General features: G+C 48.9%; 89 protein-coding genes, 1 pseudogene, 2 riboswitches and 1 other annotated feature (2 of these 93 running past the window's edge). Of the genes and pseudogenes, 55 read left to right on the plus strand and 35 right to left on the minus strand.

Annotated elements, in window-relative coordinates; all coding sequences use genetic code 11:
• The 3 genes from B9Y93_RS12765 to B9Y93_RS12775 all read left to right on the plus strand — a co-directional run.
• On the plus strand, positions 1-764 hold the 3' portion of the coding sequence (locus B9Y93_RS12765; protein ID WP_085494800.1) for a sulfite exporter TauE/SafE family protein. The gene continues 76 nt to the left of window position 1, outside the view; 764 of the gene's 840 nt are visible here — the last part of the coding sequence; its start codon lies off the left edge, out of view; the stop codon is at positions 762-764.
• Positions 761-1,114 carry a DUF1634 domain-containing protein gene (locus tag B9Y93_RS12770; protein ID WP_085494801.1) on the plus strand — a complete coding sequence of 118 codons (354 nt, stop codon included), beginning with the start codon at positions 761-763 and terminating at the stop codon, positions 1,112-1,114. The genes B9Y93_RS12765 and B9Y93_RS12770 overlap by 4 nt, the downstream gene beginning before the upstream one ends.
• Positions 1,115-1,483: 369 nt before the next feature.
• On the plus strand, positions 1,484-2,722 hold the full coding sequence (locus tag B9Y93_RS12775; RefSeq protein WP_085494802.1) for a stalk domain-containing protein: 1,239 nt from the start codon (positions 1,484-1,486) through the stop codon (positions 2,720-2,722).
• Between the two features lie 267 nt (positions 2,723-2,989).
• Here B9Y93_RS12775 and B9Y93_RS12780 read toward each other — a convergent pair whose 3' ends face one another.
• Complete coding sequence (locus tag B9Y93_RS12780) at positions 2,990-3,874, minus strand: TetR/AcrR family transcriptional regulator (protein WP_085494803.1); 885 nt, start codon at positions 3,872-3,874, stop codon at positions 2,990-2,992.
• A 230-nt stretch (positions 3,875-4,104) separates the two neighbouring features.
• Between B9Y93_RS12780 and B9Y93_RS12785 the strand changes: the two genes are divergently transcribed.
• Entirely contained in the window at positions 4,105-7,338 is a 3,234-nt protein-coding gene (locus B9Y93_RS12785; protein ID WP_085494804.1) for an efflux RND transporter permease subunit, read from the plus strand.
• 167 nt (positions 7,339-7,505) lie between these two features.
• On the opposite strand, the gene B9Y93_RS12790 is transcribed toward B9Y93_RS12785, so the two are convergent.
• Positions 7,506-7,937, minus strand: a complete 432-nt coding sequence (locus B9Y93_RS12790) for an Rrf2 family transcriptional regulator (RefSeq protein ID WP_085494805.1) — start codon at positions 7,935-7,937, stop codon at positions 7,506-7,508.
• A 191-nt stretch (positions 7,938-8,128) separates the two neighbouring features.
• On the opposite strand from B9Y93_RS12790, the gene B9Y93_RS12795 reads away from it, so the two are divergent.
• From B9Y93_RS12795 to B9Y93_RS12810, 4 genes are all read left to right on the plus strand, one after another.
• Positions 8,129-9,421 (plus strand): NCS2 family permease, encoded by a 1,293-nt coding sequence (locus B9Y93_RS12795; RefSeq protein WP_085494806.1) that lies wholly within the window; start codon positions 8,129-8,131, stop codon positions 9,419-9,421.
• Positions 9,422-9,621: 200 nt separating this feature from the next.
• On the plus strand, positions 9,622-11,052 hold the full coding sequence (locus tag B9Y93_RS12800; RefSeq protein ID WP_085494807.1) for an amino acid permease: 1,431 nt from the start codon (positions 9,622-9,624) through the stop codon (positions 11,050-11,052).
• A 347-nt stretch (positions 11,053-11,399) separates the two neighbouring features.
• Positions 11,400-12,167, plus strand: a complete 768-nt coding sequence (locus tag B9Y93_RS12805) for a DUF2087 domain-containing protein (RefSeq protein ID WP_085494808.1) — start codon at positions 11,400-11,402, stop codon at positions 12,165-12,167.
• A gap of 15 nt (positions 12,168-12,182) precedes the next feature.
• Positions 12,183-12,560 (plus strand): GIY-YIG nuclease family protein, encoded by a 378-nt coding sequence (locus B9Y93_RS12810; RefSeq protein ID WP_085494809.1) that lies wholly within the window; start codon positions 12,183-12,185, stop codon positions 12,558-12,560.
• Between the two features lie 145 nt (positions 12,561-12,705).
• On the opposite strand, the gene B9Y93_RS12815 is transcribed toward B9Y93_RS12810, so the two are convergent.
• Positions 12,706-13,128, minus strand: a complete 423-nt coding sequence (locus B9Y93_RS12815) for a hypothetical protein (protein ID WP_085494810.1) — start codon at positions 13,126-13,128, stop codon at positions 12,706-12,708.
• Between the two features lie 236 nt (positions 13,129-13,364).
• Positions 13,365-14,423: an ArsR/SmtB family transcription factor gene (locus B9Y93_RS12820; protein ID WP_176228919.1), complete on the minus strand. Its 1,059-nt coding sequence runs from the start codon at positions 14,421-14,423 to the stop codon at positions 13,365-13,367.
• 120 nt (positions 14,424-14,543) lie between these two features.
• On the opposite strand from B9Y93_RS12820, the gene B9Y93_RS12825 reads away from it, so the two are divergent.
• The 3 genes from B9Y93_RS12825 to B9Y93_RS12835 all read left to right on the plus strand — a co-directional run bounded on the left by B9Y93_RS12825 (position 14,544) and on the right by B9Y93_RS12835 (position 20,329).
• Positions 14,544-16,340: a S9 family peptidase gene (locus tag B9Y93_RS12825; RefSeq protein ID WP_085494812.1), complete on the plus strand. Its 1,797-nt coding sequence runs from the start codon at positions 14,544-14,546 to the stop codon at positions 16,338-16,340.
• A 586-nt stretch (positions 16,341-16,926) separates the two neighbouring features.
• Complete coding sequence (hrpB, locus tag B9Y93_RS12830) at positions 16,927-19,632, plus strand: ATP-dependent helicase HrpB (protein ID WP_217809692.1); 2,706 nt, start codon at positions 16,927-16,929, stop codon at positions 19,630-19,632.
• Positions 19,633-19,828: 196 nt separating this feature from the next.
• Positions 19,829-20,329: a CcdC family protein gene (locus B9Y93_RS12835; RefSeq protein WP_170936501.1), complete on the plus strand. Its 501-nt coding sequence runs from the start codon at positions 19,829-19,831 to the stop codon at positions 20,327-20,329.
• Between the two features lie 172 nt (positions 20,330-20,501).
• Here the strand turns inward: B9Y93_RS12835 and B9Y93_RS24890 are convergent, their stop codons facing one another.
• The 3 genes and pseudogenes from B9Y93_RS24890 to B9Y93_RS12850 all read right to left on the minus strand — a co-directional run bounded on the left by B9Y93_RS24890 (position 20,502) and on the right by B9Y93_RS12850 (position 22,500).
• Positions 20,502-21,032, minus strand: a complete 531-nt coding sequence (locus B9Y93_RS24890) for a general stress protein (protein WP_085494814.1) — start codon at positions 21,030-21,032, stop codon at positions 20,502-20,504.
• A gap of 136 nt (positions 21,033-21,168) precedes the next feature.
• Positions 21,169-21,390: pseudogene (locus B9Y93_RS12845) on the minus strand (IS1595 family transposase); the annotation flags it as partial.
• A gap of 129 nt (positions 21,391-21,519) precedes the next feature.
• Entirely contained in the window at positions 21,520-22,500 is a 981-nt protein-coding gene (locus B9Y93_RS12850) for an aromatic ring-hydroxylating oxygenase subunit alpha (RefSeq protein ID WP_085494815.1), read from the minus strand.
• A gap of 267 nt (positions 22,501-22,767) precedes the next feature.
• On the opposite strand from B9Y93_RS12850, the gene B9Y93_RS12855 reads away from it, so the two are divergent.
• The 3 genes from B9Y93_RS12855 to B9Y93_RS12865 all read left to right on the plus strand — a co-directional run bounded on the left by B9Y93_RS12855 (position 22,768) and on the right by B9Y93_RS12865 (position 25,612).
• Entirely contained in the window at positions 22,768-24,117 is a 1,350-nt protein-coding gene (locus B9Y93_RS12855; RefSeq protein WP_085494816.1) for a uracil-xanthine permease family protein, read from the plus strand.
• A 329-nt stretch (positions 24,118-24,446) separates the two neighbouring features.
• Positions 24,447-25,004 (plus strand): GNAT family N-acetyltransferase, encoded by a 558-nt coding sequence (locus tag B9Y93_RS12860; RefSeq protein ID WP_244903393.1) that lies wholly within the window; start codon positions 24,447-24,449, stop codon positions 25,002-25,004.
• A gap of 146 nt (positions 25,005-25,150) precedes the next feature.
• Positions 25,151-25,612: an ASCH domain-containing protein gene (locus B9Y93_RS12865; RefSeq protein ID WP_085494817.1), complete on the plus strand. Its 462-nt coding sequence runs from the start codon at positions 25,151-25,153 to the stop codon at positions 25,610-25,612.
• 313 nt (positions 25,613-25,925) lie between these two features.
• On the opposite strand, the gene B9Y93_RS12870 is transcribed toward B9Y93_RS12865, so the two are convergent.
• Positions 25,926-27,182: an MFS transporter gene (locus B9Y93_RS12870; RefSeq protein WP_085494818.1), complete on the minus strand. Its 1,257-nt coding sequence runs from the start codon at positions 27,180-27,182 to the stop codon at positions 25,926-25,928.
• A gap of 176 nt (positions 27,183-27,358) precedes the next feature.
• Positions 27,359-28,744 carry a YjiH family protein gene (locus B9Y93_RS12875; protein WP_085494819.1) on the minus strand — a complete coding sequence of 462 codons (1,386 nt, stop codon included), beginning with the start codon at positions 28,742-28,744 and terminating at the stop codon, positions 27,359-27,361.
• A 316-nt stretch (positions 28,745-29,060) separates the two neighbouring features.
• A riboswitch (purine riboswitch) is annotated at positions 29,061-29,160 on the plus strand.
• 89 nt (positions 29,161-29,249) lie between these two features.
• Here B9Y93_RS12875 and B9Y93_RS12880 point away from each other — a divergent pair.
• Positions 29,250-30,689 carry an NAD(P)/FAD-dependent oxidoreductase gene (locus tag B9Y93_RS12880; RefSeq protein WP_085494820.1) on the plus strand — a complete coding sequence of 480 codons (1,440 nt, stop codon included), beginning with the start codon at positions 29,250-29,252 and terminating at the stop codon, positions 30,687-30,689.
• 191 nt (positions 30,690-30,880) lie between these two features.
• On the opposite strand, the gene B9Y93_RS12885 is transcribed toward B9Y93_RS12880, so the two are convergent.
• Positions 30,881-31,468, minus strand: a complete 588-nt coding sequence (locus B9Y93_RS12885) for a hypothetical protein (protein ID WP_085494821.1) — start codon at positions 31,466-31,468, stop codon at positions 30,881-30,883.
• A complete protein-coding gene (locus B9Y93_RS12890) occupies positions 31,468-32,001 on the minus strand; it encodes a hypothetical protein (RefSeq protein WP_085494822.1) in 534 nt (177 codons plus the stop codon). Before B9Y93_RS12890 ends, B9Y93_RS12885 begins: the two co-directional genes overlap by 1 nt.
• Positions 32,002-32,309: 308 nt before the next feature.
• Between B9Y93_RS12890 and B9Y93_RS12895 the strand changes: the two genes are divergently transcribed.
• Positions 32,310-33,146 carry a formate/nitrite transporter family protein gene (locus B9Y93_RS12895; protein WP_085494823.1) on the plus strand — a complete coding sequence of 279 codons (837 nt, stop codon included), beginning with the start codon at positions 32,310-32,312 and terminating at the stop codon, positions 33,144-33,146.
• A 170-nt stretch (positions 33,147-33,316) separates the two neighbouring features.
• On the opposite strand, the gene B9Y93_RS12900 is transcribed toward B9Y93_RS12895, so the two are convergent.
• A complete protein-coding gene (locus tag B9Y93_RS12900) occupies positions 33,317-34,780 on the minus strand; it encodes a DHA2 family efflux MFS transporter permease subunit (protein ID WP_244903406.1) in 1,464 nt (487 codons plus the stop codon).
• A 195-nt stretch (positions 34,781-34,975) separates the two neighbouring features.
• Here B9Y93_RS12900 and B9Y93_RS12905 point away from each other — a divergent pair, with 195 nt between their 5' ends.
• The 3 genes from B9Y93_RS12905 (at position 34,976) to B9Y93_RS12915 (ending at position 39,661) form a co-directional block, all read left to right on the plus strand.
• Positions 34,976-35,875 carry a DUF2268 domain-containing putative Zn-dependent protease gene (locus B9Y93_RS12905; protein ID WP_085494825.1) on the plus strand — a complete coding sequence of 300 codons (900 nt, stop codon included), beginning with the start codon at positions 34,976-34,978 and terminating at the stop codon, positions 35,873-35,875.
• Positions 35,876-36,085: 210 nt separating this feature from the next.
• On the plus strand, positions 36,086-37,996 hold the full coding sequence (locus B9Y93_RS12910; RefSeq protein WP_085494826.1) for a beta-N-acetylhexosaminidase: 1,911 nt from the start codon (positions 36,086-36,088) through the stop codon (positions 37,994-37,996).
• 351 nt (positions 37,997-38,347) lie between these two features.
• Positions 38,348-39,661: a deoxyguanosinetriphosphate triphosphohydrolase family protein gene (locus tag B9Y93_RS12915; RefSeq protein ID WP_085494827.1), complete on the plus strand. Its 1,314-nt coding sequence runs from the start codon at positions 38,348-38,350 to the stop codon at positions 39,659-39,661.
• 130 nt (positions 39,662-39,791) lie between these two features.
• Here B9Y93_RS12915 and B9Y93_RS12920 read toward each other — a convergent pair whose 3' ends face one another.
• Positions 39,792-40,442, minus strand: a complete 651-nt coding sequence (locus tag B9Y93_RS12920; RefSeq protein WP_085494828.1) for a TVP38/TMEM64 family protein — start codon at positions 40,440-40,442, stop codon at positions 39,792-39,794.
• A gap of 322 nt (positions 40,443-40,764) precedes the next feature.
• Positions 40,765-41,847 carry an FAD:protein FMN transferase gene (locus tag B9Y93_RS12925; RefSeq protein ID WP_085494829.1) on the minus strand — a complete coding sequence of 361 codons (1,083 nt, stop codon included), beginning with the start codon at positions 41,845-41,847 and terminating at the stop codon, positions 40,765-40,767.
• Between the two features lie 257 nt (positions 41,848-42,104).
• On the opposite strand from B9Y93_RS12925, the gene B9Y93_RS12930 reads away from it, so the two are divergent.
• The 9 genes from B9Y93_RS12930 to B9Y93_RS12970 all read left to right on the plus strand — a co-directional run bounded on the left by B9Y93_RS12930 (position 42,105) and on the right by B9Y93_RS12970 (position 53,571).
• Positions 42,105-42,503 carry a NusG domain II-containing protein gene (locus B9Y93_RS12930; RefSeq protein WP_085494830.1) on the plus strand — a complete coding sequence of 133 codons (399 nt, stop codon included), beginning with the start codon at positions 42,105-42,107 and terminating at the stop codon, positions 42,501-42,503.
• The gene (locus tag B9Y93_RS12935; protein WP_085494831.1) at positions 42,487-43,047 is read left to right on the plus strand and encodes a Gx transporter family protein; all 561 of its coding nucleotides are present in this window, start codon (positions 42,487-42,489) and stop codon (positions 43,045-43,047) included. Before B9Y93_RS12930 ends, B9Y93_RS12935 begins: the two co-directional genes overlap by 17 nt.
• Before the next feature lie 124 nt (positions 43,048-43,171).
• Positions 43,172-43,981, plus strand: a complete 810-nt coding sequence (locus B9Y93_RS12940) for an energy-coupling factor transporter ATPase (RefSeq protein WP_085494832.1) — start codon at positions 43,172-43,174, stop codon at positions 43,979-43,981.
• Positions 43,864-44,976, plus strand: a complete 1,113-nt coding sequence (locus B9Y93_RS12945; RefSeq protein WP_244903394.1) for an ATP-binding cassette domain-containing protein — start codon at positions 43,864-43,866, stop codon at positions 44,974-44,976. The genes B9Y93_RS12940 and B9Y93_RS12945 overlap by 118 nt, the downstream gene beginning before the upstream one ends.
• A 2-nt stretch (positions 44,977-44,978) precedes the next feature.
• Positions 44,979-45,770, plus strand: coding sequence for an energy-coupling factor transporter transmembrane component T family protein (locus B9Y93_RS12950; protein WP_085494834.1), 792 nt, complete (start codon positions 44,979-44,981; stop codon positions 45,768-45,770).
• A gap of 175 nt (positions 45,771-45,945) precedes the next feature.
• The gene (locus B9Y93_RS12955; protein ID WP_085494835.1) at positions 45,946-47,925 is read left to right on the plus strand and encodes a peptidase U32 family protein; all 1,980 of its coding nucleotides are present in this window, start codon (positions 45,946-45,948) and stop codon (positions 47,923-47,925) included.
• A gap of 280 nt (positions 47,926-48,205) precedes the next feature.
• The gene (locus tag B9Y93_RS12960; RefSeq protein ID WP_085495144.1) at positions 48,206-49,507 is read left to right on the plus strand and encodes an aspartate aminotransferase family protein; all 1,302 of its coding nucleotides are present in this window, start codon (positions 48,206-48,208) and stop codon (positions 49,505-49,507) included.
• A 17-nt stretch (positions 49,508-49,524) separates the two neighbouring features.
• On the plus strand, positions 49,525-50,400 hold the full coding sequence (locus B9Y93_RS12965) for a UbiA-like polyprenyltransferase (RefSeq protein ID WP_085494836.1): 876 nt from the start codon (positions 49,525-49,527) through the stop codon (positions 50,398-50,400).
• A 1,005-nt stretch (positions 50,401-51,405) separates the two neighbouring features.
• Entirely contained in the window at positions 51,406-53,571 is a 2,166-nt protein-coding gene (locus B9Y93_RS12970; RefSeq protein WP_085494837.1) for an anthranilate synthase component I, read from the plus strand.
• A gap of 181 nt (positions 53,572-53,752) precedes the next feature.
• On the opposite strand, the gene B9Y93_RS12975 is transcribed toward B9Y93_RS12970, so the two are convergent.
• A complete protein-coding gene (locus tag B9Y93_RS12975) occupies positions 53,753-53,971 on the minus strand; it encodes a phosphotransferase-like protein (RefSeq protein ID WP_342351863.1) in 219 nt (72 codons plus the stop codon).
• Positions 53,972-54,121: 150 nt separating this feature from the next.
• On the opposite strand from B9Y93_RS12975, the gene B9Y93_RS24570 reads away from it, so the two are divergent.
• The 4 genes from B9Y93_RS24570 to B9Y93_RS12990 all read left to right on the plus strand — a co-directional run bounded on the left by B9Y93_RS24570 (position 54,122) and on the right by B9Y93_RS12990 (position 58,230).
• Positions 54,122-54,271, plus strand: coding sequence for a hypothetical protein (locus B9Y93_RS24570; protein ID WP_176228920.1), 150 nt, complete (start codon positions 54,122-54,124; stop codon positions 54,269-54,271).
• A gap of 210 nt (positions 54,272-54,481) precedes the next feature.
• A complete protein-coding gene (locus B9Y93_RS12980) occupies positions 54,482-55,603 on the plus strand; it encodes a hypothetical protein (RefSeq protein ID WP_085494838.1) in 1,122 nt (373 codons plus the stop codon).
• A 124-nt stretch (positions 55,604-55,727) separates the two neighbouring features.
• Positions 55,728-56,888, plus strand: coding sequence for a glycosyltransferase family 4 protein (locus B9Y93_RS12985; protein WP_176228921.1), 1,161 nt, complete (start codon positions 55,728-55,730; stop codon positions 56,886-56,888).
• Positions 56,889-56,901: 13 nt separating this feature from the next.
• Positions 56,902-58,230, plus strand: a complete 1,329-nt coding sequence (locus B9Y93_RS12990) for a PTS sugar transporter subunit IIC (RefSeq protein WP_085494840.1) — start codon at positions 56,902-56,904, stop codon at positions 58,228-58,230.
• 116 nt (positions 58,231-58,346) lie between these two features.
• On the opposite strand, the gene B9Y93_RS12995 is transcribed toward B9Y93_RS12990, so the two are convergent.
• From B9Y93_RS12995 to B9Y93_RS13025, 7 genes are all read right to left on the minus strand, one after another.
• Positions 58,347-58,880, minus strand: a complete 534-nt coding sequence (locus tag B9Y93_RS12995) for an ADP-heptose synthase (RefSeq protein ID WP_244903395.1) — start codon at positions 58,878-58,880, stop codon at positions 58,347-58,349.
• A gap of 87 nt (positions 58,881-58,967) precedes the next feature.
• Positions 58,968-59,963, minus strand: a complete 996-nt coding sequence (locus B9Y93_RS13000; protein WP_085494842.1) for a polyprenyl synthetase family protein — start codon at positions 59,961-59,963, stop codon at positions 58,968-58,970.
• The gene (locus B9Y93_RS13005) at positions 59,950-60,429 is read right to left on the minus strand and encodes an adenylate kinase and related kinase (protein ID WP_085494843.1); all 480 of its coding nucleotides are present in this window, start codon (positions 60,427-60,429) and stop codon (positions 59,950-59,952) included. Before B9Y93_RS13005 ends, B9Y93_RS13000 begins: the two co-directional genes overlap by 14 nt.
• A 97-nt stretch (positions 60,430-60,526) precedes the next feature.
• Positions 60,527-62,383, minus strand: a complete 1,857-nt coding sequence (locus B9Y93_RS13010; RefSeq protein ID WP_085494844.1) for an NAD(P)/FAD-dependent oxidoreductase — start codon at positions 62,381-62,383, stop codon at positions 60,527-60,529.
• A 262-nt stretch (positions 62,384-62,645) separates the two neighbouring features.
• Positions 62,646-63,494 carry a hypothetical protein gene (locus B9Y93_RS13015; protein WP_085494845.1) on the minus strand — a complete coding sequence of 283 codons (849 nt, stop codon included), beginning with the start codon at positions 63,492-63,494 and terminating at the stop codon, positions 62,646-62,648.
• A gap of 321 nt (positions 63,495-63,815) precedes the next feature.
• The gene (locus B9Y93_RS13020; RefSeq protein ID WP_085494846.1) at positions 63,816-64,556 is read right to left on the minus strand and encodes a ZIP family metal transporter; all 741 of its coding nucleotides are present in this window, start codon (positions 64,554-64,556) and stop codon (positions 63,816-63,818) included.
• A gap of 61 nt (positions 64,557-64,617) precedes the next feature.
• The gene (locus B9Y93_RS13025) at positions 64,618-65,094 is read right to left on the minus strand and encodes a DUF1722 domain-containing protein (protein ID WP_085494847.1); all 477 of its coding nucleotides are present in this window, start codon (positions 65,092-65,094) and stop codon (positions 64,618-64,620) included.
• Between the two features lie 193 nt (positions 65,095-65,287).
• Positions 65,288-65,400: riboswitch (TPP riboswitch) on the plus strand.
• A gap of 329 nt (positions 65,401-65,729) precedes the next feature.
• On the opposite strand from B9Y93_RS13025, the gene B9Y93_RS13030 reads away from it, so the two are divergent.
• From B9Y93_RS13030 to B9Y93_RS13050, 5 genes are all read left to right on the plus strand, one after another.
• Positions 65,730-66,770, plus strand: coding sequence for an ABC transporter substrate-binding protein (locus tag B9Y93_RS13030; protein WP_085494848.1), 1,041 nt, complete (start codon positions 65,730-65,732; stop codon positions 66,768-66,770).
• Between the two features lie 64 nt (positions 66,771-66,834).
• Positions 66,835-67,128 (plus strand): MTH1187 family thiamine-binding protein, encoded by a 294-nt coding sequence (locus B9Y93_RS13035; RefSeq protein ID WP_085494849.1) that lies wholly within the window; start codon positions 66,835-66,837, stop codon positions 67,126-67,128.
• Positions 67,125-67,904, plus strand: a complete 780-nt coding sequence (locus tag B9Y93_RS13040) for an ABC transporter permease (protein ID WP_085494850.1) — start codon at positions 67,125-67,127, stop codon at positions 67,902-67,904. The genes B9Y93_RS13035 and B9Y93_RS13040 overlap by 4 nt, the downstream gene beginning before the upstream one ends.
• Positions 67,865-68,782 (plus strand): ABC transporter ATP-binding protein, encoded by a 918-nt coding sequence (locus B9Y93_RS13045; RefSeq protein WP_425320340.1) that lies wholly within the window; start codon positions 67,865-67,867, stop codon positions 68,780-68,782. Before B9Y93_RS13040 ends, B9Y93_RS13045 begins: the two co-directional genes overlap by 40 nt.
• Before the next feature lie 122 nt (positions 68,783-68,904).
• Positions 68,905-69,717, plus strand: coding sequence for a TatD family hydrolase (locus B9Y93_RS13050; protein WP_085495148.1), 813 nt, complete (start codon positions 68,905-68,907; stop codon positions 69,715-69,717).
• Positions 69,718-70,070: 353 nt separating this feature from the next.
• Here B9Y93_RS13050 and B9Y93_RS13055 read toward each other — a convergent pair whose 3' ends face one another.
• The gene (locus B9Y93_RS13055) at positions 70,071-71,417 is read right to left on the minus strand and encodes a Na+/H+ antiporter family protein (RefSeq protein WP_085494851.1); all 1,347 of its coding nucleotides are present in this window, start codon (positions 71,415-71,417) and stop codon (positions 70,071-70,073) included.
• Between the two features lie 252 nt (positions 71,418-71,669).
• Positions 71,670-71,909, plus strand: a binding site (T-box leader).
• 177 nt (positions 71,910-72,086) lie between these two features.
• Between B9Y93_RS13055 and ilvA the strand changes: the two genes are divergently transcribed.
• The 5 genes from ilvA to B9Y93_RS13080 all read left to right on the plus strand — a co-directional run bounded on the left by ilvA (position 72,087) and on the right by B9Y93_RS13080 (position 77,648).
• The gene (gene ilvA / locus B9Y93_RS13060) at positions 72,087-73,340 is read left to right on the plus strand and encodes a threonine ammonia-lyase IlvA (protein ID WP_370738979.1); all 1,254 of its coding nucleotides are present in this window, start codon (positions 72,087-72,089) and stop codon (positions 73,338-73,340) included.
• Between the two features lie 278 nt (positions 73,341-73,618).
• Complete coding sequence (locus B9Y93_RS13065) at positions 73,619-74,578, plus strand: coiled-coil domain-containing protein (RefSeq protein ID WP_085494853.1); 960 nt, start codon at positions 73,619-73,621, stop codon at positions 74,576-74,578.
• Positions 74,579-74,654: 76 nt separating this feature from the next.
• On the plus strand, positions 74,655-76,319 hold the full coding sequence (locus B9Y93_RS13070; protein ID WP_085494854.1) for a glutamine--tRNA ligase/YqeY domain fusion protein: 1,665 nt from the start codon (positions 74,655-74,657) through the stop codon (positions 76,317-76,319).
• Between the two features lie 147 nt (positions 76,320-76,466).
• Positions 76,467-76,805, plus strand: coding sequence for a DsrE family protein (locus B9Y93_RS13075; RefSeq protein ID WP_085495149.1), 339 nt, complete (start codon positions 76,467-76,469; stop codon positions 76,803-76,805).
• Between the two features lie 294 nt (positions 76,806-77,099).
• Positions 77,100-77,648: a hypothetical protein gene (locus B9Y93_RS13080; RefSeq protein WP_139829170.1), complete on the plus strand. Its 549-nt coding sequence runs from the start codon at positions 77,100-77,102 to the stop codon at positions 77,646-77,648.
• 193 nt (positions 77,649-77,841) lie between these two features.
• On the opposite strand, the gene B9Y93_RS13085 is transcribed toward B9Y93_RS13080, so the two are convergent.
• The 4 genes from B9Y93_RS13085 to B9Y93_RS13100 form a co-directional block, all read right to left on the minus strand.
• Positions 77,842-78,684: a tyrosine-protein phosphatase gene (locus B9Y93_RS13085; RefSeq protein WP_085494856.1), complete on the minus strand. Its 843-nt coding sequence runs from the start codon at positions 78,682-78,684 to the stop codon at positions 77,842-77,844.
• 369 nt (positions 78,685-79,053) lie between these two features.
• Complete coding sequence (locus B9Y93_RS13090) at positions 79,054-80,334, minus strand: MFS transporter (protein ID WP_085494857.1); 1,281 nt, start codon at positions 80,332-80,334, stop codon at positions 79,054-79,056.
• A gap of 145 nt (positions 80,335-80,479) precedes the next feature.
• Positions 80,480-81,598: a Gfo/Idh/MocA family protein gene (locus B9Y93_RS13095; RefSeq protein ID WP_085494858.1), complete on the minus strand. Its 1,119-nt coding sequence runs from the start codon at positions 81,596-81,598 to the stop codon at positions 80,480-80,482.
• Positions 81,598-82,461 (minus strand): sugar phosphate isomerase/epimerase family protein, encoded by an 864-nt coding sequence (locus B9Y93_RS13100; protein ID WP_085494859.1) that lies wholly within the window; start codon positions 82,459-82,461, stop codon positions 81,598-81,600. Before B9Y93_RS13100 ends, B9Y93_RS13095 begins: the two co-directional genes overlap by 1 nt.
• Positions 82,462-83,034: 573 nt before the next feature.
• On the opposite strand from B9Y93_RS13100, the gene B9Y93_RS13105 reads away from it, so the two are divergent.
• From B9Y93_RS13105 to B9Y93_RS13120, 4 genes are all read left to right on the plus strand, one after another.
• Positions 83,035-84,507: an ABC transporter substrate-binding protein gene (locus tag B9Y93_RS13105; RefSeq protein ID WP_085494860.1), complete on the plus strand. Its 1,473-nt coding sequence runs from the start codon at positions 83,035-83,037 to the stop codon at positions 84,505-84,507.
• Between the two features lie 17 nt (positions 84,508-84,524).
• On the plus strand, positions 84,525-86,012 hold the full coding sequence (locus B9Y93_RS13110; protein ID WP_085494861.1) for a sulfatase family protein: 1,488 nt from the start codon (positions 84,525-84,527) through the stop codon (positions 86,010-86,012).
• 205 nt (positions 86,013-86,217) lie between these two features.
• A complete protein-coding gene (locus tag B9Y93_RS13115; RefSeq protein ID WP_244903397.1) occupies positions 86,218-87,612 on the plus strand; it encodes a sulfatase family protein in 1,395 nt (464 codons plus the stop codon).
• A gap of 269 nt (positions 87,613-87,881) precedes the next feature.
• A complete protein-coding gene (locus B9Y93_RS13120; RefSeq protein WP_085494863.1) occupies positions 87,882-89,327 on the plus strand; it encodes a VanW family protein in 1,446 nt (481 codons plus the stop codon).
• A gap of 178 nt (positions 89,328-89,505) precedes the next feature.
• Here B9Y93_RS13120 and B9Y93_RS13125 read toward each other — a convergent pair whose 3' ends face one another.
• Positions 89,506-90,387 (minus strand): NlpC/P60 family protein, encoded by an 882-nt coding sequence (locus B9Y93_RS13125; protein WP_085494864.1) that lies wholly within the window; start codon positions 90,385-90,387, stop codon positions 89,506-89,508.
• 698 nt (positions 90,388-91,085) lie between these two features.
• Between B9Y93_RS13125 and B9Y93_RS13130 the strand changes: the two genes are divergently transcribed.
• From B9Y93_RS13130 to B9Y93_RS13160, 7 genes are all read left to right on the plus strand, one after another.
• Positions 91,086-92,942: a sensor histidine kinase gene (locus tag B9Y93_RS13130; RefSeq protein ID WP_085494865.1), complete on the plus strand. Its 1,857-nt coding sequence runs from the start codon at positions 91,086-91,088 to the stop codon at positions 92,940-92,942.
• 27 nt (positions 92,943-92,969) lie between these two features.
• On the plus strand, positions 92,970-94,535 hold the full coding sequence (locus tag B9Y93_RS13135; RefSeq protein ID WP_085494866.1) for a response regulator transcription factor: 1,566 nt from the start codon (positions 92,970-92,972) through the stop codon (positions 94,533-94,535).
• A 165-nt stretch (positions 94,536-94,700) separates the two neighbouring features.
• Positions 94,701-95,639 carry an ABC transporter permease gene (locus tag B9Y93_RS13140; protein ID WP_085494867.1) on the plus strand — a complete coding sequence of 313 codons (939 nt, stop codon included), beginning with the start codon at positions 94,701-94,703 and terminating at the stop codon, positions 95,637-95,639.
• Positions 95,640-95,656: 17 nt separating this feature from the next.
• Positions 95,657-96,574 carry a carbohydrate ABC transporter permease gene (locus B9Y93_RS13145; RefSeq protein ID WP_085494868.1) on the plus strand — a complete coding sequence of 306 codons (918 nt, stop codon included), beginning with the start codon at positions 95,657-95,659 and terminating at the stop codon, positions 96,572-96,574.
• 45 nt (positions 96,575-96,619) lie between these two features.
• Positions 96,620-98,092 (plus strand): ABC transporter substrate-binding protein, encoded by a 1,473-nt coding sequence (locus tag B9Y93_RS13150; RefSeq protein WP_085494869.1) that lies wholly within the window; start codon positions 96,620-96,622, stop codon positions 98,090-98,092.
• Positions 98,093-98,207: 115 nt separating this feature from the next.
• Positions 98,208-99,500, plus strand: coding sequence for a glycoside hydrolase family 125 protein (locus B9Y93_RS13155; protein WP_085494870.1), 1,293 nt, complete (start codon positions 98,208-98,210; stop codon positions 99,498-99,500).
• Between the two features lies 1 nt (position 99,501).
• Entirely contained in the window at positions 99,502-102,219 is a 2,718-nt protein-coding gene (locus B9Y93_RS13160) for an alpha-mannosidase (RefSeq protein WP_085494871.1), read from the plus strand.
• 769 nt (positions 102,220-102,988) lie between these two features.
• On the opposite strand, the gene B9Y93_RS13165 is transcribed toward B9Y93_RS13160, so the two are convergent.
• The 5 genes from B9Y93_RS13165 to B9Y93_RS13185 form a co-directional block, all read right to left on the minus strand.
• Positions 102,989-104,074 (minus strand): M24 family metallopeptidase, encoded by a 1,086-nt coding sequence (locus B9Y93_RS13165; RefSeq protein ID WP_085494872.1) that lies wholly within the window; start codon positions 104,072-104,074, stop codon positions 102,989-102,991.
• 397 nt (positions 104,075-104,471) lie between these two features.
• Complete coding sequence (locus B9Y93_RS13170; RefSeq protein ID WP_085494873.1) at positions 104,472-106,979, minus strand: glycoside hydrolase family 38 N-terminal domain-containing protein; 2,508 nt, start codon at positions 106,977-106,979, stop codon at positions 104,472-104,474.
• Positions 106,980-107,099: 120 nt separating this feature from the next.
• Complete coding sequence (locus B9Y93_RS13175) at positions 107,100-108,086, minus strand: ROK family protein (protein WP_085494874.1); 987 nt, start codon at positions 108,084-108,086, stop codon at positions 107,100-107,102.
• Between the two features lie 2 nt (positions 108,087-108,088).
• The gene (locus B9Y93_RS13180; protein ID WP_176228922.1) at positions 108,089-109,972 is read right to left on the minus strand and encodes a class I mannose-6-phosphate isomerase; all 1,884 of its coding nucleotides are present in this window, start codon (positions 109,970-109,972) and stop codon (positions 108,089-108,091) included.
• An 89-nt stretch (positions 109,973-110,061) separates the two neighbouring features.
• Complete coding sequence (locus tag B9Y93_RS13185; RefSeq protein ID WP_085494876.1) at positions 110,062-110,991, minus strand: AraC family transcriptional regulator; 930 nt, start codon at positions 110,989-110,991, stop codon at positions 110,062-110,064.
• A 510-nt stretch (positions 110,992-111,501) separates the two neighbouring features.
• Between B9Y93_RS13185 and B9Y93_RS13195 the strand changes: the two genes are divergently transcribed.
• Positions 111,502-112,191 carry a TorD/DmsD family molecular chaperone gene (locus B9Y93_RS13195; RefSeq protein ID WP_085494878.1) on the plus strand — a complete coding sequence of 230 codons (690 nt, stop codon included), beginning with the start codon at positions 111,502-111,504 and terminating at the stop codon, positions 112,189-112,191.
• A gap of 189 nt (positions 112,192-112,380) precedes the next feature.
• Complete coding sequence (locus B9Y93_RS13200) at positions 112,381-112,965, plus strand: maltose acetyltransferase domain-containing protein (RefSeq protein WP_085494879.1); 585 nt, start codon at positions 112,381-112,383, stop codon at positions 112,963-112,965.
• Between the two features lie 141 nt (positions 112,966-113,106).
• On the opposite strand, the gene B9Y93_RS13205 is transcribed toward B9Y93_RS13200, so the two are convergent.
• Together B9Y93_RS13205 and B9Y93_RS13210 are read right to left on the minus strand one after the other, a co-directional pair.
• Positions 113,107-114,855, minus strand: coding sequence for a hypothetical protein (locus B9Y93_RS13205; RefSeq protein WP_176228923.1), 1,749 nt, complete (start codon positions 114,853-114,855; stop codon positions 113,107-113,109).
• A protein-coding gene (locus B9Y93_RS13210; protein ID WP_085494881.1) for a hypothetical protein crosses the window boundary here: on the minus strand, positions 114,852-115,343 show its 3' portion. 453 nt of this gene lie beyond the right edge of the window; only the last 492 of its 945 coding nucleotides appear in the window; the start codon falls outside the window, past its right edge; the stop codon is at positions 114,852-114,854. The genes B9Y93_RS13205 and B9Y93_RS13210 overlap by 4 nt, the downstream gene beginning before the upstream one ends.

Raw genomic sequence — 115,343 nt, forward strand, 5'->3', positions numbered from 1 at the left:
GAGGCATTATTGTGACCCCGGCCTTAACGCTGCTGTTCGGTCTTGATATCAAGTATGCGATCGGCTCAAGCATTATCTCCGTTATCGCAACCTCTAGCGGAGCAGCCATTGCTTATCTCCGTGATCATTTAACCAATATTCGTGTTGCTATGTTTCTTGAGCTTGGGACGACCTTAGGAGCGATAACAGGGGCATTTGTCGGCGGTTTGCTTTCTGCGAAGGCGCTGTATATCATTTTTGGGCTGCTGCTGCTCTACTCCTCTCTTCATATGTTGAAAAAGGTGAACACGGAGCTTCCACAGGATGTAAAGCCTCATCCGATGGCGGAGAAGCTTCGTTTGAACGGCTCTTATTATGACAAAGCACTGGACAAGGACGTGCCTTATCAAGTCTCGAATGTCTTTTCGGGGCTAAGTGTCATGTACGGTGCAGGTGTGATGTCTGGGCTGCTCGGCATAGGAAGTGGAAGCTTCAAGGTGATGGCCATGGATATGTTTATGAAGATGCCGCTTAAGGTATCGAGCGCCACCAGCAACTTTATGATGGGGGTGACGGCGGCGGCAAGCGCGGGTTTGTTTTTCGTAAGGGGCGATATTGATCCCAAGATTGCGGCTCCTGTTGCAATTGGAGTGTTGATTGGGGCAACTCTGGGAGCACGGTTGATGCAGCGCTTGAAGAGCAAGACCATTCGCCGCTTGTTTATCCCGATCCTGCTCTATATCTCGATTCAGATGATCTGGCAGGGATGGGGGTATAACGGATGAGATCGATTGATGATGTTGAGCTTCTTGTCAGCAAAGTCATGCGTGCGAGTGTGCTTGTCAGCAGTGCCGGCATTGCCCTTGGTTTATTGCTGTTTATAGCAACAGGGCAGAGCGGTTATCCTGGTGACATGTATCCGACCACTCTATCTGCTGTCGTGCGCGGCGTGCTTCAGTTCAAGCCGTATGGTGTAATGGCGGCAGGGCTGCTGCTGCTGATCCTTACGCCGGTTATTCGCGTGGGAGTTTCTATTTTTGTGTTCATCAAGGAGCGGGACCGCCTGTATGTGTTGATAACGACCGCGGTATTCGTCATCTTAATCGTAAGCTTTATTCTTGGGGAAGTAAGCTGAATGGGGCAGTAGTGAAAGGCAGCTCGCATTCGATATGATAGAAGAGGATAAGGATGTCAATCCTGTGCTCTTGAAAAGGACCAACCATGTTAGCCTTGGCTGGTCTTTTTTGCATGCGCATGTCGTCCAAGGGTTTCGGATGTCATTCGTACATAGGAAGCCTTCGTTTACATTAGTGGCTTCAATATAATGGATGATCACTTATTCATCTGCAGCTGCAACATCTGAACGATTGATCTCGTATAGGGGACAATCAAGCTGAGATAGCTTGACCAAAGATTTTGCATATTTTTTCATTTTGATAAAGGAAAAGGCAAGGAAGAGATTCTACACAAAAAAGGCATAGACAAACAACAACGAGAGAGGTAGATGGAGAATATGAAAAAAACAGCAGCGCTGACACTAGCCATTGCTATAGGCCTGATGGGCACACAAGCCGCTTTTGCCGGACAGGCTCCAGTAAATCCTAAAGGGGCGCCCGTAAATGTGTTGAATACAACAACATCCATCTCTGTCGATGGCAAGCAAGTGGAGGGGTCATTTTTGATGCAGGGCGAAGTTGTCATGCTTCCAGTCCGAACGGTTATGGAGGAGCTTGGCTACAAGCTGAAGTGGAATCATGAAACCAAGCTGGTGGAGATGACGCAGCAGAATCAATCCCTTACGATTACAGTCAATGAAGATCGCTATACATTAAATAAAATGATTCGAGAGCTGGGCAAGGCTCCTGTCTTGAATAATAACGAGCTGTATGTGCCATCTGCATTCTTAACCGAGCTTGTTCAAGTAACGGCTGAAGTGGTAGACGGACACTTGCAGATTGCAACTGAGCTGAAGCAGGATAAGCCGCAGGATGGCAAGCAGCACTTTGTGATTACCGTTAATCACGAAGGTCTTGGTACGGGCGATTGGCTGGGTACAGCTGATGATGATGGCGTCTGGGTGCCCATTCAGCCGATTGCAGAAGCTCTAGGCTATCAGATGGTTGAAGACGAGAGCTATGATCTCGTGCTTCGTCAAGGCGCACGTACGGTGATGGTGAATGAAGGCGAGAAGACAGCAGGAGTTAATCGCATGCTTGTGCATGTAGAGCATGCGCCCAAGCAGATTAACGGCGCGATGCATGTCGTCTTGGAAGATCTGAATCCTTTGTTTAATGTGAAGACAGGTGTCGATGTGACCGGGGTGATCGGAGTGGTGAGCGAGGATGGGACATCTACGGAGAAGCCAGATACGGAAGTACCACAGGATGGCAAGCTTCACTATGTCCTTGTTGTAGAGGATGAGGGCATCGATCCTAGAGAGGCCAACGTGTATGAAGCGAATGAGACGGTGATGATTCCTGTTCAGATGGTTGGCGAGGCGCTTGGCTATGAGGTGGTTCAAGATGAGAACTATGATCTTGTGCTTCGTCAAGGCGTACGCACGATTATGCTTCAAGAAGGCAAGCAGGAAGCAGGTGTCAATCGTATGCTGGTTCACTTGCAGACTGCTCCTGAGTTGAAAGAGGGTGCGCTATACATCGGCATGGAAGGGCTGCAGGAGCTGTTTGGTGCAGCTGCAATGATGGATGAGACAGGCGTTATTACGATTCGGGTGGCAAAGTAAAAACACATCATGGATGCCTGCGGTGCGGAGAAGTCTTAGCAGTGCGGCAGGTTAAAATTGTGATTCATCTCAAAGTGGTGTGAACTGTGGACTAGTGGCTCCCATCTTGGATTCATTAGCGTAGAAAGGGGCTGTCCCAAAGGTCTAAAAAGACTTGGGACGCCTCTTTTTCGTGTAGATTGGGTTGTGGACCAGCCATGAAGAAAGCAAATGCTTACAGGTGATTCTCAAATGAATAAGGCACAAATGCTGCCTTGAAGCTGCACCTTAGGACAATCCGTAGAGTTTGCTGATCCGCAAGAGAAGCTCCTTGTATTCGGGCTTATTCTCCAGATTGTGCAGCATTCCTTCAAGGAGAGGAAGACGAGGGCTGCCCTGCTTGATTTCGTCCAATATAATCTCGAGTGTGATGCGCTCGTGCTCGCGCTTGTCATCTTGCTGAAGCAAGGATAGTTGTTCTTTCAGCGTCAAAGCCAATGCATCAGTCGAGTCTTTTGCTTGCTTAGGATCATGCGCCAGCATATCGAAGCATAAGAGCGGGGACAGTTCATTGATCGTAATCAGCGGCTCTTCCCCCGCTTGCTCCAAGCCCTCTACCAGATCATCCAAGCGACGAAGCGTATACTCCGCGACGGTTCTAGAGCTTAATGTCAGCTGGCCTAAGATCATGATCTGAAGGAAGGATTGAATGATGCCCTGCAAGATGATCAATAGATCCATGCGATAAGGCTTAATCCGTTCGCCGTAGAGCTGTGTCAGGTGCCGATCAAAGAACTCGAAGCTCTCGTGCCGAATCAGCTCCATCATCTCAGCCATGTCCTGATTATAAGGAAGAGCATTTTCACGAATATGCATGATGATGAATTCTTTATGCTTTACAATCTCTTCATATTGACTTTGAAGCTGACGGATAAAGACCTCTCTCGGCGGAAGATCTTCGTTCCACAGGGCATGAATATGGCTTTGGATCTGCGTATAGTAATGCTTGAATATAGCCAAAAGCAGAGCTTCCTTGGATTCAAAGTATAAGTAAAAGGCTCCTTTGGATATTCCGCTTTCGCTCGCAATCTCTTGAACGGATGTCGAAGTAACACCCTTTGTTGCGAACAGCTTCATCGCCTGTTCAATGATTAACAGCTGCTTGTCTTTCATGACAAAGGTCCTCCAAATCGATGTTATCCGAATGAATACCGCTTATAATATCCATCCATTATACCCTATTTAGTCGAAGGATAACGTTCCATTAATATCGTCCAAATCGATGTGATATTGTTCATAGACGATGTATTTGACTAGGCAGTCATGGTTCAGGTATATTATGAATTGTTATGACTGGTCAGTCAATGACCGGTTGGATAGGGAGATTAAGGAGGAGAGAAGCGTTGAATGGACTCATTCGTTTTACCTTGAACAACAAGTTTGCCGTATGGTTAATGACCATTATCGTAACGGCTGCGGGCATCTACTCCGGTCTAAACATGAAGATGGAGACCCTGCCTGATATTACGACCCCACTTGTCACCGTCACTACGGTATACCCAGGTGCTACGCCCCAAGAAGTAGCCGATCAGGTGACGAAGCCGATTGAGCAGCGGGTACAGAATCTGTCTGGCGTCAATGTGGTAGGATCGTCTTCTTTCCAGAATGCCTCGCAGATTCAGATTGAATATCGTTTTGAGACAGATATGGAGAAGGCCGTCGAGGAGGTCAAGCAGGTATTAGCGGATGCTTCCTTTCCAGAGGGGGTTCAGAGTCCTCAAGTATCTCGTCTAAGCTTTAATGCCTTTCCTGTAATGACCTATGGCATCTCAGCGGATAATCAATCGCTCGCATCGCTTACGAAGCTCGTAAATGATGCTATCCTTCCGAAGTTCGAAGGCTTGGACGGTGTGGCGCAGGTTCAGATCAGCGGCCAGCACGTCCAAGAAGTCGAGCTTACCTTTGATCAGGCAAAGCTTAAGCAGTATGGCCTAACCGAAGATACCGTTCAAGGGATGATTAAAGGATCAGATCTCAAATTCCCGCTTGGACTTTATACATTTGGCGATACAGAGCAATCGGTGCTCGTTGATGGCAAGTTCACAACGATTGAACAGCTCAAGTCCCTTAAGATTCCGTATACGCCATCTCTTCCTCAAGGCGCAAATGGGGCAGCGGGAGCTGGAGCAGGCGCTCAGAGTGGTGCTGCAGGCTCGCAAGGCGGAGCTGGAGCAGATGCTCTCATGGGACAAGGTGGAACACCTGCCGCAGGATCGAATGCAGGCGCAGATGTGGCAGCAGGAGAGCTGCCGCCGCAGGCCGTGATGGGGCTGCCAACCGTAGAGCTTAGTGAGCTGGCTAAGATTGAGGTGATCGGCAAGGCTGAATCCATCTCCCGCACGAATGGCAAGGATGCAATCAGCCTTCAGATTATTAAGGCTGCAGATGCGAACACCGTCGAGGTTGTAGACGCTGCAAAAGGCCTTGCAGAGGAGCTTGAAGGCCGCTATCCTGATGTTCACTTTGTGTCTACGCTAGACCAAGGCGAGCCGATCGAAGAATCGGTACAGACCATGCTCAGCAAAGCCATCTTCGGCGCGGTCTTCGCTATGATCATCATTATGCTGTTCCTGCGCAATCTGCGCATGACCCTAATCTCGGTCGTGTCGATTCCGCTCTCCTTGATTATTGGCGTGCTTGTTCTCAAGCAGTTCGATATTACGCTTAATATTATGACTTTAGGGGCTATGACGGTGGCTATTGGCCGAGTCGTCGATGACTCCATCGTTGTCGTCGAGAACATCTATCGCCGCTTATCAATGAAGAAGGAAACGTTGAAAGGCATGGACCTTATTCGAGAAGCGACGAAGGAAATGTTCCTTCCGATCATGTCCTCGACCATTGTAACGATTGCGGTATTCCTTCCGCTCGGATTGGTACAGGGGATGGTAGGAGAGATGTTCTTGCCGTTTGCCCTGACCATTGTATTCTCGCTGCTTGCTTCCTTGCTTGTTGCGATTACCATTGTGCCGATGATGGCGCATTCCTTGTTCAAGAAGGGCATCTCGGCAAAGCATATGCATCATGATGATAATCCTACACGACTAGGAAAAGCATACAAGCGTATATTGGAGTGGAGCTTGAACCATAAGGTGATCACTTCCTTAATTGCAGTGATATTGCTTGTCGGCAGCATTCTGCTTGTACCGTTTGTTGGCGTCAGCTTCCTTCCTTCTGATGAAGAGAAGATGGTTATTGCCACGTATAAGCCTGCGCCAGGCCAAACGACGGCAGATGTGGAGAAGGTAACGGCCTCTGCAGACGAGTTCTTCCGCAGCCGCAAGGATGTGGAGCTTGTTCAGTATTCCTTCGGCGGCAGCAACCCGTTCAGCATGGGGCAGAGCAATCAAGCGTTGTTCTTCGTGAAGTACAACGACGACACGAAGAACTTTGGCACAGAGAAAGAAGAAGTCATTAAGCAGCTTCAGGAGCGCACGGATAAAGGCGAATGGGGCAATATGGATATGATGTCCGGCGGCATGGGCGGCAGCAATCTTCAGATTCATGTATTCGGTTCGGATCTAGAAGCGATGAAGCCTGTCGTGATGGACGTAGAGTCGCGATTAGCGAACATTGAGGGCCTTAAAAATGTAGAGAGCGGCTTGTCCGAAGCCTACGATGAATATACGCTTAACGTTAATCAAGAGAAGCTTAGTCAGTATGGCCTGACAACTGCCCAAGTGGGTATGGCGCTTAGCCAGCAGCACAGTAAGCCTGTGCTGACGACCGTCCAGCATGAAGATGAGGAGCTGAATGTGTACGTTCATGTAGAAGAGCCAACCTATGGCTCCATTGATGATATGCTGAAGCGCACCTTGATGACGCCGCTTGGACAGCAGATTGCCATCAAAGATGTTGTGGATGTAACGAAAGGGCAGACGTCCGACACCATTACGAGACGTGACGGTCGCCTGATGCTGCAGGTAAGCGCAGAGATTACAGAGAACAATGTGGCGGATGTATCTTCTGCTGTCAATAAAGAGATTGAGAGCATGACGATTCCTGCAGGCATGGACATTGCCATGGGTGGGGTCACAGAGGATATCCAAGAGTCGTTCACACAGCTTGGCGTTGCGATGCTGGCGGCGATTGCCATTGTATATCTGATTCTTGTGATTACATTTGGCGGCGGTCTCGCGCCGTTCGCAATTCTATTCTCGCTTCCGTTTACCGTCATTGGGGCGATTGTTGCTCTGTTGATCGCAGGAGAGACTATCAGTATCTCCGCAATGATCGGCGCCTTGATGTTGATTGGGATAGTGGTAACGAATGCCATCGTATTGATCGATCGCGTGATTCACAAGGAGCGCGAGGGAATGCCAACACGGGAAGCCTTGCTTGAAGCAGGGGCAACTCGTCTTCGTCCAATTCTGATGACCGCAATCGCGACTATAGGCGCGCTGATTCCGCTCGCGATCGGAATGGAAGGCAGCGGTCTCATCTCGAAGGGGCTTGGCGTTACGGTTATCGGCGGACTTACAAGCTCGACCTTGCTTACATTGGTTATGGTGCCAATCGTATATGAAAGCCTAATGAAGCTGCGCCGCAAGGACAAAGCTCAGAAGGCGGCCGCATAACCACGACCAACGAAGCACGCATATAACGCTGGAGAATCGGATCGAGCAATAGACAAGTCGCACATGGATGCGCTTTGCATGTTGCTGTCCAATTCAAACAGGGCTTTCTTCTCTTATATGGAGAAGGAAGCCCTGCTTTGTATGATATACGTATCCTGCGAACAGGGTTACGGTGCGGATCGTTCCTTAAAGTCTTCAATCAGCATCTCTATTGTAATCTCCGCCAATACGCGCTCCATCGCGCTTTGTGCGCGTCCAAGCACACCTTCTAGCACGTGCTGGATATTGGCACCGATCAAGCATGCGGGATTCGGATTCTCATGCATGTGGAATAGTTCTCCCTCGCCTACGACCTCGACAGCGTGGTATACGTCAAGCAAGGAGATGTCGGCAGGCTCCTTCAATAAAGCTGCGCCACCTGCGCCGGCCCGAACCTGAACCATCTGCGCCTTTTTCAGCATCCCCATCAGTCTGCGGATCACTACAGGATTCGTGTTCACGCTTCCCGCAATCCACTCCGATGTCTGATGCTCCCCTCGATTGATCCCTAATAAGCACAGGATATGAACGGCAACGCTAAAGCGGCTGCTGATCTTCATTGTTGATCACCTCGTTGCAACAATTATAGTTACAACTCTTCGTGAAGTCAATGGCGCGTGCAGCGCGCGAATGAGCGAGAAAGAGTTGCGCATAATAAAGGCACGCTGCCCTAAAATAAACAAACAGCGCCATCATCCACCAGTTGAAGCAAGCTCCTGTCAAAGGTGGATCCAAAGGGGACTTGTCTTATATGTTGGAGAAATGGTTTAAGCTCAAAGCATATGGCACCGATGTTCGAACCGAAGTAACGGCAGGTGCGACGACCTTTTTTACAATGGTATATATCGTAATCGTGAACCCTGCCATCTTATCCGGTGCAGGAGTACCGTTCCAACAGGTGTTTACCGCTACCATAGTGGCGGCCATCATCGGCACACTCACGATGGCGCTCTTTGCGAATCATCCGATTGCCATTGCGCCGGGGATGGGGATGAATGCTTATTTTACTTCAGTGGTAGCTGCTCATGGCATCAGTTATCAAGTTGCTTTTGGCACCGTATTTGCAGCAGGGATTCTATTCTTGTTGCTCACCTTTACGAGGCTTCGAGAGTTGCTGATTGATTCCATTCCTCCAGCGCTCAAATACGGGATCACAGGGGGCATTGGACTGTTTATCGCTTTTATTGGCCTGAAGTACGCAGGCCTTGTCATTGCCAATGAATCGACCATGGTGACGCTTGGCAATCTGAAAGAGCCGATCACGGTTCTGTCGATCTGCGGCTTGCTGTTAACCTTGGTGCTGATGTCAAGAGGTCTCAAGGGCGCCTTGTTCATTGGGATGGCGGTAACCGCTGCGGCAGGCTATTTTATGGGGCTCTTGAAGTTTCATGGAGTAGTGGCTTGGCCGCAACCGCCAGTCTTGTTCGATCTCGACATCTTCGGGGTATTCCAGCACGGGCTGTACACCGTGGTGTTTGCCTTCTTACTGGTCGCTATCTTCGATACGACCGGCACGATGATTGGCGTTGCGGAGCAGGCAGGCATTATGAAGGATGGCAAGCTGCCAAGAGCGAAGCAAGCGCTGTTTGCGGATGCGTTAGCGACAACGGCTGGCTCAGTCCTGGGCACGACACCGTGTTCAGCTTATGTGGAATCATCTGCAGGCGTGGCGGCTGGAGGACGTACCGGATTAACGACGCTGACGGTGTCTATCTTCTTTTTACTGTCGCTGTTCTTCTCGCCGCTTATCGAATCCATCGCCTCCTTGTCGGCGATAACATCGCCTGCATTGATTGTGGTCGGCTGCTTCATGATGGAGGGACTTGCTCATGTACGCTGGAAGCAGTTCGATGAAGCGTTCCCCGCCTTTGCGATCATGATTATGATGCCGCTCACCTCGAGCATCGCGACAGGGATTGCGATTGGCTTCATAACGTATCCTTTGCTTAAGTTATTCAATGGCAAAGGCAAAGAGGTGCACCCGATCCTTTATGTATTCGGCGTAATTTTTGCGATTCAAATGGTATTTTTTCCAGCTCATTGAAGAATGGAATCGAATTTGAATTATATGGAACAAGTTCCGTAATTCCCAGTAGGCAGGTATATAAACGCTTATTATACTTAGGAAATGTCTATGTGCGTGTTGTCACAAGTATCGCTGGCGAGAACGAAGCGGAATTCTCGCGGATCAGCTTGTGTACAAGACGCAGATAGAGGATTTGGAAAAAGGAGAGCTTGACATCTATGAGTGACAAAGAAGCAAAAAAGCTGCGATGGTATAACATTGCGCTTATGGCATTCGTCTCTGTATGGGGATTCGGTAATGTCGTCAACAACTATGCAAACCAAGGTTTAACGGTCATCACCTCGTGGATCTTGATCATTGCTTTGTACTTCGTTCCATATGCCTTGATGGTGGGCCAATTGGGTTCCGCCTTCCAATACGGCAAGGGCGGCGTCAGCAGCTGGATTAAGGAAACAATGGGGAAAGACCTTGCTTATATGGCGGCTTGGACCTATTGGGTCGTACATATTCCTTATTTGGCTCAGAAGCCGCAAGCGATACTGATCGCCTTGGGCTGGACATTCACAGGCAATGGAGACTTAACGAAGTCATTCAGCACCTTCTGGCTGCAGTTTATCACTTTAATTATTTTTGTTCTGTTCTTGTGGATTGCCTCAAGAGGCATCACATCCTTGAAGCGGATTGGTACCATTGCGGGGATCAGCGTATTCATCATGTCGCTATTGTACATTCTGCTTGCCGTAACCGCTCCAACTCTAACCGGCGCGGAGGTTGCAACGCAAAATATTACGTTCAAGACATTCATTCCAGAATTCAATTTTGCCTACTTTACAACCTTGTCTATGCTGGTGTTTGCGGTTGGGGGAGCGGAGAAGATTTCTCCTTATGTCAACAATACGCTTAATCCGGGCCGAGAATTCCCTCGCGGGATGATCGTGCTGGCGATTCTCGTGTCGATCTGTGCGCTGCTTGGCTCCTATGCGATGGGCATCATGTTCGACTCGCATCATATTCCGGTTGACCTGAAGATGAACGGGCAATATTACGCCTTCCAGATTCTTGGAGAGTATTACGGTCTTGGCAATGTGCTTATGGTCATCTATGCTTTGGCAAATACACTAGCCCAGATCTCCGCGCTTGCATTTTCCATCGATGCGCCGCTTAAAGTGCTGCTTGCAGATGCAGATGAATCGCATATTCCAAAATCATTGCTTAAAACAAATGAGCGTGGAACGCCAGTAAACGGCTACCTGTTAACGCTGATTCTGGTCGGCATTCTGATCATGGTGCCGGCACTAGGCATCGGAGAGATGAACTCCTTGTTCAACTGGCTGCTGGATCTGAATTCGATCGTCATGCCGCTTCGCTATCTGTTCGTATTCCTAGCGTTTATGGCTCTTATGCGTGCGCTAGATAAATACAAGTCAGAGTACTATTTTGTTAAAAATAAAACGCTTGGCTTCGGAATCGGGCTGTGGTGCTTCCTGTTTACGGCCTTTGCTTGTGTAATGGGAATGTTCCCTAAGGTCGAAAGCTTTACGAGCGAATGGTATTTCCAGCTCATCCTGAACATCGGTACACCGTTTATTCTGCTTGGTCTTGGCTTGATTCTGCCGATGCTAGCTAGACGTAATAAGAGAGCATCATGAAGCAACACCCGCTAAGCGTAACAAAAGATCATTTACTGACCAATATCGTAATCTAACAGAAGAGCCTTATTGGTCATGGTTTATGCAGCGAATATAACTTCAAATAAGCCTAAATGCGCAGATGTGATAAGACCGAAGCGTGTTGAAGTCATGTGCTGCGAGAAGCTAATGAACTGAAGAGGCTGAGTTTCAGGGAGAACTTCCCCGAAGCTTGGCCTTTTTTGTTTTCGAGAAAGTCCGTGATTCAAGATCATTGATTTGCTATTTTCCATATTGAATAGGCTTGAAATAAATATGACATTCGTACATAATGTTTATATAATGACAAACGAAATGAGTGATCGTTTATGAAAATAGATGTGTCTGATTATTTCCAGCGTGCGACGATAGAGGAACTAAAACAGGGGCATCTCTATGATCCTAAGACGGAGCAGCATGTATGCCTGATATGCGGACAATGCTACGAGGAAGGTGTTATTTATACAGATGGCGAGCCGACAGCCTTCTACGAGGCGAAGAAGAAGGTGAAGCTTCATATTCAAGCAGAACATGAATCGATGTTTCATTATTTGATCGGCCTTGATAAGAAGCGCACCGGCCTGTCGGACGTGCAGAAGGAGCTGCTGCTGCGCTTTTATAACGGCTTCTCCGACTCGGATATCGTCAAGGAGCTTGGCGGAAGTGCCTCCACCATTCGCAACCATCGGTTTACGATGAGAGAGAAGCTGAAGCAGGCGAAGCTGTTTATTGCGCTGATGGAGCTTGTAGAAGCGAAGAATGATGAAGCACCGAAGCTGGTGGCGATTCCTCAGCATGCTGCGCGTGTTGATGAACGCTATGCGGTGACAGAGGAAGAGAAGACGAAGATTCTGCAGCAATATTTTAAAGAAGGATTGAATGGGCCGATCGAGAGCTTTCCGAAGAAGGAGAAGCGCAAGCTTGTTATCCTTCAGGCGCTGCTGAACCGGTTTGACCGAGAACAAACGTATACGGAGAAGCAGATCAACGAGATTCTGATGTCGGCTTATCCCGATTATGTAACGCTGAGACGCTATCTCATCGAATATGGCTTTCTGGATCGCAAGGATGATGGAAGCGAGTATTGGCTTAAGTAGGAGAGGAGAGGAATTATGATGGAACAACCATCCAAATCAACAAAGAAATCAAAAGATGAATTGAAAATGATCGCCCGTGAATACGCTAAAACCCATCGCCGCATGGGGGTTTATCAGATTGTAAATAAGGAGAACGGCTATTTCGTGCTCGGCAGCAGCATGGATGTGGATCAGGTATGGAATAAGGAGAAATTCACCCTCGACTTAGGCTCGCATATGAATAAGGAGCTTCAGAAGCAGTGGAATGAGTACGGTGGAGAGGCCTTCGAGCTCAAGGTGCTGGAGGAGCTGAAGCCAGAGGAGGAGTACATTGTCGAGCCTGCGGACCGGCTAAAGTATAAGCCAAGGCTCAAGGAGCTGCTAGAGGCTTGGGAACAGAAGCTTAAGCCATAGTTCCAGACAGAACATGCTTTGGTTCCATGCCGCATGCTCATGTTGGCTGTAGAATCAAGTCACAAGAGAAATCGATACAACCGCCATCTAAAGTTCAGCTAACAGTTAAGCATGGGTATTTAGGTTGAACTCAAAATGGCGGTTATTATCTATTTTGTCCTCTCTGACGAGCTAAGAAAATAATAAACAAAATATAAAATGGATACGCACATGCTGCAAATATAGTAATCAGACCTACCACTTTATTCGCCTTGTCTTCGGGGTTTACGATGGGAAATAAAGAAGTGAAAACATAACTAAAACCTATAAAATATACAAACCATGACACACAGCTAATATAATTTAAATTGTTCAAGGATGTAAAATGGGGGGCTAATATAAATATATACACAACTCCAATTAACGGAATCAATAGAAGGTTGAGCAGTAAAATGGAGTTCATGACAAACTCTGGCTCCCAGCCTGTTAATCTAGCAATACGAGAAACATTGAAAGCCAAATGCACCTCTACAAAAAATAAAAACCCAAAATAAGCACTTAAAACATTCAAATATAAGAACTTGCGCATGGTCTTTCCTCCTTCTAACCCACAACATGCTCATCTACCATAGAGAAAACACCTCTTTAAGTAGGGTAGTGGTTGCCAGGCACCTTCACTTGACCAAACGAAGAGGTGTTTTTCTTTTTTTCAAGCTGTCACGGAATGGGAACAAAAGCTGTATATTCATGGAAGCTTGGGTAATGGTGATTTATCATTCTGTGCTGGATTGCTAATGATTGCTTCATAATCGATTTCACCCTCACCTATGTGCCAATCAACGCAATGCGCATTTGCTCCATCAGCTTCTCGATCTGATCAGCGCGATGCTCATAGTAAATGCGGTTCTCCTTGCGCACCGCTTCAATGATCCCTAACGATACGAGCGAGGACAAGTGATGCGAGACGGTCGAATTCGATAGATTGAGCCGCTGGGCGAGCTCATATCCATACAGCGGCCCCTGACGGAGCAGCCGAATGATCTCCAAGCGCTTCTCGTCTGCAAGAATTTTGAATGCGCTCAAGATCTGTGCTTTGTCCATTGTCTGGGTAGAGCAAGCTTCAAACTTCTTTGAGCCATACACGAGCAGTATGCAATCGTTAAGCTCGCTATAGCTATGGGTATCATAGAAAGCGATCGTAGGCGCAAGCACGAGCTTTAACGGCTCCTCTCCTTTTGTCTCCATCTGAAGCATCGTTTTGAATATCTGCATGAACGCATCCTCGCCATGCTCTTCCATATACCTGTTGAGCGTTTGGACATGTTCGTTTTGAAGCTGCATATATTGGTTTAGATCATCCTCTACATACGGTCGGATATCCTGTATGAGCTGGATGAGCCTTTGCTTCGTCTGATCAGCATGAATAAATAGATAAGTGGCTTTCCACTTCTCGGCTTCTGGAAGATTGCTGCTTTGAATAAGGGCATGGACTTGAGCGGGATCATGATCGTCAACATTCTTGTGAACAAAGTAACCGGTCTGAAGGAGAAAGGGGAACCACTCCTGACTTGGTGTATCCAGCAGCTTCTCGGTAAGCGAATCGAGCGAGTCATGTACCTCATGCTTCCAAGCGAACCAGATAAGCGTCAGCCCAAAATAACTCTCAAAGTCAAAGAAGACAGCGAGTTCTTTACGAATCGCCTGGGGAATCATGGAGCGTTTGCGTTCCACCCAGTGGTTGAGTTCTAGCGGCTGTCCGCTAATATCACGTGTATGATGCTTCAATAAATGCTCATGTGCATGCACACGAAACATGATCGCGAGCAGTTCGAAGACAGGGGATGCGACGACCTGCAGTCGATCCGAAAAGGAATTCAGTTGCATGATAAATGATCTCCTTGACATGGATTAAAAGGTAATATTATACTATCATTAATTTCGATGCGCATCAAATGTTATATTCGATATGAATCGATATCAAATGGGATTTTAGGAGGGTAAATGATGATTACATTTCCAAAAGCGAGTATGGATCAGTATTTTGAAACCTATATCATCGACAACTTTGATGTAGCCAAAGATGAATCGCGTCTCGTATTCAGCAGCAACCTGAATGGCAAGTTCAACCTCTGGGCATTGAACCTTCAGGGAGATCTGCGTTACCCCTATCCTTTGACGTATATGAATCAGCGGGCTGCTTATGTGAAGCAGGACCCGAATCAGAAGTATATTCTAGCTGGTTTTGATCATGAGGGGGATGAAAATGTACAGATGTACGCTCTTCCTTGGGAGGGCGGCGAGCCTCAGAAGCTGATACCAGCAGAAGAGCAGGACAAATTATTTTTTAGCCACCTGTCAGAGGATGGCGAACGCATGTATTATACGACCTCGCAGGGCAATCCTACGTACATGAATGCTCATGTTCTTGACCTCAAGACACAAGACAATCGTTTGCTGAATGAGGGCAAGGAAGCCACTACCTTCTTGGCTGCGGTCAGTCCTGATGAAACCAGCTGTATTTACACAGAATCCTTTTCCAATACGTATCAATTGGCGACATTGAAACGCTCAGGTGAGGAAGATCGCAGTCTAACACCTTCAAGAGAAGTTGTGCATCGTGTGGGTGGAGCCAAATTTATTGATGAGGATACGATTCTCTTTGCAACAGATTATGAGGCAGATACTCATTATCTGGCTGAGTACCGCATCTCGACAGGCGCTTTTAAAGCCATCTGTACGATTGAGAAGGAAGATATCCGTGATCTGGCATGGCATAAAGAATCGCGCACGGTGTACATCACGACGGAACGAGGGGTGGCGGATAAGCTCTATAAGTTTAAGTTGGATGAAAGCGTGCTTGAATCAATGGAGCTGCCAGTCGATGTTGTGATGAAGCTCGTTGCGATGCCATCCGGACAGCTGTATGTGCTTGGACGGAGCGCTGTTGAGCCGTATAATATTTATCGCTATAGCGATGGATCATGGAGCCGATTGACGCAGAATGTCGTTGTCGGCTTAACGAAGGAGGATCTCGTTGATCCGGAAGTGATCACCTATCCTTCCTTTGACGGCATGGAGATTGAGGCTCTGCTCTTCCGTGCCAAGGCAGAGTGTGCCAATGGCTATACCGTGTTCTGGCCGCATGGCGGTCCGCAGGCGGCAGAGCGCAAGTTCTTCCGCGCGATGTTCCAATACATTCTTGCACAAGGCTATCATATCTTTGCTCCGAACTTCCGCGGCAGCACAGGCTATGGCAGTTCCTTTGTGAAGCTTGTGGAGCGCGATTGGGGCGAGGGCCCGCGCAAGGACTGCGTAGCTGGAATGGAATGGCTGTTCGAGCAGGGCATATCGAGCCGTGAGAAGCTGTTTGTCGTTGGCGGAAGCTACGGCGGCTATATGACGCTGCTTCTGGCTGGCCGTCATGCTGATTATTTCCGCGCTGCTGTAGATATATTCGGCGTGAGCAACCTGTTTACCTTTGTGAACTCAGTGCCTGAGCATTGGAAGCCAATGATGGACCGCTGGGTCGGAGATCCTGAGCGTGATCGTGAACGCTTCGTTACCGATTCTCCGATTACATATCTCGATGCGATGACGAACCCGATGCTTGTTATACAAGGGGCGAATGACCCTCGTGTTGTGAAGGAAGAATCGGATCAGATCGTCGAAGCACTGCGTTCGAAGGGCCGTGATGTGGAGTATCTCGTATTTGATGACGAAGGCCATGGCTTCTCGAAGCGGGATAATGAGAAAAAAGCGTATCGCACGATGGTTGAGTTCTTGAATCGCCATCAATCATAACGAAGCTGGAATCCATCTTCTGCGGTACACTTATTAACGGTTCATGCTGCTCTTTTTCTTAAGTTGCTGCTATTCGTAAAAATTGTCGATAAGCCCTCTTGCTCGATATTAAGCAAGGGGGCTTTTTTGACACCATAGATTTGATGCTTCAATGAAGGAATCAGCATCAACATGCTAATGGGCGATACAAACCTGCCTCTAACTGCGGACTCATCTTTGAATGGCCTCGATAGAGGTTTATTCATCTAAATAGAACCAAGTTGTACGAGAATAGGCGTCTTTGAAACTTGCAGGTTATGCTGGTCATGCAGAACGCTTAAAAACGATCATTCTTGCAGTGGCATGGAGTATAGAGCAACCCCTGTTCAACTTAGAGGGAAGAAACCCTTATAATATAGGATAGGGCAGTGTGCTTTCCTTCGCATGACCAAGTTGTATCTGAAAAATAATGAGCTGCTCAAAACCCTATGAAAGCAGGGATCTTTGTTTGAATGACCTAAAGAAGGCTTCTACGCATTCTCCGAAGTCTGAATCAGCCCTTAAAACTGATCCGTTGGATGTAAAAATAGAGCAATGTCTCGCAGCCTTGCCTCCCATCCCGATTGACGAGGTGTGCCCTTCCTTGAAGGAAGAGCTTAAGGAGCAGCGCGCAGCAGTGCTCGTAGCAGAGCCTGGCGCGGGCAAGACGACCCGCGTGCCGCTAGCGCTTCTCACTGAGCCATGGCTTAACGGCGGCAGAGTCGTGATGCTTGAGCCAAGAAAGCTTGCAGCCCGCACGGCTGCCCATTATATGGCCTCGCTGCTTGGCGAGCGGGTGGGCGAGACCGTAGGCTACCGCGTCCGCATGGACTCCAAGGTCAGCGCTCGCACTCGAATCGAGGTCGTGACCGAAGGAGTCCTAACGCGCATGCTGCAGGCTGATCCATCGCTTGAAGGCGTAGGACTGCTTATTTTCGATGAATATCATGAGCGCAGTCTTCATGCTGACCTTGGCCTCGCCTTAGCGCTTGAAGCACAAGCCGTGCTTCGAGAGGACCTGCGCATTCTTGTTATGTCTGCGACGCTTGCTGCCAAGCCGCTTGCGGAGCTTCTTCATGATGCGCCGATTCTGGAAAGCAAGGGCCGCGCCTATCCCGTCGAGACAGTCTATGTGCCTGCAAGCCGAGACCTCCGTCTTGAATCAGCCTGCGCCAAGCTTGTGATGCGTGCCCTGCATGAGCAGGAGGGCGATCTGCTCGTATTCCTGCCTGGAGCAGGCGAGATTCATCGCACAGAAGCTGCGCTCATGCAGGAGCTGGCCCAGCTTAGCGCTCAAGGCTTGGCGAAGGTCCGCATCCGCAAGCTGTACAGTCAGCTTGCAGCACGGGATCAGGAGCTGGCAATTGCGCCAAGCGTTCCTAATGAGCGCAAGATCGTTCTGACGACCGCTATTGCCGAGACGAGCCTGACGGTAGAGGGAGTCAAGGTGGTCGTCGATTGCGGCTACATGCGAGTATCGCGATATTCCTCGCGAACCGGCATGTCCCGCTTGGTGACGGAGCGCGTGACGAAGGATGCGGCCGATCAGCGCAGAGGAAGAGCTGGACGGCTTGGTCCAGGCGTGTGCTACCGGATGTGGTCCAATGAGGAGCACACGCACCTGAAGCCCCATCGCCTGCCTGAGATCATGGATGCCGATCTGCTGCCGCTCCAGCTGGAGATTGCGGCATGGGGCGATCCTTCAGGCGAGAGCCTCAGGTGGATGACACCGCCGCCTGAAGCCTCGCTGCTGCAGGCGCGGCAGCTGCTTCAGCAGATGGGCGCAATGAACACCGCCGGCGCCTTGACTGCTCATGGCAAGCAGATGGCAGCCAATGGCCTGCATCCGAGGCTGTCGCATATGGTGCTTGAGGGCATAAGCCTGGGGTGGGGCGAGATTGCTATGGAATGGGCGGCATTGCTGCAGGAGCGGGACATTCTGCAGCGGCATGCAGCCTTGCCCGGTTCTGCCACGGCTGCGCCGTCTATTGGCGGGCCAGATATTCGCAAGCGCTGGGAGATTGTGCATGCCTATCGCCGCCGTGCAGCTGCGCATAAACCAAACGGCACTACTACGAAGCTTGGCGGGAACATGAATCTTGAGGCGATGCTTCCGTATGTAGATCAAGCGACCCTCCAGCGCATTGCGGAGGAAGTGAAGCGATTGGAGCGCGCCTTTCCCTCAGCGCAAGCAAGTCGGGCAAGTCAAGCAGGTCAAGCATCGCAAGCTGAGCACACTCGCTCAAACAAGAACTTGAAGCTGCCGACATCGCCAAACCTAACGCTAGAAGAGCAAAGCGGTGTTCTGCTGAGTCTTGGCTTCCCTGATCGAATTGCGGAACGGCGAACAGATGGCCGCTATCTGCTGAGCAGCGGCAGAGGTGCCGCCTTCTCCAGCAGCAAGGTGCAGGACCCTATCGCTTATGCTCCCTATCTTGTAGCCTTGGAGCTCGACGATCAAGGGACGGAGGCGCGCATTCACTTGGCTCTTCCTGTCTCGCCAGCGTTTCTGCTCCAATATGCAGCCAAGTGGATGGAGCCTCATCTTCACATCGCGTGGGATACGGAAGCTGAAGCTGTAAGGGTCAGGGAGCAGGTGAAGCTGGGCGCCATCGTCTTCCGCGAGCGACCGGTGCAGGACCCTGATCCTGACGCGTTAGGAAGAGCTCTGCTCGCAGGTCTGCGCGCGCATCCGGAGGGGCTGTCTCTGCTGCCTTGGAGCAAGAAGGCAAGGGAATGGCAGCTTCGGCTCCAATTCCTGCATATTCATCGTCCTGATGAATGGCCGGCAGCTTCTGATGGAGCGCTGCTAGATACGATGGAGGAATGGCTGCTGCCTCATGTATACGGGATGAAGTCGAAGCAGGAGCTGCAGAAGCTCGATCTGGCATCCATACTTGAGAGCTTCATGACATGGGATGAGCGCCAGACGCTAGACCGGCTTGCACCATCCGCATTCGTCGTGCCAAGCGGCTCGCGCATACGCATCGATTATACGAATCCGGAGCAGCCGGTGCTTGCAGCAAGGCTGCAGGAGATGTTTGGGCTTATGGAGACGCCTAGAATCGCAGGGGGCCGCGTTCCGTTGACCATTCATCTGCTCTCGCCAGCAGGCCGGCCCGTGCAGGTCACGCAGGATCTGTCCAGCTTCTGGAGCGGAACCTACTTTGAAGTGAAAAAGGATTTGAAAGGACGGTATCCGAAGCACTACTGGCCTGACGACCCTTCTATCGCGATTCCAACCCGCGGGGTTAGGCCGAAAGGATCCTCTTAATCTTCATTAACAATATGGATCAGCGGTTAGCTCTACACGGCGGCGTGTTTTAGATAGTAGAAGCGGTCATGAATTGGCGCATGAGGCGGATTGTGATAAATAGCATTTCCATTTGGCTTGAGGTAAAATGAATGCAGGATGCTGCTCGTCATGATTTGGGGGAGACAAGCAGTAGGATTGATGGAGGTGAAGCGAGATGCCACATGTGATGATGTCATCTCATCTAATATCGGTGCTCTTATCGTTATGTGGGGGCGCAGCCGTCATTTTTCTTCGCTTGCGTGCGCAGAATAAGCCTACGAATGCGAAGAAGATCATCATGCCGCCGCTTGGCATGGCGACGGGCTTTTTAATGTTTGTCGTACCGGAGCTGCGCATTCCTTGGCAGTACGGGGTTATTGCCTTTTTGGCAGGGGCTGTGTTGTTTGCCTATCCGCTCATTCGGACGTCGAAGTTCCAACGCGAAGGCGAGCTTATATATCTGAAGCGCTCCAACATGTTTATCGTAGTCATTGTCACGCTCTTGATTGTGCGGCTGCTGCTGCATGATGTGGTGGAGCAGTATGTGACGATCCCGCAGAGCGCGGGCATCTTCTTTATATTGGCCTTCGGCATGCTGCTGCCTTGGCGGACTGCGATGTATCGGGAATATAAGAAGCTGATGGCGAATCCGCCAGAGCAGGGGCTTCAATCCTGATAGAGCCAACAGTCAACAGCATGACAGCGGCATTGGTGTTCGATTCATTTCGAGACCACGAAGCGGATCTGATGCAGTTGGTTCAAGTGTGCCCTCTATTGCACGTTTAAAAAGTAGACTCTGTTAAACTTAATTGTTGATATTATGGTAAAAATTAATTGGAACTCAATTTTCAGAGTTCCAATTTCTTAATTCGTTTAAAATCTTTATTCATACAGGAATTCTTCAGTTTTTTACTTTTTAACAATTTTTTTATGTCAGAGACATTGTCATATGAGAGTTGAATGTAAAAGTAGTTAATAAACTCTAGAATTGCAAAGATATATATGAAGAAAGTGATTGTTAAACCACCTAATGGCAAAGATGGATACCATTTAATGAAATCAAAAATAAATACAATAATTGTGGTCATAATCATAACCATATTCACCGTTTTTAAACGATGTAACTGTTGAACAACCTTAATCGGAGTTATAGGATTATTCTCATTTCTTAGTCTTTTAAGTTTTGCATACCAATAAATCGTTCCTTGCAATAGAAGAAACTCTAAAAGAATAAAAGATACCCAAAATGAATATAGAGAATACAATTGTAGATGGGGGTATGCGTAATTTAGTAGATAACTAACAGGTACAAAAGTGATTATAGAAAATAATTCCCCAGAATATAAATAAGCCAACCGTTTTCCTAACAACTTCTTCATATTCACCACTCACCTCCTTAATATACATTATATGTATTTAAATGGTATAAAAAACTACATATTGAATTTTGACAGTCGCAAACTGTCATATGTGTCAGTCACTTCAAATGCAAATGATGTTAATAGAAATTCTTTTATAGGTCTCGTCAATTTCAACGATACCATCAAAATGTTCAAAATCCATTTGTTTTAAAGCACTTTTTAATTTGTAGCTCCAATAAAAAAGTGTAACCCAAGTAACCCCTACGATTTCAGCGGATTGTCGCAGGTAGTATCTTTTGAACATATAATCAACAAATGTTATCCATTCATTACCTTTCCGAGTGTGGTACAAAACGGTATTAGTTGTGTCAGTAAAAAATACTAACATTTACGTTTAGCAGAGCCAAAAAGCGCAAAAAAAGGATTGGGTCATTCGTGACTCAATCCTTTTTCTATGTGCGCCCCGCAAGGGAGGTAACTTAACTGTTCGCTAGATGCAATACGCTTAAGCCGTGCCCCATTGCACGCCCAGCTTCTTCAAGTATTGACGGTACGCGATGCTTACGCGGTCGCACTTCAAGCTCAGCTCCGTTTGCAAATCAAGTGGAAGATCTTCGGGCTTCTGGTTCTCTACAACAGGCTTGTCCTGTGCAAAGATCATGTCTTGGAACTTGACGGTGTCCTCATCTGACGTGCCAGTGTCATAGTTGAACAGCATAATGCCGTAAGCGATGGATGTGTTGGCATCCTTCGGCTGCACGGTTAGCAGAATCGTCATCAGATTGCCGGTCTCCTGATCGCGCTTTGTAAACTTCACCGTTAATGGACGCTCGATGGCATAGGTGTAGTATACGTATTTCGCTTGTCCAGAGCCATCCGGGTCTGGCTGGAAGATTGCAATCTCCTCAGAGCGAATGCCCTTTTCATCATGAATCATATGATAATCGCCGATCTCCGTATGCTCTGAAGTGCCGAGGTAGCCTTCATGAACGACCGCAAGATGGCCGACATCTAAGAAATTCTCAATAATGCGCGGCGGCTTGGCCTCTACATGCTGAGGTCCCCACATAACCACACGGTAGGACGGATCCTCAAACTCAGGGAGCGAGAATCTCGGCGTCTCCACATTGCCGCTCAAGTTAACCCAGATCATTCCATAACGCTCTTCACACCCGTATACAATCGCACGAGCCTTCTTCGGAATAGCTTGGTTATCAGGCAGCTGCGGGATCTTCGTGCAGTCTCCTTCAGCATTATATTCCCATGCATGGTATGGACAGACCAAGTGTCCATCCTTCACACAGCCAAGGGACAAAGCAGCGCCGCGGTGGATGCACAGATCCTTGAATGCATGCACTTCATCTCCTACACGAAATACGACAACACGCTCGCCCATAATGAATACTTGCTTTGGCTTGTCTGTTAATTCGGAGGACAAGCAGGCGACGATCCATTCTTGCTGTAATACCGCATCGTTGACAATCATTGGATGAATAATCTCCTTTTTACAGGTTTGGTGAGTTCCTATAGAAATGACACTTTGTTGTTCGTCATTTCTTTCTCTATATCAATATTTTAGGTCATATGTCGCAAGTGGTCAACTCTAAATCCGAACATTTAAAGTGTAACATTAAAATTTATTCGTAAAAAGGGTGTACAAACAAGGAAGGAAGTCCTATAATCGACGATGTGAAAAGGTAAATGCAACGATGTGTGATGGGTCAGACAACTTAGGGGGAGGCAATTCTTACTTATGGAACAACAATCACAATCTACGGAGCTGGTCGTAGGCGTGGATGACAAGATTCATCCGGTCAAGGCGTTTGTACTGGGGCTGCAGCATGTGCTTGCTATGGACTTGTACATTGCGCCGATCATTATCGCAGGAATGCTCGCATTGTCTGCTGCAGACACGGCATTCTTTATCCAGATGTGCTTCTTCGGAGCAGGGATCGCGACATTGATACAGACTGGCTTCGGACTGAGGCTTCCTGTCGTTCAAGGCCCTTCTTATGTGCCGATCGGAGCGATTGGGGCAATCGGAGGGAAGCTCGGCATGGGAGCAATTACGGGGGCGCTTCTGCCGGGTGCATTGATTATCGCGCTGCTTGGCTATCCGCTGAAGTGGTTCGCGAAGTCTGTTCATCGCTTCATACCGCCGCTCGTTGGCGGAACGGTCATTATGATCGTCGGCATCTCGCTTATGCCGGTGGCCATGGGCAGCATCTATCGTGCGGAGGGTGCACTTGGCAATAATCTAATTGTGGCGCTTGTATCTGCAGGCGTACTCATTATATGCATGCTGCTTGGCAATAAAGGCAACGGTCTTGGAACGGCCTCGCGTCTATTGTCTGTTCTAGTGGCGATTGTAGCAGGTACATTTACGGCTTCGTTCTTTGGAGGCGTGGAATTTACTGCCGTTCAGGAAGCGGATTGGTTTTCGATTCCGACGGTCTTCCCATTCGGCGCCCCTGTGTTTGACTGGGGGGCAATCTTCACAATGGTGCTCATTTACTTCATTATATTGATTGAAACAACAGGCACTTGGTTTGTTGTCTCTACCGTTACAGGCAAGGAACTGACGAATGAGCGCCTGAACCGCGCCGCTGTAGGCGAGGGGATTGGCTGCTTCACGGCAGCTTTGTTTGGCGGAACGCCGATGACAGGCTATTCCTCGAACGCAGGACTTATTGCAGTAACGGGTGTAGGCAGCCGTATTGCCATTATGGCTAGTGGCGTCATTCTAATGGCTCTTGGCCTCATGCCGAAGCTGTCTGCTTTGATCACATGCATTCCAGAGCCGGTCATCAATGGGATCTTTGGAGTGGTCTGTGTAGCCATCTTCGTAAACGGCATGAAAGTCATTCAACTGGTGAAGCTGAATGAACGCGCGATGATGATTATTGGCGTTCCGATTCTGCTTACGATGGCGATTGTAGTGCTGCCAGCTGAAGCGCTCCAATCTGCGCCTAGCTTCGTATCCTACTTCTTCTCTTCTGGAATTACCGTGGGGGCGGTAGCTGCACTTCTATTGAATGTGTTGATTCCCAATAAAGAGAAGGCTGCAGCAGCACAGAATCAAGATCAACCGCGATCTGCTTAACATCAACAGGTTTTTCCCATGCCTCGCAAGAGGCAAGGTTTCTTGAATAACTCTCCTCTTGGGTGGTGCTTATGGCACCGCCCTTTTTTTACGACAGTAGAATGTATAAGCTGCGTCATAGATGAATCCCGCATTCTATTTGGCGATAATATGTTCCTCTAATTACGGCTGCTTGTTATTAAAAGAGCTTCCACTTTGACAGCTGTTTCCTGACATTGACGCAACACGGTAACGGAGTCTTTATATAGAAGAATAGTTTCCCTTCCGACTAGTCCGATCATCCTTTACGCTGGGAAGAGACGTATAGAAAGAAAGGGGAGGAAATACACGTGTCTTTATCTTTATCCCATCCCGTAAGGCTTCGTCCGATGTCCTTGGACGATCTGGAGTTTGTAAGCCGACTGGAGTGTGATCCTGAGCAATGGCCCTTTGAGGAGTCTGTCGCCCCCTGTGCTGAAGCGGTTTATGATAAGTATAGGCAAGAGCTCAATGAGCAAGAGCAGAGGGAGCATTATAACGATATCGTAGAGATTGAAGAGCAGGGAGAATGGCGCTCCATTGGCATGATGCAGATCTGGAGCTATGTGGCTCATCGCAAGAGCTGGGAGCTTGGCTATGCTTTAGCCTCGCCGTATGAAGGAAAAGGGTACGCCACGCATGCCTTGCATCAGATGCTGCAATTTGCCTTTGAGGAGCTTCGTGCTCACAAAGTCGTCGCGATGTGCCATGAGGACAATATACGCTCGATCCAACTCTTGGAGCGAGTCGGCATGAGGCGGGAAGGCATTTTTAAGGAAGAGCTCAATTGGCGGGGGCAGTGGAAGGATCAATACTTTTACGCGATCTTGGAGCATGAATATAAGCGACCAATAGATCCGCAGTCGTAATGGCGCATATAAGCACATAGCTCATAGCTTGGCATTTTTAGCAGTAACGATGCTGTCTACAGCCTGATGGATAGGAATCGAAGTGGATTGGATAGCACGCTGTGCATGTTACACATGAGAAAACAAATCGAGAGGAGAGTATAAGTTTGACTGAACAAGAACTATGGAAAGCTTATCTTAGCATGCTGCCCGAGGAGCTCGCATCAACGCTCCATTACACCGCTTGGCATTTTTGCGATAACGAAGCGGACGCGAATGAACTGGCTGAACTGGTTCTGGCTGGTGTCAAAAGGGGGACGGCATCAAGCCTGTGGACCTATGACATAACGGGCGATCCCGTTCCTGTAGTCGGCGAACGGTCTGTGATCCTGGATTGGAGCGGGAATGCGAAGTGCGTCATTCAAACGACGCATATGGATATCGTGCCTTATGGAGAAGTAACAGAGGCGTTTGCAGCGATCGAAGGGGAAGGAGACAAGAGCTTGGCTTATTGGAGAGCTGCGCATGAAGCTTTCTTTACCCGGGAATGTGAGCGTCTAGGACTTATTTTTGATGAATCCATGCCCGTTATTTGTGAGCAGTTTGAAGTGGTGTATAAGCCCCTTTGAGCATACCGCGGTTCATAACAATGACAAACAGCGATGGTGATGGTGAATAGAGGTTATCTCGGAGCTGCTTCTTTAATAGAAGTGCTTCGTTGGATTGCGGCCTCTTTCCAAGCATACCTATCGCTGTTTTTAATCCTAACCACACTTTATAAGTGCTGGTCTTTGATTCTCATCCATTCTATATTGATGATAAAAGCAGCCTCTTATTGAGGCCGCTCTTCTTTTATAACGCTGATAGCTGTGCTATTGCTATTTAGCAACGTGACATCGTTTTCTGTATCCCAGCTGACCTGTTCCTCATGCTGCTTCAGATTCATGCTTGATTCGTCCACGCACGAACCTTCGTATCCGTTGGCAGGGCCAGGGTCAACAGCCCAAAGATCGGCAGGAACCCTGCAGCGATCATGACATCATGGATGCCAAAGGTATCAATGAAGTTGCCGAGCATGAGGCTGCCGATGCCGCCCATGCCGAAGGCGAGCCCTGTGATGAGGCCAGACACCGTGCCGATGCTGCCGGGATGAAGCAGTTGTGCATAGATGACGGCAGTGGAGAAGCTCGACATCAGAACAAAGCCTGTCAGGATCAAGACGATCGCGGCTCCGATCAACGGCAGATACGGGAGCGCTAGTGCAAAAGGAATGGCGCCAAGCAGTGATGCCACGATGAGATTGCGCCGTCCGAAGCGGTCTGCGAGCGGTCCGCCGAAGAAGGTTCCGGCAGCTCCCGCGCCAAGGAACAAGAAAATATAGATTTGGGCCTGATCGATGGTGAGATGATAGGCCTCGATCAAGTAGAAGGCGTAGTAGGTGCCGATGGCCGACACATACCAGGAACGAATCGTTACGACCAGCACGAGAATCGCGGTGGCCCACATGACCTTCTTCTTGAAGACGGGATTAATCGTGCCGCTCGTACGCTTCGTGAACGCATATCCCTGCTTCAAGGTCGTTCCGTACCACTTGGCAATGAAGCTCTGAACGGCAATCCCTGCGGCAGCAACGACTGTGAATCCGAGCGCGCCAATTTGTCCAAAGGGAATGAAGATCCACTTGGTCAGCAAGGGAGCCAGTGATTGGCCTGCATTGCCTCCAACCTGAAAGATGGATTGGGCAAGTCCCTTTCTCGATCCAGCTGCCATATGGGCAACGCGCGAGCCCTCCGGATGGAAGGCGGCGGAGCCAAGGCCGACGAAGATGACCGAAACAAGCACCATCACATAGTTCGGCGCAAATGCGAGCAGCAGCATGCCGGTGAAGGTAAAGCACATGCCGAGCGGTAGCAGGAGGGGTGTTGGGCGCTTATCCGAGAACAAGCCCACTACTGGCTGCAGAATCGATGCGGTAAAGTTAATGGCAAAGGAAATCCAGCCAATCTGCGCGTAGGAAAGGTTCATGGTTTCTTTAAGAATAGGGAAGATCGCGACGATGACAGACTGAATGGAATCGTTGAATAAATGAACAAAGCTAATGGCTAGCAAGATGCGGTATACGGTGTTTGAGCTTGGCTGTGAAGCTGTCTGCTGTAATCCGTGACCGCTCTTTGCTGCAGCAGCAGGCGGTTCAGCCATATGAAGTTGTCCCCTCTCTGATATGAAATCACGTACACATGAAGATGAGAGTAAACATATAGAATTCTGCTTCAACAAGCAATGCTTAAAAAAGCCCAATTCACAACGAAAACCATAATCGGTCTCGCGCGAACTGGGCCGTTCTTCCAATGTCGCAGAAGTTGATGATCAAGAGGCTAGAACAATAGATGAGCAATGCCAATGATGATTGGCAGTGTAATCACCGTACGCAGCAGGAAGATCAGAATCAGATCCTTCATCGAGATCGGCAGCTTCGAGCCAAGCAGGAGCCCGCCGACTTCTGACATATAGATTAATTGGGTGACGGACAAGGCTGCAACAATAAAGCGAGTCATCTCGCTTTCGATCCCTGCTGCAAGCACCGTAGGCAGGAACATATCCGCAAAGCCGACCATAATCGTCTCTGATGCAGCAGCCGCTTCCGGGACGCCTAAGCCTGCAAGAATGGGATAGAAGGGCTTGCCAATCCACTCGAAGATTGGAGTATGCGTAGCAACAGCCACGGCACCTGTGCCGATGGCCATGACGACAGGAATAACGCCAATCCACAAGTCGAGCGTATTTTTAAGTCCATTGCGGACAAAGCTTGCAACCCCTTCGTGGGCCTTTGCTTTGTTCATCGCTTGATGGAGCCCATAACGCCAAGTGGACCAGCCCTCAGGAACGACCTCCTCCGCACTGGCAGCGACACCTTCCTCATACGAATCCGGCTTCCACGAGAGTGGAGGGATGCGCGGCATGATGACAGCCGCTACGAGCCCGGCAAAGGTCACCGTTGCGTAGAAGGGCAAGAAGAGATGTCCTAACTTCACATTCGACAGCACAATGAAGCTGAAGGTGATGGAGACGGCTGTGAATGTTGTTCCAATCACGGCTGCCTCGCGCTTCGTATAATAGCCTTGCTCATACTGCTTGCTCGTCATCATGACCCCAATCGTGCCGTCTCCTAGCCATGACGCCATGCAGTTGATAGAGGATCTCCCTGGCAGTGTGAATAAAGGGCGCATGATTCTTGTCATGAGCATGCCTGCAAATTCCAAAAGGCCGAAGTCAACCAACAAGGGCAGCAGGAGCCCTGCTAGTAAGAAGACGACAAACAATCCTGGCAGCAGGCTTGTGAGCAGCATGCCGCCTGTATCCTCTGACCAGACCCACTCAGGTCCAATTTGAAAATACGTGCCTATCACAAAGACCAACCCAATCGTACGAACCATGTACCAAAAGAAGGTGACCTGAAAGAGAGCCCGCCATAGATGGGATTCCTCCAGACGCTTAGGCTTCATGAATTGTGCGATCGTTGATCCTAACCAAGCCAGTGTAATGATGAGTAAGGCTGCTGTTGGGAGCAGATTGGCAAGAGACTGCTGAATCAGCTTGGCGAATAACGCAATCGGGACGGTCATCTCGCCATTCCAAGGGATTGGAACGACAAATAGAATGAGTCCTACCAGCGATGGTATAAGAAATGACAACACGCCCTGCAAAGTAACGGGATTCGGTCTCGAAGGCGTGGAATCAGGAGTGTTATGCTTGGAAGTCATGAATCGAATTGCTCCTCATTCGTTAAGTAGTATATTTATGCAACATGGACAACTTTATACGAAAATGAATCAAATTCCAAGGCATTCGACGCAATCCTTAGTTGGAAAATAATTGCTATTCAGAAGGCATGTAAGTGCCCCTCCAATACCTTGTTTTTAATGTTCGGATTTATCGTGTGTATTCCTTAAAATATATCCATATATAATTATAAAGAAAGAAAAATTACGAACAATTGGTCATTAAACTATTGACTCGTTCGCTAATATGCCATAGAATGAAATTGCTGCTTGAAGCAGCCATTCATCGACACTTCATCATCCATATCGATATCTTGTTCGTATATCCCTGATAATAGGGTTCAGGGGTCTCTACGAGGAACCGTAAATTCCTGGCTACGAACGAGTGACTCTCCGTACCTATCAAGGGGAGCATTCGTTCATAGCCAGGAATTTTTTTGTGTTTGTTTTCAGATCTTATAATGGTCATTCATCAAGGAGGAAGCTCATGAGTAAGTATGATGTTATCGTTGTAGGTGCAGGTCCAGCAGGTATCTTTACATGTTACGAATTAACGTTGAAGGCTCCAGAGCTCAAGGTTGCCCTAATCGATAAAGGTCATGATATCTATAGAAGAAGCTGCCCCATTCTCGAAGAAAAGATTCAGAAATGCCCGCCCGCGATCGGCCGCAAAGAGTTTGCAGGCTGTGTGCCGGCATGCTCGATTACGAACGGCTTTGGGGGAGCCGGGGCTTATAGTGACGGCAAGTTCAATATTACAACGGAGTTTGGCGGCTGGCTGACCGATTATTTATCGGGTACAGAAGTGCTGAACTTGATTAAGTATGTAGATGACATTAATCTTAAGCACGGTGCAACGCCAGCAATCACAGACCCGACAACAGAGACGGTTCGCCACATCGAGCAGCAAGGCTACGCGGCTGGCTTAAAGCTGCTTCGCGCACAAGTTCGTCATCTTGGAACGGAGCAGAATCTAGAGATATTGAAGTCTATATATGAATATCTGGTCCCTCGAGTCGATATGATGTACAAGACAGAAGTAGCGGACATGATCACCGAGAAGCAGGATGGCAAGCATGTGATCAAGGGAGTCGAGCTGAAGAACGGTGAACAGCTTGAAGCCGATCAGGTTGTTATTGTTCCAGGCCGTGACGGGTCTGCTTGGCTGACGGAGATCTTGAAGAAGCGCCGCATCAAGATGGTCAACAATCAAGTTGATATTGGTGTGCGCGTCGAGACAAGCGATATTGTCATGCGTGAGATCAACACCCACTTATATGAAGGGAAATTTATCTTCAATACATCAGTGGGCACCCAGGTGCGGACCTTCTGCAGCAACCCATCTGGCCATGTTGTCGTAGAGAACCATAGTGGTATTATGTGCGCGAATGGACATTCCTATAAGGATCCGAAGCTCGGTTCACCAAATACGAACTTTGCCCTGCTCGTATCTCATAAGTTTACAGAGCCGTTCGACAAGCCGAATGAGTATGCTCGTGAGATCTGCAAGCGTGCGAATGACCTCTCTGGGGGAGGCATTATCGTGCAGAAGTATGGAGACATTCTTCGCGGCCGCCGATCGACTGATAATCGGATTAAAGAAGGATTCCTTGAGCCAACGCTTCGTGAGGCGGTTCCGGGGGATCTGGGGCTCGTGCTTCCTTATAACACGATGAAGAGCTTGATTGAGATGATCGAGGCCTTGGAAAAGGTAACGCCGGGAATTGCCTCGGAGCATACACTCTTCTATGGTGTGGAAGCGAAGTTCTATTCCGCTCGCCCGAAGCTTGATACGAAGCTTGAATCCGAGATTGAAGGGCTGTACTGCGGTGGGGACGGTGCCGGTATTACGCGCGGGCTGGCGCAAGCGGGAGCAGCAGGTGTTCATATTGCCCGCAGCATCGTAATGAAGCGTGCAGCAAACTAAAGATTCATATGGAGGCCTATCATAATAGGTAAGAGAGCATACAAGCGCTCATCCATTAGACCATACATGAAGACAGACCTTCTGCCGGCAGCTATATCTGCAAGACAGGAAGGTCTGTTTTTTTAATGATTCTATGAGATGGATATGAACATGTACGGAGGCTTGATTGGTTCGTTTCTAACATGCTTTCTCTATGCTTCCCACCAGAATACACTCGTTTGTACAGATAGCACCCCGGCAACAGACAGTGAGGCGCTCATGGAAAGCGAGAGTGTTGTGGATGGAGGTACGATGATGGCACCATCAAAATCGATGATGAATGGTCCACCCACAACGGGCATTGTCGAAATTGCAGTGCCTCCGCTAATAGCAGACGTAGAGCTTAAGACGCTCATTACGCTCGTATTGCTGCTGCCCAGATTGTTGTTTCTTGGCGTAACACCGCTCGGGGAACTTTGCGATCCTCCATTAATAATGGAATAACTGGCGCTTAAGCTTGAGAGCAGGCTTAGGCCTACGCCAACGCCGCCAGCTACTCGAATAATGTAAGCAGAGGTAGTAGGGCTTGGATTATTCAAGCGAAGGGAAGTGACAACACTCCCGCCAAGCAGTCCAAGCGACGCAGAGTTAGTCGTAAAGGCACTGTAGACATTGCCCGCTAGACTGGCGCTGTATGAAGGTGGAGCAACGGCAGTCGGCGAAGTGATGGAGTTCGTCACTTGCGAGAAGATGGTGTTGTTTGCCCCGCTATCATTAAAAATATGTTCGTTTGTCCCCATTAGACCTCCCACCAATTCAGATTAATTGAGCCTGTCAATGATCCTACACCAAGAGAGACGGTCAGTGTCTGATTCACGGGAACGACAAGCCCGCCTTGAAAAACGAGATTATAGAGCCCTGCGGTGACAAAGGTGGAGTATAGGGTTGTCGGGGAGCCGGTCAGCGTTCCGGTGAGCTGCTTGGTCGTGACGATGCTTGCTGTCGCAGTCCCTAGTCTGCTGTTACTAGGCGTAGGGGTGGTCCCTCCTGTGATCGTGCCGCCTGAATAGAGGATCAGGCTGGCGCTTGCTGATGATCCGCCTGAGATCTGATTAATGCTGACAGTCTTGCCGCTTCCTGACGGATTCGTGATCTGCAGGAGCAGGTTGGCGCTGCCGCCAACACTTACATTGCCAGTCGGCAGCCAGAATGAAATGCCCGCCGCCGCTGCAGCAGCAGATGCATCTTCTTCCACTGCAGGACTGGTATACGTGTTGGTTTGCAAGGAATAAATCGGCATGGAGACCGTATTGAACACCTTGTTATTTGGCATAGGACATCCCTTCTTTCTTTTTATGAAGTCGGAGTGCCAGAGCATATGATCGCTTCCTGCATCTTATGAGCCAAGCTGTGCAATGGTGTGGAGGGGTGCACAAGGGCAGCATGTTTTGATGAAATAAGATTATTCTCCTTATAGGCTGTAAAAAGAGAACAGGAGATCCTTTAAATATTGTGATTTATTGCACATATTCTGGCTGTCTTGTTCGTTACAATAGGATTGCGTACTAAAATAGTTAAGATTTTAGTTATTTAAGTTCAAACATAGATAATCTAGTGATCCTATAGGGGAGGGTTATGGAGATGGAAGGATACTTGAAGCCAAAGCAAATTGCGGAAGCGACGGTTGAGAACGGCGTGGTAAAAGCACGCAATCCGCTCATGACGACGGCGGTGCTGGGCTTTTTGGCGGGGGCCTTTATCGCGCTTGGGTATTTGTTGTATATTCGGGTGATTGCATCTGCTCCTGCAGAATGGGGCAGCTTTACAAGCTTTGTTGGAGCTTCATTGTTCCCTGTCGGCCTGATTCTGGTGCTGCTTGCGGGTGGAGAGCTCCTTACGGGCAATATGATGGCGGTGCCTCTAGCATGGATGAAAGGACGCATCTCCTCGATTGAGGTGATGAAGAACCTGATAATTGTCACCTTGACGAACTTCCTCGGCGCTTTATTTGTCGCTTATTTCTTCGGGCATGTGGTTGGTTTGACAGCAAGCGGTGTCTTCTTGGAAAAAACGATTGATGTAGCAGCCCATAAGCTCCATGATTCCTTTTTACAAGCCTTTATCTCAGGCATCGGCTGCAACTGGCTGGTTGCTCTAGCGGTATGGCTCAGCTACGGCTCTAAGAGCTTCAGCGGCAAGATACTAGGCATCTGGTTTCCAACAATGGCGTTTGTGGCCATTGGTTTTCAGCACGTTGTCGCCAATATGTTTGTGATTCCTGCGGCGATTTTCGAAGGCCATTTTTCATGGGGAGAATACCTAACGAACTTTGTCCCGGTATGGCTTGGCAACCTGACGGGTGGTGTTGTATTTGTGGCAGGGGCTTATTTCCTGGCTTACTTGAAAAAGTATGAGCCGACAACAGCCGCAGAGGAGAAAGCGGCAGGGTCAGGCAAAGTTAAAACGAATATCGGTTAGCAAGCTCTGCAACCTAAGAAAGGACGGGTCTAGGAAGACTCGTCCTTTTTCGCATACTTATGCAAGGGCGTACGCTGCTTGTAATGCTTGTCCGTTTTTGCAATAGAAATGTATGTGCCCGCAAGAAAAAGGCTCTGCATGCTGCCATGCAGAGCCACCTATTCTTTCAGTTAGAGCTGCTGCATAGCTTGTTTGTCAACACGCACTCTGCGAATAAAGAAGGCCGTCATAAGCCCGATAATCGCAATTGCCATGCCAAACAAGAAGGAGTGCTGCGCACCAAATGTAAATGCTTTAATCGCTTCTAGCGGGTCCAGCGGATTAACAGAAGTACGCATATAATCCGTCATTCCGTTCGAAAGAATGCTGACCGCTACTGCGGTGCCGACTGCCCCTGCAACCTGTTGGAGCGTATTCATCACAGCGGTGCCGTCCGGATACAGCTCGCTTGGCAGTTGGTTCAAGCCGTTCGTTTGGGCAGGCATCATAATCATGGAGATGCCGATGAACAAGCTCGAATGAAGCACGATGAGCAAGGCGAGCGATGAAGCCGTGGTCACGCCTGAGAAGAACCACAGTACAACAGCAGCGATGATGAGTCCTGGAATGACGAGCCACTTCGGTCCATATTTATCGAACAGGGAGCCCATAATCGGGGACATCAAGCCGTTCAGAACACCGCCCGGAAGCAGCACCAGTCCTGCTTCTAGCGGAGTGAGCCCTCGGCCATTCTGCAAATACAGCGGCAGAATAAGCATGGTAGACAGGATAATCATCATGCACAGCAGAATCATCACTAGACCGACCACAAACATCGGGTATTTAAACACGCTTAAGTTCATCATTGGCTTCTTCATGCTTAATTGTCGAAGCACGAATAAGAACAGCGCTGCCGCTCCGATCACAAGTGAGAACACAACAATGGAGCTTCCCCAGTCCGTGTGTTCCTCCCCGGCTTTACTAAAGCCAAATACCAGACCGCCAAAGCCGATGGTTGAGAGGATGATGGAATATACATCGATAGGCGGTTTCGTGATTACAGATACATTTTTCATAAACAGTATACCGAAGACTAAGCCAAAAACTAAGCAGGGCAGCGAGATCCAGAAGATCCAGTGCCACGACAAATGTTCAATCAGCAGTCCGGCCAAGGTCGGCCCGATCGCAGGGGCAAACATCATGACAAGGCCGATGACGCCCATCGCCGCGCCGCGCTTTTCAGGCGGGAAAATAATCAGGATCGTATTGAACATGAGCGGAATCATGAGCCCTGTGCCGATTGCTTGCAGCACACGTGCGACCATCAGCACCTCGAAGCTTCCTGCTAGAGCCGCAGTTAGAGTCCCTAAGATGGAAAAGGCAAGCGAGGCGACAAACAGCTGGCGTGTCGTAAACCATTGTAAAATAAGTCCGGATATCGGAACCAATATGCCCAAGGTGAGCAGAAAGCCTGTCGTCAGCCATTGGGCGGTTGCTGGGGTAATCTGAAGCACAACGAGCAGATCGCTGATGGCGATATTAAGCGCCGTCTCGCTGAACATGCCGATAAACCCGCTGATCAAGAGAGAAATCAAAATAGGCAGAGGTTTATACTTCGGTCCCTCATCTAAGGGGTGGGTATGGCTTGCATTCACTGTCCCTTCCACTTCTCCATCCTCCATTTGGTTTTATTGGCATTTCCTTTACGTAGTATAGCGTGCTGACTTTTTTATAGAACCATATCATGCCATAAAATGTCAAACCTTCACTTTTGTTTTTGTAAAAGCGTTTGCCTCTTGATCCTAACGTAACGTGATGGTTTATCTTTGAGGACATAGGAGGTGGAGGAAGTGAATGTGCATATTGTGAACACATGCAATGATTATGAAGCTTTATTTGCTTTGGCTGATACGGATGAAAAAAGGGAAAACTTTTTTCGATACACGATGATGCGTCCGTTTGAGTCTATGTGGAGCACCATTCAAGTCCCGATGACAGCTGCTAAACCAGGTGGATATGACGTGGTGATGGCTGCCAGCATGTTAGGATACCTGGATCTTCGATCAACAAACATTGGTATGGCAGGCATAGAGAGATTAAAGGAAATTGATATTCATCAGGTAGCAGAGCGAACGCTCCATCATTGCATCGCGTGCATGGGACAAGCAGGCCTTGAGGTGAAGGCAGACCGCTTGGTGTTTGGCGCCTTTCTGGCAGATCCCGTGAAGCTAGCCTATACGAATGGTTATTCAGGCTTCGGGGGGATACCCGGATACATCCAGCTCATTATTTATCCAAATGAGAACAATATTCCGAGAATTCCATCTATTATTGCTCACGAATTTCATCATAATATCCGTTTTTCATATTTTGATTGGGATCACGGCAATGTATCGCTTGGAGAGTACATGGTTATTGAAGGACTTGCGGACTCTTTTGCAAGCGCCCTCTACGGTGAGGAAATGTCAGGCCCTTGGATTGCCTCGTTTGATGAAGAAGAGCTGTCGTACTCGATTGAGGTTATCCGCCAAGCGTTGAATGTCAGAGGGTTCGCTGAGGTATGCAGCTATATGTATGGAGATGAGGTCGCAAAGGAACAGGGGTATCATCCTGTAGGCTTGTCATTTGGTGCGGGCTATGCCGTTGGCTATCATCTCGTGCAGGCCTTCTTGAAAAAGACGGGAGCCTCGATATACGATGCAACACGTTTGACAGCAGCGGAAATCATCGCAGGCAGCCCATTATCTTAGATTACAAAGAGCACACCTCCTATCGTGATGGATGGGTGTGCTTTTTACATGGAAATGACCAAAATGATGCCTGCATATGTAAAATATTATCGTCTCACGTGAACGATAATCCTACATTTGTGAACTATTATGCACAAAGAAAAGAGGCGAATGTGATAAACTAAGGTTATCCATTTAACGTAAGCGCTTTACTTCTAAGGAGGGACCAACATGAAGATTCATTTTCAAGGTGATATAGATGGCTTGTTGTCTGGGCTTCACGAGCTGCAGGGACAGCTTGGAATTGAGATTGACCTCAGCGGTGTGTCAGTGACTGTCGAGCAGGCAGCAGGAGATATTCAAGTAACGTGGCAGGAGGGGCGGGGTGCCATCCGCTATGAGGAACCGATCCATTTCTTCCGTGCACTAGGCCTGTTGCTGGAGCAGATTCGTGAAGACAAAGAAGGAACGATAACGGAGACGCCTCAATTCAGCTATAACGGAACGATGATTGATGCTTCGCGCAATGCAGTGCCGAATATGAGCCTTGTGAAGCAGATGCTTCGTGCGATGGCGCTCATGGGCTTGAATGGCTTCATGCTGTATACCGAAGATACGTATGAGATCAAGGAACGGCCTTATTTTGGATATATGAGAGGGCGTTATACCCAAGAGGAACTGCGCGAGATTGATGATTATGCGCAGCAATTCGGCATTGAGGTCGTAGCCTGCATTCAGACGCTTGGACATCTGGCGCATGCGCTGAAGTGGGACCCGATGATGGAGCTTCGCGATGCGGAAGACATCCTGCTCGTAGGCTATGAAGATACGTATGTATTGATTGAGCAGATGGTAAAAGTAGCAGCTGAATCGCTTCGTACGAAGCGCATTCATATCGGGATGGATGAAGCCTTCGCTTTGGGTCTTGGCCGATATCTGATCAAAAATGGATTCCGTCATCGCTTTGACATCATGAACGAGCATCTTGGCCGTGTGCTGGAAATTACGGATCGCTACGGCATGAAGCCGATGATGTGGAGTGATATGTACTTCCATCTCCTGAAGGAGGGCACAGACGGTCAAGAGATCGAAGGAGACGGCATCTCAGCGGATGCGGTTGCCCAGATTCCAAAGGGCGTCGACTTTGTGTATTGGGATTATTATGCAACGGAGCAGCGTTCGTATGAGATCAATATTGAGCGCCATCAGAAGCTCGGTTCTGATCCGATCTTTGCTGGCGGCGTATGGATATGGGGAATCATGAGCCCGAACTACGGCAAGACGTGGCACAATACGAACCCCGCTCTTATGGCCTGCAAGAAGCATGGCCTTCGTGAAGTATTTGCAACGGCATGGGGAGATAACGGCCAAGAGACGAATCATCTGACGATGCTTCCTGGCCTGCAGCTGTTTGCTGAGCATGGCTATACGGCGGGTGAGGTGGATCAGGAGCGGATCAAGGCACGCTTTGCGACTTGTACAGGACAATCGTTCGATGATTATTGGGAGCTCACTTATATGGATGAGACGCCTGGCGTAACGAAGGACAACATGCACAGCTCCAACTCCTCGAAGTTCCTGCTCTGGCAGGATACGATGATCGGCTTGTACGACAAGCATGTGGAGGGGAAGCTTGGCGAGCAGCTCGCTGAACACTATGCCAAGATGGCGGTGCGTTTGCAGGATGCTTATGAGCAGGCGACGGGCGATCACAGGCTAATATTCGACTTGTATGTGAAGCTGTCCGCTGTGCTGGCGAAGAAAACGACGCTTGGCCTCCAAGTGACACAGGCATATCAGTCGAAGGACAAAGAGGCGATGGAGGAGTTGGCGACAACCCTAATTCCTCATGTGCGGGAGCTTGTGGACAGAGCGCGCAAGGCGCATCGCAAGCTCTGGATGACGACAAACAAGCCATTCGGCTGGGAAGTGATGGACATTCGCTATGGCGGTGTGCTTGCCCGCCTGCAGTCGGCTGAAGATCGCTTAACGGACTGGGTGGAAGGACAAATTGAGCGCATGGAAGAGCTTGAAGCAGAGCGCCTGCCGTTCCTATTCCAATCGCCGCCTGAGACTGATGTTGTCGGCCAAGGCCACTTCTATCATCGCATCGTAACGGCTTCTGGCCTGTCGCTGATCTAACGACTTCTGTAATAAAGGCCATCATTTGCTATGGGATCAGTTCCATGCGCAGGTGATGGTCTTTTTCTATACAGACGTATGAATCTGCTGCGAAAGGCTGCGGAGACCAACATTGAACGCTGAATAGGCAATAGTTAGCATTAATACGATGGTACAGCGACATATGTACACCCTGTGTTGGCATGGGTTATATGGGATCCTTACATATACCGTGATATCAGCGTAACGTTGATCGAATGGCTTGGGTGGTTCTCCCCTTTCCATGTCAGGTATGAGTACCTATAATTAAGGGTACATCAATAGTGGATCGAGTTTGTTGAACGGAACGATGGTTAATGAGGGGGAATCACAATGGAACTTCGTAAACTTAGGCTGAATGAATCCTCCAGCACCTATAGCGAGGAACGCGATGAAGTAGAGCGCGATTATGCAAGGCTTATTCAATCACCCGCCTTCCGCAGGCTTCAAGGAAAGTCACAGGTGTTCGGAGCGGGCTCGGGGGACTATTATCGTACTCGCCTGACGCACTCGATAGAGGTATCACAGATCGCAAGAGAAGTAGCAAGAAAGCTTTCCAAGCAGTATCCTTTCCTCATGAAGGCTGAGCATCCTGGTCTTATGATGGAGGCAGCAGTTGTAGAGTGTGCTGCGTTGGCTCATGACTTGGGCCACCCGCCATTTGGCCACCGAGGGGAAGAAGTGCTGAATCGTCTTCTCAGCGAGCAGTATGGCCTGCAATACGAGGGGAATGCGCAGAACTTCCGCATCCTGATGTTTTTGGAGAAGCGCGCAGAGAGCGGCAATGGCTTGGATCTAACCGCAGCAGTTCTGCTTGCGATTAATAAATATCCTTTTAATCTCGAAGAGCCGGGGCGCTTAAAGGGCGTATATGCTTCTGAGTGGGGAGCGATTGAAGAGCTTCGTGAGAAGTGGGGGATGCCGAAGGAGGCTCCAACGCTGGAAGCGCAGCTTATGGATTTATGCGACGATATCGCTTATTCGACCCATGATATTGAAGACGGCATTCGGGCAGGCAAGATTCAGATGAATCCAACCTTCTTTGAAGATCCCCGCTTAATTGATCATGTGGTGCAGGAGATCGTATGCGATGACGGCAACTCCGCGCTTCATTGGGATCGGATTGACATCCGCGCCAAAGTCATAAAGGTGTTCGAGCAGTACCTTGAGCAGTGGGAAGAAGTATATCGGGCCAGCGCCCAAGAGGCCTCTCGCGCTAGAAGAGAGATGAAGGCAAGGTCCGTCAGCCTGTTTGCAATGCAAATCGGCATCATGGATGATCCGGCAACGGGGTGGAAGAAGGTGACCTTCGTTCGTGATGGCAAGCAGGACATTGAGCTCCTTCGCACGATGGAGGTACTGAAGAAGCTGGCTTGGGTCACGCTGATCAAGGATTTTCGCGTGCAGCGCCTGCAGATGCGAAGCGAGATAATGATTGAGCGGCTGTGGGACAGCTTTATTCAGCCTGAGTACGGCAAGCTGATTATACCTCCGGATTGGATGGAGAATTATGAGCATCATAAGCGTCATTGGAGCTGGGCAAGATTCGTTGCGGATTACATCTCCGGCATGACGGATGCTTATGCTGAGAAGGTGTATGGAGAGCTGTATGGAAGCCAGTCGGGCTCGATTTATGGAATGGATTAGGGGATGTTGAAACATGCATGAGTTTGAGAGAGTATTCGGTTGAAATGACGATGCAAACGAACAAAGCGGAACGTAGAAGAGGTGCCTTCTCGTTCCGCTTTTCTAATAAGGGAGCTTCTCTTGCTTGCTCTTAAAGGTCTGCGTTGATCTGCTTGCCCGCAGGAAGGTCCTCAAGCTCAAGCTGCTCTTCATCTTGCGTGAATCGCTTCTCCAGCCATTTGCTGAGCCACAGCGAAGCTGCTATGAGCAGCACAACGTAGACAAGCTCAATAGGTCGCTCTACGAAGCGGGTCAGATCATATCCTATATAAGATACTATCAGGACCATCAGCGCTTTGCCCATGCCTGCTGCTATGAAGAAAGAGCGTACCGACATCTGCACGGCACCAGCCGCCATATTGACCATGACAAAGGGGCCAACGGGGAGGATGCTGAGCAAAAAGACAAAGCTGAACGCATTGCGCCGCGCCCAAGTGAGGCTGCGCTTTACTTTGGGACGGTTGGACCAGCGCTTCACATAAGCGGAGCTGGCCAGCTTGCGTATGGCAAGGAAAGTCAGCATGCAGCCGCTGATGAGCCCGATCCAAGAGTATAAGCATCCCAACCAAAAGCCATATACGGCAGCGTTGCCGCCAACCAGTACAAGCGTAGGCAGTGGTGGGACAAATGATTTCATAAAGGTTAACAGGATGCCGGGCAAGGGACCGAGTGAACGGTACTGCTCCAGCAGGTCCAGCCATCTGCCATCCGTGATAAGGGAAATCAGTTCCGTTAGGTTCAAGGCACTATTCCATCCTTTTGTTCGATGTTGATGATGCCACTTAAGTATACAATAGCTTGTAAGCTAGCGTAAATGAAAATGGCTCTCAAGGATCAGGAGGTTATTGGCACTTCACAGCCTTGCCATATTTTGTGCGACATAGCGGTGGATTAGGTATCATGGTCTAATCATCATCATCAAGTCATCACCATGGTCCCCGATCATAGTCTACAATCTGCAAAGGGCTAACAGTCTGATTTTTTTTGAGTATATAAAAAAGCCCACAGGCACATGCCTCTCTTGAAAAGCAGAGCTAGCAGGCTGCGGGCGGTGCTTACGATCCTTACTCAGCGAACTGATAATGTTCGTTGGTCAGATCAAAATATTTTTGAATGCCAGAGCTTGTGTATACTTTATGGTCCGTCGTAATGAAGATGGCTTCTGCTTCAGGCTTCGTCTCGATAAACCGGAGTCCCTCCTCCAGTCCCAAGGAGAAGAGGGAGGTGGACAAAGCATCGGCATCGGTTGATTTCTCTGTAACGATCGTTACACTGTTCAGTTTATTCTCAACAGGGTACCCCGTTTTTGGATCGAGAATATGATGATAATGCTTGCCGTTCTCGACAAAGTATCGCTCATATACGCCGGACGTTACGATCGTTCTATCCTTGACCTTGGCTTGTCCGATCTGATTGCCCCGGGTCTCATCAGGATCCTGCACGCCAATGGTCCAGTCCAGACCGCCTGGCTTCTCGCCAACGGCAAAAATATTGCCGCCAAGGTCGATGATGGCGCTGGTATAGCCCTGATCACGAATATACTTGGCGATGACGTCCGCCGCATATCCTTTGCCTATGCTGCCTAAGTCAACGACCATGCCGGGCTGCTCCAGCTCAACGGTCAGATTCTCCTTGTCGAGCTTCACCTTTTTATAATCAACCAGCTTCAGCTTCTCATCAATGTCCGCTTGCTTCGGAACCTTGGCATTCTCATGTCCGATATTCCATAGATCAACGAGCGGGCCGATCGTAGGCTCGAAGCGTCCGTTAGTCTTCTCGGCATAATCAAGCGCGGTTTCAATAACCTGAAACACTTCTTCCGATACTTTAAATGGGCCTTTGCCGGCATGCTGGTTCAGATTGTACAGCTCGCTGCCTTCTTTGGTGCGGCTCATTTGGTTATCGATCGTTTCCATCAAGCCTTTAATCTGCTCAAAGTCTTGGTCTGATGCTTTAGCGTCGTATATTTTTACCGTGACAATAGTATCAAAAATGAAATAAGACTGCTGCTTGATATTAGATGGTTTGGACGCAGTATCTTTTGTTTCTGATTTGTTCGCGCATCCGCTGAATAGAAGCACTATGGAAATTGCCACAATAAGAGCAGTGCTGACTCGCGGTATCGAATGCTTGCGTGGATGCTTCATAGCTGTTCCTCCGTAAAAAATAGATATCATTTCCCTTATTATTGCTACAAGCATATAATTATATCAGCCTTCTGATCAAGATGGAAAGGAAACGAATCATGTTTGAGTCATAATTGTAAGGAAATGGGTACATTGTTCACGGTAATGACACGTTAACTTCGCTGCTATGATTGAACCAATGTTCACAAAGTTGTATAATGGCAAAGGCAATAGTTAAAAAGTTTCCTATTTATTTTTAATGCAAGGAGTCAAACCCTATGAAGCGTGGAGATATCATCCTGATTGGCGTCGTAATTGTCGCTGCACTAGCGTTTATGGTTCCGAAATGGCTGTTCCAAAATTCAAGTGAAAATTTGCACAATGGTGAAAACCTCGTCGCTGTAATTACCGTCAATGGCGAGCATTACAAGTCTGTGGAGCTGACGGATAAAGAGCAGGAGATCAAGATTACGACAGCTGACGGTCATTATAACCTGCTGAAGGTGCATGATCATGGCATTGAGATGATTGATGCGGATTGCCCTGACAAAGTATGTTTAACCTTTGGCTTTGTGAATCGGAATGGAGATACGATCGTATGCCTGCCGCACCGGGTATTAGTCGAGATTGTAAGCCCTACCGGAGAGGAGGGCGATCTTGATGCCGTCGTCGGATAATCTAACGGATTCCTCCCTTCGCCTCAAGAAGACAGTCATTATTGCGATATTTAGCGCGGTTGCTGTTGTGCTGGGCATAATTGAATCGTTTATTCCATTGCCCTTTGCTGTGCCTGGAGCGAAGCTTGGCCTTGCCAATGTTATGGTGCTCACCTGCCTTTACTTTTTACGCGGCCGTGATGCCTTTGCTTTAATTATTCTCAAGACCGTGATTACCTCCTTGATTCTAGGGACTTTCTCGGCTTTTCTGTTCAGCTTCTTAGGTGCTGTATTCAGTTTTGTGGTGATGTATGGGTTAATGAAGATTGGTCGGGGCAGAATAAGCCTCATTGGGATCAGTGTTGTCGGTGGTGTAGCGCATAACGCTGGACAGCTCACGGCAGCGGTGATGGTATTTAAGACAAGCAAGATCTTTTATTATCTTCCGCCGCTTATGCTTTTAGGTGTGGTTACCGGTGTGTTTATCGGCATCGCGGTCAAATATGTGGTTCAAGCCTTGTCCAAGCAGTCTTTGTTCGAGCCCTTTGTGCCAGAAACGTATTAATTGACTCGTCTTTCATATATAATCAACCTTGGGGAAACGCCAATCGTTCTTTGGGACGCTTCGGGCGTTTCTGCTTGTTTATGCTGATGTTTTAGTTGATCATTCGTCTTGAGGGGGATTCCTTATGATTCGGATGGAACAGATCGCCTTTCATTATCCGAAGCGAGAGGCATTGTTCGAGAATCTATCTTTACATATCGAAAAAGGACAGTGGGTATCGATCGTAGGTCCGAATGGCGCAGGGAAATCCACGCTGGCAAAGCTGATAAACGGCCTCTTGTCTCCTGCGGCTGGGCAGATTCAGGTGGATGGCCTCCCGGTAACAAGAGAGCATGTCGATGAGGTGAGAAAGAAGGTCGGCTACTTGTTTCAGAATCCGGATAATCAGTTCATTGCCACGACCGTGAGGGATGATATCGCATTTGGACTAGAGAATCGTGCGATTCCTAGGGAAGAGATGCTGGATCGCATTCAAGAGGTCGCAGTGGAGCTTCAGATTGCGGACTGGCTTGACCGGCATCCGGCCTCACTGTCTGGAGGACAGAAGCAGCGGGTGGCGATTGCTGGCTTGCTGGTGCTTCAGCCTGACATCATGATCTGGGACGAGGCGACCTCCATGCTTGATGAGCGCTCGAAGCAGGCAATGATGGAGCAGCTGAAGGAGCTTCATCAGAACCGGAATATGACGATTCTGTCCGTTACCCATGATGCTGAGGAGATTCTAGCCTCAGAGCGAGCTATTGTGATTAAGAATGGCCAAGTGGCTGCCGATATGACGCCGCTTGAGCTGTTCGAGCAGGAGGAGCTAGCGTATGAATGCAAGCTGATGCCTCCTTTCGCGCTGGCATTATCCATGGCCATGAAGAAGAAGGGCTGCCGCATTGCGCCTGTGCAGGACGAGAGAGAGTTGGTGAACGCGATATGGCCATCGTAACGTGCAGACAGCTGGGCTATCGGTATCGTGATGAGGATAGCAGCAGAGCCTTTGCGCTTCATGGGGTGAACCTGGAGCTTGAGCAGGGCTTGTTCTATGCGGTGCTTGGCTCAACAGGATCAGGCAAATCAACGCTGCTTCAGCACTTCAACGGCATTTACCAGCCTTCGGAAGGGGAAATACAGGTATTGGACGTGACCTTCCAAGCTGGACAGAAGAAAAAGGGGCTGAAGGAGCTGCGAAGCAGAGTGGGGCTTGTCTTTCAATTCCCGGAGCAGCAGCTGTTCGAGGAAACGGTGGAGAAGGATCTGATGTTTGGTCCAATCCAATTCGGCAAGAGCAAGGAAGCCGCGCGCGAGGCTGCCAGCAAGGCATTGGCCGAAGTTGGCTTGTCACGGGAGCTTCTAGAGCGCAGCCCCTTTGAGCTGTCAGGCGGACAGATTCGCAAGGTAGCGATTGCGACCGTACTGGCGTCAGAGCCGGAGCTGATCGTGCTCGATGAGCCGACGGCGACGCTTGATCCCGTAAGCCGCCATGAGCTGATCGAATTATTGCAAGAGCTGCGGCGCAAGGAGGGGCGGACGGTTGTAATGGTCACCCATCGCTTGGACGAAGTATTTTGCGCGGCAGACCGCTTTGTTCTGATGAAGGAGGGGACCATCACCTTCACAGGTACGCGGCAAGAGCTGCTGGAGTCGCCCGAGCGATTGGCTGAAGCAGGTATTGTGGAGCCGCAGATGATGACCTTGGCTCTAGAAGCGAGCAGAAGAACAGGGCTGCCCGTTGCAGAGATGCCTTGTGAGCTTGATGACTGGGCGGAGTGGCTGATGAATCACAGCGGATTGGCAAGCGGACAGAGCGGACAGCCTGCTCATGCATCTGATCCTGATGATGACAACAGGACAGCGCTTGGCCAGCCCGCAGCGCATGAACCTATCGCGGAAGAAGAACAGGCTGGCGAGCTGAGGCCTGCAGGAACAGGTGAGGAGGGGTGAGCATGCAGACACGAATGATCATGGGACGCTATGTTGAAGGCGATTCATGGATTCATCGGCTTGATCCGCGAGCGAAGCTTGGCGCGATGGTGCTGTTCTTGGTCGCCGTCATCTTGGCCTCGCGTGGACTTGAATTAAGCATCTTGACTGCATTTGCTGTCGTGGTGCTGCTCTCCTCCCGTATTCCATTTACGCGATATATTCGTGCAGCGAAGCCGTTATGGCCGCTGATGGCGTTCATGTTTATTTTCTATACATTATTCGAGCACGGTGGAGACATATGGCTTCAATGGGGAAGCTTTCGCATTACGAGCGAAGGGGTTCTGCTCGGCTTGTTCGCGGCCTGGCGCATGTTTCTCTTGATCTCCTTCACTTCAATCCTAACCTTCACGACGACGCCGATCGCGCTTAATTTGGGCTTGGAGTCTGCACTGAAGCCGCTGTCCATCGTAGGCGTGTCCGCGCAGTCTTGGACGATGATGATCACGATCTCGCTGCGCTTCATCCCTACAATCTTTCAGGAGGCGGAGAAGCTTCTGAAGGCACAGGCTTCACGCGGTGCCGATTATCAGGACTTGAAGCTGATGGATAAGGCGAAGATGGTGCTCACGCTAATGGTTCCCGTAACCGTCGGCGCCTTTCGCCGGGCAGAGGAGCTTGTGATGGCGATGGAGGCAAGAGGCTATGTGCTTGATGCACCTCGCACCTCGCTTCGCACTTTGACGTGGAGAGCGGCGGATACGCTGTTCCTATTGCTCTTTGTCATTATGCTGTCTGTGATGATTGTCCTTTAGATGTTCGCCCAATTTGTTAAAATTAATGCTATTGGACTCGCCTGCGTATTAGGATATCCTGCCAAGATATCTGCATACGAGGAGAGTTCAAACATTTTGTGAATATGATCACAAATATTGTGAAATATGTTACAATTGAATATATTAATTTTTAACGGAGTAGGGGGAACGGACTGTGGCTCGATATTTTAATGGAAAAGAAGTGGAACTGCTTGCGCCGGCCGGTACGTTCGACATTTTTAAAGAAGTCATTGACGCCAATTGCGATGCGGTGTACTTTGGAGGCCCATCGCTGAACATGCGCATGATGCGCAAAGGCTATAACTTAAGCTATGAGGAAGTCAAGGAAGCGGTCCAAATGGCTCATGACAGAGGCAAGCGTGCCTATATTACAGTGAACAACTTGCTGAATGAAGAGGACTTGGAGGAAGCCAAGCGTTACTTCGCCTTCTTAAACGAGGTTGGCCCTGATGCGATTATCGCGCAGGATCTCGCTGTATTCCCATTGATTCAAGAGATGAATTATAAGAATATCCCGGTTCATTCCTCAGTCATGATGAACGTGCACAATCTAGAGATGATTGAGGCCGTGAAGGCAATGGGAGTAACCCGTGTCGTCGCTTCCCGAGAGATGGATCTGAAGACAGCTGAGATTCTGCAGGCGAAGAGCGGCATGGAGTTTGAGTATTTTGTTCATGGTGATATGTGTACGGTGCACGGAGCCAACTGCCTGTACAGCTCGATGCTGTTTGGGAACAGCGCGAACCGCGGCCGCTGCATGAAGCCGTGCCGCTGGGATTATCGTGTGAAGAAGGATGGCAACGTCTATCCAACCGAATATCCGCTCGCTGCTAAGGACATGAATATGTACGAGCATATCCCGGAATTGATTAAGTCAGGCATCACCTCCTTCAAAATCGAAGGCAGAATGAGAGATACCGAATTCCTGCTCATGGTTGTGAATGCCTACGGCGAGGCCATTGATCGTTATCTTGCAGATCCGCTCAGCTATAATCGAGAGGAAGGCAGCGATACCCTGTATGAGAATCGCAAGCGTGATTTTACAACCGCTTATGCATTTGGCAAGCCTGGGCTTGATTTCATCAATCGCCGTTATGAAGGAACAGGCAAATTCTACAGCACAGGCAAGGTGTTCAGTACACCCACGGCTGAGCGCGAGCTGAAGGAAGAGCGTGTCCTGCAGGTGAAGGAATCGCTTCAGCAAGCGAAGCGTAAGGAGCCAGCAGCATCAGTGCCTGAGATTACAGTGCATGTCAATAATATAGAACAGGCGCGAGCGGCTCTTGAAGAAGGCGCAAGCACGATCTACCTGACGGGTGACGTATTCCAGCCGGATCGTCCATTTGGCCGACAAGATATTGAGATGCTGACGTCTGAAAAAGGCAAGGCCAACATTATTCTTGGCATGCCTCGAATGATGAATGAGCTGCACATGGAGCAGTATCATCACTTCTTGACAGAGGGCAAGAAGCATCATAACTATGGGCTTGACGGCTTGCTGGTATCGAATATCGGAGCTATGCATAAGTTCCGCCCATTCGATCTGCCGATGATCGCTGATTTCAATCTGAATATTTATAATCATCTCTCCGCTTCTTTCTATAAAAACCATTTTGGCATCAGCCGCATGCTTCCGTCGCTTGAGCTTCCGCTTCAAGATCTGACGAAGCTGCTTCAGCATTCAGAGCTTCCCGTGGAGATGATCGTACATGGGTCGCCAATCGTTATGTATCTGGAGCATGATCTGTATGCGAATGCGAGAGAACTGGAGCCGATTGCGAAGGAAGACAATCAGTATGTCGACAATCGCCACCTTGTGCTGCTGACAGACAAGGGCGAGAACCCGGTGTACCGCGATGCGACAGGACGCAATCACTTGGCGCTTGCCAAGGAGCTGTGCTTCATGCCGTTCCTGAAGGAGCTTCATGCTGCGGGTGTCAACCACTTCCGTATTGAAGGAAAAACCTATGCGACAGAAGAGCTTCGCATGATCGTTCGCTTGTACCGTCAGGCTGCGGAGAACTTGGAACAGTGTGACAAGTTGTTTGAAGACATGAAGCCGCTCTATGCCGGATATACCCTTGGCGCGCTTCAGTTCGGCCATGCCCTTCAGCTTGAGCTGACACAGGTTTAGGAAAGAACACGCGATTCGATTCATTAGATTTGTTATGATAAAAGAAGGTTAGCAGCATGAAGCAATGTTGGATGTTAGCTGCTTCATCTCTACTTGCTGCTTGAATCGAGGTTAGGTTCTCATACTGCATAGCTCGTACCCATCAACTATGGCGTCGACAGCTTAGATAGAGCATTCAAGGAAACAGAGCGGCAGGCTTATTCATCTGCCGCTTTTTCACGGGCGTGACATAGATGTTGCGAGTGGAGAAAAGACAGATACCATGAAGAGGTGAATCATGATGACCGATAATAACAAGGCGTACATTGGACCAGAAGCCATTGTGGCAAAGCGCAAGCAATATGGCTATCCCTGCACGGCAAACTTCTATAAGAACCCGCCTCAAATTGTAGGCGGCAAGATGCATAAGCTGTACGATCATGAAGGAAAGTCGTATGTCGACTTCTTCACCGGCGTATCGGTGGTGGCCTGCGGCCACTGCAATGAAGCTATTACATCGAAGACGATTGAACAGCTGCAGCAGCTTCAGCATACGTCCACCATTTATTTGACGCAGCCGATGGTGGAACTGGCTGAGCGTCTCGCGAACGGCATTCTCCCAGGGAAGCTGAAGCGCACGTTCTTCGTCAACAGCGGCTCGGAGGCTAATGAAGGAGCGCTGCTCGTCGCTCGCATGCATACGAAGCGCCGCAACTTCTTGGCGCTGGAATACGGCCTTCATGGCCGGACCTTCTTGACGATGAATGTCACGGGCATTCCGATGTGGCGTACGGATGATTACTTGGATTCAGATGTTGCCACATTCATCCCGCGTCCGTATGATCCAGCGCTCGATCTAGAATCAGCAGCGCGCCGCTCGCTTGATGCTCTTGCAGCTGTGCTGGCTGAGAAGGGAGACACGTTCGCAGCGATGATCGTCGAACCGATTCAAGGCAATGGCGGAATGATTGTGCCGCCGGATTGGTACTTCCGTGAGCTGAAGGCCATGCTTGAGGCGCATGGCATCCTGCTGATCGCAGACGAGATTCAGACCGGCTATGGCCGCACAGGGCGTATGTTTGGCATCGAGCATTATGGCATTGTGCCGGATATCCTGACGATGGCGAAGGCGCTTGGCAACGGCGTTCCAATCGGGGCCTTCTCGACCACCGATGAGATTGCGGCGAGCTTGAACCGTCCATCGGCTTCTACCTTTGGTGGCAACCCCGTGTCCGCAGCCACAGCGCTTGCGGTGCTGGATTATATTGAGCAGGAAGGCTTGGTGGAGCGTTCTGCGCAGATGGGTGGCAAGCTGATAGCAGGACTCAAGGCGCTTCAAGCGAAATACCCAGTTATCGTGGATGTGCGCGGCAAAGGCTTCATGGCCGGTGCACAGATTCAAGGCGCGAGCGATCAGGAGAGCGCCGAATGGACGGATGTCATCCTGGAGAACATGAAGGATAGAGGTTATATTATTGGTAAAAATGGCGTCAGCCGCAATGTGCTTGCCTTCCAGCCTGCGATGATTACGCCATGGGAAGATATTGAAGCGATGCTGAACGCCTTGGATGAGGTACTTAGCACGTTATCACATCGTGAATAGATGAGGTCGGATTCCGTATGCAAATGATCAACAAAGTCGTTCACAAAACAAAAATGTTCGGAGAACTGGTCATGTTCTCTCATACGCTGTTCTCGTTGCCCTTCGCGATCATCTCGATGATCTGGGCAGCGGGCGGCATCCCGTCGGCCCGCGTCATGCTGTGGTCCTTAATTGCGCTGGTCGCAGCACGCAATGGCGCGAATGCTTTCAACCGCATTGCGGACCTGAAGTTCGATGCTGCCAATCCGCGTACGGCGCACCGTCATATGCCAAGAAAGGTGCTGCTGCCGCGAGAGGTGTACGTATTTGTCATCGTCAACTTCGCGATCTTCATTCTGGCAGCAGGCATGCTGAACCCGCTATGCCTATGGCTGTCGCCTGTCGCCATCGTTCTTATATGCTCTTATTCGTATACGAAGCGCTTCACATGGCTGTGCCACTTGTATCTCGGCTTCACGATTGCCTCAGCGCCAATCGGGGCCTGGTTCGCCGTAACCGGGCAGTTCGCGTTCACCCCGTTCATCATCGGGACGATTGTCATGCTGTGGATTGCCGGCTTTGACATCATCTACGCGACGCAGGATATCGAATTCGATCGCAGCACAGGCTTATGGAGCGTACCGCGCGTGTTCGGCTTTGAGGATGCGCTCTTGATCTCAAGAACGCTGCATGGCATCATGGTTGCCTTGCTCCTTGCGCTGTACTTTATTCAAGGCCTGGGCTGGCTGTATCTAACGGGCATCCTGCTTTCCATTATGCTGCTCGCCGTTGAGCACAACATTATTAAGCCTTCAAGCCGCAAGCGAATGAATTTGGCGTCCTATAACTTGAATCAGGTCATCAGCATGACGATTTTGTTTTTCACCTTGGCGGATCAATTTCTGCTTGGATAGGACAACCGCTGTGCACGGCTATTATTACGGGTGTAGCTTCTGAATAATCGTTATTAACGAGGTATCTTTTCTCATAGGAAAAGTGAGCTTCAAGAATAAACGAAAGAGCCTTTAGAATCGCTTCTAAGGCTCTTTCGCTTTCTACGATTCATATTTAAGCAAGTCAAGACGGACTCCCAGAAGCTAAATAATAGCTTAGCCTCCTGTCTTGCCGTGTATAAAAAGTACCCGTAATCCAGACACATTCATTATAAGTGCCCAGTTTAGCTGCATTATTCATTATCGTTTTTTTCTTTTCTTTCTCTTTCCTTACGAAGGAGTTCATCTCTTTCTAATGCTTCTTTAACTAAATCCCTCTTGGGTATCCTGCCATTTATAGATATCAAGAAAAAGATCATAATAACTTGTAAATATACTATTAGTAGAAGCAGAATACTCAGCCCCCTCTAGATTATATTGAAAAGGTGACATCTGTCTGTCTCGCTGGATTGTATTCAGTAATAACGGATAAAGAGAAACTTCCAATTCCTTTAATGTCGATTCCAAGAGAACCAGATATATGTTTTTTTAGTGGAGATCATGTCTTGATGATACTTCACCGATAGTAGCGCGCCTGTATGATTCGATTAAGAACATCCTTCATTTTTTCTCTGAAAGAATATTATAGGATTATTTGGTATAAATTTCAATATTGATCATTGTGATATGGGACGATCTCTATAGCGAAAGACAAATCAAAACACCTTTAGTTGATATCAACTATGTACCTTAGATGTGTTCTTGTGTTGGCAGCCAGAAGAACGGGCTATTTAATCAGATCCTTTCATTGGTATTTTCTGCTCTAGACAACTGTGCTATAATCGTTTGCAAGCATGAATGTAAAGTAGTCGAGATGAGTTTAGATTAGCTGAGATGAGACAGGAGAGCGTAGCCAGATTTATATTTGTGTGCCTCACGATGCAAACATCCCCTGTTCTCCTCTGTCAAAAAACGGAGGTCCGAAAAATGAAAAGCATATTATCCCAACTGACGTATCATCCTGATGAGCAGACGTATACGACGCAAGGGCAGGTCGAGATCATTCGGGTCATTACGCCCCTTGATGAAGTGGCGGCTGTGAATGACATTTTGGAGCAGATCGATTCTGCGCGCGGCGCCCTCTATTCCAGTTCCTATGAGTACCCTGGCCGATATTCGCGCTGGGACATGGGATTTGTTCATCCCCCCATCCAACTTCGAACAGTAGGCAATCGATTTTACATGGAAGCACTGAATGCTCGCGGCGAGGCTATGATTCCGCTCTTGCTGGAGGCGCTTGTCGAGCTTGATTCTATAGAAGTGTTTCTGCAAGGGACGACCATCGAAGGCACGATTCATCGCTCGAAGGGCACCTTTACAGAAGAAGAAAGAACATCGCAGCCCTCTATCTTTCAGGTGCTAAGAGCGCTTAAGAATCTGTTTTATGCGGAGGAGGACTCCTTCTTAGGGCTGTATGGCGCTTTTGGCTACGACCTTGTCTTTCAGCTTGAGGCGATTGACTTCCGTCAGCAGCGGGAAGAGGATGCGTCAGACTTAATTTTATATATTCCTGATGAGATTGTAATTGTTGACCATCAGATGTCTTGTGCTTATAAGTTGTCCTATGAATTTGAGAAGGGCCAATATTCTACGCGAGGCATGCCTAGAACCAAGACGTATCTGGAGCCTGCTAAGGCTTACGCTGGAACAGAGCCCTTATCCTATGAATATCAAAATGGTTATTATGCAGGGCTGGTACAGCAAGCTATTGAGGAATTTAAGGCGGGCAATTTGTTTGAGGTTGTGCCTTCTCAGACCTTGTATGAGCCTTGTGTTGATGCCCCGTCACAGATCTTCAAGCGGCTGAAGAAGCTTAATCCAAGCCCTTATGGCTTTATTGTGAATCTGGGTGAAGAGATTCTAGTAGGTTCTTCCCCTGAGATGTATGTCCGTGTAGAGGGCAGCCGAGTAGAGACGTGCCCGATCTCTGGCACGATTCGTCGCGGCAAGAATGCGATTGAAGATGCGGATAATATTCGTACGCTGCTTAATTCCACAAAAGATGAAGCGGAACTTACGATGTGCACGGACGTTGATCGCAATGACAAGTCGCGCATCTGTGTGCCTGGCTCCGTCCAAGTGATCGGACGCAGACAGCTGGAGATGTATTCCCACCTCATTCATACCGTAGACCATGTTGAAGGTTATTTGGAGCCTGCCTTCGATGCCTTGGATGCGTTTATGACGCATATGTGGGCTGTAACGATAACCGGTGCACCGAAGCGTGCGGCGATTCAATGGATCGAGAATCATGAGAGCTCAGATCGCAAATGGTATGGTGGAGCCGTAGGGGTATACGGCTTCGACGGCCACCTGAATACGGGACTTACGCTTCGCACGATTCGCATTAAGAACGGCATTGCGGAGATCAAGGTAGGGGCTACGCTGCATATCGATTCAGACCCTGTGCTTGAAGAGCAGGAGACGCTGACGAAGGCGGCGGCGCTCGTCAAGGCAATTCGAGGGTGGAAGGAGACAGAGCAGTCTGAGAAAACCTCCCCACAGAATGGTATCGGCAAGCGAATCCTGGTAGTCGATCATGAGGATTCCTTTGTGCATACATTAGGCAATTATTTTAGACAGACGGGTGCCGAGGTCGTCACGTATCGTTATTCATCAGCAAAAGAGCAGATTCAATCTGGCAGGTATGATCTTGTCGTGCTGTCCCCGGGCCCTGGAAGGCCGGAGGACTTTGGACTAAAGGACACGATTGCGCACTGCCTCGATCAGAAGCTGCCAATATTCGGGGTATGTCTCGGGCTTCAAGGTATCGTAGAGTACTTTGGCGGCAGTCTTGAGACTTTATCCTATCCGATGCATGGCAAGAGCTCCAATATAGAGCTGATGGAGGATTCTGGGCTCTGGAAGGGACTGGCGCAGGAGATTAAGATCTCCCGCTATCATTCCCTATATGCCAGCTCGGTGCCAGAGAGCTTGAAGGTAACGGCTTCGACCGTTGAAGATGATGTTGTTATGGCAATCCGGCACGAGACGCTGCCGATTACAGCCGTACAGTTCCATCCCGAATCGATTCTGTCCGCAAGCCATGATGTTGGCATTCAGATCATTCGCAATGTTATCAATTCGATCTAACATATACGCAATAGCTTCTTCAGCACAACGTCAGATGACGGCTGCTGAGGAAGCTTTTTTTTCAAATCCACAGTGCCAAGTATGTTGTGTAGTGTAAGTTTTTTATGTTTGTGGTGATAAAGTCCATGAGACGCAGCACTTCTCATTGAATATTTAGTACGATCAGGAATCTCCCCTATCCCTAACCATGGTGAAATACAGATTGAATAATGATATCTGCGCATTCCTCAGGAGCAACTTCATTAAGATGCTCCCAATAGTTGTCGCGCAAAAAATGCTCACTGATCATTTGCTCAAACAAATCGTTTGCCACGACATAAAAGTAGGGCTTAGGTCTTGCTTGGGTAGCCTCAACAAGGGTGGTCTTCCCTGAACTGGTTACCCCGTTTAGAAAAATGATTTTTCCTTTTTACATCTGCCTTCACCCCCTTATTGCTTCGTTTTGATCGTCGGTTCATCATCGAACATGAGCCATCGGTCATATACCTAATTCAAGCCTTCCTGTATCATCTATGATCAAGGATTCCCGTGTGAAAAGGAGAGGATGGTTTTGATCTATCATTTTTTTTCGAGTCTTTCGCCTGCCTTGATCGCTTTGGTCATCTGTCCGTTGGCAGCATGGCTTATGGGGATGGGGGCGGCTTGGTGCCATTGGAGGAGAGGGACGCTTCTTATCGTCTTCTTGCTGCCGCGCGCTTGAAGTGAACACAAGGCTTCACTCGCTCATTGCTGAGAGGCAGATATGTGGTAGATTGCTGAACATAGGGCTGTGATTAAAAGATAAACCTAAAGCCCTACATTAATTCCTTGTAAATCCACAGGTTTAATAAAAATAGGACTTGTAAAAATACTGGAATTAATTTATAAATATAACTGAAATATAAATTATAGGAAAATGGAGGGAAACACTATGGTAGGATTGTTGGAGATTCCATCGAAGCTGGAAGGCGCAACGAGCAGAAGGATCATGCACGAATACGAGACGAAGGTGCGGCCGGAGCATTTTTCTCAACCGATTGACATTGATGTTACGTTGTCCGGCAATCAGACCTCCTTGATGGCTAATATGCCGCAGTATCCTTTTCGATCCACGGCGAACGCCATTGCGTTTATTGAAGAGCTGCTCACGCTCGGAATATCCTCTGTGGTGCTCCGAATTCGAGGAAGCTTGTATGGCCCTGATGACGATGCGGTTATTCGCAGCCATGGAGAGGCGATTCGCCTGATTCGAGAGCACTTCCCGAAGGACAAGCTTGAGATTGTCGTGGATCCTTTCAGCATTGCGCTGAATAAGGATGGGACATGGGGCGTGAAGGATCAGGATGGGAATCTATCTTATGAGCAGACAGCCGAGCTGATTCAAGCGATCACGATTCACTTTGCCGAGAGCGGGATGGACAGCATTATTACGCTGGGACGCATCGAGCATGAAGTGCTGTTAACGAGACAAGCCTTGGAGAAGATTCAGCGTACTGATATTAAGATCAGCTCCTTCTCACAGAATTCTGAGACCAAGAACGCTTATATTTATTTGGAACATACCCCTGACAAGCTGGATACTGGCCAAAAAATCCTCGTAGGCAACTTCACCGAGATGAACATTCAAATGCTCACCGATGTGCTTGATGGCTCCAATCAGGTCATCGTGAAGCCGCTTGAGAACTTCCAATTGATCCTCATGGCTCAGCTGCTTCTGGCAAATGCCAACTTCCTGTCTGATTATCTTCACTCGCCACCCGTTCAAGCCCTTCTTCGTCTGAATGAAAGTACCGCTCAGAAGATCAATCGCATCCTCCATCACATCCCGCAATTTCATGAGCTGTCGCGAAAGGTCAAGGTGGGGGCATACTCTGTCTCTGGAACCTATTATATGCAGAAGAAGATCGAACAGGAGAAGAGCGAGCGTTTTGCCTACAACGTAGTAGAGGAATCGCTGGCTAATGCTTTGGCATCCGCTGGTCCGTCTCTCTATCGAATTATTGACCGCAATGCGAGCTGGTTTGTGAAGCAGCAGCGCTCCCTTCAGGCTTGATTCCAACTAGACCATCTTAAGTGCTGGATAGATGAAATAGATACCTATGATGCTGGGACGAGTCTAGTGCTCGTCCTGCCTTGTTTTTATTAGCTGCGTTATGATCATGGGAAGGAGAACGAAGATGAAAATTATCGGTCTATCCTCTTCCGAAAGCGAGTATCAGACTCAAACAACAGGGGTCGGAGGGGCTATGCATTACTTTTTTAAGGAGTTGTCAAAGCGGACAGAGCTGATCGATGTGTATCAGCCAAAGCCTAATCTGCTGTCGAGGGCCTATTCCTTGCTCAGCACCTATGAGATTGGCAATAAAGAGTGGAAGCGTGCGTACAAACGTCATTGCGCATTATTCCGGGCGAAGAGCCGCCTTTGCCGCAAGCATCTGGAGCAGCATGCAGATCCGTTTGATCTTATCTTCCAATGGCAGTTCTTCTTTTCCCCAACGGATCGTTACCCGAGCCGAGCGCCGTATTGCCTATATAATGACTGGACCACCAAGCTGAACGAGCGCGAATATCCGCATTGGGTCATCCCGAAGATTCGCAAGGAGATCAATGAGCTCCAAACCGAGATGCTGCAGCAGGCTGCTTATGTCTTCGCCTTTACGGACAAGGTTCGCCAGTCCTACATCCATGATTACGGCGTGCATCCTGACCGTGCCGTTACGGTGTGGGGCGGAATCAATATGGATGCCATTCCTGAACGCATCGATAAACCGTATGGGAGCGCCCACATCTTGTTTGTAGGCAATCACTATGAAGCAAAGGGACTGGATACGCTCCTCCAGGCAATGCCAGCCATTCGAGAACGATTCCCGGACACAAGGGCTACGATTATCGGCAATCCTGTCGGACACCCAATGCCGGAGGTTCCGGGTGTGTTCTATAAAGGGGTTGTCCATGACAAGGAGGAAATGCATGCCTTATATCGCTCAGCAGATGTGTTTGTGCTGCCAACGCGCTCGGAGACCTTTGGGCATGTGTTTGCAGAAGCGATGGCGTATCAGCTTCCTTGCATCGGCACCATCACAGGCGGTGTGCCAGAGGTGATTGATGATGGCAAGACAGGACTGCTCATCGAAAGAGGCGACGAAAGGCGTCTCGTACAGCATGTGTGCCATTTGTTTGAGCACCCTGATCTCATGAAGCGCATGGGTGTAAGAGGCTATGACAAAGCCATCAGCAAGTTCACATGGGAAAAGGTAGTTGATCGGATGGAGCCGTACTTGTATGAAGCAGCTTCTTATCAAGCCAAGCAATCTGCGGGAAGCAAGATATCCTCGTAAAGGAGGGAGATCCATGCATATGCCTCCTCTGGCAGCCAAGCTAAACAATGCCGTATTGGCTTGGACGGAGAACGCCTATATCGTGGCGATTCGAGACAGCGTCATGCTGACGATCCCGTTATTTATGATTGGATCGCTGTTCTTGATCTTCACTAGCTTGCCGATTGCGGGCTACGAAGCATGGATGAGCAACCTGTTCGGAAGCGGATGGAAGCAAGCGCTGCTGTATCCCATACAGGCTACCTATGGCATATCAGCCTTGGTCATCAGCTTCGGCATTGCTTATCGATTGGCAGAAAGGGAAGGGCTTGACGCCTTAATGTGCGGCGTGCTGAGTCTGGTCTCTCTTTTTATCATGATTCCTGATTATCGGGTGATAGAGACCTCGGAGGCTGCTTCCATTCGTGTGGATGGAGTTATTCCAGCATCCTACTTGGGCAGCAAAGGCATCTTTGTGGGGATGATCGTGGCTGCGCTCTCCTATAAATTATATCAAGTCCTGATGAAAAGAAAAGCGCTTATCACGCTCCCTCCTCAAGTGCCGGCTCTCGTGGCAAGATCGTTTTCGGCCCTGATCCCTGCGCTGGCGATGATTACGTTCTTTCTTTTTGTAAGAATAAGCTTGGAGGCTGCTGGGTATCAGGATTTGTTTGAGGTGGTTGCCACCCTAGCAGCAGAGCCCATGAAGCAGGCAGCAGGCTCGCTTGGAGGCGTGCTCGTGATCATCTTGGTCATGCAGCTGTTCTGGCTGGCAGGGATTCACGGAGGAGCTCTCATCGGCGCTATTGTGGTGCCCATCTGGATCACGCTCATGGATGAGAATCGATTGGCTTATACCGCGAACCCTCAGCTCCCATTACCGAATATTGTGACCCAGCAATTTTTCGATGTGTGGATCTCGATTGGCGGAGCGGGCTCCTTGCTCGCCTTGGTCGTGCTTATGAATCGATTCGCAAGGAGCAGGCAGGCTCGCGTGATGGGAAGAGTGTCGCTGATCCCTGCTCTATTTAATATTAGCGAGCCGGTGATCTACAGCATTCCGATTGTGCTGAATCCAAGGCTTGGCATTCCCTTTATTCTGACTCCAGTGGTGACGGCGGCCGCAACGTATGCAGCGATGTCCTGGGGCTGGGTAGCAAGACCCGTTGGCATAGCCGTTCCTTGGACCACACCGATTGGCATCAGCGGCTTTTTGGCTACAGGGGGAAAATGGTCAGGTGCCGTTATGCAGCTCGTGAACTTTATGATTGCGATGCTCATCTACTATCCTTTTTTCAAAGCATGGGATCAAAGCAAGCAGCAAGAGGAGCCTAGCGAGCAGGCGCTGTCAGCTGCACAGTAAGGAAGAGTAGATTCACGTCTATTATGATACGAGTGTGCCTCGCATGTAAAAAAAGAGACAGCACCGCTATCTCAACCGCCGCGGGCTGAAGGGGCACTGTCTCTTTGTGTGGTGTTTTAAGGCTTGCCAAGTCGATAATGATCATGCTCAAGATCATGCTCCAAGGCATATTCAAAGTCATCAACATCATAGATGGGAACGGGAACCTCGTGCTCGATGAGACGGCTGATCAATTCAAATTGATCCGTAAGCAGCGGAGCTTGCTCGCGAATGCTCGTCAGGATCAGTTCTGTCTCAATCGGGTCGAATAATTCACCGTACTGCATATTATCCATCGCATTCACCACGATACAGCTCGCATTCGACTCCAACAGGAGCGGTTGGCTGCTCTTCCAAGGTTGAGAGAGTGCGCGCTTGATCTTCTTGTTGTTCATTTCACTTTCGAAGTAATCAAGCAGCTCGTGAATATAGCGCTTGGCGAGCCGGTCCTCTTCCGGATCAGGCATCACTCGCTCGCCGCTCTCGCGTATCTCGTACAGCTCCATAACGGAGGTGTACGGAATGATATACTGAACAGGCCGCTTAGGATCAAGCAAATGGCCGTATATCGCGAGCATAATGGCTTCGATTACAAAACGTCGAGGCTGCACCGTCCATCCTCCTTTGAACAACAAATGCATCGTGACAGGTATTTCCATCATACCATTCTGCGTATCGTCATGAAAGTAGGGCAGATGCTAATAGGTTCGTTCTTCAAAATAACGCCACAAGGTTTGCAGATCTCGATGAGCGCAATAATGAGATAGCTCCTCCGAGATATTCCATGCTTTCTGCATAAATTCATGGCTCATATCCAGTGCTTTAGCGAGCGCGCCGCAATCGCGAATCAGGCCTACAGCTTCATCAAAGGCTTCAGATGGAGAGTCTTCGGTCAGCTGCATCAGCTGCTCGCGGACAAAGGGATCTTCCATGGCAATCATGGCGGGCAGAGTGACCTGTCCGTTGCGCAGATCCGCTCCAGCAGGCTTGCCGAGCGTATCGGCAGTCTGCATATAGTCGAGAACATCATCACGCACTTGAAAGGCCATGCCAAGCTGATCGCCGAATTGATACAAGGCTTCAGCAACCTTAGGATCGGCCATTCCAGCACGCGCACCTGCTTGAAGAGAAGCAGCCATTAAGAGAGCGGTCTTATTGCGTGTCTTCTCCCAATATTGTTCCAACGTAATGTTGAAATTATAACGCTGTTCCATTTGTTGATACTCGCCAAGACACAGTTGGGTAGTTGTTACCGATGTAAGATCCTGAATGTAGTTCTCAAGCTCTGTGTCCTGCTCTGTTAGCAATTCAATGACTCGGCAGGTGATATAGTTGCCGACATAGACAGCCGTCCTCGTTCCGACCTTCCGATGAAGGGCGGGCTGCCCGCGTCTTGTATCCGCTTCGTCTAGAATGTCGTCATGAATGAGAGAAGCAGCATGGATGAATTCACATACAGCAGCAAGCTTGTAGACATCTCGATTCTCTGGACTTTCTCCGAAACGACTGCCGACAATAACCATAAGAGGGCGTAAGCGTTTGCCTCCTGCCCGAATAAGATCAAGAATGCTTGTCGCAACGACAGATCGTGAAGAGAGGTCCTGATCATAAGTTATGATACGTTCAAGATCTCGATTCACACGATCTAAGGAAATATTGAGCTGCTGCGACAAAGAGTCATTAGATAACGTCATACGTCACCTGCTTAAATCGCTGTGTAGTGGCATATCGTCTTGAATAACGCTTGGCAATAAAACGTGTCAGCCGCTGGTGGAGCTGAGAGGTAGCAGATCGTGACCCTTCGGCAAGCCGAATCTGGATTCGCTTATTTGTACGTGCTAGGTCGCCTACAAGATCCACGAAGCCATGCCGCACGGCGAACTGTAAATAGAAACTAAGCAGAAAATCCCCATCCAATACCGCCTTGCCTGCAACCTCAGCGTGGTGCACATGATCATGGGAACGATAAGCCTTGAGCAGCAACCAGTAGCATCCAAGGATGATTCGACGCTCCCCAGGGTCCATATCGTAGTCCAGCAGCAGCTCTGCCATATCACGAAGACTGGCTTCATCTTCACCAGCTGTTACATGGATTCCCGCTTGCTGTGGGAGCTCATGATTCAATAGCTGCTTCGTCTCTTGCATGAGGTTCTGGCTCATTGGAACACCCCGTTTCCCTGTACAAATAAGTAAAGTAATGTGCAGCATGTACACATTACTTTACGTTTATTAGAACACATCTATTCTTATTTACGGATTAGTCCGTATAAAGGTACCATTTTTTCACGAACGGAATCTTCTTCCAAATACGCTTCAAATGAGGGTACAAGTAGTAGTCGAGACCAAGCGTGCTTCCGGAACCACCGATCAATGCGCATGCACCGAAGAAGTACCAGAGCATTTCATAGCCGGCCATACCGGACATATAGATCATAACGCCCATTGCCATTGTTGCAAGGGAAGAAAGAGCCGTGAACAAACCAAGGATCAACATCGCACCGAATACCAATTCCGCAACAACCATTGCAGTTTGGAAGAAGTGCGCAAGACCTGTGAAGCCACCGTCACTGGTGTAGAAGAATGTATCCATGGACCAGTTAACCATGCTCTTAAGGAAATCAGGAACCGGAAGAGCAGGGCCAAACGCTTCAGCCGCGCCTTCAGCTGCTTGAGAAGCACTTGTTGCAGCATCCGCAACAGAAGCACCGGATGTTCCGTCTGCTACTGGAGCAGGAATCAAGAAGATCTTGGACGGATCAGCGAGAATCTTCTGCATCTTGTCTACGCCTTCAAGGAACCATTTGCCCCCGACAAAAATACGGAGCGGAACGAGCCAAATGTTCGGAGAACGCATTGCCAAGTGTCCACCGACAAAGCTGCGGTTGTTCTTCACGCGGAAGAACTCGTGAATCTTGTACGTCCACACTTTGTGGAAGCCAAGCACTTGGATAAAGTACACCATGTTGATCAGATGCTTGAACAACATCGCCAAGAAGCCAGAGCAGTTGAACATCTTGCCAGGCATACCGACAGATGCAACACCATAACGTCCGCCAATACACACCATTGTACCGTGGAAGGTTGGCTTATAGGACTTATGCTTGCCTTTCTTGATATCCGCAACAATGTTGTGAGCGATAATGCCTGCGGACAGCTCAGCATTCTCAACCATTTGAGGAATCGGACGCTCTTCGCCTTCAGGAATATAGAAGATGTTGTCGCCGACAACATACACATTCTCATGATCAATGGATTGAAGCTTATCGTTCGTTACAATACGCTTGCGTCCATTTTGTTGAACGTCAAGGTTGCCAACGAGGTCAGAACCTTCAACACCAGCAGTCCATACGATTGTAGCAGCCTTCACTTCGCCTTTTTCGCCAAGAACAACGGAGTTTTCCGTAACGCCCGTAATCTTTGCGCCTGTAATCATTTCAACGCCCATTTTGCGAAGGTATTTCGCTGCTTTTTGAATCAATTTGTCAGGAAGGATTGGAAGAATCTTAGGCGCCATATCGGCAACCACCAAGCGAACTTCGTTCGGATCGATGTGGAACTCGTGGCAGAGCTCAGCACGATATTCAGCAAGTTCACCAATCAGCTCTACACCTGTAAAGCCAGCACCCACGACAACAAAGGTAAGCAGCTCTTTGCGACGCTCAGCATCAGCTGTTTTGGATGCTTGCAAGAACATGTCGCGAATTTGACGCTTCAATTTCACGGCATCTTCATAGGACCAAAACGAGAATGAGTTCTCTTCTGCACCAGGGATCCCAAAGAAGGATGGCTTACAACCGGTACCGATAACGAGATAATCATAGTCATAGGATTTGTGATTGCCTTTAAGGGACTGACCGTCGAAGTCAATGTTTGTGATCTCATCCAGCACAACATCAACTTTTCGTCCAGCAAAGATTTGTTTCAAATCCATTCGAATAGCTTCTTCTTCGACGCGGCATGCTGCCACTTCGTGCAATTCCGTCAACATCGTATGATAAGGTTTACGGTCTATGAGGGAGATGCTTACGTCTTTTTCATTACCAAGACGCTTCGCTAGCTTCTTCGCCGTCAGCACACCGCCATAACCGCCGCCCAATACAACGATCTTTTTCATGGCTTGGATTCACCCCTGATTGAAAGTTAAAAATATCATCAAACCTATAGCAGGTTATAATGTCACCATATAAACAATGGGGCTCCGGGGCAAAAAAGTCTGTGATGATTTTCACAGGAAAACACTCATCACCTAGATTTCTTGACTGCGGAGCCGTCCACTGTCCTTTTAACGCTCGGTATCGCTTGTTTTTATTCTTCTATAAGACGATTACGAACATCTTTTAACATGCTGTTATATGAAGTGATTACTCAGCACACGATTATTTCGCGCCTTGCAAAGCCTCTTCAGCCAATTTAACAAAGCCGTTTACGTGGATGGATACACCGGATACCGCATCGGTCGTGCCATCTTCTTTAACGCCAAGCTGAGCTACGTCTTGTTTCTCGATCAGAGCAGCTTCCATGTGGTTTGCTTGCTCATGCCAGTTCATGCCGTATGTTCCAGCAGCCGCTTGTTCTTTCTTAGAAGCGCCTTCTTTGTTCACGTTATCCCAGTTTACAGCCACGATTTGTCCGTCAAATACAGTAACGTTGAATGTTTCTTTCCAGCCTTGATCGTCGAAGTCTTTGCCTTCAGCTTTGTAAGCACCGTCTTTATATGCTCCTTTTTCTACAGGGCCAGCAGCAAGTGCTTGCTCAGACAGCTTCACGAAGTCGCCAACATGAATGGACACGCCGGATACAGCATCCGTTTTGCCTTCGTCATTTACTTCGATTTGCTTTGGATCTTGTTTTTCAAGAAGCGTATCTTCCATCAGCTTCGCTTGTTCATGCCACTCAGAGGAAGCGCCGCCTTTTTTCATGCCGTATTCACCGGAGATGGATTGTTGTTTCTTTGTATCTCCAGCTGTTTTAGTGTTTGCTGCATCCCAGTTCACAGCTGTGATCTTTCCATCTTTAACATCAAGCTGAACCATGTACATCCAGCCATTATCGTCAGGCGTACCTTTTGCAAAGTAGTTGCCGTCAGCGTATTGTCCTTGTTCTGTTCCTGTGGAAGGCTGCTCAGTTCCAGTAGAAGGCTTTTCTGCGTTGTCCTTTGCGCCACAACCTACCAACAGACCGAATGCCATCATTGCTGCTACAAGCAATGCCAAATTCTTTTTCATGTCAACCACACCTTCGCTAAAATTTAAGTATTTGTGTAAAAAACTGAGTTAAATCTTATTTGTGAAAATTTTATCTAACTCGTTGCAACTACATTGTAACACTTTATTACAATCTTTCAAGGGGGTGAAGAAAGTAAATTATAAGGAAAGCGCTTATCTGCGTCATAATTCTCAAATTTATCATATTTTTTTTGAGAAAAACGGCTTGAACATCGGCTGTATGCGGCATTCTGGTCGTCATTGCAACGAGTCGGATTGATTCTTAGGATGACCTGCTGCTTACCTGTTCATGCAAAGTAAAAGAAGCTACTCTTGCTTGTTCTAGATCCAACTCGTTAGGGCAAGCATGGTAATGAGACCAAGCACAAAAGAGACGGTTGCCGCTCGTTCATAGCCATGTCCATGACTCTCAGGAATAAGCTCTTTATATACAATAAACATCATGGCGCCTGCTGCAAAGGCGAGTCCATAGGGCACCAGATTGTTGATCATGCTGCTGAGATAATAACCAAGAAGGCTTGTAATAATCTCTACCGCTCCTGTTAAGGTGGCAATGCCGAGTGCCTTCCATTTGTTTACGTCTTGATTAACCAGGAACAAGGCTACAAGAAACCCTTCAGGCGCATTTTGAAGCCCAATGGAAAAGGCGATCAGCGGCCCTAAAGCGTCATTAGCGCTTGCATAGCTAACCCCTACTGAGAGCCCTTCGGGCAAGTTGTGCAATGTAATGGCTGCAATAATCAGGAAAGCCCGCTTATCAATATTCAAGTTGAATGGATGCCGTGCGTTCGGGTCCTCAAGATCAACATGAGGTACTTTATGCTCTAGGAAGAGCAAGGTCAGCGTACCAAGCAATAGGCCAAACGCAACCACGAATACATTGGATTGACCGAGCGCTTCCGGAATTAGGCTCAGCAAGGAGGCAGAGGTCATAATTCCTGCCGTATACGCAAGCAATATATCACGCCAGCGGTGAGACAGATGCTTCATAAACAGAATGGGTACGGCGCCTAGCCCAGTCGATAGGGCCGAAATGGTGCTACCAATGAAGACGTCAGTCATGTAGTTGAGTCACCCTTTGTGTTGACAGTATGGTTGTAACGAGATGCACCTCTCGGGTAATTTAGTTGAGGGCACAGAAGCTGGCTTTGAAGCTGTTCTGCAAATACGTGATCTGATACACATCCGACAAGGTCTTAATGTAATCAAGCAGCGCTGCTGCTGAAGAAGGGAGCTCTGTTATGCTCCACCCTGTAGACGCAGGATGACGGCTCAGCTCTTCTTGCCATTGCTGCCACAGCATCTTCATATGCTGTCGTTCCGCAGAAGTTGCCTTCTTATTAATATAACCCCACATGTGCTCGATCGATGTGCGAAGGCCTGCTGCCGAATAGGGCTCTTCACTAGAGATTTCGTTAAGACGCTCGATGATCATCGCATAGTTGGTTATCGTGCTGGCTTCGCGGAAACACTGGGATACCTCTTTGTAGAATTGATATCCACGGGCCATGATGTCATATTTGCGCAGCGCCCACTGGCGTTCTGCCTCATAGCGAACAGACTTCAGGGAATTTGTCATGGATGGATGCTTCTGCTCCATATATGTTTGCCTCCCGTGAAGGTTAAGGATAACCTTTTTGTATATCGGTTCAGCCCGATCATTTCATTAATTCCGGTTCATCATAGCATGAATCAGCTGCGTGTGCCAGATCGGAAATAACGCCCCAGATGCTGGACAATAGTGGAGGCTAGGGCTATAATTACGTGTGATAATGCATCAACCGATAACTTGAATAGCACGCTAGGGGGGCTGGAATATGGCCGGCTGAGATTGTATCCCATAAAGATACCGACCCTTCACCTGATCTGGGTAATGCCAGCGTAGGAAAGACGTCATATCGAGGCATGAGGCTAGAGCCGCTTCTCGTTATGGACTTGGAAGCCCGTGCGCATCTCATGAGATGATCATGAAGATGCTCGCATGCGAAGGATAAGTCTATACATGAAGCTGTTCATCCCTGTGTGACCTTATGTACTTTATACGCAAAGCTGACAGCGTCCCATATTGGGGCGCTTTTTTTGTGCAGCCATTTGCTTCGTACACAAGGGTTCGTCTTCGGTGTCCGGGGGGAATACCAAGAACAAGATGACGCCTATGTTCATAATGGGTCGAATACGCATACAGCTGTGGATTCAAAGTCATTATCGGGAAGACACTAGAGGAGGATATTTATCATGCACCACATAAGAACGTCAGGATGGAAAAAGCGGGCATTCTTGCTCACGATGATCATGATGCTGACAGCTGCGCTTGCGGCTTGCGGTTCCAACAGCAAAGGAGAAGAGTCTGCTCAGCAGGGTTCGGCTGAGAAGGAGCTGCGTCCGGTCAAGGTTGTTTTGGATTGGACGCCGAATACGAATCATACCGGATTATATGTCGCTCAGGCAGAAGGATACTTTAAGGAAGCGGGGCTGGATGTTGAGATTATTCAGCCTGCAACCGGCGGGTCAGACGCAATGATCGCTTCTGGCGAGGCGGCATTCGGCATTACGGTTCAGGAGAACATCACACAGGCTCGTTCTCAAGGGGTGCCGATCGTATCCTTGGCGGCTATTATTCAGCATAATACATCTGGCTTTGCCGCTCCTAAGAGCAAAAATATCCAATCGCCGAAGGATTTTGAAGGCAAGACATATGGCGGTTGGGGATCTCCTGTCGAGGAGGCGGTCATTCGCACGATTATGAAAAATGAAAATGCCGACTTCGACAAAGTGCGAAATGTCAACATGGGCAACGCCGACTTTTTCACTGCCGTGAAGAAGGATATCGACTTTGCTTGGATCTTCTACGCATGGACAGGAATTGAGGCTGAGCTGAGAGGCGAGCCTATTGACATGATCTATGTCAATGAGTCATCAGATGCCTTGGATTACTATACGCCAGTGCTGGCCACAAGTGAGAAGATGATTGCAGATGATCCTGAAGTGGTCAAAGCTTTCGTTGGTGCCGTATCGAAAGGTTACCAATATGCAATGAAGCAGCCCGAGCAAGCTGCGGATCTTCTGCTAAAGGCTGTTCCAGACTTGGATAAAGAGCTTGTACAGGCTTCACAGCAATGGCTGAGCCCTAAATATCAAGATGATGCACCTCGTTGGGGCGAGCAAAAGCGCGAAGTGTGGGATAACTATGCGAAGTGGCTTGTAGATCACAAGCTGATGGAACAAGAAATTGATGTGGATAAAGCCTTTACGAATGAGTTCCTGCCAGACGCTTAATAATCGCGGCTGCGCACATTCATGCAACCATAAACGATAAGATGACGAGAGGGAGAGAGACAACATGGCGAACAGTTTGGTAAGCATTCAAATCATTCCGAAGACGAAGCATGGCGAGGATGTCATCCCATTTGTTGATCGTGCCATTGAAGTGATTCAACAATCAGGCGTGAAATATCAGGTCAACCCGTTGGAGACAACGATGGAAGGTGAGATGAGCGAGCTGCTGCGCATCATCGAGAAGATGAATGAGGCTGTTATGGAAATGGGCTGTGTCAGTATTATTTCGCAGGTGAAGATCTGCTATAAGCCAGACGGCATCTCAATGGACACACTGACGGAGAAGTATCGTCCATGAATCGAAGACGCTGGTCACAAGCAGGACCGCCCCTTGCGGCTGTCCTGCTTCTTCTCGTGGTGTGGCAGCTTGCCGTCATGCTCCTTCAAGTAGACAAATGGATGCTTCCAAGTCCGATCGATATTGCCAAGGAAGCGGCAGCTTCTGTTCCTGTGCTTCTCGAGCATACCTGGGCTACGCTTAAGCTTACGCTGCTGGGCTTTACGTTTGGAGCAGCCTTTGGGTTGATTGTCGCTATGCTGCTCCATCCGATTCCGCTTCTGAAGCGAGCGATCTATCCGCTCATCATTGTCAGCCAGAACATTCCAACGATTGCGCTATTGCCGCTGTTGATGATCTGGTTTGGGTTCGGACTTATGCCAAAGATCGTGGTCATTACGCTGGTATGCTTCTTCCCTATCACCATTGCAACGATGGACGGCTTGATGCAGACGGACCGCACCATGCTGCATTATATGCGCATGGCTGGAGCCAGCCGCTCACAGTTGTTTTGGAAGCTGGAGCTTCCTCATGCGCTGCCGTCTGTGTTTTCGGGTCTTAAGATTGCGGCAACCTACAGTGTCATGAGTGCGATCGTGGCTGAATGGCTTGGGACAGATAAGGGCATTGGCTATTATATGGTGCTGCAGAAGGCGGCTTTTCGAACGGATCGGATGTTCGTGGCGATTGCGATCGTAGTGCTGCTAAGCATTGCGATGTTCACGATTGTGCAATGGATTGAACGCAGGGTTGTGCATTGGCAGCAATCCTCGAAGACAGAAAACGAATTATCGTAAAGGAGGGGATCAAGATCGGATTACAACTTGAGCATTCCATTAAAGAACCTAAGTCAGCATCTACTAAAGAACCCAAAACTGCATCTACGACCGCACCATCGCAAGCAGCTGTGGCGCTACGGATGTTGGACGTGAGCAAGTCTTTCTCGAACAGCAAAGGCGGCAGCAAGGTGCATGTGCTGGATCAGATTACATTAGATGTAAAGCAGGGAGAGTTCGTATCCATCATTGGACCCTCCGGCTCTGGGAAAAGCACACTGTTTCACCTCATTGGCGGTCTATTGCGCCCTGATCAAGGGTCAATCTTCATCCATGATCAGCTGGTGACAGGAGAGACGGGTCATGTCAGCTATATGCCGCAGCAGCCGGCCTTGTTCCCTTGGCGCACGATTCAAGACAACGTCATACTGGCGCGGGAGCTGACAGGCCGAAGCAAGAAGGAGCTTCGCGGCGAAGCAGCCAGCTGGCTGGAGAAAGCGGGACTCCAAGGCTATGAGAAGGCGTATCCGCATATGCTCTCTGGCGGCATGCAGCAGCGCGCGGCCTTCGTGCGCGCCATGATGAGCCCGCACGAGCTGATGCTCTTGGATGAGCCGTTCAGCGCCTTGGATGCGTTAACGAGAAGCGAGATGCAGCGCTGGCTGCTTGCACAGTGGGAGGAGCATCGCCGTTCGGTGCTGTTTGTTACACACAGCATCGAGGAAGCGCTGTTGCTGTCAGATAGCATCTATGTCCTCAGCCACCGGCCAGCCAGCGTGCTGAAGCGAATTGAGGTTCCTTTTCCGCGGCCGCGCCGCGATACGCTGACTCGAAGTGCAGACTTCGTGGAGCTGAAGGCTCAATTGTCGAGCCTGCTTCAAGGAGATCAGAGCATATAGAAACATGACATAAAGAGAGTGCTTCTTCTCTTCAGGATGAAGCATATGACGAAGGAAGCGTTCAGAAAGGTTATGATCTTATGCATTCGTATAATAGATCGATTCAAATACAACGGGAAGGCATGCTCCAGCGGTCGCATTCCACACGTTACGTAGATGCCCATATTCATTTTGATCAGTATACCGCGGAGGAACAACAGGCGATCATGGCTGCGCTGGAGAAACAGTCGGTTACGCATCTGATTGCGGTATCGATGAATATGGCGTCATGTGTGCAAACCGAAGCTCTGGCGGCTCAATACCCGCGCCAGATTGTACCGGCTTATGGATATCATCCCGAGCAGCCAATGGCTTCTCAAGACGAGCTGGAACAGCTGCTAGGCTGGATGGATGATCGCAAGACTTCCATCCGCGCTGTCGGTGAGGTAGGGCTTCCTTATTATTTGCGTGAAGAGGCGTTGAAGGAAGGCCGATCATTCGACTTGACTCCGTATGAGGAGCAGCTGCTGCCGTTCATTCAGCGGGCTGCTCGCTGGGATGTGCCTATTGTTCTGCATGCAGTCTATGATGATGCGCCTAGAGTCTGTGAACTGCTGGAGCGCTGGAATGTGCAGAAGGCGCATTTTCACTGGTTCAAGGGGGATGCGAAGACGATTGAGCGCATGGCACAGAACGGCTATTATGTCTCGTTCACGCCAGATATTGAATATGAGGCTGAGATTCAAAGCTTGGCAAGCAGCTATCCCATTCAGCAAGTCATGAGCGAGACGGATGGACCATGGCCGTTTGAAGGCTCCTTTTGTGGCAGAAGGACGGAACCCGGGATGGTGACTACGGTCGTGCAGAACTGGGCGAAGCTTGTAGGTCTTACGGAAGAAGAAGCTCAGAAACAGATGTGGGACAATGCATGCCGATTGTACAAGCTGACCTCGTGACGTGAGATGAGGTCTGCTGGCTATCCAGCTCGCTGCGGCCCTGCTTGCGAGCAGCCTTTCTTTTACTCTGTGTGCTGTAAGTGGTGCTCCATGATGACGCGAGGAATGTATTGAACTGCTAATCTCCTCTTCTCTAAGTCTTATTATCGGAAGTTGCTGGTGGAGTGCGCCAGCATGTCAAGGGGTTCCAATATGGTACTCTGCTCTATCTGCTCTAATTGTATAGTTGTTAATAATCGGCTGATGCAGTACGCCTGATAAGCATGCTCATTCAAAGAGATGATGGATGGACATAAAGAAGCTCTTTCTTCATAGGTGAAGAGAGAGCTTCTATTCGTGCACTTAAGAGCGTCTTACAGCACCATAGCTGCAATAAAGCCTGCGATAAGCAGCGGTAGATTGTAGTGAAGAAAAGTCGGCACACAGGTATCCCAGATGTGGTCATGCTGACCGTCTGCGTTAAGACCTGACGTAGGCCCCAAGGTGCTGTCCGATGCAGGAGATCCTGCGTCTCCAAGCGCAGCAGCTGTGCCGATTAGCGCGGTTGTCGCAAGCGGACTGAAGCCAAGCTCCATGCACAGTGGAACGAACACGGTCACGATCAGGGGAATCGTTGAAAAAGAGGACCCAATGCCAAGGGTCACAAGCAGACCGATGAGCAGAATAAGCAATGCTGCAAGCGGACGGTTGCTGCCTACCAGCTCTGCGCAGCTATGAACCAATGACTCGATGTCGCCTGTGGCCCGCAGCACGGCGCCAAGACCTGCCGCAGACATCATGACAAAGCCGATATAGGCCATGGAACGCATGCCGTCAGAAAATACTTGGTTGGATTGATTGCGGGTCATAATGCGGGACAGGAGCAAGACGATAAGGCCTGCTCCAGCTCCATAGATCATGGAGTCTGTGCTCAGCTGCACCGTAAGCATTGCGGCAACCGCGATAAGTCCAGCAATCGTCTGGCGTGCGGAATAGCTGCCAGCGGAGGTTTTATCCTCCTCACCGGCTTCCTCCTTCATGCCGCTCCAGGACACATCCTTGTAGCTTCTTGGCTTCCGGTAGCTGAACAGCACCGCAATCAGCAGGCCTGCCAGCATGCCGCCGGCGGGCAGCAGCATCGCGGTGGGCAGCATGGATGGATCTATTGCCATACCGTTCTTCGTCATATTGGAGGCGACGGTCTCATGGAAGATGGCTCCGAAGCCGACTGGAAGCAGCATATACGGCGTAATTAAGCCGAATGTTAGCGCACTTGCCACGGCCCGACGATCCACCTGAAGCTGATTGAACAACGACAGAAGCGGTGGAATCAGCACAGGAATAAAGGCGATGTGCACGGGAACGGCGTTTTGGGACAGGCAGGCGATGAATGCGACCGAGAGGACGACAGCCACCGTCGTGACTTTGGATGTCTTGCCTGATAGATGTCTGCCGCTGACCAGCTTTACCGCTCGCTTCACCAGTCGTTCGGGGAGCCCTGTCTCGGTAAGGCCTGCGGCAAAGGCGCCCAGCAGGGCGTAGCTTAATGCAATCGATGCATTATCCTTTAGTCCTTCTGTAAAGATATTGATTGTATCGGTTAAGCCCATGCCGCCAGCAATCCCGCCGACGGCGGCAGCTATAATCATGGCTAGAGCAATATGGATGCGGCACAGGCTTAGAATGAATAATATGGCTAATGATAATAAGACGGCATTCATCGTGATGTCCTCATTTCCGTAGGCTCTTATTCGAACTCTAGATGACTGGACTAGGGCTGATAGGGAGCGCGATTAAGATGTTTCTGATGTGCAATTTATTATGTTATCACATTACCACTTTACTATAGTGACGTGCAATATGAATTTATTTACATCCTCCCGCCTCACTGTAAAGACATGATGGATATCATACAGTCATTGACTTTTATTCTTTACATGGCACATAATAAGAATCAATATGGAAGGCAAAGCCAACATTCGTTGACGAGAACACGTACGTGTCAAGGTAGTCCTCAGAGAGTCGACAGTCGGTGAAAGTCGATGGCGAATTGGGACGTATATCCTCTCAGAGATTCCGTGCTGAACGTAAGCAGTAGGCGCGGACGGATTCCTCCGTTACAGGGATTGCGCCAACAGGCGTTAACCAAGCGCTGTGTCGTCATTGCGATGCAGAATAAGGGTGGTACCGCGAGTGACAAGCTCGTCCCTTTTTAGGGGCGGGCTTTTTTGTGCTTATTTTTCGTCTGTCTAAGGCTAAGAATGCCATGGGGAGTCCGAGGCGTTCTCTTTGCTGCAGGAGTAAGGTTCAGGAGAAGCAGATTCAATGATCAAGAGCGTGGATCGAACTGCTTCTCCTTGTAGACTAGATACTTAGAGTGAGAAATGGAGATGGAGAAGATGAATGTTAGAATGGAGGATATCGTGCGCGCGCATCACACCCTCAAGGAGGTCATTGTTAGAACTCCGCTGCAGCGCGATCCCAACTTATCAGCCAAGTACGACTGCAACGTTTATTTGAAGCGGGAAGACTTGCAAATCGTCAGATCCTTTAAGATTCGAGGAGCTTACAATAAGATTCGTCACCTGCAGCCAGATGAGCTTGAGCGCGGCATCGTGTGCGCCAGTGCAGGCAACCATGCGCAAGGGGTGGCCTATTCATGCCAAGCGCTTCGCATTCAAGGCACCATTGTTATGCCGAGTACAACGCCATCTCAGAAGGTTACCCAAGTCAAACGCTTTGGCGGGACTTACGTTAATGTTGTCCTCACGGGAGACACCTTCGATGATGCCTATGATGCGGCTATGAAGATCTGCGAGGAGAACGGCATGACCTTCATCCACCCCTTCGATGATCCTTACATCGTGGCTGGAAATGGAACAGTAGGCATGGAGATTATGGAATCTCTCGATGCGTCTGCTGATATGGTCTTTGTCACGATTGGCGGGGGAGGCCTCGTCGCTGGTGTAAGCACCTACATGAAGACGGTGAGCCCAGAGACTCGCATCATTGGAGTGGAGCCTGAGGGAGCAGCCTCCATGACAGAAGCTATTGCCCGCAAGGAAGTGGTGACGCTAGAGCAAATCGACAAATTTGTGGATGGCGCAGCGGTTAAGCGTGTAGGGAAGCTTCCTTACGAAGTATGTACAGAGCTATTGGATGATATTGTTAAGGTTCCTGAGGGCAAAGCCTGTACCACAATTCTTCAGCTGTACAATGAGAATGCGATTGTTGTGGAGCCTGCGGGATCGCTGCCTGTGGCTGCACTTGATCTCTATCGCGACCAGATTCGTGGCAAGACAGTGGTCTGTGTGATTAGCGGAGGCAACAATGATATCGATCGCATGCAGGAGATTAAGGAGCGCTCGCTTATCTATGAGGGCCTGAAGCATTACTTTATGGTGAATTTCCCGCAGCGCGCTGGCGCTTTGCGTGAATTTTTATCAGAAGTGCTGGGAACCAATGACGACATTACACGCTTTGAATATATTAAAAAGCACAACAAGGATAATGGAGCAGCCTTAGTAGGAATCGAGCTCCAAGATCGCAACGATTACAGTGCATTGATTGAACGTATGCAGGCGAAGAATCTGAGCTACGTTGAAGTGAATAAGGATTCGGTGTTATTCGATTTGCTTGTCTAGCTTGAGCTCTGCTCATCGCGACTCAGTCAGCCATAGACGGAAGGGAGTTGCACTTCTTGGAGCACGCTTCATCCTAACCGTCTCTTTGGCTATTTTTCATAAGCTTTTTGTAACATGTATCGTGATAGAATGGTTAGCTCCAATCCCTATTAAATGAGGCTAGGCAGCACGCTTAGAGTGCTCCATTTCTTCTATTTGAACCTTAAGCCCGAGTTTGCCCGTATAAAATAGGTATATGTTCGTTAATTAGGGACGCTGGATAAGGGAGGATGAGCGACATGAGAGAGCGGATCATAGCACTCGATCGTCACATCGAAGCTGCGATGCTGGAGCGGGAGCTTCATGCAAAGTGGGAACAACAGCTGAATGGAATAAGGGCAGAGCTTCGTAATGCAGAGTCAGAAGTAGAGCGGCTGCTGCAGCAGTGGCAGGAAGAGAAGAAAGATGTGGAGCGCTTAACGAATCGCTCGCTATCCAATCTCTTCTATACGCTGATAGGAACGAAGGAGCAGAAGCTAAGCGAAGAGCAGATTGAGGAGCTGAAGGCGAAGGAACGCTATGAGCTAGCCTTAAGCGAGGCGAATGCGCTGGAGGAAGATCGCGCGGAGTTATCGCGCAAGCTTATTGACGTCAGCCGCTGGGACACGAAGCTCAAGCAGGCCATGCAGGAGAAAGAAGAGCTGCTTCGTGAGCATGACTCTGCATTCGCAAGCGCGCTGGATGAATTGCAGCAGCAGAAGGTGAAGCTCCTGCATGAGAAGAAGGAGCTTGGCGAAGCTCGTGCTGCAGGAGAGCATGCGCTTCGGGCGTTGCGCCGTGCAGGGGAGTCTTTTGATTCCGCCAAGAACTGGAGCACCTATGATATGCTTGGCGGCGGCATGCTAGCCACTCACATCAAGCACTCTCGGATTGATGAGGCTCAGGAATCGGTAACCAAAGCAAACCATGCGCTGCGCACCTTTCAGCGGGAGCTGAAGGATGTAGAGCAGGCGGCTGCTGGCACCGATTTGGTGCATATTGAGGGCGGCCTTAAGTTTGCCGATTATTTCTTAGATGGTCTGATTGCAGACTGGATGGTGAATAATAGAATACAGAGCTCTCTTGAGGCAGTGAACAAGGGAATTACCCGTGTGGAGCCAATTCTAAAGCGCTTGAACGAATACCGTATTCAAGTAGAAGGAAGTCTTCAAGAAGCAACTAGACGGTATGATCAATTGATCTTAACCTATAAAATGTAAATGATTTGCAGGAAAGTTGAAACAAACGATAGTTACCGTTATATTAGTAAAAAGGTTTAAGCGAAGGGTTGATATGATGGAGAATACGAACAGCGCCTCCAATAACTTTATTCGTCAAATTATTGTGGAGGATTTACAAGAAGGACGTGTTGACGAGATCGTAACGCGGTTCCCGCCAGAGCCAAATGGTTATCTGCACATCGGGCATGCGAAATCGATCTGCTTGAATTTCGGCATGGCTGAAGAGTTCAAGGGAAGAGTAAATTTGCGTTTCGACGATACGAATCCGCTCAAGGAAGATCAGGAATATGTCGATGCGATCAAAGAAGATGTGGAATGGCTCGGCTTCAAATGGAACGAGCTTCGTTTCGCATCTGACTATTTTGAAGAGATGTACAACCGTGCTGTGCGGCTTATCCAAAAGGGCAAGGCCTTTGTGGATGATCAATCGGCGGATCAGATTCGCGAGACGCGAGGCACGCTGACAGAGCCAGGGAAGAACAGCCCTTATCGTGAGCGTTCGATCGAAGAGAACTTGGATCTCTTTGCGCGTATGCGCGCTGGGGAGTTCGGCAACGGCGAGAAGGTTCTGCGTGCGAAGATCGACATGAGTTCGCCAAATATTAACCTGCGCGACCCGGTCATTTACCGTATCGCGCACGCGACTCACCACAATACAGGCGACACTTGGTGCATTTATCCGATGTATGCCTTTGCGCATCCGATTGAGGATGCCATTGAAGGCATTACGCATTCGCTTTGCACAACAGAGTTCGAAGATCAGCGTCCATTCTATGATTGGGTAGTTCAAGAGACTGAGATGGAGAACGTGCCGCATCAATATGAGTTCGGACGCCTGAATATGACCAATACAGTCATGAGTAAGCGCAAGCTGAAGCTGCTCGTTGATGAGGGTGTTGTAGATGGCTGGGATGATCCGCGCATGCCGACGGTATCGGGACTTCGCCGCCGCGGCTTCACACCAGAATCGATTCGTTCGTTTATTCGTGAGCTTGGCGTATCGAAGAGCAGCGGCACGGTTGATTCCAAGTATTTGGACCACTTCCTGCGTGAGGACCTGAAGCTGAAAGCGCCTCGTACAATGGGGGTTCTTAAGCCACTTAAAGTGGTGATTACGAACTATCCAGAAGGCCAAGTGGAGTGGCTTGATGCCGAGATCAATCCGGAGAACCCTGAGATGGGCACTCGCCAGATTCCATTCTCCCGCGAGATTTATATCGAGCAGGATGACTTTATGGAAGAACCGCCGAAGAAGTACTTCCGCTTGTTCCCTGGCAATGAAGTTCGTTTGAAGCATGCTTACTTTATTAAGTGCAACGACTTTGTTAAGGATGAGAACGGCAATGTGGTTGAGGTGCATTGCACGTATGACGTAGAGACGAAGAGCGGATCGGGCTTTACAGGCCGCAAGGTCAAAGGAACGCTCCATTGGGTCGACGCTACTCATGCTGTGCCAGCGGAATTCCGCTTGTATGAACCGCTTGTGCTGGATGAAGCGGAAGATGGCGAGGGAGAATTCCTGGATCATCTGAATCCAAGCTCGCTTATCGTGGAACAGGGCTTTATTGAGCCTAATATGAAGGACGTCAAGCCGCACGATAAATTCCAATTTTTCCGTCATGGCTACTTTAACGTAGATCCGAAGCATACGACAGAAGATCATATTGTATTTAACTTGATTGCCTCATTGAAGAGCTCCTTCGAGCTTCCAAAGGCGTAATGGTTAAGAATGAGCGGCCATGCCTGTGAGGTATGGCCCTTTTCTATGGTTGATGAGGATGCAGATTCCTGTCTAGCATTTGTGGATTTGCGACTAATCGATCTGATTTACGAAGCCATATCCAGATATAAGGAGGAGGTAAGAAGCATGCAGAACAAAGTCATTTTACTGCAGTCGGATTCGATTGGAGATGCGGCAGATGGATTAGGAACGACTATATTGGAAACGTTCTTGACCGTCCTGAAGACGGAGCATAAGCTGCCGGCAGCGATCTTTTGCATGAATCGCGGGGTATTGGCCTTGACGTCCAACGCTTTAGCTTCGTTGAAGCTGGCAGAGATCGAAGCAGCTGGCGTGCCCGTGTATGCCTGCAAGACCTGTGTTGATCATTATGGCATAGAAGCAGAGCTTGCGGCGGGACAGATCTCTGGCATGAACACATTTGTCGAGTTGGCAGCCAAGCATGCGGTTATCACGCTTGGTTAATAGAGCCGTATAAGAAGCAGGCATGGTACCAAGCTCTAAGGAGTAGGTCGTAAGTGTATGATGGCCGCTGCTCGTCTCAAACCACTTCACTGTATTTCAAAAAGATTGATCGTTAAAATCTATAAGTAACGGATCAAGCGACTCCACAACATATACCACTGGCGATGACTTCTATGGAGCTGTTCCAGCTCCTTGGAAGTGATCGCCTATTACCTCACCTAGAATAAACATTCCCGAATAAATGGAAGATAGTCATTGGCATCTGTTTGACGATTCAGCCCCTAAGGAGGCTTTATGAAAAAAATAAGGTGGATGCTGGTTATGAGCCTGTTTATTACGCTCATTCTGCTTGAAATAAATAGGATGCCGTACAAGGATCCTATAGAGCTCTATCAATCCCGTGTTGGCGCTGCCACGCAGCTTGACCCCGATACAATGGCAACCTATGAATGGAACTCATATCAGATCTCGTTCCTCAAAGACAGTCTTAAAAATACACATCTCTTCTTTGTAGGTCCCGACCGTACGATCGATCTTTATCTGCTGGATCGCGGGGGAGTACCGGAGAGAGATCTCTATTGGCAGGTAAACACAAAGCAGAGGAATGAGCAGCGAATGGTGCTCTTCTGTGCCATCTTGTTTAAAGATTCGATCAATCATATTACATTGCGATCCGTAGGCGGATTGGACATGAAAGAGGAGCTCAAGACGCTGGAGTACAATAATACCCGATACGTCATTGCGATTAGCGATCGAATTCAGATTAACCCTGTAGACATTACAGGCTATTCTCAGAATCATGATATTGTATATAAGAATGTAAATGCAGCTGAAGAAAAATAAAACCGCACCTTAATTAGAGTCTCAAGCGGTAGCGCAGGTAATGGAACAGTCGTAGACGTCCTTGATGAATATACCAATCATGAGTGAAGTGCTACAACCGCGTGACAAGCAAGAGCAAGCAAGACCAGAATAAAAGCCTCTTCCAGATAGCTTCCTGAGAAGAGGCCTATTTTTACATGCGAGGGTAGAAAGGTTATGAGAGCAGTTTATTCTGAAGCTTCACGATCTCTTCTGCTGACAAGCCTATTGCTTGGGTTAAATAATGCTCAATATCCTCGTACTGCTCCAGCATTTGATCAAGCGCAGCATTCAAATACTCGGGTCGGGCCTCCATGACGGCTTTCATGATGTCTTGCATTATCTCTTCAGGGACATCCGCTTGTGCTTGCATCGTGCTTCTGGATTTGGCTGCAATCTTGGCAGTGTCCAAGTATTGATTGGTCAGCAAATAATCTTGCATAATGGTTTCTTTAGATACCCCGAGCGCCATCAGGATGAGTGCCGCAATCAGTCCGGTTCGATCTTTGCCAGCCGTACAGTGGAACAGAAACGGCGTGCTGTGATCCTGCAAAAGCAGCTTGAAGATGGCCTGCAGCGCTTGGGTGGATTGAATCATGGCCTGATTCAAATGGACGAGCAGCTGGTCAGGCGGCCCAAATCGGTCCAGATGAGCGCGCTTATTCGTATCCCCTAGATCATAAGCTTGACGAACGACTGGGCCGTTGTCAGCAGGAATTAACGGGATATTGATGTTGGTCACCGCGGAAAGAGCTGGCGTCGGCATAGCGCTAATCTCATCGCGATCTCGCAAATCACAGATGGTGCGGATGCCAATGGCATGCAGCTGTTTTATATCTTGTTCCGACAGTTCGGAAAGCTCTGCTGAGCGGTACAGCATGCCCCATTTGACCAAGCGGCCATCCTTGCCTGTATAACCCCCAAGATCTCGGCAATTGCTCACGCCCTGCATGGGCACCATACGCTGCTGCGCAGCAGAACGGGATGTAATGAGCGTATCTTTTCTTCCAATAGTCATGTTGGTCTCCCTCCGATGTCTGTTCGCGATATGCGAATGGCATATCCATGCTGATTGCAGTTCCTCACACAACTTCAGCTCATATTCGCATCGACGGCTGTAGTTAATGCTCTGAGGTTCAGCGTTTTATTCCGCAAGGCACAGCTGATGCTCCATGCGTCATATCGCATATGCTTCGATTTCGACAACTTCTATATATACGATTGTAGCTTGCTTTTAATCGGTGTGCATCTGTCCGCTATCCCGATACTCGTGCGCTTCTCTTCTATTCTAGGAGGTCCGTGCACACTTGACCGTAGCGTTCCTTTGAACTCCCCCTGACAGCTGTCAGCCGAATTGTCAGCCTAGAAATAATGTTTATTGAACGCATTATGATGAGGATGATAGCTCTTGGTCTAAGCCGGAGCTTAACTTAGCTTGGCTGCGTATAACCAGCCAGGTAAGCAGCGCGAAGCCAATGGCGCCGATGAATGCGCATAGGCTGCCCCATGCGTACACCATGGAAGGGCCAAGGCGGTCGTACAGTGTACCGCCCAGAAAGCCTGCTACTGTGCCTGAGATGCTGCTCCATGTCAAGGTGTAGATAGACTGCCCCGTAGTGCGCAAGGCCGGCGGGACGAGCATAGCCGTCAACTGTGTCCCGATATAGAAATATCCGCCGAAAGTCACGCAGTGCAACGCTTGGATGGCGATCACCTGCCAAGGCTCGGTGGCGATAGACATAAGCAGCCATCGCAAGGTATAGAGGACGCCTACAATGGTTAAGCCAAGCAGCATCGAAGATACCTTGCGCCGCAGAAAGCGGTCGAACAGCAAGAAGATGACGATCTCAAAAATCGATGACATGAAGATCGACAAGCCTACTGCGGATTTGTCCCCGCCAAGATCGGTGATATAAAGCGAAACAAAGGCGTTATTGATCCCATTGGGCACGCTGATGAGCACACCGAGCAGCACGAACGTCATAAAGACGGGGGACAGCAGCACGGCCTTTAACGAGCCTGAGCCAGCCTGCTTATCTGCTGTCTTCTGCACGCTGGCACCTGCTGGGCCGATTCTGGGCTGCAAGCCTCCAGCAGGCCTAGGAAGAGCCATGGCGGCTAGCAGTGCCAGTGTCAGCAGCAGCGCGTACACATACGAAAGCGCCCCTACGCCCAGCACGTTGAACAGCGATCCTGCAAGCGCTGCGGTCAGTGCCCAGCCGAGAGACCCAAACATGCGAAAAGCCCCGAATTTATGCTTCGTCCCGTCGATCGAGGTAAGGATCAAGCTGTTGCTTTGGCTGAACAGCGGCGTTTGAAACAAGTAGAAGATGGCGGTGCAGGCAAATAAGAGACCGTATATCGTCGTATGGAACAAGAACTGCACAATGATTATATTGCTGAGCAGCAGAATCAGCAGTACACGTCGTATATTGCCGATCCGATCACTCATATATCCCCAGAAGGGATTGGCGAATATGGACAGGAAGGGGCCGATGGCAAGCAGCCAGCCAATCTCGGTTTTGCTGAAGCCTTCTTCATGCAGAAAGATCGGGAAGTAGCTGCCGAAGATGGCGAGACCGCCGTACAGGAGAAAGGTAAATAGACGCAGGCTGTTGAAGCCCCCAGCTGGAGCGGCTGCAGATGAATGTGTAGTATGACGAGTCATGGTGAAGCTCCCTTCCTTGTTTGGACATATGGTAAAAAGGACAAGCGGGTAATCGCCTGCCCCAGTACCTCTTACGTGATCAGCTTAAGAAAAACAGCTTTCCATCATTCAACCTTTAGCAGAAGAAGTGGATTGCAATTCATTGTTAAATGGGCGCTGCAGAGGAGCGCGACATGGCAGCAATCTCTTCTGCCGTTACCTCGCGGCCGAGTCGGCTGGATTGATAGATGCCCTCGCTGATCAGCATCGTATCTAGAGCGAGCTTTGCCGTAGGCATAAGTGGAACGATCCCTTGAAGCACAGCCGCCCAATGCTTCTCGGAGGATTCATATGCCCAAGCCTCTTCGTTCAACATCTTATAGCGGCTGTTGACCGCGTGCAGATCTATATCAGCATCCATATCCATGTCGCAGGACGTAAAGTGATAGGAGAGCGCGGCGCCATGCTTGGCCTGAGGAAGGCGTATGCCTCCTTCTGAGCCCAGAAGGCTTGAACCTTCAAAGGCATCCATATGGACGGCCCAAGCCTCTATGATATCCAGCGTAATGCCGCCAGACAGCTTGACGAGTCCTACGCCAAGCTCCTCTACATCGAATTGGCTGAGCTCGCGCCGATCAGGCAGCATAGCAAGCTCCTGATACGTCTCGCCGCTGATTCGAAGCGGGGCAGGCATGCCCATCAAATACAGGAGCTGCGAGATATGATAGACGCCCATATCGTATAATGCGCCGCCTGAGGCGACTGCCTTGCGGGTAAAGCTGGCTGTGCCGTAGCCGTCGACATAAGGCCGCCCGCGTCTGCGGTAGCCGGTAGAGCGCGCATGATAGATTCTGCCGAGCTTGCCGTCATCGATCAGCGCCTTCGCGGCGCGAGTCTCGCCAGTATAGAGCGTGCCAAGCTGGATATGCAGCATGCGGCCGGTCTCGCCGGCGGCCTCATACATGGCGAGCGCATCGTGATAGGAGCCAGCCATGGGCTTCTCGCAGTATACATGCTTGCCAGCTCTTAAGGCGGCAATCGTGACGGGTGCGTGATAGTTGTTATGCAGGCACACGTCGACTGCCACGATATCGTCACGCTGGAGCAGTTCGCGGAAGTCCGTATAGGTATCCTTGATGCCGAATTGCGAAGCGACACGGAGACCCTCATCTGCGCGGATATCACAGATGGCGGCGACCTCGATGCCTTCAATCTGTTGATACTGGGTCAGATGATGCTTGCCAATCTGACCTGCTCCAATGATAGCGATGCGAACGGGAGTCATTAGGAATCCTCCTGCAGGAGCGGTTCTGTGCTCATGAACGACTGCAGCTGCTCAAGTGCCGCACCGACGGCTTGAACCTGCTGCTCTGGAGCATTGTATTCCACAGCCCAATAATGGTCATAGCCTTTGCCTGCAATGGAGTGAAGGTGTGCCAGCGCCGTCTCCTGTTGAAGCGTCTTCCAATCGACATGGATATGCTTCGTCCACGGGAGAAGCAGATGATCGCTCTTGCGGAGCGCGGCTAGAATTTCTTCTGCTGGCAGTTTGGAGCGTGTGTAGGTGGGCTGAACAGCATGATGCCATCTGCCCAGGTGGAGCAGAACGCCATAGTTCGGGTGATTGACGCTCTGGGAGATGAGCTGCAGCGTCTCAGGAACGAGGGCAAAGCCAGTGTGATTCTCAGGGCCGACCCAATATCCGCCTGCTTGAGCTCTCGCTGCGTACTCGGTATATCGCGATACGACATAGTCGAATGCTTCATCAGAGATGTCCTCATCGCCGTGCATAACAGCATCGATGCGCACAGACTTGGCGCCAAGCATCTCGGCTGCATGAAGATACGAGAGTGCATTCTGGTGCAGAGCCTCTCTCACTTCAGGATCTGGATTCCACAAATGAGCGGTATCGACTGCGAGGTTCGCGACCGTCATGCCACGATCGTCAAGCGCTTCTTTCATTTGCATCACGATCTTCTCATCTGCGATTCTCCAGATGGGACGAGAGGTATCCGAGAAGAAGGCATTCCACAGATCTATGGTTGTAAGGCCATATTGGCTGTGAACGGTGTCAATGTAAGAGAAAATATCCATATGGCCAGCGACGCGAGAATTATTAAAGGAAAACCCACTAACGGAAACCTTCATATAGGAAATCCCCCCATGTTGAGATATATAGATGTACTCTATTGAAGCGTAACAGATTCATTGCTCAAAGTTAAAATGTTTAAAACGTTTATATGATATCGTTTACATGGGTAATTTTGGATTTCTCTTCCTCTAGCACCGCTTATCGGACAATTTCGTCAAATCTGTGTCGAGCCGCCATTGAAGCAATGACCAGACAAGCCCCTTCGTCATTGATCCCCTTAAAAGTGCATAAAGCAGCTTCCCAAATTTGACAAAAACACAAAAGAAAAGTCAATATACTTGAGGAATTGCAGCATTAAATGTAAACAATAGATATGGCTTATGTAAATAAAAAATGGATAATCGTTAAATAAATGCATTGATTTTATTGAGAAATCCACATATAATAAAAAAACAAACAGATGTAAGCGTATACATTGGTAAGTTAAGAAGACATCTTTATTCGTGTATATGTATATAAATGATTAGATAAAGTTTACATTTGTTTGGTCCTATAGATTCCTTTTTCAAGAAGGGATCGGGGTATCGTTGTAAAGCTACACCATTCAATTTCATAGGGGGTATCAGAAGATGAAGAAAGGAAAACGCACGTTACTGCTTACCTTGGTCATGATGTTAGTCTCTTCTATGATGTTAGCTGCTTGTGGCGGCAAGGATTCAGGCTCTGCTACAAGCAAGGATGAGAAGCCGGTTGAGTTGATTTGGTACACAATCGGGACGCCTCAGCGTGATTTGAATGAAGTACTGCAGAAAGTCAACGAATATACGAAGGAAAAAATTAATGCTACCATTAATATGAAGATGCTCGATTGGGGGGACTATGACCAGAAGATGCAGGTTATTTCTGCTTCTGGCGAGCCTTACGATATTGCATTTACGTCTTCCTGGGGATTCAACTATGTTACCAATGCGCAAAAGGGAGCATTCTACAAGCTTAATGATCTTCTAGATGAGCATGGACAGGATCTCAAGAATGTCATTCATCCATCCTTCCTTGAAGGTGCGAAGATCAACGGCGAATTGTATGCGATTCCAGTCAATAAGGAACTTCCCGCACAGCGTGTGTTCCGATTTAATGATACACTCGTGAAAAAGTACAACTTCGATATTTCCAAGGTTCATACGCTTGAGGACTTGGAGCCTATGCTGAAGACGGTTGCTGAGAAGGAGAATATTAAGCCAATCTCGGCAGCGATGGGTCTGCCTCAAATGTTCGACTATGTCATCGAAGGAGGTATTCCAATTGGAGTGCCGCTTGATTCCAAGGATCTGAAGCTTGAGCTTACGCTTGAGAATCCGAAGATCATGGAACAATATGAAACGATGCACAAGTACTACAAAGCAGGCTACCTGCCTTCTGATGTAGCCACATATACGGATGCGAACCAAAGCGAAGCGCTGAAGACGGGACGCTGGTTTGTCGATACGGCTCACTATCAGCCATTTGCTGAAACGAGCTGGTCGCAAGGCATTCCGGACAAGGTCGTGGTGCAGCCGGCAGAAGAGCCGTATGTATACAACTGGTCGGTTACTGGATCCATGATGGCGATCTCTGCTCAGTCGAAGTATCCGGAGAAGGCGATGGAATTCATCAACTTGCTGAATACGGACAAGTATCTTCGCAACCTGATCAACTTCGGTATCGAAGACAAGCATTACAAGCGGGTTGATGACAATACGATCGAGCCGCTGCCAGCACGCAAGGAATCCTATGATATGCCGCAATTTACGCTTGGCAACTTCTTTATTCTTGATCTTCTTCCAGAAGACCCTAAGGATAAGTGGGATCAGTTCGAAGCATTCAATAACTCTGCGAAGAACGCGCCATTGCTTGGATTCACGATGGATACAAGCAAGGTCCGGACCGAGATTGCAACTGTCTTGAACGTAAAGGATGAGTTCGAGAAGGCACTCACAACCGGTACGGTCGATCCGAAGGAATACCTGCCTAAAGCGATTGAGAAATACAAAGCAGCAGGTATTGAGAAGATCATGGAAGAAGCTCAGCGTCAAATTGATGAGTGGAAAAAATCAAAAGAATAACGAAAGGTCGGTTATGAATGAAAAAGCCTAACATTGTCTTTATCGTGACAGATCAGCAGCAAAGAGGAACTCTTTCCTGCTACGATGCAGACACGTTATGCCAAACGCCGAACCTGGATCAACTAGCTAACGAGGGCATTGTCTTTGACAATGCCTACGCTAGTTTTCCAGTTTGTACTCCAGCTCGAGCGTCTATGCAGACGGGGATGTATCCATTTAAGCATGGCATGCAGAACAACTCCTATTCACCAGGATGCCTGGTTAATGAATTGCCTCAGACGGATTATTTGCTCAGCCGCCAGTTGAAGCAAGCAGGTTATTCGGTTGGGCATACTGGAAAATGGCATTTAGGCCAAGGCGAAGTCGATCGTACCAAATTCGACCGCAACTTAAAGTATATTGAATTCCCTGAGCAGGCGATTCAGGCTCGTTCTATGCCGACAGACGTGGGTTATGAGGGAGATGATTTCCCAGGACATGGCGCGGGAGGCTGGAACTATCCGCAGTTCCGCGAGTATTTGAAGGAAAATAACTTAGAGCTCACGATCGAGAATAAGATCAGCGGACATTACTATGGCCACTTTGCTGCAGAGGTCACTTCATCCGTGGAGACGACGATCGAGCATTATTTAACCGATCGTGCGATTCATTATATGGATCAGTTCTTGAACCGTGAAGAGCCGTTTATGATGGCGGTACACTTCTGGGGGCCGCATGAGCCTTATATCGCTCCATCGGATACGCTTGACCTCTACCGGGATATGACGATTCCGCCATGGCCAAGCTTTGATGAGGATCAGACGGATAAGCCGAATATTCATAATGTGAAGCGAAGCAAAGCCAAAGATTGGGAGAGCTTTGAACCCTACGTGAAGCATTATTATGCCGTTATGACCCATATTGACCGTCAGGTTGGACGTCTAGTGGACTATTTGAAAGAGAAGGGCATCTATGAAGATACCGTCATTATGTTCTGTGCCGATCATGGAGAATCACTTGGTGTGCACGGAGGACTTTGTGACAAGGGCTTCTTTATGTATGATGAGACGTGCCGCATTCCGCTTATCGTGAAACCACAGCAAGGAGGCGGTGAAGGCGGACGCAAGGCGCAGGAGATGGTCGGCACTTGTGATCTATACGCCACTATGCTGGATTATGCTGGCATCAAGGAGCTGCATCCTGGCGTTGACGGCCGATCAATGGTTCCTATCGTGGAGGGCTTTACGCCTGAAGACTGGCCGGATGCAGTCGTTACGGAATTTACAGGCCTCGGCAGCTTGCTCTACACTCAACGCATGATTCGCATGGGCGATTATAAATATGTGTTCAACAGCGGGGATACAGACGAATTGTATCATCTTAAATCAGACCCTCATGAACTGAAAAATCTAGTATGCGATGAACAATATGGAGATGTGCTTCTTCATATGCGCAAGCGTCTTGAAGCATGGATGGAGGAGCATGAGGATCATCTGATAGTGGAATATCGCCATATGCGCTTGTAGGCGGCAAGACTCACGAATAGTCGAAAGAGAAGCTGGCTTAGTGTCGGAGGATCGATTGTCAGAATGTTGAATGTATAGTTGAAGATGAATCTCGCATTTCATAATGGCCACACAGCATCGAGGGAGATACTTCAGGAATGGTGTTAACGATAACTCTATATCATTCTTCGCAGACCATCTCCCTCCATAATGGATGGAGTGAATAATGATGACAGATGCGGCAAGTACAGCTCCGGGTAAGAAGCGTCCGAATATTGTATTCATTTATTGCGATGATCTAGGCTATGGCGATCTTGGCTGCTTTGGCTCTGATGTGATTCGCACCCCTCACCTGGATGCTTTGGCAGAGCAGGGGGTGCGCTTTTCCCAGTGGTATTCGAACTCACCTGTATGCTCGCCATCTCGAGCCTCGCTTCTAACCGGGCAGTATCCAAAAGAGACGGGCATCGACCAGATTGTTGGCGGAGAACGGCATACGCCAGGAATAAGCCAACATGTTCCGTTGATCTCTGAGATCTTGAAGCAGCAGTCGTATCGTACGGCGATCTTCGGGAAATGGCATTTGGGTGCAGCCCCTGAGTCTAGACCGAACGAACGCGGCTTCGATCAGTTCTGCGGCTTTTTAAGTGGATGCGTGGATTATTATTCTCATATTTTCTACCATGGCATGCCTGGGGTACAGAATACGCATGATCTGTGGGAGAATGAGAATGAGATTTGGGACAATGGTCAATATTTGACAGACATCATTACGGAGCGTTCTGTGGAATACATTCAGGAGCAGCGCGCGGCTAAGGAGCCGTTCTTCTTGTATGCTGCCTATAATGCTCCTCACTATCCTATGCATGCGCCTAAGGAAGACATGGACCGCTATTCGCATCTCCCTTGGGATCGACAAGTCATGGCGGCGATGATCTCTGCAGTAGACGATGGTGTGGGAGAAATTGTAGCGGCGTTAAAACGAGCAGACCAATGGGACAATACGCTTATCTTCTTCTCAAGCGATAATGGCCCATCCTCAGAGTCTAGAAACTGGCTTGATGGACGCCAAGATGAATACTATGGCGGAAGCGCAGGCCTGTTCCGTGGACACAAGGCCAGCCTGTTTGATGGCGGCATTCGTGAGCCGGCTATTCTCTATGTTCCATCGTCGCTGCGTGAAGGAGAAGCCTGGTGCGATACCGACAAGCAGGAGGCTCCGGCTAGCTGGATCAAGACCAGTCATCCAGGACGAATCAGCCATGAGGTGGCGATGATGGCGGATATGGTGCCGACGGTGCTTGACTATGCTGGCGTGGAGGCGGATGAGAATGCGTTTGCAGGTCGGAGCTTGAAATCCATGCTTGAGCATGGCGAGGCTTCTCCGCATGAACGATTATACTGGGAATATAATAAACAGCTAGCGGTCCGCTCAGGGGACTGGAAGCTCGTATTGAACGGCAAGCTGGATTTCTTCAAGGATCAGCCGGATGAAGTTCATCTGTCTAATCTGAAAGAAGATCCAGGCGAACGATTCAACCTTGCCGCTGATTACCCTGAGCTTGCAGCTGAACTGAGCGCAGATGTAAGGCGCTGGTATGCAGGGCTGTTGTCTTCATAATACAGGCATGGTTTCGCGTCCTCTCGACTTGTTAAGGGGGCGCTTTTTCTCCATGCTTGCAGTCGGTGTAATGGGTTGCCATTCGCTAGGAAGCTCGTTGTCAATATCTGCTTCTCACACAATGTTTAGATCTGTTGATAATGCTAGAGTAGGAATAGTCATATAATGAAGTTAATGATGTAGATTTGAACTTATGAACAACATGTAACTTCCTATTAGGATGACGTCTGTTATAATCGTGTTGATATGAAGAGGAGGAATGAATCGTGATGAGCCATAAGGATGGGAACAATCCAGTATCCTCCGCTGAAGACGAAGCACCGCATTCCTCGAAGATCCACCGCATGCTGGCTGTGATAAAAGAGAAATGCATGAAGCATCGTAAAGGGATTATTACTGCAGTTGCCCTAGTGGGCATATTAGGCGCAGGGTTCCAAGGCTACGCAGCCTGGTCTTTGCGGGATGATCGTTTGCCTGAGGGCTATCAGGTAATAGGAATTCAAGCAGGAGGCCTAACTCCGGCAGAAGTGAAGCAGCGTCTTGAAGAGCAGCTAGGCCATTGGAATGAGATCGCAGTTATGTTTGAGCCAGACCGCTCTGATGCTGCGCTGAATAAATTGTTGAGCCGAACGTTTACCTTGCAGGAATTAGGCTTTGAGATCAATCAGGAGGAAGTGTTCCAACCGATCAAGGAATGGGAAGAAGGCGGATTCTGGACGAGGCTTGCTCTGAAGCGAGAGCTTAAAGGGGTGCATCAAGAGGCAGAGGCTGTGCTGAACGAGGATAAGCTTGTGAAGACAATGGAGCAAGCCTATGGTGCGCTAATTGATCGCAAGCCCCAGGATGCTAGAGCCGATTATCAGAAGCCGCTCGCCCCTGTGTATATGGAAGAGCAGACGGGCATTGAGCTTGACGAGCATAGTCTTAAGCAGATGCTGGCGAAAAAGGTTGCTTCTGAACTGAAGAAGGGCGATCAGCATGATCGATTGCTCATGCTTCGATTGCCGCTGATCACGATGCCTCCAAGCACAACCGTGAAGATGCTGGAGGATCGTAAGCCCGATTCGCTGCTTGCGCGAAGCATCTATGATGTCAGCCATTTGGAGAAGAAGGAACTTAAAGCCGTTGAAGCCAGTGCTTCTGCCCTCAATGGCAAGGTGCTAGTGCCAGGAGAAGATATGGAGGAGCGTGCGCTTGCTTTGCATGTAGAAGAGAAGCTGCAGCTTCAGGATTCAGAAGGCGTCTACCAAGCAGCAGCTGTATTGTATCAGGCCGCTCTAATGGGTGGGCTGGCTGTGACGGAACAGTCGCCAAGCTCCGCATCAGTATCGCAGATCGCTTCCAATGTATCGGATGCCAATGCGTCCTCTCTGCGACCGCAGATCATCATTCGCAACAATACAAAGGGTGACGTAGTGTGGCGAAGCGAGCTGCGGGATGGACAGCTTATTGTAGATCTTTATGGCAAGAAGGAGCCGGGCGTGACCTATGAGATTGAGACGATCCATGAGCAGAAGGCACCAGAAGACGCCGATGCGTTGCACCTTAAGCGCTTGTCGCTTGCAAAGCCAGAAGCTGCTGCCGAGCAGGAAGTGTCTGCTTCTTCATTACCGAAGGAAATCTACCGTATTAAGCGTATTGACGGGATGATCGTTCAGCGAGAGCGCATCTCGGTGTCCATGACGAGGCATCTAAGTTCGACCTATAGCTATTAATGAGCGGCGATTCGCCGCTTTTTGTGAATGCGAAAAGTAAACGCTGCACACAAAAGGACTGTCTCAAGTTCAGGGGGTATCCTGCATTTGCGACAGTCCTTTGTGTTGTTTCAAACAAGCTGGTGGAGGGTAATAATGGTGAATCAAGTTATTTCGAACAGAACATCATATGAAGGTATTATCCATTCACGCGCTTTGCGCCAACGTACGTTTTCTTGGACCAGTCAGAGCTGAGACTGGATTCGATGACGCTATAGGCTTTCCCAGATGAAGCGTGAATGTATTTGTTGTTCCCTGTATAAATGCCGACGTGCGTAATGCGGCTGCCGCTTGCGGAGAAGAAGACGAGGTCTCCTTTTTCCGGAGCTTTAACGGAAGTAGTAAGCGATTTGTACATGTCATGAGCGGTGCGCGGCAAGCCGACCCCATTTTTTTGAAATACGTAGCCGACGAATCCAGAGCAATCAAAGCCCTTAGGAGACATGCCGCCCCAGACATATGGAACACCTAGATAACTGTAAGCTGAATTCAAGACCTTAGAGGAGAAGCTGCTTGAACTGCTCACCGATACCTGAGCTTTGCCATCCATGCGTGTTATGGCAGGCAGTGTATTCAGTAGAGCAGAATCCCAAGTGTATTCCAAACCGTACTGGTCAATCAGGAATCGGAAGGGAATATAGGTGCTGCCGTTGTAGTTCCACGGCTTATCATTCATTGCAACGGCTTGTCCATTGACTGCTGCCTGCTTCGAGCCTGTTGTAAGCGTAAGGCTCGTTTCTTCATTAGACATCGTAATTTGAATGTCGCCTGCTGTGGTTTTTTTCCACTGCAGATCATAGTTCATCACTTCGGAAAACTCGCGAATCGGCATATACATCGTATTGCCGCTTTCAAGGATAGGGAGTGTATGATCAAAGGTTACTTGTTGTTCGTTAATGGTCATGGTAACAGATTTATCTTGAGATGAGGCGTACACGGTCGATCCGTATGTACTATCCATCCATAACATGCTTCCAAATAATGCGCCTGCTAAAAGTGTAACGCGTAATGCCGCTTTCAAATGAGTTCCTCCTTTGCTGTCTCGCGGATTGTGAAGATGACAAATCCGTCATCTTTTACGACAATAGCAATGCTATCATAATGCTTAAAGCCAGCCAATAGGCTGTATGAATCAATTATTACAACTTTGTCATAAACTAATTTTCTTACAAAATTGTAACTTTGTCAAAGGGTAAAGGGAATGAAATAGAAGAGGATAAGGCTCCTATTTCCTATCGTTTACAATTGTTTAAAGGTTCTATCGAAGAGCAAATCCAGTGCTGACAAGCGTTTGCTTTATATTGCAGTAGTTCAAAATTAGGATATTAATTCCATGCTAAAAAACGTGAACATGACATGCTGTTTGCTGTTTACCTCATGATTAGCAGATGAATCGTTTATTTTCAATAAAAAGTAGACGCAGAGAACTAGGACTTTAGCCAATACCATGTTTGCCTGAATCAAATATCATGTCGTCGCGGATCTTTAAGCCGTGAGGTTTCTTGCAGCACCAGGTGGGATAGGGTTTTTGGAGGATCCTGTATCACGATGGTGTTATTTGGTGTGCGGTGATATTCGGCCTCGATAGAATGGGAATGATTTGGAGATGGTAACAAAGAGTCGTGTCAACGTGTTGAACAAGCTGTACGTTAGGGCAGAATTACAGGTACAATGAGTTTACACAATCGTGTCAGCTTTTCACTAAAAGGGGACAAAGGCATGTTCAGTCGGATTTATCAGAAGCATTTTAAACGTAAAGTCTTTAATAAGCTCATTTTAATTTATACGGTCATCACCATCGCTTCACTCGTGACGCTCGCGGTGTTTGCCTACCAATCCGTAGCAAGGGACGAGATTAACAATTCTGTCTTGGACCAGCAGAGACATGTGGATCAGATGAATCGCTTCTTGAATCAAAAGGTAGAGAATGCACAGGTTCTGCTGCAGCAGCTGTATCAAGACAATACGCTCATTGGGGATGCGGTGTACTTTTTAGAAAACGGATACGAGTCTTATATCCGCTACCGTCTTGACCAGTTCAGCGGCAGCATGAGCACGTATCAGCGGGATTTTGATTCCTTTTATACAAACGCATTTTATCGAGATTCGGATATCAAAAATATCATTTTGTTCAGCAATCCGTTGACCTTTGCCTACATGTATACGGACAACGGTCGGAACAACAAACTGTACGATTGGGAAAATGGACACGCATCAGAAGCTTTTCTGCGTGATCGTTATCGCGATGGCGTAGTGAAGCTGCCCAGTGAAGCGAATGGCACTGATCAGCACGCAATTGGACTTGGCGATCCTGAGCAGCGCTACAGCTATGGCAATCAGCTCGTGACGGTTACGAACCGAATCTACAATTCGACGACTTTAACCACTGTGGGGACCATTAGTGTTGACTTTAGCACAGCAGGACTCGGGAGTCTGGTTGAAGATAATTCACGCGGTGCGAGATATGCGGTTCTAAATGATGAAGGCAAGTTCGTCTATCATACTTCCAACTGGAAGCTGGACAGCTTTAATAAGCAGGCAAAGGATATTCTTCATCTGCATCAGAATCAGCCAGAGCGAATAAAGCTTGAGCAAGATGGATGGACGTATGTCACCGTGTCCAAGATCAACAAGCTGGGCCTTACGGTCATTGCGATGCTCCCACAGAAGGGAGCGACCGCACATTTGACCACGCTTCGCAATACGATCGGCATCGTATCCCTCGTCTGCACCGTTGGCGTGCTGCTCCTGACGATACTCGCCATGTCGCGCTTGTCCAAGCGCACGCAAAGCATCGTACATGCCATGAAGCAGGTCCAGGAAGGGAATTTGGACAATCCGATTATGGTCAAGGAGGACAGCGAAGATGAGCTGGGCCTTATTGCAAAGCAATTCAATCGCATGTGCGAGGATCTGAATTTGTACATTAATCGAGTATACAAGTCTGAACTGAAGCAAAAACAAGCTGAGCTAGTCGCCTTGCAGGCGCAGATTAAGCCGCATTTCCTGTACAACACGCTGGAAGTCATTCGCATGAGAGCAGTCGCGAAGGGGGCGCATGACGTCGGCGAGATGATATACAACTTGGCCTTGCTATTCCGCCATATGATCAAGGATAAGGCCATGATCAGCTTGAATGAGGAGATAGAGAACTGCAAGCGATATTTGGAGCTGACCCGATTAAGATACCGAGACAAGCTTCAGTATACGATTCAAGTCGAGGAGGGGCTCTTGGGCTATCCGATCATGAAGCTGTCCATTCAGCCCATCATCGAGAACTATTTGATTCACGGCTTAGGGCTTGATCGAGCAGACAATCATATTGCCATAGAAGCCGCAAAGACGAAGGATGCCCTTGTCATCACTGTCACCGATAACGGCCAAGGAATAGAGCCGCAGCGATTGGCGGCACTTCAACAAGAGCTGCTTGAATCCGATCTAAAAGATGAGGGCTCGCTTGGCCTCAAGAATGTGCTCAATCGATTGAAGATTCTGTATGGAGAAGAAGCACAGCTGACTATTAATAGTACGGTTGATGTCGGAACAACTGTAACGTTGACATTCCCCTTAATATAAGGAGACCAGAGGCTTTGGAGGACATATATGTATAATGTATTTCTAGTGGACGATGAGCCGTTTATTATAGAAGGTTTGGAAGCCATATTGGAATGGAATGATTATGGGCTTCAGATTGTTGGCCATGCCAATAATGGTGAAGAGGCATGGAATTACTTGAAGGATCATCCTTGTGATATCGTCGTATCCGATATTATGATGCCGAAGATGACGGGCCTGCAATTGATTGAGAAGCTGAAGGATGCTCACCCGCATATGCGCTACATTATATTGAGCGGATACAATGAGTTCAGCTATGTGCGAGAAGGCATTAAGCTGGGTGTGGAGAATTATCTGCTGAAGCCGATCAATCTAGAGGAATTCAAGACGACGCTGGAGACGACGGTGCAAAAGCTCGATCAGACCAAAGCCCGACAGCAAGCAGAGCTTCATAATCGGGATATCCTAAGAGATAATATCTTGTATCGTTGGGTACGTGATCAGATCCATACGGAGGAGCTGCTTCAGCGTGCAGATCTCCTAGGCATTGACTTTGTACATCCTTATTACCTTACGGCTCTGATCCGACTTGAGAGACACGGCAAGCTTGCGCAGGATGATCAGATGAATGTATTGGATGAGCTTAATTGGTCATGGCTTGATGCATTCGAAGAGGCTTATTGCGTGAGAGAATGGGATGGTGAGGTTGCGCTCGTGTTCGGCTTAAGCGCAGCAGAGGAGAAGGAGCAGGTTGTAAGCCGTCTAAGCCAGTGGAAGCTGGAGGAAGAAAGCAAGCTCGGCGAGCAATTGCAAATCACAATCGGCAGTACAGAGCCGGGATATCTCAATGCCTCGAAGAGCTACATGCATGCGAAGCAGGTTCAACCCTACCATCTGGTATCAATGGATGAGCCATGGATTGATTATGAGGAAATCAATCAATACCATTCTTCAAGACCCGCCTCGGTTAGGCCAGAGGTAGAGCCTTATTTGAAGCTGCTGGTGGATAGAAGCAAGGATGGAATCTCAGAGCGCTTAAGCGAGGATCTGGAGCGATTAAGGGAAACTGAGGGTGCAGAGCCGCAGGATGTGCGCAACTTTATCGTAGAGCTGTTGATCCACTGGAGCGAGTTCATGAAGGACGAGGAGATTAAGCAAGTTGAGGATCAGAATTGGTTTGATGCAGTCTACCGTGTTCATTCTATAGAAATGCTAAAAGAGCATGTGCTGCGAATTGCTGCTGATATCATTGATCATTACGATGAACCAGAGCAGCGTTCGCCTGTAGTAAAGCAGGTGCTGACCCACATCGAGCAGAACTATCGCGAGGAGATGTCTTTGAAGACGCTGGCACAGGTGTTTCATATGAGCCCCGTATACTTGGGGCAGCTGTTCCAGAAGGAAGTACAGAGCACCTTCTCTGATTACCTCAACAAGACGAGAATTCGCGCAGCGAAGCAGCTGCTGGTGGAAACGCCCTATCGAATGAATGAAATTTCTGAGCAGATCGGCTATTGGGACAAAAGCTATTTTTATAAACAGTTCAAGAAATATGTTGGCATCTCGCCGAAGGAATATCGGGAGCTGCACCAGAAGCAGCTATCAGAAGGTTAATATTGTAAAAGGATAAAGTGGTTTACATGGGGGACATTAAGAAAGACAGTCTCCATGTAAACCCTTTCTTTATTTTGTACACCAAATCTAAAGTTTGTTGACTATTGAAAGCGTATCATATCAGGTAATCTTAAATTAAACCTAATGCACGGGAGGAAAAAACGGATGAAACCCATCAAAAATTTCATTCACCATTTGAATCTAAATAAAGTCTTTTTGCTGATGGTGCTTCCAGGGGCTTTATGGTTCTTATTCTTCTCCTACATTCCAATGTTCGGTGCCGTAATCGCTTTCAAGGACTATCGAATTGGGCGTGACGGCTTCTTGGCAAGTCTCATGCAAAGTGAATGGGTAGGATTTAAGAACTTTGAGTATTTATTCAGCACAAATGACGCTTACATCATTACCAGAAACACGATTCTCTACAACGTAGTGTTTATCATTCTAGGGCTCGTGTGTGCGGTAGCGATGGCGATTATCCTTAGCGAGATCGTGAACAAGCGCTTGGCAAAAGTGTATCAGACAGGGATGTTCCTGCCGCACTTCTTGTCTTGGGTTATTGTCGGTTACTTCACATTCAGCTTCTTGAGCGTTGACAAAGGGGTATTGAATCAATTCCTCGTATGGATCGGACAGGATCCAGTAAGCTGGTACTCGGAGTCGAAGTATTGGCCTTACATCTTGGTGTTCTTGAACCTTTGGAAAGGGATCGGATATTCCAGTGTCGTATACTTGGCGGCGATCGTCGGTATCGACAAGACTTACTATGAGGCGGCTATGATTGACGGAGCGAACAAGTGGCAGCAGATTCGCCACATTACGATTCCATCTATCTCTACACTGATGACGATTCTTACGTTGCTTGCCGTTGGACGTATCTTCTATGCAGACTTTGGTTTGTTCTATCAGATTCCACGCGACTCTGGTCCGCTGTACAGCGTGACGAACGTTATCGATACGTACGTGTATCGTGGACTTAAGGTCACAGGTGACATTTCGATGAGTACAGCAGCCGGCTTGTACCAGTCTTTTGTAGGCTTCATTCTCGTTATGACATCGAACTGGATCGTCCGCAAGTTCAACAAAGAGAATGCATTGTTCTAAGTTAGGGGGAATCTACCTTGCGTAAGAAAAAATATCGCGACGCTCATCACGTCTCGCCAGCGATAAATGTACTGTTTAACATCATCGCCGGTGTGTTTGCTTTCATCTGTGTGTACCCATTCTTGTTTGTTATCGTCATCTCCTTAACGAGTGAGGAGTCCTTGACGAAGAACGGTTACTCCATATTCCCGGAAAAATGGAGCTTCGCCGCTTATGAATACATCTTTAAAGCAGGCGACCAGCTTCTTCACTCCTACGGTGTGACCATCTTGATTACCGTGCTTGGTACACTTGTTAGTTTGCTTGTTATCTCGCTGTACGCTTATGCGATTTCTCGCAAAAACTTCAGCTACAGAGGGTTCTTCTCCTTCATTGCATTCTTTACGATGCTATTCAATGGAGGATTGGTTCCAACGTATCTCGTTGTTACCCAAATGCTTCACTTGAAAGACACGCTGTGGGCACTGATCCTGCCGCTTGTGATGAACGCGTTCTACATCTTGATTCTTAGAACGTTCTATTCCACAACGGTGCCAGATGCCATCATCGAGTCGGCGAAGATCGACGGTGCAGGCGAGCTTAGAGCTTTCTTTACCATCGTGGTACCGATCTCGCTTCCGGGTATTGCTACAATCGGGTTGTTCGCAACACTGGGCTATTGGAACGACTGGTTCAACGCCCTGTTGTATATCGATAATCCGAGTCTTGTACCATTGCAATCCATGCTGATGCGAATTGAAAACAGCATGCAGTTCTTGCTCACCAATGCTCAGCTGAGCTCTTCCGGTCAATCGCTGGAATTGCTTCGCACGCTGCCTCAAGAGGCAACTCGCATGGCACTCGTTGTATTGGCAACTGTACCTATTGCTTGTGCTTATCCTTTCTTCCAGCGCTACTTCGTTCAGGGTCTTACGATTGGCGCGGTGAAAGAATAAAGATAAAAAACTTCAATGAAAAGATCATTAAGGAGATGTAATAAAATGGCTAAAACAAAGAAAATGCTACTTATGTCCATCAGCCTTGTCATGATGGCATCTCTCTTCCTGGCTGGCTGCGGAAGCAAAAACGAAGCCTCCCAAGAAGGCACTCCTGAAAAGCCTGTAGAACTGATCTGGCAAACGATCGGTACTCCACAAAAAGACGTGGATAAAGTGATGGCCAAAGTAAGTGAATATACAAAAGAAAAAATCGGCGTTACCGTAAAAATGAAAATGTATGACTGGGGCGATTACAACCAAAAGATGCAAGTTGTATCTGCTTCTGGTGAGCCTTACGATATCGCATTCACATCTTCATGGGCATTTGATTATGTGAATAACGCAAGAAAAGGCGCATTCTACGATTTGACAGAACTGCTTGATCAGCATGGTCAAGGCATCAAAGATACCGTTCACCCTTCCTTCTTGGAAGGCGCAAAAATTGATGGAAAACTGTATGCAATTCCGGTTAACAAAGAGTTGCCTGCTCAAAAAGTATTCCGTTATAATAAGGACTTGGTTGACAAATACAATCTTGACATCGACAGTGTGAAAACGCTTGAGGACCTTGAGCCATTGCTCGCAGCAGTGAAGAAGGGCGAACCTAACCTTTACCCGCTGTCCGCAGGTAAAGACTTCCGCTTCACGCTTCCACTTGACCTTGTCAACGAGAACATGCCGCTTGGCGTTCGTCTCGACGACAATGGCGACTTGAAAATCGTGAACTTGCTTGAGCAACCTGAAGTATTGAAGAACTTTGAAACGATGCATAAATTCTATAAAGCTGGCTATGTGAAACAAGACGCAGCGACTGCTACATCCGGTGACGAAATGAAAACTGGCGCATGGTTGACTGACCTTGCTCATACACAGCCATTCGCAGATGCGCTTTGGTCTGAGAGCAACGGATACCCTGTTGTATCCCGTCCAGCAGAAGATCCATACGTTTACAACTGGTCTGTAACAGGTTCTATGATGGCGATCTCTGCTAACTCCAAGTACCCTGAAAAGGCAATGGAATTCTTGAACCTGCTTAACACAGACAAGTATCTTCGTAACTTGGTGAACAACGGTATTGAAGGCGATCATTACAAACGTCTTGGCGAAGATCGCATCGAGTACTTGCCAGCGAAGCAAGAGAACTACGACATGCCAAGCTTTACTCTTGGTAACTTCTTCATCTTGGACAAACTTCCAAGCGACCCAGACAACAAATGGGAAGAGTTCCAAAAGTTCAATGATTCTGCTAAAAATGCACCGCTTCTTGGCTTCAACTTCAACGGTGACAAAGTTAAGACCGAAATGGCTTCGATTCAAAACGTGCGTGAAGAGTTCTACCCATCCCTGTTCACAGGTACTGTAGACCCTGCCGTTTATGTACCGAAGGCGCTTGAGAAGTTCAAGCAAGCTGGACTTGACAAGGTTCAGGCTGAGATGCAGGCTCAGATCGATGAGTGGAAAGCATCCAAGAAATAAAAGCGTAATATAAGCAGTCGGTTGATAATCAGGTGAAGCAGACAGACTTGCTTCACCTGATCGTATTTTCAGCTATAATGAGATAGGAGACAGAGACTAAGGAGGAGAAGCCATAATGGAACAATTACCTCAGAGTGTACTTCGTGTGATGGAAGAAGCGAAGACAAAGCTTGCAGATCATCCGAAGCTGATGAATCTGTTTACAAACTGCTTCCCTAATACACTCAAGACGACGACCAAGCTTCACGATGACGGCACATCCTACGTATTTACAGGGGACATTCCAGCCATGTGGCTGCGTGATTCCTGTGCTCAGGTTCGCCAGTACTTGCCGCTTGCTAAAGACGATTCAGACGTGCAGCGCATCATTGCAGGACTTGTTCGCAAGCAATTAAAGTATATTCAAATCGATCCTTATGCGAACGCATTCAATGAAGCTCCTGTTCGTTTGGAAGAGATCCATCACCGCGATATTACCGAGCTTAATGGCTGGGTATGGGAACGCAAATATGAGATTGATTCCTTATGCTATCCGATCCAACTCAGCTATCTGTATTGGAAGACATCAGGGGATGACTCCTTGTTTGACGGTGAATTCAAGACAGTAGCAACGATCATCATGAATCTGTGGACAACAGAGCAGCGTCATATGGAGCAATCTCCTTACCGCTTCCAGCGCCAGGATTGCCGCAAGACGGACACGCTCAAGAATAACGGCATGGGCATGCCTGTAAACTATACAGGAATGACATGGTCTGCATTCCGTCCAAGTGATGATGCCTGTACCTTCGGCTACTTGGTTCCATCCAATATGTTTGCTGTTGTTGTTCTTCGCTACTTGGAAGAGATCGCAACAGAGGTATATGAAGATGCAATCTTCGCCGAGAAGGTTCGCCGCCTAAAAGATGAGATCGATGAAGGCATTCAAACGTATGGAGTAGTGAATCATCCGAAATACGGCAAGATGTACGCTTATGAGACAGACGGCTTTGGCAACTATAATCTGATGGACGATGCGAATGTGCCTAGCTTGTTAGCGATCCCATATTTGGGCTATACAACAGCTGATGATCCTATCTATCAGAATACGCGCCGCTTCATTCTAAGCGAGGAGAATCCGTATTATTATGTAGGGGAGGCCGCTCAAGGCATTGGCAGCCCGCATACGCCGCATCGTTATATTTGGCATATTGCGCTGTCCATGCAAGGGCTGACAGCTTCTACGAAGGAAGAACGTGAGCAAGTGCTGAACCTGCTCGTATCGACAGATGCGGACACGGGTTATATGCATGAAGGCTTCGATGCTGACGACCCACACCATTTCACACGTGAATGGTTTGCATGGTCGAACAGCTTATTCTCAGAGCTTGTATATCGTGAATATTGGCTAGCGGAAGGAGAGAAGTAACATGACGAACAAAAAGACAGCACATATCATCTCTCATACTCACTGGGACCGCGAATGGTACATGCCTTACGAGTATCATCATGCGCTCTTGATCGAGTTGATGGATACCCTTCTCGACACATTGGACAGAGACCCTGACTATAAGAGCTTCCACCTCGATGGGCAGACGATCATGCTGGAGGATTACCTGCAAGTTCGCCCTGAGATGAAGGAGAAGCTTACGAAATATATTCAAGAAGAACGCATTCATATTGGTCCTTGGTACATTCTTCAGGATGAGTTCCTGACTAGCAGCGAAGCGAATGTGCGCAACCTCCAAGTTGGTCATCGCGACGCTAAATCATATGGCGGCAAGATCTCGAAGCTTGGTTATTTCCCAGATTCCTTCGGCAACATGGGACAAGCTCCGCAAATGCTTCGTCAAGCTGATATTGACGTTGCGGCATTCGGCCGCGGTGTTAAGCCAACGGGCTTCAACAACCAAGTGTCCGAAGACGCAGCCTATGAATCCCCGTATTCGGAGATGATCTGGCAGTCCCCAGATGGTTCCAAAGTTATCGGTATCTTGTTTGCAAACTGGTACTGTAACGGCATGGAAGTGCCTGTGGATGAGAAGCAAGCGATCGCTTACTGGGAAAAAGCAATTCCAAATGCAGAGAAGTTCGCTTCTACACGCCATCTGCTCTTCATGGGCGGCTGTGACCACCAGCCAATCCAAACGGACTTGTCCGATGCGATTGAAGTGGCGAAGAAGCTGTTCCCGGATGTGGACTTCGTTCATTCCAACTTCGAGCTGTATGTGGATGAGCTGAAGAAGGATCTTCCAGACAACCTGCAAACGGTTCATGGCGAGCTTCGCAGCCAACGCACAGAGGGCTGGTATACCCTTGTAAACACAGCATCTTCCCGTGTGTACTTGAAGCAAATGAACGCAGAGAACCAAACCCTGCTTGAGAAGGTTGCAGAGCCGCTTGCGGCATTCGCGCATCAAGTAGGCAAGCCGTATCCGCATCATTTATTCGTTTACGCTTGGAAGACATTGATGCAGAACCACCCACATGACAGCATCTGCGGCTGCTCCGTAGATGAAGTTCACCGCGAGATGGTCACGCGCTTTGAGAAGTCGAAGCATATGACGGAAATGATTATCCGTGAATCCATCGATGGCTTGATCCCCGCGATCGACACAACAGCCTTCGAAGGCAAGGAAGCATTCCCATTCACGGTATTCAATACAGCGGGCTACAACCGCGATGGATTCGTTGAAGTATCCATCGAGCTTAAGCGTCGCTACTTCAGCGAAGCATACCCAACTCGCCTTGCACGTGAAATGAAAGTTGAGCCAATCGCAGCAGGCGCAGTGATGGATGCAGAAGGCAACGTCATCGACTGTGAATGGATAGATGGCGGTGTTATGTTCGGCTATGATCTGCCGAAGGACAAGTTCCGTCAGCCATACATGGCTCGCATCCTGAAGCTTCGTCTTCAAGCAAAGGATATCCCTGCGCTTGGCTACAAGACGCTTGCATGGGTAACAGGTGCAGCTAATCCTGAGGCTGCCAGCCAATTGACTGGTGACTTTACTATGGAGAACAGCAACCTGAAGGTTGAAGTGCTGGCGAATGGCTCGCTTAAGATGACGGACAAGGCGACAGGCCATGTCTATGACGGCTTGAATGTGTATGAGGATGCTGGCGATGTCGGCAACGAATATATGTATAGAATGCCAGAAGGCACAACGCCGCTGACAACAGAAGGTGTAGACGCAGAGCGCACAGTAGTGGAGGACTCCGCTTTCCGTACGGTGATCGAAGTGAAGCACAACTGGAGCATTCCGGCATCTGCAGATGAACTGCTTCATGAGGAGCAGCTTGAGATCGTAGGCTTCCCGAACCGTAAGGCGAAGCGTTCCAAAGAGATGGTGGCGTTCACGATTGTGACACGCTACACGCTCGATCGCGATGCGAAACGCGTTGATGTGCATGTTACGATGGACAACCAATCGAAGGATCATCGTGTACGTGCCTTGTTCCCAACAGGCTTTGATGCAGAAACACACTTGGCAGACTCCATCTTCGAAGTGGCGCGCCGCAACAACGTGCCTGCTCCTGAATGGCAGAACCCAAGCAATGACCAGCATCAGCAAGCATTCGTCAGCGTAAGCGACGGCAAGCTTGGCTTGACGGTAGCAAACAAAGGCTTGTGCGAATATGAAGTATCGCAAGACAACAAGAACACGATTGCTGTAACGCTGATGAGAAGCTCTGGAGAGCTTGGTGACTGGGGTTACTTCCCAACGCCTGAGGCACAGTGTATCGGCACTAACGTTGCGGAATATGCCATTATTCCACATGCAGGTGATGTTGTTACTTCCGGTGCGTATGAAGAAGCGCATAGCTTCCAAGTACCGTTCCTCGTTCGTCAAACGGACGTGCATGCAGGTTCCCTGCCTGCAAACCATGCCTTCCTTGAGTGGGCTGGCGAGCAAGTGGCTTTCTCCTCCCTCAAGATGGCAGAGGAGACCGACAACATGGTCGCTCGCTGGTACAATGTTGCGCTTGAGCCGCGCACATTGAAAGTGAAGCTCCCTGAAGCGGTGAAGGGCTTCTATCGCAGTGATCTGCTTGAGCGCAAAGGCGAAGCCGTTGCTAACGACAACAATGGCGCTGCAATTGAGCTTGGCGCTGCTGAGATCTTCACGCTTGGCATTGAGAAATAAGCATAGATAGGTGTTAAACAGACTGTCTGAGTAACGAACTCAGGCAGTCTTTTTTTGTCTATATTGCGGTATGTACGAGTGGAAGGAGTGGAAGCGAGTTTAGAGATGAACGGCATGTATAAGGGCACCATTTGCAGCATAGAGACTCAACCAAGGAAGAAGGCGCGACAGAGCAGAGATGCATGCAGGTACAGCTTAAGTTTGTTCACAATATAAATGACAAATTATTATATGTATTATATTTACATATAAGGATAATTTAATTTATAGTTTACTGAGAAGGAAACATCTTATATTGGACTGTTTGAATCAATCACTACGATAATAGCACCACCTTCAATGATCCCGTTTTAGGAGAGGGGATAAAAGGCTAGAAGAATGATGATCGATGCATGTTCTATATTGTAGATCAAAAATACGTGCTTTCGGTAATGGATATTCTACCTTCCTATCAGGATTATCAGGGTCAGCCCATCAATGTCGTTATACAGGAGATTAACCGGATAAAAAAGGGTACATAATCTACCTCTACCGCAATCCTCACTCATGTGTTTCTAAGTCTCTCATGTATCAGACGCTTGAGATTATGGCTTGGAGATTGTTTTTTGTCGTAAGATTGTTTATCTATTGTTGGCTGTTTATTGTATTAAAGAAAAGTTTTTTAATCTTATCATACGTTATGAGAAAAGGTGCGCCACACTCGTCTGAATGTGGCGCACCTTTTATGCTGCCTCAACTTTGAGCAGAGTCAGCGTAGAGCGGATTCCTATTATTTGCCGATCGAAATCAATTGCTTCGGATAGGAGGTCAGCACCTCGACTCCTTGCTCTGTAACGACGACGTCATCTTCGATGCGCACGCCAGCTTTGCCTGGCACGTAGATGCCCGGCTCAATCGTGAATACCATGCCTGGCTTCAGGATATCCGTATTCTGACCGTGCACAGAAGGGTATTCGTGCACATCGATGCCTAGACCATGGCCAAGACGGTGAGTGAAGTATTCGCCATAGCCAGCATCCGTAATCACCTGACGCGCGGTTTGGTCCAAAGAGCCAAATGCTGCGCCGGGCTTCGTCGCTGCAATAGCAGCCTCATTGGCTGCTAGCACGGTATGGTAGATGCGTTCCGTTTCTTTGTCTACCTCGCCAATCGCGAACGTGCGCGTAATATCGGAGGCATAGCCGTTTAGATAGACCCCAAGGTCGAACAAGAGAAGTTCGCCCTCTTGAATGCGGCGTCTACCCGGAATGCCGTGCGGCAGTGCTGCATTAGGGCCTGAGAGCACCATCGTAGAGAACGAAGGGCCTTCTGCGCCTTGCTTTTTCATCTCATATTCGAGCTCTGCTACGACCTCGATCTCAACCATGCCGACCTTTATGCGCTTGACCACATTATCAAGCACAGTCTCGATGCAGACAATCGCATCCTTAAGACGGCTGATCTCGTCAGCGGACTTGATTACGCGCATGGACTGAAGCAGCGGTCCGGCATCTGCGAATTGCTGTGCAGGCACAGCCTGCTTCAAAGCCTCGAAGTTCGAAACGGACGTATGAGCCTTCTCCATAGCCAAGGTGTTCAACTGGCCTGGCAGATGCTGCTTCAGAATCACGTACGGGTTATCGGTATCGGAGTGCGTAACAATATGGCTGATGGATGAGACTTCACGAGCCTTGTCGGCGTCCAATGCTGGAACGATCAAGGTCGGCTCATGGTCAGGAGTGAAGACGAGGCCTAGGAAGCGCTCATGCGGATCGCAGGCAAAGCCCGTAAGGTAATAGACATGCTTCGGATCAGTAATTAGTACGGCATCCCATGCTTCGGATGTCATCGCTTGTTGAATGACGGTGGTACTCATATATCGAACATCCTTTCCACTTAAGGTCTTTCTGCGCTTAATCGCCATGTGCCGGTTTGAGACGGCATAGCAGCTCAGCCTGCTATGATCTTGCAGCGATTCTCACGCTCCGTGACATGTTGACTCACGGGTGATATCCCAATCATATAAGTTGAAGATATCATGTTCTCTTACAAAATGCGAATAATGCAGCTGATTGCAGAAGTGATTCAGCACCGTACTTTCTGCGTCTATTTCCATATTCTACACGTTCCCCGTGGAACAAATTTCGACATGTTTCACCATTATTCCACTGAACGGCTTGCCATCATCTCGAAAAAAGCTGATCTCATCTCGAATAGGAGAGGAGATCAGCTTTTTGAATATAACTTTTAGAACGATGCTATTTAGACATTTACTAGCCGCGAATGCGCGTAACGACGAACGGATCATGCATGCTTTCAAGCACTGGAGCGATATGATCTTCTTTTAGGGCGTGATCCGCGCGAACATGGTACATAAACTCATAGAACCCGCCTAAGGTTGCTTTGAAGTTTGTTTCCCAATAGTTGGTCATCAGCCATGCATAGGTTTCAGGCTTCGCATCTGGAGCCTGCTGTGTGTGCACCAAGCGTCTGCCATAGTCCAGATCTCCCCACTGAATAAGCGGTGTGTCTGGTGTTGCAACGAGCAGCGTATTCTCGCTGTCCTGCCATGCGACGCCTTCCTGCACGCAGGAGTAATCCAGACAAGTGCCAGGAATTTGATCCTTCCAAGGCCGGACCAGCGCCCCCGGTTTATCTGCAAATACTGTGTCCTGGCTCTCTGCGCCACTCGTAAATGGCAAGGCGAGGTACACATTCTCCGGATTCCATACACTCTCCTTGTGGAAGCGTACGGATACGTCGATCTGATTCTTATTGGCATGCACCTTCAGGAACAATGCAAAGTAAGAGATGCCTTTGACATCATACATCAGCTCGACCGTTGTATACAGCGGTCCTTGATCGATCGTGCGCACCGAAGCAAGCTGGCCGATGGAGCGCTCAACATGCATGCCTTTGCGATTGCGGCCCATGCGCGCGCGCACGCTCCATACCTGAGCGGCAATCTTGTCATCAGCGGCAGGCGTAACCTCATAGATCGGTGTAAAGGCGCCATGCTCGCGGCCTGAACGCAGCATTTCCTTGTTCAATTGTTTGTTGAACCAAGACGAGATGCCTTGTTCCTTGGACCAAGCCAAGCGTACAAACGAGGACTCAAGCCCGTTCTGTGTCACGCGAATAGGGGAATGGCTGTTGGCACCTGTAATCGCTGGATACAGATCATCCATGTCGTATACTTGATCCGCACCGATGAGTCTTGTGTTGGAAGTCATGACGCCAGGATTGTTCTTCAGCGTGACCGGTCGAATAGAGAGCATGCATGTTTGTCCGGCATCTAACTCAAGCTCGGTGATGATCGATTGTACATTCGCAAATTGATGCACGAGCACTTCTCCCGTATCCTCGCGAACCACTTCAACGCCATCACGCAGTGCTCCTGGCTCCCAGCCATCCAAATTCAAGGCTACAAGCTCCTTCACAGCAGCATTGGACGTATTGCTGATTCGGAAGCGGTACGGACGTTCTGGATACAGCGTAGCTGCTCCTTGCTCCAGCAGCACTTTATCCAATGCACGGTATACCCGCTCGCTGGCAATCGCGGCATTGGCCTGCTTGCGAACCTCCAAGAGCTGCACATTTTTATGCCATGGCTCGCCAATGGAAGAGTGATAGCCCCAAGTATGCTCTGCATACATCACAAGCGCTTGTTCACAAGCATCCAGCTCGCTTTGGCTTACGGCCTCTTGCTGAGGGTCCAGCTTCTTCACTTTGCGCAGTGTCCGCTGTGCGTCGCGGTAGATCTGGGTATGCATGGGCGTAGAGCTGACGCCATCGGTCCACCAATCCGGCCAGTCGCCTTGATGGACGGGCAGCTGGCTTAGATCTTCCTCTTTCAAGCGTGCGAAGAACTCGCTCAAGCTGACCATTTTAACCGTAATCTGATCTCCATGCTGCTTGTTCCACTCCGTGATCCATTCTATGATGCGAGCGTTAGGGGAGGCATTGTCTGTACCCAGGCCAGACAGCATAACCGGCACAAAGTTATAAGGATACTGCTCCTTCTCCAGCTGCGATACATAGCGATGAATGCGAATGGATGCAATCTGATTATGAATCTCTTCAGGCTCGATCAGCATATGGCTGAACTCATCACGAATCATATATTTCCCAAGCGCATTCGGGCAGAAGCCAAGCTCGTTGCCGAACATATAGTGTTCGCCATTCCAGACAAGCAGGCGCTTCCCATCCTTAGTCTCCCACCAGAAAGGCAGCTGCTTGCGTCCAAGAGCGTACATGCCGTGATGAGTGTGAATACAGCTGAAAAGATGCTCAATGCCGTTTTCAAGCAGGCTGCTGGCATACCCCCAGCCATAGCCGTTAATGTCCGCTGTCATGGCGCTGTCTATCTTATGGCCAATTGTTGCGGCATAGGCTTGGGCCTTGCTGTGAATGCTTCTAAGCAGATCATAGTCCGGCAGCTCTGTCATATTGAGATAGGTGCCTGACAGCTCAATATCTCCACGGATAATCGCACGGGCGAAAGCATCCTTCTCATCGTCAGAGGCTTCCTCCAAGAAGCGTTCTACCGCCCAGAAGGTTTCGCAGGTCCAGCGGAAGCCTTTCCATTCCGGTTTAGTTCCAGCGCGAGCCTCAGTTGCGATGTGAAGGGCTTGGCGAATGAAATCAACATGGAACTGCTCAATTTTCTCCTGACGCTCCGTGTAGCCGATATCGGTGTGCGAATGATGAATGGCGTAGATCGTCCATTTTTTGCTTGGCATCGGAACTTCCGCTTTGCGAATTTGCTGTTCTAATGACATGAGAATTCCTCCTCAGAATGTATCGTGAAAGTTATGATTTCTTAATGGATAAGGGTAAGGATGCTTTGTTTGAGTTATAGCTAATGATGAAGTAGAGACTAAAGCATAACTGCAGCAGCTTCAATCAAACAGCATATCAATGCCATAAAACACATGCTCCAACACCTGATCCTCAACTTGAATGATGGGTCGCTCAGGCGAAAGCGCCTGTAGAAGCGGCTCGATGAACAGCTGCCAGCTCTTCACGATTTGTCCGCCTATGAAGATGTGGCTGGGTTGGAAGGAAGCCACGTATGGCTTCAGCATGCGGCCGAGACGATCACCATAGATGTTCCATACTTCTCTTGCCAAGCAGTCGTCATTGCCGGCTCGGATCGCTAAGTCATGCACATCCTCCTGGGCGCTGCGTGCCTGCAGGCGATCCGCGAGAGCAAGGATGCCTCTTCGTCCGAATTGCGAGTCCACCTCTACGCCTTCAAATCGCTCGGCATACAGCATCCCGTTGTCGGGCACGCCGTCTCTTCCTTGAACGATCTGTCTATGGCTGACAAAGGCTGAACCTAGACCAGTTCCGAGCGTGAGGCACAGAAGCTTGCTTGTGGGATAGTGTCTGCTTACGCCAAGGGCAAATAAGGTGGCGTCATTGTTGAACAAAATATCAGCAGCCAGCAGGTTTTGCATCCATGTATGATCCGACTGAAGAGCTGCCCTTTTCTTCAACTCTTCTCGAAGCAGAGAGCGAATATTGTATCCGTACAGCTGCTCATACTTGCCAAGCCCTTGAATGAGGCAGATGCCCTGCTCGTAGTCGAACGGACCAGGAAAGGCTACTCCAATGCGGAACTGAACGCGCTGCTCAGAATCAGCGGCTGCCAGATAGCGTTCCACCATATGCATGCATAGATCCGTCAGCCCTTGAATGATCTCCTCGGCTTCTGCCTCTGATCGAGAAGGCTGCTGTACGAATGTGTCTGGAAGCAGAATCCCCTGATCCAATAGACAGCCTTTCAAGAAGGTTCCTCCCGCATCAATGGCGAGCGTCAGGATGGTGTGCGGGCTCGACTGCATCTCTCCTTCTTCTTGCGAGAAGTCCGGTCGCTGTTCCATCGTTATTCCGCCTTCCAATGATGCGGCAGCAGCGGAGTATTCCAGCTTGGAGCTACCTGGGCGCAAATCAGCGTGCAAGGCTGATCGTCGATCGGTTCGATGCGATAGCGGCCAACTTCAGCTGGAACAATCTGGGCTTCGGCATAGCCCCATTCCACAGCAGCTTCCTCGTTGTCCTCAGGAATGAGTCGTACGCGGCCTCCTTCCACGAGGTTGTACATAACAAAAGCTCCATGCGTCTCATCATGCCAAGGACCGGCCAGTTGAAGCCGCTTGACTTGGAACAGCAGATCCTCACGCTCGCCTAGAAGCTCCTCCACGCTGTCTCCTTGTACCCGCTGAATTTGTGGCTTGGCCACTAGCTGCTCTTGAACAAAGGCAGTATCAAAGCGATCGATCATGTTTGCGGCAGCGAACTCCCGATTGATCGGGCGAGGCTGTCCATCCTTGTCGAGTCTTAGATGATCATAGATCTTGAAGGTAAACCACCAGGTGGTCGATGAGATCTCCAATACGAGATTGTTCGGACCTGACAGGTGAACCGTGCCCGGCGGGATCATATATAGATCTCCTTTGTGGGCATCCAGCACATTGACATACTGCTTCAGATCAAGCGGGACATGGCTTTCATGGGCCTGATCCACAGCTTCCAGCAGCTTCTCTCCCGTCATGCCTTCCGTGAAGCCAAGGGCAACATAAGGGCTGGAATCTGGCTTTTGCTCCATAATGTAATAGGATTCCTGCTGTGTCAGGCGATCATTGAATGTCTCCTCGATGTAAGCCTGCTGCGGATGCACCTGCAAGGAGAGATTGTCTCCGTCGATCGTATCCAGATAATTAAAGCGGATAGGGAAGTAATCCCCGAACAGCTTCACATTGCGGCTGCCAAGCACCTGCTCTGGATAAGCCTGCAGAAGGAGGGGGAACGGCAGTTCAAGCATGTGTCCCTCCACGCCAACGAGCAGCGTATTCTCTGGTGCGATAGGCTCGAAGCTCCACGCACAGTTATCCCATTCGTCTTCAGGCAAGTTGCACAGCTGCTTCAGGTATTGCCCTCCCCAGATGCCGGGAGCGAAGAATGGCTTTACCCGAAAAGGCTGCTTGGCTAGAGCGCCGAACAATCCCTTAAGCGACGAAGTGGTGATGGAGATCGGATGATCCTGATCGTTCATATCCACGTAGTAATCGAAGGCATACAATTCCCGCTTGCGATAGTGCTCCCACACAGGCCACTCAAGGAACAGCGCGTGCTTGTAGGTCTCGACAGGGTCCTTGCAGGGACCTAGCCCAAGGCTTCCCATGCCTTCTCGATGCAGCTTCTGCTGCAGCTCGCGGGAAATATCACAGTACAAGCTCACATGGGACTCGGTGCTAATGAATCGAGCACCAGGGCCAGCTGTGACGATCAGCGCCTTTTGCGTCTCTACGCTAGAGCTGCTTTCTCGTTGCTGTTCTTGCAGAAATTGATCCACTTCATGCTGCCAATCAGCCCGCGCAGTGGAGTGGAAATAGGCTTCGATGTCAACATCAGAAGCCATGACGCCAAATGCACGGTTATCGGTTAAATAAGGATGGAACTCGGCAAGAAGCTGCTCAGGCTCTTTCATGTATCGAGCAGTGTGCAGCTCAAGCATAGGAATGCCATGTGTCTGACATGCTGTGCGCAGCGCTTGCAGCCATCGATCATATGCGGCACCATTCGCTCCATCAAGGACAGCCCTATATGCTGCGCCTTCTTGTTCGATGCAGCAAGACAGGAGCTGTGCAATGGTCGTGTCATAGCCTTCCAGTATGGATGAGGCCAACACAGCCTGCTCCTCGGAATGAAGTGTTATAACATTAATGGGATTAGCGTTAAAAGATGGGGACTTCTTGTTGTACATCATGCAACCTCCCGTAGGCTTATTATTACGCCTTCATTGTATAAGGAACGGGAGGCAGCGTCTTTGAACAATCAAGCTTAGCTTTTGCACAATCAGGACATGTGGTTGGAGAATTGTTCTTTGCCGGATCGTCCTTCGGCGAATTGGGAGCGCCGGAACTTGGCTGGGGACACACCAAGCTTTTGCGTGAAGATACGTGTGAAATAATGCACGGACTGGAAGCCGCAGCGTGAGGCAATATCCTTGATTGGTAGATGCTCATGAAGCAGGAGCTGAGCAGCCAGCTGTACCCGGCGCTCTTGAATATAGTGAACAAAGGACTGGCTCATATGCTCCTGAAACAAGCGGGTCAGATGACGAGAAGAGATATGCAGATGATTGGATACCATCGCGAGGGTAAGCTCTTCTGTCAGGTTGTCATCGATAAATAATTTGGCCTGGCGCAGCAGCAGATTCTCCTCAAGCGGTTTGTCTGACACACGTTCATGAGACACTGTGGGGCGATCACTGTGCAGATTAAGCAAGGATTGCACCAATGACACAGACACCTGCTCCAGCAGTGCAGGAAGGACAGGCTGTGACGTGTGAAACATGGACAGCAGCGCATTCCATAGATGTCCTGTAGGCTCGTGATCCGCCTGCTGCACGACGGGTTGCCCTTGAGCGGTCAGGGCGTGAAAGAGCTGGTTGTAATGGAGGCTGGTTTCTTCCTCTTTGACCTCAAAGGCAACATAGCATAGGGCAAGTCCTGATTGACTCCGTATTTGATGCCATATTCCGGGAAAGGATAAAAAGGACGTTCCTTTTTGAAGTGGAAAAGAAAGATCATTTTCCATATAGAAGCCCTCTCCCTCCATCACATAACACGCCTCGAAGAAAGAATGGCGATGCGGGGAGTTGTCATAATGGGCGGGCATGAAGCCCCAATATAGAATCGGCACCGTTAAGCCGGAAGTGCTTAGCTGGGTCAGCTCTCGGTTGCATATTTGATTGGCTCTGCGATAGCAGGCTTGTGTAATCATCGGGTATCCTCCTGTTCAGGACATATCCTCATGAACATGATGTCTATTATCATGATGTTGTTGCCTAGTATGAAGCTTGTTCATCATGGTTTATTCACTATCATCACATTAGTTATGGACAATCACAATACCTTGATTTATAAGATGTGGATCATAAGATTTGTACGAAATACCGTTATAGATGGCATGCTGGAAAAGCTATTGCTGCCTTCGCGGCTCTCGTTCTTCATATTGTGCTATTGTTCGTTAAACGCAGTGAAATCCCAAAGAAAACAGTATGCCTGAGAAGGCTGTAATTCTGTAAAATATTTCAAATTATATTTCATTAGTTTACCAACTGCTCGCGGTCAGAGAATGATATGATCTCGTGCTGAGATGGGGTTCACAGCCTTGTCACACAGACAGCTGAATGTTTATATTTTGTCACAGTTATTCCCGCTAAGCTGTGGGAAAATGGAAGTAGAAAGGGTATACAAACAATTTTAGATAGATCGTACGGAGGGGAAGAAGATGCCAACGATGGAAGAACAAACTCAATGGAAGGAACAGGTTGTGGACCATTTAGAAATTCGTAAGGCTGCTTATCAACTGCTGGTTGATTTTCTGGGTGACACGCCTGCATTAGAGAGTTTGGTTTCGTGGCGCAATCATCCGGAGCTTTCACGACTGTCTGAGTTATCCCGGGGTGCGCGGCGACTGCATGAAGAGTTGAAGTTGATCGCCAATCAGGACCTTTATGACGAGTTTGCCTCGCTGCGTGAGGAATATCGCCGCTTGTTCAGCAGAGGCGGGGAATTGCCAGTTACGCCTTGTGAGACAATGTATCGAGCTTCTGAACATATGATTCCAAAATCATATGCGCAAGAAGTAAGAGAGATGTACGCGGATTTCAGCTTGTATTTCAAAAAAATGCATGGTGAACCCGATGATCATATCGCAGTAGAGCTGGAATTTATGGCAGTGCTTATCGAAAAAATGCTCGGTACGGTGATGAATGAAGAGCGATATCAGCGCTATATGAACGGTCAACGCGACTTCGTTCTCTTGCACTTGAAGCGCTGGGCGCTGAAGTTCGGTCGGGATCTGGAACAGCATGCCGATCACCCGATTTATAAGGCAATTGGTCAGCTGCTGCAAGACTTCTTGGCAAGAGAGGCAGAATGGGCAGAGCAGACCGGAACCAAGCAGCTGCTGCAATAATCATCCGAAGTGAGTCGGATCTTAATATAATTGAATGGAACAGCGCATGTATATATGAAGCTACTCTTTATGGATGGGGAACAATATTCTCCTGGATCAAAGAGTGGCTTTTCTTTATGCATTGATCTACAGTTATGTATGTGTACAAAGAGCATGATACCGCAGTGGATAGCGAGGAGGCGAATGTGGATGAAGACAGAGAAAGAAAAGATGATTCAAGGTGAGTTGTACAACTCCGCGGATGCAGAGCTGGTGCAGGACCGACTGCGTGCAAGACAGCTGACTAGGCTCTATAATCAAACCACAGAGATCGATGATAAAGAGCGGGCAGATCTGCTCAAAGAGCTGCTCGGGACTGTAGGCGAGCACTACTATATCGAACCGACGTTCAAGTGCGACTATGGATACAATATCCATCTAGGCAATTATTTTTATGCGAACTTTGATTGTGTCATTTTGGATGTGTGCGAGGTTCATATTGGCGACCATTGCTTTATGGCGCCGGGGGTACATATTTATACTGCTGCACACCCACTGGATCCCAAGGAGCGCAACACACAGCTTATTGAAGGCAAGCTTGGAACGAGGGAGCTCGGTAAGCCTGTGCGTATCGGCAGCAATGTCTGGATTGGCGGGCAAGCGGTGATTAACCCCGGAGTAACGGTTGGCGACAACGTTGTGATCGCCTCGGGGGCTGTTGTCACGAAGGATGTGCCGAACAATGTTGTGGTAGGAGGCAATCCGGCGCGTATTCTGAAGGAGCTGGAATTATAGGCATCATCATGACCATAGACGATAGCTGCGTATTCTGCAAGGCAGGTGCAGCCGCCCAATGATGCTGTTAATCGCCAAAGGGCGGTGTCATCATCCTTTGTTAAGAAGGATCAGACGCCGCCCTTTGCTTATTTGGGATAGTTATTCGATGCTATCGACCTCGAATACCGGCACGACTATGATGGCATCATCAAGCCGGATATCCGTATATTGATTCATTTGTCCGACAACGGTGATGAGGCCAGTCGATTGGGGCTGCTGCCCGACGAGTCCGATATACTGTCCTTCTGCGACTTCTGCCAAGCTCATCTGCTCGTTGACTTGCACAATGTTAACCTTCATCCTAACCTTTGCCCCGAGATGAGAGGTAAGCTCAGCTGGCTCGATATCGAGAATACGCTCCTCATAGCCTGCGAATTCGAATTGGCCGCCCTTGAGCTTGTAGTCCGCAACTGCTTTTTCGTCACGGCTTCCTTCTGGATGATAGACCTTGATATGATCACTATTCACGATCTCATAGCGATCTCCCTCGAACTGAAGCAGCTGGCGCAAGCCATCGGAATGCAGCTGGTAAGCCGTGACCTTGGATGTCCTTGAGGTCGATGCTGATTCTATAATCAGAGCAGGTGAAGAGTCGCTTCCAAGCTTAGGCTCAAGCTGGAGCTTAAGGGTAGAAGCAGGAATCTGGTCGCTTAGGTAACGCTTCACGTGCTCCTTGCCGCTCCATACAGCTACAACAAGTTGTTCTCCATTGCTGATGCCTGCTGCATATAACTTGCCGCCAAAGCGGTTCTTTCCACCCATCACATGCTCATAAGAGACGCTATGGTCCAATTGCTGAAGCAGACGGATCGGATCGCTCGCCATCTGCTCAAGCTGAGCTTGCTTCAACAGCTCTGAGGTATCTGTGTATGCCGCAAGGCTCTTATAGAGCGTTATCGCATCTTCGTACTCTCCAGCCTGTACAAGCCGGCCTCCCTGTTTAAGCCACTGTTGGATTTGACGATCAATGGCATTCTTTACAGCTGATTCTGACACTTGCAGGCTGGTTAGATGCTGTTCATACTGCTTAGCCAAATGGATGTACATGGCGTAGTCAACTTGATCCGCAGCCTTTGACAGCAGTTCAGCTATGATGTCATCTGTCTTCTGGCGAACCCAGGGCGCTTCGAATTGTAGCGCTTGGTAGCTGTTGCTCATGGCTAATGAGGCTTGAAGCAATGCGTCCGTGTTACCTGCAGCGCCAAGCTGTGCGAGCTTGCGTTCGTCATAGGCCTTCAATTGCTCCGTAATGGCAGCCGTCTTCTTCTCGCTGCTGCCGTATATCATGTCAGGAATGGACATCAGATAACCCCTGAATGACTCCTCTTCATACTGTTTATTTTCCAGATTGTCAGCCATCTGCTGTGTAAAGTGTCCCCGAAAATCATTCCATCCTTTAATAATCATAGGAGAAACCTGCAGCTGCTCTGAAATCTTTATATATTCTTGTTCAAAAGGATGTCTCTGCCCCATATACGCTGCTCTAAACTGCTGCAATTCATGAACTATTTCCTTATAGGCGCTGAAGTCAAGCTCTTCTGCTGCGTGAACTGCTTCGAGTCGAATTCGTTCGAGGGTGGACCTTATTTCAGCGATTGGCGCCAGCTCTGTTAGCCGTGCTGTTAATTGCTGCTCCTTATAATGAATCCAGCGATTGCGATGAGCTTTGTCATATGCTGCTTCAGCTTCAATCCACTGCTTATTCGCATATAACTGCTCCGCTTGGTTGTAGCCGTCAATCTTTTTTGCAATATAGTAGCCCTTGAATCCAATCAATACCAACAGAATCATACAGATTACGAGCAGTAGATTCCGAGGGTTGAGCGCGCGGAATACCGTCATATTCATAGCCCTTTGCTGCCGGATTGAAAGTCAGCATCCCATTGATAGCGTTCTTTATAGATTCGATAGACTTCATCTGTTAAATGCCCTAAAGATGAGGAAGCAGAACGAGACAGCATGTTGTACAAGCGAAGGAAGCGCTCCTTAGGCAAATATCTGGCATAGCGTGCGATAAAGTTCGGGTAGGCCTCTACATAGGTTCTCATGCGTACAGCAGCACCCACCACCTGCGCCAGCAATTGATCGCCTTGATTCAATTCAAGCACCTCGATCTCGTAGTTGACCATGTATTTGATCGCATGTTCCTTGATGGCATCCCGCTTGACCTTGGCTACTTCGCCAATCAGCTCCGCAAGCATAGGCTCGAAGTGTCTGAGCATAATCGGTTCAAGGTCGATCTCCATGTCTTTTCGAAGAATGAAGGTGTTGAGCAGTGCAATCTGTTGAATGCGAATCATCTCACTGCGCTGAAGCGTGCTGATCTCACGCAGCCG

The organism is Paenibacillus aquistagni (assembly GCF_900177815.1).
Taxonomy (GTDB): domain Bacteria; phylum Bacillota; class Bacilli; order Paenibacillales; family Paenibacillaceae; genus Paenibacillus_B; species Paenibacillus_B aquistagni.

What these genes read in the sequence shown, in the direction of transcription:
- B9Y93_RS12770 (WP_085494801.1), top strand. Translation starts at nt 761, where the DNA reads ATGAGATCGATTGATGATGTTGAGCTTCTTGTCAGCAAAGTCATGCGT.
- B9Y93_RS12775 (WP_085494802.1), top strand. Translation starts at nt 1,484, where the DNA reads ATGGAGAATATGAAAAAAACAGCAGCGCTGACACTAGCCATTGCTATA.
- B9Y93_RS12780 (WP_085494803.1), bottom strand. Translation starts at nt 3,874, where the DNA reads ATGAAAGACAAGCAGCTGTTAATCATTGAACAGGCGATGAAGCTGTTC.
- B9Y93_RS12790 (WP_085494805.1), bottom strand. Translation starts at nt 7,937, where the DNA reads ATGAAGATCAGCAGCCGCTTTAGCGTTGCCGTTCATATCCTGTGCTTA.
- B9Y93_RS12795 (WP_085494806.1), top strand. Translation starts at nt 8,129, where the DNA reads ATGTTGGAGAAATGGTTTAAGCTCAAAGCATATGGCACCGATGTTCGA.
- B9Y93_RS12800 (WP_085494807.1), top strand. Translation starts at nt 9,622, where the DNA reads ATGAGTGACAAAGAAGCAAAAAAGCTGCGATGGTATAACATTGCGCTT.
- B9Y93_RS12805 (WP_085494808.1), top strand. Translation starts at nt 11,400, where the DNA reads ATGAAAATAGATGTGTCTGATTATTTCCAGCGTGCGACGATAGAGGAA.
- B9Y93_RS12810 (WP_085494809.1), top strand. Translation starts at nt 12,183, where the DNA reads ATGATGGAACAACCATCCAAATCAACAAAGAAATCAAAAGATGAATTG.
- B9Y93_RS12815 (WP_085494810.1), bottom strand. Translation starts at nt 13,128, where the DNA reads ATGCGCAAGTTCTTATATTTGAATGTTTTAAGTGCTTATTTTGGGTTT.
- B9Y93_RS12820 (WP_176228919.1), bottom strand. Translation starts at nt 14,423, where the DNA reads ATGCAACTGAATTCCTTTTCGGATCGACTGCAGGTCGTCGCATCCCCT.
- B9Y93_RS12825 (WP_085494812.1), top strand. Translation starts at nt 14,544, where the DNA reads ATGATTACATTTCCAAAAGCGAGTATGGATCAGTATTTTGAAACCTAT.
- B9Y93_RS12835 (WP_170936501.1), top strand. Translation starts at nt 19,829, where the DNA reads ATGCCACATGTGATGATGTCATCTCATCTAATATCGGTGCTCTTATCG.
- B9Y93_RS24890 (WP_085494814.1), bottom strand. Translation starts at nt 21,032, where the DNA reads ATGAAGAAGTTGTTAGGAAAACGGTTGGCTTATTTATATTCTGGGGAA.
- B9Y93_RS12850 (WP_085494815.1), bottom strand. Translation starts at nt 22,500, where the DNA reads ATGATTGTCAACGATGCGGTATTACAGCAAGAATGGATCGTCGCCTGC.
- B9Y93_RS12855 (WP_085494816.1), top strand. Translation starts at nt 22,768, where the DNA reads ATGGAACAACAATCACAATCTACGGAGCTGGTCGTAGGCGTGGATGAC.
- B9Y93_RS12870 (WP_085494818.1), bottom strand. Translation starts at nt 27,182, where the DNA reads ATGGCTGAACCGCCTGCTGCTGCAGCAAAGAGCGGTCACGGATTACAG.
- B9Y93_RS12875 (WP_085494819.1), bottom strand. Translation starts at nt 28,744, where the DNA reads ATGACTTCCAAGCATAACACTCCTGATTCCACGCCTTCGAGACCGAAT.
- B9Y93_RS12880 (WP_085494820.1), top strand. Translation starts at nt 29,250, where the DNA reads ATGAGTAAGTATGATGTTATCGTTGTAGGTGCAGGTCCAGCAGGTATC.
- B9Y93_RS12885 (WP_085494821.1), bottom strand. Translation starts at nt 31,468, where the DNA reads ATGGGGACAAACGAACATATTTTTAATGATAGCGGGGCAAACAACACC.
- B9Y93_RS12890 (WP_085494822.1), bottom strand. Translation starts at nt 32,001, where the DNA reads ATGCCAAATAACAAGGTGTTCAATACGGTCTCCATGCCGATTTATTCC.
- B9Y93_RS12895 (WP_085494823.1), top strand. Translation starts at nt 32,310, where the DNA reads ATGGAAGGATACTTGAAGCCAAAGCAAATTGCGGAAGCGACGGTTGAG.
- B9Y93_RS12910 (WP_085494826.1), top strand. Translation starts at nt 36,086, where the DNA reads ATGAAGATTCATTTTCAAGGTGATATAGATGGCTTGTTGTCTGGGCTT.
- B9Y93_RS12915 (WP_085494827.1), top strand. Translation starts at nt 38,348, where the DNA reads ATGGAACTTCGTAAACTTAGGCTGAATGAATCCTCCAGCACCTATAGC.
- B9Y93_RS12925 (WP_085494829.1), bottom strand. Translation starts at nt 41,847, where the DNA reads ATGAAGCATCCACGCAAGCATTCGATACCGCGAGTCAGCACTGCTCTT.
- B9Y93_RS12930 (WP_085494830.1), top strand. Translation starts at nt 42,105, where the DNA reads ATGAAGCGTGGAGATATCATCCTGATTGGCGTCGTAATTGTCGCTGCA.
- B9Y93_RS12935 (WP_085494831.1), top strand. Translation starts at nt 42,487, where the DNA reads ATGCCGTCGTCGGATAATCTAACGGATTCCTCCCTTCGCCTCAAGAAG.
- B9Y93_RS12940 (WP_085494832.1), top strand. Translation starts at nt 43,172, where the DNA reads ATGATTCGGATGGAACAGATCGCCTTTCATTATCCGAAGCGAGAGGCA.
- B9Y93_RS12945 (WP_244903394.1), top strand. Translation starts at nt 43,864, where the DNA reads ATGCAAGCTGATGCCTCCTTTCGCGCTGGCATTATCCATGGCCATGAA.
- B9Y93_RS12950 (WP_085494834.1), top strand. Translation starts at nt 44,979, where the DNA reads ATGCAGACACGAATGATCATGGGACGCTATGTTGAAGGCGATTCATGG.
- B9Y93_RS12960 (WP_085495144.1), top strand. Translation starts at nt 48,206, where the DNA reads ATGACCGATAATAACAAGGCGTACATTGGACCAGAAGCCATTGTGGCA.
- B9Y93_RS12965 (WP_085494836.1), top strand. Translation starts at nt 49,525, where the DNA reads ATGCAAATGATCAACAAAGTCGTTCACAAAACAAAAATGTTCGGAGAA.
- B9Y93_RS12970 (WP_085494837.1), top strand. Translation starts at nt 51,406, where the DNA reads ATGAAAAGCATATTATCCCAACTGACGTATCATCCTGATGAGCAGACG.
- B9Y93_RS12980 (WP_085494838.1), top strand. Translation starts at nt 54,482, where the DNA reads ATGGTAGGATTGTTGGAGATTCCATCGAAGCTGGAAGGCGCAACGAGC.
- B9Y93_RS12985 (WP_176228921.1), top strand. Translation starts at nt 55,728, where the DNA reads ATGAAAATTATCGGTCTATCCTCTTCCGAAAGCGAGTATCAGACTCAA.
- B9Y93_RS12990 (WP_085494840.1), top strand. Translation starts at nt 56,902, where the DNA reads ATGCATATGCCTCCTCTGGCAGCCAAGCTAAACAATGCCGTATTGGCT.
- B9Y93_RS13000 (WP_085494842.1), bottom strand. Translation starts at nt 59,963, where the DNA reads ATGACGTTATCTAATGACTCTTTGTCGCAGCAGCTCAATATTTCCTTA.
- B9Y93_RS13005 (WP_085494843.1), bottom strand. Translation starts at nt 60,429, where the DNA reads ATGAGCCAGAACCTCATGCAAGAGACGAAGCAGCTATTGAATCATGAG.
- B9Y93_RS13010 (WP_085494844.1), bottom strand. Translation starts at nt 62,383, where the DNA reads ATGAAAAAGATCGTTGTATTGGGCGGCGGTTATGGCGGTGTGCTGACG.
- B9Y93_RS13015 (WP_085494845.1), bottom strand. Translation starts at nt 63,494, where the DNA reads ATGAAAAAGAATTTGGCATTGCTTGTAGCAGCAATGATGGCATTCGGT.
- B9Y93_RS13020 (WP_085494846.1), bottom strand. Translation starts at nt 64,556, where the DNA reads ATGACTGACGTCTTCATTGGTAGCACCATTTCGGCCCTATCGACTGGG.
- B9Y93_RS13025 (WP_085494847.1), bottom strand. Translation starts at nt 65,094, where the DNA reads ATGGAGCAGAAGCATCCATCCATGACAAATTCCCTGAAGTCTGTTCGC.
- B9Y93_RS13030 (WP_085494848.1), top strand. Translation starts at nt 65,730, where the DNA reads ATGCACCACATAAGAACGTCAGGATGGAAAAAGCGGGCATTCTTGCTC.
- B9Y93_RS13035 (WP_085494849.1), top strand. Translation starts at nt 66,835, where the DNA reads ATGGCGAACAGTTTGGTAAGCATTCAAATCATTCCGAAGACGAAGCAT.
- B9Y93_RS13040 (WP_085494850.1), top strand. Translation starts at nt 67,125, where the DNA reads ATGAATCGAAGACGCTGGTCACAAGCAGGACCGCCCCTTGCGGCTGTC.
- B9Y93_RS13050 (WP_085495148.1), top strand. Translation starts at nt 68,905, where the DNA reads ATGCTCCAGCGGTCGCATTCCACACGTTACGTAGATGCCCATATTCAT.
- B9Y93_RS13055 (WP_085494851.1), bottom strand. Translation starts at nt 71,417, where the DNA reads ATGAATGCCGTCTTATTATCATTAGCCATATTATTCATTCTAAGCCTG.
- ilvA (WP_370738979.1), top strand. Translation starts at nt 72,087, where the DNA reads ATGGAGAAGATGAATGTTAGAATGGAGGATATCGTGCGCGCGCATCAC.
- B9Y93_RS13065 (WP_085494853.1), top strand. Translation starts at nt 73,619, where the DNA reads ATGAGAGAGCGGATCATAGCACTCGATCGTCACATCGAAGCTGCGATG.
- B9Y93_RS13070 (WP_085494854.1), top strand. Translation starts at nt 74,655, where the DNA reads ATGGAGAATACGAACAGCGCCTCCAATAACTTTATTCGTCAAATTATT.
- B9Y93_RS13075 (WP_085495149.1), top strand. Translation starts at nt 76,467, where the DNA reads ATGCAGAACAAAGTCATTTTACTGCAGTCGGATTCGATTGGAGATGCG.
- B9Y93_RS13080 (WP_139829170.1), top strand. Translation starts at nt 77,100, where the DNA reads ATGAAAAAAATAAGGTGGATGCTGGTTATGAGCCTGTTTATTACGCTC.
- B9Y93_RS13085 (WP_085494856.1), bottom strand. Translation starts at nt 78,684, where the DNA reads ATGACTATTGGAAGAAAAGATACGCTCATTACATCCCGTTCTGCTGCG.
- B9Y93_RS13090 (WP_085494857.1), bottom strand. Translation starts at nt 80,334, where the DNA reads ATGACTCGTCATACTACACATTCATCTGCAGCCGCTCCAGCTGGGGGC.
- B9Y93_RS13095 (WP_085494858.1), bottom strand. Translation starts at nt 81,598, where the DNA reads ATGACTCCCGTTCGCATCGCTATCATTGGAGCAGGTCAGATTGGCAAG.
- B9Y93_RS13100 (WP_085494859.1), bottom strand. Translation starts at nt 82,461, where the DNA reads ATGAAGGTTTCCGTTAGTGGGTTTTCCTTTAATAATTCTCGCGTCGCT.
- B9Y93_RS13105 (WP_085494860.1), top strand. Translation starts at nt 83,035, where the DNA reads ATGAAGAAAGGAAAACGCACGTTACTGCTTACCTTGGTCATGATGTTA.
- B9Y93_RS13110 (WP_085494861.1), top strand. Translation starts at nt 84,525, where the DNA reads ATGAAAAAGCCTAACATTGTCTTTATCGTGACAGATCAGCAGCAAAGA.
- B9Y93_RS13115 (WP_244903397.1), top strand. Translation starts at nt 86,218, where the DNA reads ATGATGACAGATGCGGCAAGTACAGCTCCGGGTAAGAAGCGTCCGAAT.
- B9Y93_RS13120 (WP_085494863.1), top strand. Translation starts at nt 87,882, where the DNA reads ATGAGCCATAAGGATGGGAACAATCCAGTATCCTCCGCTGAAGACGAA.
- B9Y93_RS13130 (WP_085494865.1), top strand. Translation starts at nt 91,086, where the DNA reads ATGTTCAGTCGGATTTATCAGAAGCATTTTAAACGTAAAGTCTTTAAT.
- B9Y93_RS13135 (WP_085494866.1), top strand. Translation starts at nt 92,970, where the DNA reads ATGTATAATGTATTTCTAGTGGACGATGAGCCGTTTATTATAGAAGGT.
- B9Y93_RS13140 (WP_085494867.1), top strand. Translation starts at nt 94,701, where the DNA reads ATGAAACCCATCAAAAATTTCATTCACCATTTGAATCTAAATAAAGTC.
- B9Y93_RS13150 (WP_085494869.1), top strand. Translation starts at nt 96,620, where the DNA reads ATGGCTAAAACAAAGAAAATGCTACTTATGTCCATCAGCCTTGTCATG.
- B9Y93_RS13155 (WP_085494870.1), top strand. Translation starts at nt 98,208, where the DNA reads ATGGAACAATTACCTCAGAGTGTACTTCGTGTGATGGAAGAAGCGAAG.
- B9Y93_RS13160 (WP_085494871.1), top strand. Translation starts at nt 99,502, where the DNA reads ATGACGAACAAAAAGACAGCACATATCATCTCTCATACTCACTGGGAC.
- B9Y93_RS13165 (WP_085494872.1), bottom strand. Translation starts at nt 104,074, where the DNA reads ATGAGTACCACCGTCATTCAACAAGCGATGACATCCGAAGCATGGGAT.
- B9Y93_RS13170 (WP_085494873.1), bottom strand. Translation starts at nt 106,979, where the DNA reads ATGTCATTAGAACAGCAAATTCGCAAAGCGGAAGTTCCGATGCCAAGC.
- B9Y93_RS13175 (WP_085494874.1), bottom strand. Translation starts at nt 108,086, where the DNA reads ATGGAACAGCGACCGGACTTCTCGCAAGAAGAAGGAGAGATGCAGTCG.
- B9Y93_RS13180 (WP_176228922.1), bottom strand. Translation starts at nt 109,972, where the DNA reads ATGATGTACAACAAGAAGTCCCCATCTTTTAACGCTAATCCCATTAAT.
- B9Y93_RS13185 (WP_085494876.1), bottom strand. Translation starts at nt 110,991, where the DNA reads ATGATTACACAAGCCTGCTATCGCAGAGCCAATCAAATATGCAACCGA.
- B9Y93_RS13195 (WP_085494878.1), top strand. Translation starts at nt 111,502, where the DNA reads ATGCCAACGATGGAAGAACAAACTCAATGGAAGGAACAGGTTGTGGAC.
- B9Y93_RS13200 (WP_085494879.1), top strand. Translation starts at nt 112,381, where the DNA reads ATGAAGACAGAGAAAGAAAAGATGATTCAAGGTGAGTTGTACAACTCC.
- B9Y93_RS13205 (WP_176228923.1), bottom strand. Translation starts at nt 114,855, where the DNA reads ATGAATATGACGGTATTCCGCGCGCTCAACCCTCGGAATCTACTGCTC.